This is a genomic window from Butyricimonas sp. BSD2780061689_150309_C8 (assembly GCF_015560935.1).
Taxonomy (GTDB): Bacteria; Bacteroidota; Bacteroidia; order Bacteroidales; family Marinifilaceae; genus Butyricimonas; species Butyricimonas paravirosa.
Genome location: NZ_JADMSV010000005.1, coordinates 1 through 115,343 on the forward strand (window position 1 = coordinate 1; position 115,343 = coordinate 115,343).

The following is a 115,343-nucleotide window of genomic DNA, read 5'->3' on the forward strand; positions in this document are numbered from 1 at the left end:
TTCTTTTCCATTACTGTTTTTCTTTTCTGCAAAGGTACAAACTTATATCCGTATACACAGCTTTTTTACTATGCGCCTAATTCATACTTTTGCATTTACAGTTAAACAAAGAGGAGAAGTAGTTAATACATTTAACAGGCCTTAATGCCTAAAATTCTAACTGGCTAAATTCTCCGAAAGTTAGAGTTGCAGTCTGATTCAGCCTGTAGTCCTGAAAGACTAGTCCAAAAATTAGTGCACTGCAACTCTTCTTTTTCAAAGATACACGATTTTTCGTGTTATTGAATAGTGCAAAAGTAAATGTTTAAAAAGTCATATCCAGTATCTACAGACTACCCATTCCAACTCCCCCTGTGTAAGGGGGAGTTAGTGGGGGGTAGTTGTTTAAATTGGAGCTGGTGACTCTTCCCGAAGACAGGGAGTATTTCAACTCTCCCTCTGTTTATAGAGGGAGTACCCCGAAGGGGGGAGGGAGTTTGAAAAATGACTTTTGACACAGCCTCATTATTGAAATAAAACAGCTAGAATTTACGAGGCTTACCCTTATCGTATATAACATACAGGGTATTTCCCTGCATCAAGATTCCCCGGCCTTTACCTGCCTCCCGGTTCTTTTGATTATTCACGTTCACGGCCACGACTTTCCCCTCAAAGAAGGGAGTCACGTCATCAAATATCGTGTGTCCCACGAATATACGGTCTACACCGTATTGTTCCAAAATACGCTCCACATCCTCCGGTGTGGAAGGACGATATTTCTCCTCATCTTTCACCATCCCCCGGAACCAAAAAGGTCCCCGATCGCAATAGATGGAATCAGACAAGGCAGACAACTCCTGCCGTTCTTTCTTCGGCAAGAAAATAGATCTCGCCATCTCTTCGTTTACTTCTGTTACGGCATTTCCCATTCCGGTAAACTCCTTGCTCAGTCCGGCATGGACGAACAAATTCTTTCCTACGACCTGAATCAGATTACGAGAACGCAACCAACGCCCCAACTCGCTCTTCTCATGCCACAAGTCGGCATATTCCATCCCAAGTGATATTGCTAAATCCTTATACTTGCTCCGGGTATATTTTAAGTTACCCCGCAACACCATTTCCTCGTGATTCCCTAACATAAAAGTCATCACCCCTCCTGCATCCTTCGCCTCCTGTTCCAACTTGTACATCAACCAGAAAATGGGCAACACGTCCTTTCCCCGGTCAAAGACATCACCGATAACAATCACCTGATTCTTACCGAACTTCCATTTATAATTCTTTCCGATCACACCATTGTTGCGCAACACGGAAACGAAACTCTCCAAGTCCCCGTGAGGATCAGAAATAATCAATGTTTTCTCCCGCTGCCCGGACTTCCAAAGTGGACGCTCCACGGGATGTAGTTTCACCTGAAAACGATGGCCACCTTTCTGCGAAACCACGTTTAGTTTAAAACCTTCCGGAACCTCATCGTAAACACGATCTTGTAATACTCCGTGTTCATCAACATGAATCACCCTCATTCGTCCGGTTTCATCGTACAACACATAGGGGCCATCCACAGACGCCACTTTTGTCGTTGTATCTTTATTTTGTTTTAAATCTCGTGCCAAACACACGTCCCACACTGTACCCAACAACAGGCACAACACCCATATCTTTAATGTTTTCATCTTAATTCTTTTTATAAGCGAAATACAGCCGAGACCCACCGAAATCCCGGCTGTCAAAAAAACAACTAATCCTTCATAGGACGACACACAGCTCTATTTTAATCAGCTTCCAGTTTCATCCAAACTTCCGGATTCTGAATACTCCTAATCCAGAAGATCTCTTCCGAATCCCGAATCACCGTGAAACCTTTACTATCAAAGAAAGCATTATATATTGCTCCCACACGAGCATTCTCACCAGCATCATATAACGCTTTATCTGTGAAACCGGAAGAAGTAGAATGACTCTTCTTGCTATTATCAAACCGTACTTGATTCACCGTATTATTCAACAAGGTAAAGGCTCCAAAGTCATAATTATGGCTTTTGGATTTTCCGTCACCACTATTGATAGCCGTCACCCGGAACGACCCCTCGTAACCGTCTTTACGATCCATCTCCAACGTAAATTTCTCAAAATTCGGTAACTCAGCCTGCAAAGCTTCCCATTCAACCTTCAAGGAGGCACTCATGTCCGTAATGATATACTCGTCATGGCTTTTCAACATATCCACAGAGGCTATGTATTTGTTAGGTACAAAGGTCGGCACTTCTGCCGGAGTCAAATTCAAAGGGGAAAGATCCATAATAAAGAAACGAATTGCCTGATCCGCATCATTGGATACGAATTCCCGATTAGTCACCCCGTTACTCAGATCCACGGTCAAACCGGAAAATTTCACCCCGGCCACTTCCACTTCGTTCTCAAACAAGCATCCTTCATTCGTGATTATATACGGAGTCTCCACGGACACCGTGTTTCCCTCTTCATCTTTGTAAGCCATTGTACACAAATGGAATATATCGTTCAATTCTACACGTCCGCCAATAGCTAATTCCCCGTTCACCGTCATGCCTAACCCACTATTTCCCAACACAAAGTAGCCAGCCATCTCTGCTAATTTTTTCACGGTAGTCCAATCCGCAGCGGTAGCCTTCTCCAACTTTACCTCCACACGGGTTTTCTTACCAATTAATTCAATAACATCCTCCTTTACCTCCTTCACGATAAATTCGAAATCACCTTCCAATCCGTAACCTTTATCACCGTCGTGAGCCGGTGCCCCGTAATTGGGATTAGACAACTGGTGAATCGGACTATCAGAATCAAAAGTCAACACCAACCCCTCGGAGAGATTCAAATTATAAGAATAATCTCCTTTTATCGGTTCGAAATCACTGATCATCTCCACCCGGTTCTTCTCACTAAATCGAAACACAAAAGTAAAACCACCATACACACCCTTTTGGGGATAATAAACAAGTTTCCACCCGTCGGTCGCTCCTCGCAGAGTTGTCTGGCACTCCTTCTGGAAAGCCTCTATCCGCTCGCTCGGTAATTCTGAAAACACGTATTCGTCATCATCAGAACAAGCCGTTACCAACATCATGCTTGCAGCAATGAATAAATATATAAGATTTTTCATACTCATCAAGGATTAACAGTTACACCATTAACAACATCATACAAGGCTTGTTCACATTCAGCCTGCAATGCGTACAAATCAACATTCCAAGTGTCCCGGTAATAAATCACAACCATCTCCACCTTCTGTTTCAATTTATCTTTCGCCTCCTGCGAGGTCGGGTAATCCAACATTTTCTCCCAGTCCTCCGCACTATTAGAAAGCATGAAGCCAACAATCTCTGCAAAATCCTCACCCGGTTCACTCATCGCATAACCGGAAAGAAATCCTTGATCATAAGCATCTTGATCTTTGATCTTATCCCATCCCTCCACGTAATTCGGAGTGATATTCTCGAACTCCTTCGGATACTCTACCGTTTGTGCCGCAATATGAGCAAACTCATGGTGAATTGTCTTCATATAGCGTTTCAGGCGTGTCGCATTTGTCCTGTCATACTGGTCAACCTCGAAAATGACAATCTTACGTCCCCCCTCAGCCGTACCCTTAGTTACCGTCCCACTACTCGTGTAACGAGAAGAACCGATGAACAGCAACTGTTTAGGGGACAAACTTTTGAAGAAGGATTCCCCTCCGATTTCAACATATGGTTTACACCAAATATTCAGTAACACATCCGCCAATCCTTTCGCATTGTCTTCCTTTGGTGGAGTCAGGTTGTACTCCATACTCGTTTCAACATCACGCCACTTGTAAATCACCTCTATATTATAGGGTTCCACAAAATTTTTCTGCATCCAAAGATCCAGCTCCGTCAACTCTTCAGTAGTGGTATCAAAGATGGAAGGTCCCAGATCATCGTCCGAACATGCCGTCACGCAGAACAGCAATGCCAACAGTAATAAGTTAAATATATACTTTTTCATAATCTACTGTATTTACAATTATTATACTAACGAGGATTCGCCTCCACTCCAAAAGCCTGTGCCTCTGACGGGATCTGTACGGCACGCCGAAGATCATCTTTTGTAAGCGTAATCGACGGATCACCCGAAACGGTAAACGTATGTACAACCGGTAAATGGAAACGCTTGATGTCAAACCAACGTAATCCCTCCTGCATAAACTCTTTTCGCCGCCAATCAACCACACATTTCAACATAGACATCTGGTCCTCTGAAATCGTACTTGCATAGAACGGTTCAAAATCAGGGAATTCCTCTTTTCCATCATAAAATGCCTTTATCTTCGCCAAATTCACTTTATACGGTGTAAAATCCGCATGAGGATCATCTTTATCCACACGTACCCGTTCAGCAAGATATAAATTAATGTCCTCTAAAGCCAAATCAAACTGATTCTTCATCACGTAAGCTTCTGCCCGGTTTAAGAGAGCCTCTTCACTAGACAATAAGGTTGAAACCGTATATCCCTGCCCGGAACTGGAACCAATAGAACTACGGATAAATAACTCGTCAAATTTATACATCCGCGCACAACCGGCTGAATTAGTCGAGATCACGAAGAACGTAGCATATGTTCCGGTTACCGGGCTACCCGTAACGTTCTTTTCCGTAAACAAAGAGGCATGCTCATCCTTTTTCATACTATAACACAAGCTGAATGACTGCCCGTCCCTTGCCCACCAACTCTTAGCCGAGATCATCAGGAAAGGAGACGGTTGAGTTACTTTAAAATATTTAGCCGCATAAGCGTCCTTATCTCCCCATTGCCCGTTAGCTTGATCCGGATTTCTCAAATCACGTAATTTACTCTTCGGATTACTTCCCAAAGCTGCCGTCGAGTGTACAATCACACTGTCCCATTCGCCCTTGTACTGATAGAAACGAGCGGCAAAAGCATGAGCCGCAGCCTTTGCGAAATGATATTTTGGAACCTCGTACGTCTGATCTTGTAATAACGGTAGTCCCGTTTGCAAATCTTCTTCAATCTGGTCATATACCTGCTTCAAGTTATCACGTTTGTAATACACGATAGCTTGTGTTTCCGGTTTTACACAATAAGGAATTCCCAACATTTGCTCTGCCTTATCCGGATCATAATGTTCCGCAAAAAGATTCACCAGGATAAAGTGACAAAACGCACGACAAACCAACGCTTCCCCTTTAATTGCCGCATACTCTTTCGTATCGCCCTCTTCTTCCACTGCTTCCAATGCCAGATTGGCCGCAGCTATCGCCTCGTAATAATTTGTCCACACGTAAACCGGGTAATCCGTTCCCGTACCGGTTCCGTCCATCCACTGATACATTTGCTTGTTCAAGGTCGCCCGGCTATGCGTTCCACTGACCAAACGTTCCGCAACATTATCACTCATCACCTCACACATGTGGTAATAGTGAGCCTTCGGATAAGCCGATACCAGCAACTCCTTGATCGCTTCCGGGCTATCCAATTCGGTACGGTTATCCGGAACAACATCCAGAAACGAGTTACACGCTGTCACCAAAAGTGCAAACATCCCGACCGTTAATATTTTATATGCTTTCATTTTCTCTGTTTTAATGATTTAATATTCTTCACGTCAAAATCCTACTCTCAAAGAGAATGTCACTTGTCGCGGAACAGGCAATGCCACTCCTCCGGAACGGAAGAACTCCGGATCCTGTCCGTGTAATTTCTTATCTCTATACAATAATGCCACGTTGGACATGATGCACTTTAATGACATGGAACCAAGCCCGATGCTCTGTACCCACTTGTCATCAAATTTATAGGTCAAACTAATGTCTTTCAAGCGAATGAAAGAACCATCAGCAATTCGTTCCGTGGAATAATTATAAGCATTATAAACTTCCTTATACTCGCTCTTTGTCCGGGAATTCTGACGTGCAGAAAGGATTACAGGTACCGAAGTACGATTCTCGTCTCCGGGCATCATCCAACGATCCAAAAAATCTTTCGGCATGGCTGTCAAATCATTATACTCGTTTTTAAAATAATTATGTAGCCGAACTTTATTTCCAAATTGATAATTCAAGAATACGGCCAAAGTCAAATTCTTATATTTGAACGTGTTCTCAAATCCACCCGTAATTCTCGGATCAACGGGGCCTTCATACTTCAGAAAATCAAGCTTGTTCGTTTCCTGAAAATTAATATCCCCGACGCTAATATTACCATCCGGATCCATGACCGTGGGAATTCCTTCATTTGTCAATCCCATAAAAGGAACCGAAAATATAGCTCTTACCGCATATCCCTGCCTGGGCGCCCCCTCTGCTTTTACCAAATCCATCACGCGAGGACGGGATTCCAAATTCGTGATTCTGTTTTTATTATAGGAAAATGTCCAATTCGTAACCCAACTAAAAGAAGAGTATACTAGATTCTTCGTGTTTAACGTGAATTCTACACCATGAGATTTCATATCGGCATAATTCGCTTTCTTGGACTGTTGTCCCCCGATACCGGAAACCCGCACACTACCAATCAGATCAAATCCTTTTCGCCAGTACACATCGGCACTCAAGCTAATTCGGTTATCGAAAATACCCAGATCAACACCCACATTCGTTTCATATTGTTTCTCCCAAGTCAATTCACTATTTTCCAAAGCACTGATATAAATACTATTTTCCTTCTCCTGTTGCGTGGGGCGTTTCGTTACCTCATTGTACAACACGGCCCGGGAATTACTTGAAGGTCCCATACTGGCCGTCAAACCATATGTGGCACGCAAAGTCAAACGGGAAATCTTCTCCAATGATTCCATAAATGCCTCATTCGACACGTGCCAAGCCCCACTAATATTCCAAGTCGGTAACCAACGAGCGGAACGGGATTTTCCCAAACGATTGGAACCATCGTAACGCCCGGTTGCATTAAACACGTAAGTACCATTATAACTATATCCCGCCGTGGCAAAGAAAGCTACGAAACGATCAAACTCCTCTTCCATCGAGTAATAAGACAAACCTGACTCTATCTGCTGTTTCAATAAATCAGGATCTAGGAAAGCAACTCCACCGCGATCCCACTGATAACCAAATCCCTGATTACTGGCATACGTCCGGTTCGTGTAACGTAGCTCCTCTCCTCCCAACACGTTCAAAGTATGTTTTCCGCCATCAAAAGAGGCATTATAATTCACGATCATCCGTTGATAATAGTTCAACATGGAATTCTCGTTCCGATTATAAAGTCCCCCTTTCGGCATCACCACCTTGGCAGGGTAGCCTGGCATATCCGGGTCCTCGTATAACAACTTGTTTCCATCCCGAATCGTGGCATCCCCGGCAGCACGATAAGCCTCCGCCGCATTGGATGTATCATAAATCCGGTGTTCCCGTGTCGTCTTCACGTAACGAACAGCCCCCAACATCTTCACGTCCAACCCGGTCAATGGACGAAACTCCAATTCCATCTGGAACTTCGTATCCAACATATCAATTTTCAACTTATTATTCTCCAACTCGTGTAATATACTGAATGGAGCGTAATTCATCGTGTAGAACTCGTAATTACCATCATCATCATAAGCACGTAACGCCCTACTCGTGTTCAGAGCATAACTAAACGGGTTAATGTCAAAAGAACGCTCCACTTCACCACTCACGGCATTCGTGTTCCGGCTATTGGTTCCCGGAGCATCCTGCATACGTAACGAACCATTGGTCAATAAATTCACGGTCAACCATTTCTTTATATCAAAAGAAGCATTCATGTTCGCCGTGTAGCGTTCCACCTTGTCGGCAATTGACCATCCCCCGTCATTAAAATAACTCAAGGAGGCATAGAAACGAGATTTATCTGTTCCTGATGACAAACTCAAAGAATGTACTTGCTGTAAAGAATTACGGAAAAGAATGTCAAACCAATCCGTATTTGCCATCTCGTACTTCTGCAAGAAAGCATTCTTGGCCTGTTGGGTATTCTCCAAACCAAATTTCCCGGTAGTCTCATCATACGTGGAAATCAAATCAGCCATTTTCTTGTAAACACCACCGTTTTTCTTACGAGAAACATCCGCATAATTCAGCCACCCTTTCGCCTCCATCTCTTTATACACCATCATCTGTTCCTGTGAATTCATCAGGTTATATTGATCATAACTCGGTTTCATGCGCACCGTAAACTCTCCACTGTAATTTACCTTCATCGTCCCCTTCTTCCCCTTTTTCGTGGTAATCACTACCACTCCGTTCATTGCTCGTGCCCCGTACAATGCTGTTGCGGAAGCATCTTTTAGAATCTGGAAACTCTCGATGTCATCGGCATTCAGGCCGGCAATTGCAGAACTGATTAAAGTTTCCGAATCTCCCGATGATAAATCATCGGCAGAAACCTCTACCACGTCTTCCAGAACCAACCCATCAACAACCCACAACGGTTTCTGGTTCCCGTTAATGGAAGAAGCTCCCCGCACTCTCATCTTAGGAGAAGCTCCGAAAGTTCCGGATACATTTTGTATCTGTACCCCGGCCGCTTTTCCCTGCAACATACGACTTACATCTATTGCTCCCTCAACCATCGCATCTTCCGCTTTAATTACTGCTGCGGCACCGGTAAATAACTTCCGGTCAATTCGCTGGTATCCGGTCACCACAACTTCTTCTATATTCTTCAACTCTTCTTTCAAAACGACCTTTTTCAAGGATACCGTGTCGGATGCTGCAATCAAACGAGACACATAACCGACAAATGACACCTCCAACATCACTTTCCTATCCGGTACATTTAACGAGAATTTCCCGTCCGGCCCTGTTACCGTACCTATCAACACGCCGTTCCCCTCGTTTCCTTTCACCTTGACCGTAGCCCCAGGCATCGGATCTCCCTGTTCATCCACCACCAAACCTTTCACGTCTATCCCCTTCTTCGATTGATCGTTTAATCCATAGAGAATGATCGTACGATCTTTAATCCGGTAAGCAACATTCGAGCCTTTCAGACAAGCCTTTAAAACAGCCTCAATATCAGCCTGCCGCATGTGTAAAGTAATATCTTTCAAACTCATCACCATTGCATCGTGAAAGAAGAAAGTGAATTCTGTCTGTTTTTTCACTTGTTCCATGAATTCGGCGAAATTGGCTTTCTCCAAATCAATATCCAAACGCACCTCTTGAGCGTGGACCATCCCAAATGAATGGCAAACCGTCAGCATGAGAAAAAGCATCGTAGCTTTCATAATCCTACAAATTTTTTTTAATGACCCCAACCTAGGAGGGTCATATTCTCCATTTTTTTTCATACATTTGTGTCGTTTAAGTTATTATTGCTGATAAACTTACTCTTAGAGCGACCCGTGTTCCAGCACGAGTAGCTCTTTTTATTATTAATATACTACTATTGTCTTACCTTTCACTTGAAAGCGCGCAATCTGCGTCATCTCGATAACTTCCAATATTTCGGAAAAATCCTCATACTTCTGCACCTCTCCGGTAAACGTGAAATCCTTCAATTCCGATCGGGAAAAAACAATATCCACATCATACCACCGGGCTAAACGTCGTAACATATCTTCCAAACGCACTTTACTGAACACCAAACGCCCTTCTCTCCAAGCCGAGTACATCTCCGTGTCCACCTCCCACTTTGTCAACTCTTTGCCCACCAAGCAAGCTTGTTCACCCGGTTTTAAACGTATTTCAGAACCTGTTTCACGAACTTCCATGCCGATCGAACCCCGTACCAGAGTGGCCGTCGTTTTCTCTTCGTCCTCATAGGCAGAAACATCAAAAGATGTTCCAAACACCTTGACATCAGCGTGTTTCGTTTCTACAACAAACTCAGACTCTTTATCCTTAGCCACGTCAAAAAACGCTTCCCCTTCCAAATATACCCTTCTTTCCTTACCGACAAACGTCACCGGGTAACGTAAACGACTCGCTGCATCCAGCCAAACACGAGTCCCATCACTCAACACTAGCGAAAACTCACCACCCCGCGGAACCGAAATGATGTTAAACTGCGGAATTTCTTTATCTTTTGCTTTATCAACCCGGTATTCGATTACCCCGGAATCCTGTTTAATCTCGATTCCATTTTCTTGCTTTATACGTTGTGTCGTTCCCGCAGTCAGCATAATCTCCTCTCCCGATGCAAGCTGGAGCATAGCCCGTGGTTTGCCGGCAGGTAAAACAACAACCTCTTTCACGTCTTCCATACTTTCACCGGAATCTCCCCTATGAATATGTAGCATGAAAGCAATAGCCAAAGGTAGAATAACGGCCGCCACTCCTGTCGCCCATGTTATAAAGCGACGCTTTTTCCTCATCTGCTCCATTTTCCTCTTCTTCCTCAACAGGTCTTCCAATGCCTCATATAAATCAATCCGTCCATAAGCCTTTATTTTTTCCGATTTTTTAGCCTCTTTCACTAAATCCTCAAACAAATACTTATGATCCGGTTTCTCATCCAGCCATCGTTCCAATTGCTCTTTTTCCTCATCCGCCAATTCTCCCAGAATATACCGGAAAATAATTTCTGACACTCGAAAAGTTTCATTTGCTCTATTCATAAACATTTTTATTCATGTTTCTATAAATAAAACACCCTTTGAAATAAAACGGGGGGGATGAAAAAGAGAAAAAATAAATAAAATTTTCTCTTTTTATTTTTTATAACTTATGATTCAATGAAATTGTATCTAGAAAAATAATTGCACGAACATACTTAATCCTAATGTCTGCAAACGAGTTGTCAATCGTTTTTTACTCTCTTTTTTATATTCTTTCGCCGTTTCAAGAGAAATTCCCATTTTCTCCGCAACTTCAGAAATTTTGTATCCTTCCAACGAAAGAGTCATCACACTCCGGCATTGCTTGGGGAGTTCCTCGACCATCTCCATCACACGGGAATAAACATCTTCTTCCAACACTCGGTCCCAAAACAAATCCACATCATCGAACTCCTGCATCACGAAAGCCTCGTAACGCCCTTTTACCCGCTCATGCCGTAAATAGTTCGTACACCTATTCTTAACCGAACTATAAAGATAAACTTTTAATGCTGTAACATTCTCGAATTCTTTTTTTAGTCCCAACATGGAAATAAAGAACTCTTGTACTACATCCTTCGCCTCCTCCTCATTATTAATATATTTACTAGCAAAAAGCACCATCGGAACGTAGAATTGCTTGTACAATAGAGTATAAGCCAAATCACTATCTTTGGCTAAATGTTCCAATAATATTTGTTGCTCATTCTGCATGAAACTTCCCCCCATAATTGTGTTACTCCTTAAAATACACCACTACCAAGCACTCAAGTAACGCAACCAAATTTAAGGAAAATAACCCATTCCTACCAAGAAATAAACATTCTTTTTATTCCCTCACACTTTTTTTCTCTCCTCTAAAGGTTTCATATACCAACAAACAATTAATAAACAAGCAAATAGACGGTATAAGCGATATAAATAACGAACAGCACGACACCTTCCCCCCGCCCGATCTTGAATCCCGTTCGCATGAAAGGCAACAGAAGTAAAGAAGTTCCGAGCATCACCAGCATATCCGTCCAGTTAATCTGGTTGGTCTCCACGGGTGCAATCGTCGCCGTTAATCCTAAAACAGCCAAAAGATTGAATATATTCGAACCGATCACGTTACCGATGGCAATATCCGTACGTTTTTTCAAGGCAGCCACCACGGAAGTTGCCAGTTCCGGCATACTTGTCCCTGCTGCCACGATCGTCAAACCGATCACCGCCTCGCTCCATCCCAAGGCTTTCGCGATAATCACGGCATTATCGACGAGCAAGCCCGATCCCCATACCAACAAAGCAAGTCCCGCAATCGCCAACACGACATCCAGCATCCAGCTCTTCGTGGGTTTGATTTCCTCGTCCCCTTCAACCACCTCTCCCCGCTTGGCCTTGTACACGCAGTAAATCATATAGGCACATATCCCGGCAAAAAACAATATCCCGGCCCATCTTCCGAAACTCCCGTTATGAAATATCCCCACGAACAATAACGTGGCCGCCAGCATCACGGGTGCATCCAACCGAATCAACCGGGGATTCACCCTCAACGGGTAAATCATTGCTGAAATTCCAAGAATAGCACAAACATTGAATATATTAGATCCCATCACGTTTCCCACGGCAATTCCCGGATTACCTTCTAATGCCGACTGCACGCTAACCAGTAACTCCGGTGCGCTTGTCCCGAATGCCACCACGGTCAAACCGACAACTAAAGGAGATATTCCAAAACGCACGGCCAGCGATGAACTACCTTTCACCAGAAAATCTGCCCCGAAATAAAGTACCACCAAAGAGGCCACGACAAGAAGTACAGGAATCAACATGAAAATCAAAAGTTAAAAGTTAATACTAAAAGTTCACGGTCACGAGAACAAATATTCATCGTTATTCGTACTTTTGAAGTTTCAAAAATAATAATAAAATTACACGATCGGCTTTTAACCTTTAGCTTTTAACTCGAACAACATGTTAAAACAATTCAAAGAACTACTGAACACGGCAAAACATAACCCGAAACTCGGGGGACTGGAAATATTTAAATATATAGGTCCCGGCCTACTTGTCACCGTGGGCTTTATCGATCCGGGAAACTGGGCCTCCAACCTGGCCGCCGGTGCCGAATTCGGTTATTCTCTATTATGGATGGTCACCCTGTCCACGATCATGCTGATCGTGTTGCAACACAACGTGGCCCACTTGGGAATTGCCTCCGGCTTATGCCTTTCGGAAGCCGCCAGCGAATACTTGAAACCCCGTTATGCCAAAGGTATTCTTTACTCTGCCATGCTCGCCTCCATCTCCACCTCTCTAGCCGAAATACTAGGTGGGGCCATTGCCTTGCAAATGTTATTCAACATCCCGATCCGGGCAGGATCAATACTCGTATTGATTTTCGTGGTTATCATGTTGTTCACGAATACCTACCGGGTGATCGAGAAATGGATCATTGCTTTTGTTTCCATCATCGGCTTATCGTTCATCTACGAACTCTCCCTCGTGGAGATCGACTGGAATACAGCCTTGCCCGCGTGGGTTACCCCCGCTTTTCCCGAAGGCTCCATGGTCGTTATCATGAGCGTACTCGGGGCCGTGGTCATGCCCCACAATCTATTCCTTCACTCGGAAGTCATCCAAAGCCGTCAATGGAATATACAAGACGATAAAATCATCAAAAAACAATTACGCTACGAATATGCCGACACGATCCTCTCCATGGTGATCGGTTGGGCCATCAACAGCGCCATGATCCTACTGGCTGCTGCCGCATTTTTCGGAACCGGAACTCCCGTCACGGAACTGGAACAAGCCAATTCCCTGCTGGCACCATTGCTTGGGAATAATGCCTCCGTGATCTTTGCCGTGGCTCTCCTGTTTGCCGGAATTTCTTCTACTATTACCTCAGGTATGGCTGCCGGCTCCATTTTCGCTGGAATATACAAGGAGCCTTACGACATCAAGGACAGTCATTCCCGCATCGGTGTGCTAACTTCCCTCATCCTCGCTTTTGCCCTGATCATGGTAGTATCGAATCCTTTCCAAGGGTTGATTTACTCGCAAATGGCTCTAAGCGTACAGTTACCGATCACCATTTTCACGCAAGTTTACCTCACTTCCTCGTCCAAGGTCATGGGAAAATACAAAAATTCTACCTACACGAAATGGCTCCTGTACGTGATCGGGGGAATTGTTACCCTACTGAACGTCATGCTACTTATCAGTTTTTTATAGCCCAAATAAAGTAGAAATCAAACCCAGTCAAAGACTTATCCGACACGTACAAGTGTAAAAAAAAGAGATAAAGACGACTCCACTCGGCTTTAAGTCGTCTTTATCTCGGCTATATCTCGTCTGTATCGTCCTTTCACGGGACTTTCACGAGATATTCACGATTAAATTCGGGTTAATTCGTTTACTTCACAAATTGATCCGGCACGTCTATCAAATCCTGCCCCCTCAACTCCTTGGCCAGAATCTTCCCGTCCGGCCCAATTAACACAATATATGGAACTCCTTTAACGCAATATAAACGAGAAGCTGGATTTCCTCGTTCCAAAATCATATGATCCCAGAAACACCCATCTTCTCGAATAATTTTTTTCCACCGATCTTCATGAAAATCAGAAGAAACTCCTAATATTTTAAAATTCTTTCCTTCAAAATATCTCAACGCTTTTTTTAGTACAGCAGTTTCCTTGCGACACCAATGACAATATGAATGCCAAAAGTCTACCAACACATAATTACCTCGGAAATCGCTCAAACGAATTGGATTTCCCAAAGTATCTTTCCCAATAATTTCAGGAGCTTCATGGCCTATAGAACAATTCTCATAAGTCATTAATTGCTCCTCCATCCAAGATATATAACGGTTATTTTTCGCCTTTTCTCCAAAAGCTCCGATATATGCCCTTTCTTTATCAATCTCATTCATTGTCGGAAAATTTTTAAACTGAAATATTTTAGAATAATAGAGATACGCTCCAAAAGGATTATTTCTATTTTTTTCCAAATATCGATCTACCAAAGCTCTTTCAATATCCCTTTCTCCCACATAATAAGGCATTGCTTCTTGTTTTATTCTTTCCATTTCAACCTTATCTCCAGCTTCCCGTGCTTGAAAAAAACGGCGATCCAGAGAATCCCGAATATGCCTATTAGTTGCAACATATAATTCATCTGCAAATTCACGATACAATTTATTCAAACGTGAGCCTTTCACATTCCATGTTATCTCTTTCTCAGTCACACTCTCTATTGTTAACATCACATTTTCTTCATCTAAAAAGAAATAACCTCCATGTTCAAAATTATCACTCATAAAATATAATTCAGGAGTCACATTATTCAAGACAAACATGAAGTTACCTTTGCTTACTTCAGTAGAATCAATGACTCGATATATCTCTCGATATTCATTCACAACTTCAAACAAATAAATTTTATTTACATGGAAATTACCTAAATTACCTTCTATTTTTTGTTGGCTATAAACATTAAAAAATAAGATACAAAAAATAAAAACAATAATACTTTTTTTCATAACGAATAAATTAATTCTACTCATCTAATAATGTAAAAGAGAAGTATCAAAATTTTCACTTTTCAATAATTTCTAGTTCTCCAATGTTCCCAATAAACCAAGAACCAAAGAACATTTAAAGGAAAATTTTGATACTTCCACTATGCCTCTCTTATTAGTTCAACTTTTCTACGGTATAAAGAACCTCATCACAGAATCCTGTCTTTTCATACATTTTTTCAGCAGAGAGACCACCCACATTATTCAAACGATAAACAGCAATCCCTCCCGATTTACCAGCCAAACTACGATCTTTAACTGCCACTGTGAGTTGAACATATGTATCTTCCACTCCCATAGGATCCTTTATCTCGGTACAATCCATCCCTGTTATCGTGTAATTTTCGGCATTTCCATCAATTAATACACCTTCCGAAAGTGTTCCGACATTAAACGCATATATTTTATTATTACTCAAGAAAAAGAATATATTGGGTTGTCCCAAAACATAATCCTTCCAAGGAGAAGAATTTGCAAAAAATAGTTTCGTTCCTGCTATAAAATCCGATGCTTCATATAAATGGGGATATTCATTTTTAGAAAGGACTTTTTTGTATTCAGCTACAAATGTTGTTGCCCATGATGAATTAAAGCCTGTCTTACTTTTTACCAATACATATTCTCCTGTTTTGGTATTTTTCATTAATTCCCACATAAAATTTGTTCGTGAACTTTGATTTCCCATAATAACCAACTCTATACCATCTCCCATATCATTAGGATCATAGCTAGAAAAATCATAATCTGCTCCCGTAATAAAACTAAAATACCCTGCTCCACCTTTATTCACCATAAAACGATTATGCAAATTATCATAAAACATAAGTCCTACCGAATTACCAATTGAAGAAGCTGCATAATAGTCTTTCGGATCCGTAAGAAATACAAGTTCTGGATTCCAATCTGCCTTGGCTTTATCTCCATTTATCCTATTATACACTTTACCATTTACAATCAAGTAATCACCTTCTGCATTTGCAATGTAACCCGTAATAACTAAATCTCCAACCATCTCTTCTCCCAAGATAAACTTCTCCTTCATATAATTTTGTCTTGTAAAGATCACAGGATCAAGATAAACTCCCCCTGTTTCATCATCGCAGGTTACAATTACAGATTTATGTCCAAGAGGATTATACGTGTATGAATCAGTCAAAATTATGCGTCTAGACTTTTTCCCTAATCGAACTCCATCATTCGCATAGGAATATATATTCTCATACAAAGTTTTGCCATCTTTTTTTAACATGGCTAAATCATTTTCTCCATCCACCTGGCATAACATCAATGTTCCACCAGAATACTTACCTACTGTAACAAAAGAAGATTTATTCATCGCAAAAACTCCCGTCTGCTGATCTATAACCTTGAACACCAAAGTCGTTGTAACACCCGGTAGGACATCACCAATTATAACATCCAAATCCTTTTCATACGATAATGTATCAGCGACCACCTGTTCTTTATTATACTTATACCATACATAAGAAAGCTGAGACTGCTCCCCGAATTTCGTAATCACGGTAGGCTTTATTTCAAGTTTAGTTCCTATTTCTATTTCCTTATAAGCTTCAATATCCTCAATCGTAATCGAATCAATCTCATTACCCCCAAATTTCGATTTATCATCAATACATGATAATTGAAGTAATAAAAACAGAATCAATATATATTTCAAATTTTTCATAACTATCTCTACATTTTAAAATCATACATTAAAAATACTAGGGAACCATCCATCCCTGCATGATATTTCCATTCTCATCCTTGATCTCATTCTCTGTAATAATCTTATACAACTTTCTCGCATAAGGAGTATAATAATCCATCTCGTAATAAATTCCATACACCCCTCCATTATCACCGTAATTACCATCCCAAAAATCATGTCCGGTTAATTCAATAATCATCGTATGTTTCTTTCTTGAATAATCACCAAATAAATTTTTGAATGCAGTCATATCCCCATAATAACCAGTTCCTTCAGGCATTTTTACCATATCTGCAATGACCAAACGTATCTCAGCCCGATCTTGATAAGCAATCCCCAAATCAGAAGTTCCCAAGAGACGCAATGTCAATGACACAGGCTTTTCCGTGATTCCCTTATCTCCTCTCAGCAAATTAACTGGCATTTTATATATAAATTCTCCTGCTGGAAATTCATAATAATCTGGCAATTTTTCATAATGAACTCCCTCTATTGCATCTGTCTTTTCCTTTACAACCTCAACCTTGAATCTAGTTGGAGATTGTAACACATCACCAAGTAATTTAACATCTACGGTCGTAGTTAATATTTTATCCGCAGTTAATAACGATATAAACAAACTATCCCGTTTTTCTGTTACAATCGGATAATATATATCATGCATATTCAAATCGTAGACTAATCTTTCATTCTTATTACAAGAACAAAACACGGCTAAAACAAAAAGTATAACTATTCTTTTCATCTTTATTAATTTTTTATATTACCAAAGTCTATTTCCGATGTCGGTATCGGTAAATTATAAACCACTTTCAAATCCTCAATTCCAATTTTATCTTCTGCTCCAACAGTATCGAACAACTTACGTTTATAGTAAAAGAATAACTGACCTTCTCCCAAGAACTCTCTTCTATACTCTTGATAAATGTAACTCTCTATGTCTTGAGTCTGTTCGATACTTGATAATCCCCTATGATTTCTTAACTTATTCAAATAGCCATATGCATCCTCTCCGTCAGCACACTCTGCCGCAATTAAATAAAGTTCTGATAATTTAAACATCGGTATATAAGTCATACCGTTATATTTTGTCAGAACATACTCATTCCCACTTGACGTCAAGGTCAACCAAGAGGATCTGAAATCATTTTCCAATCCACTCGCATTAAAAATATTCTGCTTACCTTTTACAGACATCAACAAAACATCAGAAAGCGAAGTTTCCACAAAATAACTCTCACTCAAATCTTTCAATTTCTGAACGTCTAAAGTAAATATCAACTCCGACTGGAACATTGGATTCGTGGCAGTTGCAGCACTAGTCGCCAACGTGTAAGAAGTCGGATTTTCCCCGTCCACTTCCCCGATAATTTCTTTCGCTTGACTCAAAGCAGCTTCTTTTTCATTTCCATAAAGATAAACTCGAGCTAAAAGAGCTGTAACAGCATAATAATTCATCCGTTGATTTCTTTTATACATCGGAGATGAGGAATCAAATTCATTAAAAATTTCCCGATCCTCCATCAACTCCTTAGCTGTAAGCAAATCCTTTATGATTTTTGTCAATACCTCTTTCACCGTTAATTGAGGCTGAGCAATATTCGTATATACTTCAATATAAGGGATTGCTGGAGAATTCAAGCCATTCTGATTATCCATCATCGGGGATGGTGCGAAAAGACGAAGAACATTAAAATGAAGTAAAGCACGAAGAGCTAAAAATTCACCTTTGTAAATACAATGAATATCCTCAGAAGTAAATACATCCCGATTTTCATCTATAAATAACAAAGCTTGATTTATATTGGCTATTGCAGAGAAATGACTCGACCAAAGAGATAGTATTCTAGCTTCTTCCCCACTTTCTGTATACTTATATTCGGCTGCATTTTTTAAACTATGCTCATAGCCTGTTGAAGTATTACTACGAGGGCTAGTATAATACTGTGCCAAAACATCCAAATAAGCATAAGACAAATTTCTCCCGTAAAGATTACTCGTTGACATTAAAGCATAGACACCAATCAATGCATCCCGAAATCCAGATTCTGTAGAAAACAAATCTTCTGCTTTCATATCCGTCTTAGGAGAAACATTCAACCAATCATTACACGAAGTCAGTGCAAAAATCAGCGAAAAAATAATAGATTTATTTATCAATTTTTTCATACAACTATTAAATTAAAAAGTTACTTGAGCTGATAACGAGAACGTTCTGGCATACGGATAAGAAGTTCCTCTCTCCATTTTCACTGTAGACGATTTAAAGATATCGTTACCAATAGCCGACACCTTCAAACGCTGAATACCTACTTTTCGAAGCTGATCACTACTGAAATCATAACTAAGGGACAAAGATTGAAGCTGTATATAATTCTCCTTTTCAACAAAACGTGAAGTTGGATTAGTCACAGACACATCACTAACCTTTTTGAATTTAGCAATATCTCCTGGTGCATTCCAGCGGTCATATAAAATTCGTTTATCCCCGTTTTCATTCGGATTCACATTCTCGATTTTATCCACCAATGTTGAATTGTATAAATAACCACCATACTTATAATACATATGTGCATTCAATTCCCATTTTTTATAAACGAACATCGTTCCTATCGTCCCGTAAACCTTAGGGTCTGTAGAACCCAAAGGCTTATAATTAGCCGTACTCCATTCATTCACTTTATTTCCATCCAAATCAAGAAAAATTTCATCTCCCGTAGCAGGATCAATTCCAAGAGACTCGTTCACCCAAATTGTATTTTGAGACAATCCCTCTTTATACCTAATCATTGGTTTATTTTTTACTTCTGCATCTTGAGTATCATTAAAAGCCGTTAAAGCCCTATTAATCTTCATCACTTTATTTTTATTATGTGCCAAATTGAAGATTAAATCCCAAATAATATTTTTATCCATATTTCTAATAACCGTTCCTTTCAACGTCAACTCAACACCACTATTTTTTACCTGCCCTAAATTCTCTTTATAAGAGGAAAAACCTAATGATGGGGCAACAGTAACATCTATAAGGACATCTTTAGAAAGATCACTATACACGTTAAATGAGCCTTTTAGCCGCCTGTCAAGCAATTCAAAATCCAATCCTATATTTCGTTTCTCTACTTTTTGCCATTTCAAATTTTTATTTCCATATGCTTTTAACAAGACTCCCATATACCCATTATACGAAATCCCCCTTATTCTGCCATCATTATAAGAGTACATCGTCATTGACTGATAAGGATTAAAATTTTGTCCCCCAGTTGTACCGATCGATCCCCTTACTTTTAATAAATCAACATATGCAATATTTTGCATAAATTTCTCGTTATGCAAATTATAACCGATTCCCAAAGACCAAAACGTACTCCATCGATTATTGGCCCCATACAAAGATGACCCATCACTTCTTAAAGAAAAATCAAGTAAAAATCGATTATCATACGTGTAACCAAAGTTTGCAACAAAACCTATCAAACGAGATACATCATAACTTCCTCCCGGTCTGCCCCCTTCCGCAAAACCTGCTCCCATTGAAATATGATCCATACTTTCATTCGGGAACCCCACAGCAGACAGACTTGTAGCATCCGTATCACTCTCTCGTAAATTATAAATCAATCCTGCATTCAACAAGTGTTTCTTCCAATTTTTAAAATAAGTCAAAACTACATTAATATCATAGCTAAAACTGTTTGACCAAGATTGCGAGTAACTTCCCTTCTGCTCTTTACCAATAAAACCGGTATTTTCATTCGACACGTAAACATCTGATTTACTATTATCAACACTTAGTGATAAATTCGCCTTCAACTTCAGTCCTTGAACAATATCATACTCGACTGAAAAATTATTCATAAAATAGTTCCCTGTCGATTGATTTTTTGCTGGTAATGTAGCATTATACAACTCGTTATACATCGGTTTTGTCTTTATTCCATCATCATAATACTGATAAGAATAAAGAATCTTTTTTATATTTCCTTCTTCATCATAAGGGTTATAATAAGGGTTATAATAAGTATATGAACTAAAACTACCATATGGAGAATTCACAGATTTCAGATGACTAAAAGACATATAGTTCATAAACTTTAAACTCTTTAAATTATATTGAAGGCGAACACCCCCACCATAGTTATCACGTTTAGAACCTTTCATTACACCGACAGTATTTGAGTAAGAAAGATCCAATGCATAACGAAATGTTTCATTCCCACCTTCTGCAATAACAGAATGCTTATGTCCTATCCCAAAATCTCTAACAGGTATTGCCAACCAATCAACATCATTACCTTCCTTGACCAATTTCAAAATTTGATTATAAGAAGCCAAATTATTATCCGCATATTCGGGACTACTATTTTCTGTTTTATACAGCCCCGAACGAACCTCATACTCCAATTTTTCTTCAGCATTCATCAAATTATAATCAGAAAGATCTGCTACCTCAAAATTAGCACTTCCATTATACGAAAGTTGTAATTTTCCCGCTTTAGGTAATTCTGTCTCGATAACAACAACTCCGTTTGCGGCACGAGAACCATAAATTGCAGTAGCGGCAGCATCTTTTAGAATAGTAATAAAACGAACACGAGTCGGATCTAAATCAAATACTTTCTGAGCAGACACCTCAAAACCATCCATGATAAATGTTGGCATATTAGGATTACCATCAAAAGTCGATTTCAAACTACTAGAACCACGAATCTCGAAACTAGGAATTGTATTTGGATCACTTCCCATTTCATTATTTACAACTTTCACAAAAGAAGGATCCAACATAGACAATGTATTTAAAATACTTCCTGTTGACACTTTGCGAAGTTCACTTCCAGAAAAAGTCGTTGACACACCCGTGTAACTCTCTTTTTTTCGAGTAAAATAACCATTTACTACCACCTCATCAATCTTTTCAACCTCTTCTTTCAACACCACATGAATAGAATCTTGTCCTGTATATTTAATTTCCACCGGAAGCATTCCAACACACGAATACACAATGACTAAATCTTTTTTCTCGAAAAAAGAAAGTGAATAATTTCCATCAATATCTGTTGCTACACCCAGATTTTCACCTTTTAATACTACAGTTACTCCCGGTAATGGGGTTCCGCTCTGATCTTTTACACACCCCCTCACAGTCTTTTGGCGAACATCCTCTTTCTTTTCCTCTTTTTCTCGAATTAGAACCACATCATTAAAAAATTCATACTCTAAATTCACCTTCCACAACACCAAATCCAAAACTTGTTTTAAAGGTTTGTTTTCCACTTTTACCGAGACATTCCCTGCTTTTTGAATAACTTCTGAATTGTACATGAAACGAAGTACAGATTGTTTTTTTACCGTTTCAATAAAATGCTCTACCGATACATCTGATAAATCCAATGTAACTAAATTTTGTTGAGCGTAAACGTCTGCAGACACGTTTAAACTGAAAAGAAAAAATAACACGACACAACATTTCATAGTTACTGAACTTTCCCCACACCTTTTTAATAGGTTGGAAAACCTAACTAATCGTTTTTTTTTCATAACTTTGTAAATCATATTTATTAATAAATATCAGAGAAACAGACTTCGAACCTGAGAATTTTGTCGTCTGTTTCTTTTATTTAAACAACAGAATCGTATTTCCTTTTATTTCATATTTCATTTCATTTAATCGTTCAAGTAGATGTAAAAATGTATTAATACTATCATATCGCTCAAGATCTCCTGTAAATTTCAAACTTCTTAATTCATCATTTTGGAAAATAACTTCAACATTATACCATCGTTCAAACATATTCATGATTGTTTCTAACGTTTTATTCTTAAAAACAAACAAACCACTTTTCCAGCCAATATATTCTTCAACATTAACTTCTCGTTTTTCCACCTCTCCAGAAGCATGAACCACAATTTGTTCTCCCGGTGACAAGATTATTTTTTGATTATTTTTTGATTGAAAACTTACTTTTCCCGAAACCAAGGTCGTGTAATCCACTTCCTCCGGATAAGCACGAATACCAAAAGCAGTTCCCAATACGATTATATCACCCGCATCAGTAGAAACAATAAAAGGTCGTGCATTTTTTTTAACCTCAAAATAAGCCTCTCCTGATAATATAACTTTCCGTTCCACACCATTAAAAACGATCGGATATTTCAATCGAGAATCAGCATTCAACCAAACTTTCGTTCCATCATCCAATAGAACTTGGCACTCTCCCCCCCGGGGAACCTCTAATTCGTTGAATAACTCTTCTGCAAAAGGCTCCTCAGATGAATACGAAAGTTGTCCCTTATCATATTTAACAACCCCACCTTTATCCGTTACAATTTCTAAAGGCTGTTCCCCCATCGTAACGACCCTACCATCTGCTAATTTTAACACGGCAGATTTGCTCCCAGGAAGAATAATCCGTTCTTGAAAAGCAAGAGGGGTACATTGATTATTTGTAGACTGAAAATTTGAATAAACAAATAATAAAACGAAAATAATAACAGCCGCAACAGAAGTGCTCCATGCAATCCATTTTCGGACAATCGACCGTCTATGATATCTTATCAATTTTTCAAAAGCGGGTTTATACTCATATCCATCGAACTCTCTAAACTTCATTTCAATAAACCTGTCATCCGATAACTGTTCATAAACCTCATCCAAATAATCATTTTGAAAAATGTCATCCAATTCTTCTTTTTCCCTATCGGAAAGGGAATTCGAAAAAGATTTTCGAAACAATTCTATCACTCTATATAAATCTAATCTCATCACCTATTGCTTTATATCACCCTAGTACTTTCTACGATTTCAGCAAAAAAAGCTAAAATCAATAATGAATTATTTAATTGTATAATACATGAAAATACAAAGAGTATGACAAAAACGATAAAAAATTTCGATCAAATTAAAAACAACAGGACTGAATCTTTCAACTTTTCTCGTAAATACTTGAAGCTCCTACTTTTCTGTGTTTTCACTGTATGAATCGTGATCCCTAACTTTTCTGCAATTTCAGGCCCGGACAACCCCAAAACACTTAATTCCATTATTTCCCTGGCACCATCCGGTAATTCCTTGATATAACAATACAACTGTCTCAATAACTCATCTCTCACGGTAATAGCAAAAATCTCATCAGAAAATTCCACCTCTGCCTCCAATACGATTTTTTGTTCTATACCCTTACGGATTTGAACATTACGCTTATAAATCAACGCATTGTTATAACAAGAACGATATAAATAAGAAGTCAGTTCCTTCATATCCCCAAACCGCTTGGAAGATTTCCAGACAGCCACCAAAACATCCTGTACAATGTCCTGAGCCTGATCCCGATCCCGCAAGATATTGTTCACGTAAGAACACAACACGGCATAATACCTTGCATAAAGCTCTTCCCACGCCCGCATATCTTTTTTATTAACGCCTTCCAATAATGAATCGAAATCTATTGACATATAAGAGGGATATTTAATAAAACAAATATACGCGGAAAAATAAACTTTTCACAATTTAAAGAAATAATATACGCTATTGTTGGACTATATAAAAAAGCATCTTTCCAAAATCAAACTCGTGATCATGAAAAGATGCCTAATAATAAATTCAAATCCGACTACTCGAACTCTTTTAATGTTTTCTCGATAATACCTATCGCTTCTATTAATTGCTCTTCATTGATAACCAAAGGCGGGGCGAAACGAATAATATGCTCGTGAGTCGGTTTAGCTAACAAACCGTTATCACGCAATTTCAAACATACATCCCAAGCCGTTTTACCATTCTTCGGGGTAATTACCACCGCATTCAGCAAACCTTTACCGCGGACAAGTTCCACCATATCGGATTTAATCGCTTTCATTCTCTCCCGGAAAATCTTACCCAGTCTTTCGGCATTCTCTTCCAGTTTCTCATCCTTGATTACCTGTAAAGCAGCCATAGACACTTTAGCCGCGATAGGATTTCCCCCGTAAGTCGAACCATGTTCTCCCGGCTTAATGGTCAACATGATCTCGTCATCTGCCAACACGCAGGAAACAGGCATCAATCCTCCGGAAATGGCTTTGCCTAGGATCAAAACGTCCGGACGTACCCCCTCGTGATCACACGCCAACATTCTACCCGTGCGGGCAATACCAGTCTGCACTTCGTCAGCCATAAACAACACGTTATGAGCCTTACACAAATCATACGCTTTTTTCAAATATCCTTCATGCGGTACATAAACACCAGCCTCGCCTTGAATCGGTTCTAACAGGAATCCGGCCACGTTCGGATCTTTCAACGCCTCTTCTAAAGCAGGAATATCATCATACGGTATTCTCACGAATCCGGGAGTAAAAGGTCCGAATCCGGCATAAGAAGAAGGATCGTTAGAAAGCGTAACTATCGTGATCGTACGACCGTGAAAATTATTATCGCAAACAATAATCTTAGCTTGATCGGTAGGGATACCCTTCACGTCATATCCCCAACGACGACATAATTTCAAAGCAGTCTCGTCAGCCTCGGCACCACTATTCATCGGCAGCACCTTATCGTACCCGAAATATTTGGTAATATATTCTTCCCATTCACCCAGTACGTTATTATAGAAAGCCCGAGAGGTCAAAGCCAACTTTTTGGCTTGCTCCGTCATAGCCTCTACAATCTTCGGGTGGCAGTGTCCCTGATTCACGGCAGAATAAGCCGACAGAAAATCGAAATAACGCTTTCCGTTAACATCCCACACGTAAATACCTTCTCCTTTTTCTAACACCACGGGAAGTGGATGGTAATTGTGAGCACCGTATTGGGCCTCGCGGTCCATGTACTCTTGTTCGGTCATTTTTTTCATGATATAATTTTAGTTAGGTTCGACGTTTTCACGTAACGAGTACAATTTGATGAAAAAAAATTGAAAAAACAATGACAAAGAATAGAAAATTGAAAATTGGAAGTTAAAAATGGAAACTACTGCTTAGTATCAGCGGATTGCACGGGAACTGTCGGTTGTTTTTTCCGTTTAAAAATAGCCAGATATTTACGGAATAATTCCCGGAAGGTATCGAACGTCTCCTGATAAGAGACACCGACGCCTTGTACGGTTTCGGTTGCATTATAGGTAATCTTCTCATCGGTATGCGAATAGGCCTTTAGATGTAATGTACCTTGGCGATTCAATTTCACATCCACGTCAAAATCACCCGTGATCGACGTGTTGGAATTAGTCTTTGCTTTCTCCATCATGTTACCATTGGCAGAAATCGTCACCCGGTTATTCCAGATCTGGGTCGACAGGGCCAACTCGAACTCGTTTGTCGTCACCTGATCACCCGGACGGTAAGAAAAACCAATATCAAAATTATTACTGATCTGCGATAACCAACGGGATAGTTGATTTGACAGCAACTCACTCGCCGTCGTCACCCCCATCTGGTAGCCCGTGTTCCGTTCTTCCAGCTCGGCATCCTTATCAACATAATCCGGAGTATAGAACTTGTTCAATATCAACAAAGAAAACATCTGTTTATTAATCTCATCCTGACTGGAAAAAAAGCTCTGCATCAGACTTCGCATCTGCACGTCAAGAGAAGGGAAATTAATACCGAACTGCACGTTCGGGTTCATCAGATTCTCCCCCAACTTCAATTCGCACTCAACAGGCACTTTCGTTGTCTTATCCACCGTTGTCGTGGTTCCAGCAAGCAAATCACTCAAAGAAGTACGTAAATTATATATAGCGCTCACGTCGATTGTGGCATCATACGGCGAGCCATTCCACCTGATACTTCCCCCGGGGTTCAGCACGAACTTCTTATTAATCAAATTACTCAACGTGAACAAGTAATCCCCCTTTTCAATCTTATATTCCCCGAACATATCCAACTCGTTATCTTTCCCCAAACCGAAACGCAGATTACCACTTCCCACCGTTTTCAAAATATCCCCGATCGTGGGGTCAAAAATAATCTGAACCTCCAGATTATTATTGATCTCGATATTAGCATTCAAATCAAAATTGGAAACCAGTGAAGAGCGCTCTTCATCCGGACGCCGCCCCTCATCTGCCTGACGATTATTTATAAAATGTAGGAAACTCCCGTCTTCCTCTGTCAACGCGGAGGTTAACGGGATGTAAAGTACGGAATGTGCCTCCGGTTTCAAATTTACGGATAAAGCTCCATCGCCGGACAAATTATTCATCCGGGTCTGTCCCGTGATATACAGTTGCCCGTAAAACGCATCATTCTGGTTCGCCTTGGTATTCAACACCCGGAAATTATTAAATTTAAGCAACACATCGTATAAATTCGAATTCAGATCGTAATACCCCGAACAAACAGACGCGTGCCCCTTGGCATCATATATCTTGAAATTATCCAACACGACCCGATTATTTTTCACGGGTAAACGCTCATCGACTTTAAAAGCCGTGTTCAACCCGGCTACCGTAAGCGCCACGGAATCCATTTCCAAAAAACCGTCAATTGAAGCTTTTTGTGTTGTTCCCTTCATAACCAGATTACCCGAGATCGTACCCTCACCACCTTTCAACATATCGGGGAAATAACCGGCCAAATAATTTACCTCGATCTGGGAAAGTTCCAGATTCACGTTCAAACTATCCGTTGAAGGCTTATAATACCCGAATACTCCTATCGGGGTTCTCTCCTTCATCCGGTTAACCATACTTATCTCCAAAGCACTATTCGATGCATCCCAACGAGAATTCAAATCCAGTACCCCTAATGTATCCCGGTTAACTCCCCACTGATCCACATTCACGTTGGCATATATCAAATTATCATTATACAAATCTTGAATTCTCACTTCACCATTCACCTGACCGAAAAGTTGTAATTTATTATCAAAAAGGATCTTGTTAAACTCGGTCAAACTGAAATCATGAAATTCCAAAGAAAGAACATCACGAGGATTATCCGTCACTCGTCCCCATAAACGAAAACGCTGTTCACCCCGGCTGATTTCAAAGTTATTCACGAAAATATCATTGTCCTCCTTCAAGATCATGGATCGTGCCACGTGCCATGTACTATCCGCCATAACAAACGTACTCGGATGAATAAACACCTGGGTTAAATGGCGGTCCCTGTATTTCAACAAACGCAAGTTAGCAGCAAACGACCCACTATAACTCTCCCTCTCCCAATTACACCAAGTCAGACGCTCGCTCACGTTATTCGTGTTTACCTCTATCACGTTTCGCACGTTATACAACTTCCCGAAATTCATATATTTCAATTCATCAGCAGAATACGTACAGTGCAAGTTTATCCCGTCCCCATTCAGTTTCATCCGAGAATCACGTAATTTAAAATCACCATAGGAAATTGTATCTGCCACTAAAGACAACTCTACCTGACGATCGGCATAATGATACTCACAGGCCAAATTCCCACCCCGGGACAATTTCAGTTGCGGGTAAGCCACCTTCAAAAAAGGATTAATGTCATTTAAATGCACATCCAGCATCAGGCTCGTCCCCTCCGGCAAAGCCCTGTCAACGGCGTACTTATAGTCGGGCAAATAACTTACTAAAAAACTATTCCATAAATCCGTCACTTTCAAGGAATGGAAAAAACCTTCCATCGTCACGTCCACCACATCCGACTGCAATTGAGTGAAACTATACTCGCCCAGTATAGTCGTGGAGAATTTCAAGGAATCGGTACTCCACGTCCCCCTGCTGTTCTCGTATGTCACCCCCGGCACCAGCAATTCTACCCAACGATTATCTTCACTTTGTTTCAAACTACCGCTAAAATCAAATTCAATAGACTCTCTCTCCCCAAAAACAGAGGGAGCCCACGAATCCCACCGACGCACGTTCACATAGCCTTCAGTCTTTGCCAAGCTCAACGTGTCGCCCATGATATAATCCAAAAGAACATCAGCCTGCAAACTATCATTTTTCACGGAAGAAAGTAGATACAAGTGTTCTCCTTCCGTTCCCAACGTCAAGCGAATATCCCGAATTTCCTTATCATATAGCTGTAAACGACGTACATTACTCGACAAATTAAATCGAGAAGTTGAATCCCCCAACACCCCATCAAACTTCCCGAAAAATGACCCTCTACCCAAAAAGGATTGTTCCGTGAGAAATCCGAATTGCACCTGTCCTAAACCGAACCAACCATCGTAACGAATATCCCCGATACTGTCCATCACGCAATTAAAAAGCACACTTCCCACCATTCCGGGAGTCGTGGTACGAGCCTTAACAGCAAAATCCTCAATCTTTCCCTGAAAATTCCCGTCGAAAGTAAAGACATCATATTTATGCAAGATTTCCGGTATTTTCACGTAATGACTTCTAAGCCAAGGCATATAAATCGCCTCCAATTCCGGAGGAGACACCCTCGTATCCGTGAAATCGATATTGAAATCCGTTTCGAAAAAAGCAGGTAACCCATGCGATGCAAATGAACCATGTAGCACGCTTTTATCACCCATATAAATCTCTAAATCACGCCCTTCCAGATTATTTATCGTGTTAAAAACAACCCCGCTACCGAAAACGGTATTATGCATCCCCAATAACTTCCCGTTAAAATACGACAGATCATCAAAACTTACCCTAGAATCGGTAAACACGTAACGCTGTTGCATCCTCGTGGTAAAATTACGCCAGTAATCGTGTTCCGGAACCCAGTTATACTCCAATGTATCCAGGTAAACCTTACTCCGTTCCGTCTGTATAAACGTATTTGTTATCAACAAATTATCATCACTCGCCACGACGTCCCCCCCCATATTGGTCACCTCGAAACCGGACTTTTCCCTGAAACGAAGTCCCGCAACTTTAGCCCGATATTGTTTGTTCGAAAAATCAATACCTGAAATACGCACGTTCAGATTCTGACACTCAACGTCTGTCCAGTTAATCCCGTAATCTGTCGGTTCATAATCGCTCTCGATATACCGGAAACGACAATCTTTCAATATTACCTGAGTCAGATTCACGTTCCACCCCGAAGAGGTTTGAGGCACGGAATCGACCCTGGAAGATGAAAAAGAATTAATGAGCTGTTCCACATTTGTAAGACTCTCACCCCCATCTTGCCTACGTTCGATCCATAAATTAAACTTGGCTTTTTCGAAAGCAGCTTCCGTAATCGTGAAACGTCTTTTCACGAAACTCACGGAATCCACCTTCATCACCAGCCGCTCGCAAAACACAAGCGTATCTTGACGACAATCCCGAACAAACACATCATTTAGAATCAATGACTCTATCGGGCGAAATTCCACTCGTCCGATAGAAATCGTAGTTCCCGTCCGTTCCTCTAAAATACGGGTAAAATAATCCACTAACCTCGTCTGTACAAACGGGGTCATTAAAGCCATGTATGCTGCAAAGGCCAAAAAGACCAATCCTATCACACACCGAGATAATATGGAGATTATTTTTTTTATGCTGTCATTATTTTAGTTTGCACGCAAATTTATTAATATTGCAGGACATTTCATCTTAATAATTGAAAATTAAGAAAAATGTAAAACGAATTAATTTCGTGATGATCGATTTAATGATTCAGTGATTAATAATCACTAAATCTAAAATCACCAAATCATGAAATATGCAATCTAAAATTTAAAATCTAAAATCAAGAAATTAAAATGGGCATTGTAATTCTCGGTATTGAATCTTCTTGCGACGACACCTCGGCCGCTATACTAAAAGACGGGGTTGTACTATCGAATATTATTGCCAGTCAAAAGGTTCACGAGGCCTACGGGGGAGTCGTACCAGAATTAGCATCCCGGGCACACCAGCAAAACATTATCCCGGTGGTAGCGCAAGCTTTAAAACAAGCCAGCGTCTCAGAAGATGAAGTAAATGCAGTGGCCTTTACCAGAGGTCCCGGATTACTGGGCTCCCTCCTTGTGGGAACGTCCTTTGCCAAAGGATTCGCTATTGCCAAACAAATACCCATGATCGAGGTGAACCATTTACAGGCTCACATCCTAGCGAACTTTATCAAAGAACCGGGGGTGGAATCCCGTCACCCGAAATTCCCGTTCCTAACCCTACTCGTGTCCGGGGGAAACTCGCAGATTATTATCGTACGGGATTACCTGGACATGGAAGTTATCGGGCAGACCATTGATGACGCAGCGGGAGAAGCCTATGACAAATGTGCCAAGGTAATGGGACTCTCCTATCCCGGAGGTCCGGTAATCGACCGTTTGGCAAAAGAAGGTAACCCGGAAAGATTCACGTTCAACAAACCGAATATCCCCGGATTGGATTATAGTTTTAGCGGGCTGAAAACCTCGTTCCTGTACTTTATCCGGGATGAAATCAAAAACGACCCGGATTTCATACAACATAACCTCAACGATCTTTGTGCCTCACTGCAAAAAACGATCGTTGACATTCTCATGGCCAAATTGAAAAAAGCCGCTAAACAAACCGGGATCAAACAAATCGCCATTGGAGGCGGGGTATCAGCCAACTCCGGGTTACAAAAAGCCGTGTATGACGAAGGCGCCCGCCTCGGTTGGGAAGTTTTCATCCCCCGCTTGGGTTTCTCGCTGGATAACGCGGGGATGGTTGCCGTTACGGGATATTACAAATACCTGGCATCACAGTTTATCGGCTTGGAAGCCCCGGCAGATGCCCGCATGAGTTTGAGAAAAGTTTAGAGTTTAAAGTTTAAAATTAAAAATATGAAAGTTCTAGTTACTTACAACATTCCCCGCGAATCATTCGCCAAACTGGGAAAAGAACACACGATCACAATGCCGGAAGGCGAGTATTTCACCACGGAAGAATTAATCAAACTTGTTCCGGATTACGACGTTATTCTAGGCATCTTCACCCGCTCTATCGATAATGCGGTTATCGAGGCCGGGAAAAAGTTAAAAGTAATTAGCAATTTCGGTGTCGGTTACAACAACATCGACATCAAATTCGCCCGTTCCAAAGGAATCGCTGTTTGTAACACCCCGAAAGCCGTATGTTTCCCGACAGCAGAAATGGCCATGGGCCTCATGCTGAGTGCAGCTCGCCGAATTACCGAATGTGACCGCCGCATCCGGGGTGAAAAAGAAAGCATGTGGGGCGTTATGAAAAATCTCGGTTTCACGCTGGAAGGGCGCACGTTGGGAATTATCGGCATGGGGAATATCGGCAAAACAGTGGCTAAACTGGCAGAAGCATTCCGAATGAATGTTATTTACTACAATCGCCGGAGTACAGTAGAAGGATACGAGAAAGTCGATCTTGACACGTTACTGAAAAGATCAGACTTCGTCTCCATTCATACCCCACTGACAGATGAAACCCGCCACATGATCGGGAAACGGGAAATTGAATTGATGAAACCGACAGCTATTCTGGTAAATACTGCTCGCGGGGCAGTCATTAACGAGAAGGAACTAGCCATCTGTTTACAAAATAAAACGATCGCCGGGGCCGCCTTGGACGTGTTCGAGGATGAACCCCATGTTACTGAAATGCTCTACGGCTTGGATAACGTAATCCTTGCCCCTCACAACGCTACAGGCACTATCGACACGCGCATTGCCACCGGGCAGGAAGCTGTTGATAACATCCTGAACTTCTTTAATGGTACACCCACTAATGTTGTAAATTAATGAAAACAATTATCACAATGCTGGTACTAACAGTATTAGGCGGCGCAGTCAGCGCCCAGAACATCAAATTACCCGCCCCGAAAAAGAGCGGGGGGAAAGCACTCATGGACTGTTTGAACGAACGGCAAACAGACCGTAATTTCGACTCGAAACAACTATCCTTACAAGACCTTTCCGACCTAGTGTGGGCAGCAAACGGTATAAACCGTCCGGAAAGCGGCAAACGAACAGTTCCCACCGCCACGAACTGGCAAGAAATGGTGCTTTACGTGGCCACGGCAGATGGAATCTATCGCTATAACGCAGAGAAACACGAACTGGAACTCGTGAAGAAAGGAGATTTCCGTAAAGAATGTGGTCCACAACCTTTCATGGGCGTCGCTCCCGTGTGTTTTATCTACACGGCCGACCATAACAAGGAAGGGCGAATCACGAACCCGGAACACCAGAAAGAATACTCTTACCACCATGCCGGCTACATGGCACAATCCGTTTATTTGGCATGTGCAGCAAAAGATATGGCAACCGTGGTCATCGGTTCCGTGGATAAGGAAGAATTAGCCAAAGTCATCGGACTCCCGGCAAAACACATCGTTATCTACACGCAACCCGTGGGATACAAAAAGAAATGATTAAAACCGCCTTCGGGCGGTTTTCTTTTTTCCCTCTTAAAAAAAATATTATTTATCCCTCCGGCAAATACAATCTGCCAAATGATCGTTAATGAACCCCGCTGCCTGCAAATGGGCGTAGCAAATCGTGGTCCCGAAGAATTTAAAACCCCGCTTTTTCATGTCCTTACTCATGGCATCAGATTCAGGAGAAGACGCCGGAATCTCGCTTAAAGACCGAACGATATTGACAATCGGCTTCCTGTTGGAAAAAAACGACAGCGTGTAGTCATAAAAACTACCGAATTCCTTTTGAATATCAATAAATAGTCTTGCATTCGTAATTGTTGATTTGATTTTTAGACGATTTTTCACGATACTATCAAACTGCATCAACCGTTCAACATCTTCATCCGTCATTCGTGCTACCCGCTCGACATCAAAATCACAAAAGGCTTTGCGGTATCCCTCCCGTTTCCTAAGAATAGTTATCCAACTCAATCCGGCTTGAGCGCTCTCCAACACTAGAAACTCGAATAATTTCTTGTCGTCGGTCACCAATTTTCCCCACTCTTGATCATGGTATTTTACATACAGTTCGTCCGTTCCGCACCAACCGCAGCGTCCGTTTATTAAATCTTGCATAATTATAATATTTATAACACATTACAAATGTAGTTATTATTTCATCCATACATACAATTATCAAACGTAAGAATACTATTTACGCCATAAACTCCGTCAAACAACCCTCTGAACTCCTTTACATTATTAAAGAAATTAAATATCGACACGCAAAAAATCACCAAAAACTATTGCGCCAAAACCAAAAAGCTGTATATTTGCACCCGAAATAATTGTTCTTTGAACAAAGGGGAGATACCAAAGTGGCCAACTGGGGCTGACTGTAACTCAGCTGACATCGTCTTCGTAGGTTCGAATCCTGCTCTCCCCACTTATTCGCGGAAATAGCTCAGTCGATAGAGCACTAGCCTTCCAAGCTGGGGGTCGCGGGTTTGAGTCCCGTTTTCCGCTCTCATTTTAAAGCACTTACGAAAGGAAGTGCTTTTTTCATTTCTGGCCATTTTCATGGTTTTTACCCCCTCATGTAAGCAATGATGTAAGCAAAATACCCCCCCATGTAAACCAAGATGTAAACCAAATCATTATCCGGCCCCCCATGTAAGCATTAAAATAAAAGAAGTAATGGTAATCCTACCGAGAATTAAGAGAGAAGGTTCCTCTTTTTCGAAACTGATTCAGAGCTTACTCGTGGCTCATGCAGCCCGGATAGAATAAACTCCACTTAAGCTCTGAATAAGCAACGAACGAGAGGTAGTTTCTCGATTACTTCACGGTTAGATTACGCCTAGTTCTCTACATAAACTGGAAGGCTGAACAAAATAAATTCAGGCATGGTTCAATTTTCATCGAAACAACAACGCTTCTTGATCAAGTTGTATTAATCGGTTACATCTAATTTAAATCATGCAAATGCCAATCTTCTCTTCTCTAATCATATCATAAGGGGCTGTGCCAGTTTGAACACAGCCCCTTTTACTAAATTGATGACGAGCTAAATCTAAGTAAGTTTTTTCAAAACTAACCACAATCGCGGAACCAGTAAAAACTTGTTACACCTATTCACTTTGTAAATCAGCATCTTGCATCTGAGTATTTTCTAGACACCTTCATCATTCTTTAAAGAAGAAACAGGAAAAAAGAAGTACCCTAAAAATCATATCAAATCCTTACAGGCACTTCATTGAATTTATCAATTATTCTCAACAACAAAATTCAATCCTACGTTCATACTTTCCGTTTTTTCCAAAGCCTCCGGCAAGTTGGTCATAATTTCCTTTAGCGAAATATATATGGAATCACTTACGGGTATCAGTGTATCCTCTGAAATCAAGGTTCCCGCCAATTTTATAAAAGGGATCAATTGTTTAAAGAACTCTTCATTCAAATACATATACAAAGCATCTTGTGTCGCTTCAGTTCCTTCGGACAACTCGAAATGACAGGGGATTCCATTTATCAAAAGTTGCTGAAGAAGAACAACATCGATTGTTCCACCTGTTTCCATTTGACGCATAATCATTTCCAAGTTCGGGTAAACGCAACAAACATCATCCTTTACACGATAATGAGCCTGATTCAGATTCGATGTTTTCCAACTATCCTGTGTTTCGGCTCCATTCTCGCCTTGTTTCGACGCATTATATGTAGCAATAATATTTCCATCTTCCATGAATGTCACATCCTTCAAATATTTCGGCAACAATTTTTTCAATGTCGGTAGAGCAAACGTTACAATATTTTTTGTGGTCAACCTAAGGCCCAGAGGTTTCCCTTCTACATTCCTTATTTGTGCCAACTGAACAGATTTACCATCAACAGTCATCCACGTCATGGCCATCGAGTTCTCTTTATTTAACAACCACTTACCGATTAAATCATTATTAAACTTTGCATTTACCTCCAATACTAATTTTCCATTCTCCACGCCACCCACGAAATCTATCGTACGACTATCATTTTCATCTTTTGTCGTAAATTTATAACCAGCATCATCCGAAATTAATTCAACATCCGAAAGAACAGTCTCCATTTCCCCCGGGATAACCCCATTCAATTTTAAAGTCGCTTTTACTCCATCTGCCGTATGAAATTCGACCGTCTTCCCCAAAAATTCGGAATTACTGTATTTCAAGTCTAACACGTTACCTGTACTAGCATTTGCATAAATCCCGTTCAAACTTTTTGGATTCATTCCATCATTGTCATCGCTACAAGCAAAAAAGGATGCAACACTGCACAATGCCATCAAAAATAAAAATACATTTTTCATTTTAGTATAATTTATAATTCCAAAAATGTTAACTTTTCGCCCCATCAAATACAATTTTCACCCCCAATAATTTAGGTATTATATAAACGGTTCCATCCAAATGAATATCGGTACCTTCTATTTTTCCCTCGTGTTCATAAGATAGAGAACCTTTTGTCCCCAATGACACTTTACCTTCGCCTTCCAAAACAAATGCTTCTCCCTCCTGACTTACCCGACAGGAAGAAGGGGTTAATTCCATCCCTTTCATCGGCATTTTGAAATCAATCAATTCAATCGTTAACTCTTTATTCTTATTTTCTTTTATTTCCAATTTACAAGGTATTGGCCCGTCTGGAATCGGACTTTTTCCCGTGGAATCCGGTTTCACCATTTTCTTTAGATTTTCCGGAATCTGGAGTTCTGCCTGACCTTCATAAATACCCGGTACTTTAGAAATATCATCCACCTTCTTATCTCCACAACTGCGACAAGAAACCATCGTGTTGATCACAAAAGTAATCATCAAACAAACGCTACAAAAAAACAAAATTCTTTTCATACTAAATTTCTTATATTAGTTTCAACAATAACTTGATTCATACGCTCAAATCCAAATTTATTTTCATGAATAAAAAAGAGCAAATCAATTAAATTTCTCAAAGTAAGGATCTAACCTTTTCAGAATGCTAGGAGAATTAGCAAAATATCCCTGAATTCTCGTTTTCAATGCTAAAATTCGCTTGCTATCCACTTTCCCCTCTTTCACATTCACAAAATCCAAAGTCGACAACATAACCCATAAATCGTAATTCCATTTAGGAACCAACTGCTTGTCCAACCCAAACTCAAGACAAGAAACAATCTGTTTGGAATCCTCTGCAACACAAGCACCAAGCAATTTCAATTTATTCTGTAACCGTGCATCCGGCACCCAATCCATAGAGGACCATTCTTTTGAAATTTGATTAAACAAATTTTTCATCGCTTTTTTATCGGCACCACCCTTCCGTTCGAATTCATTATCAAGAACTTTATGAAAATTTTTCAATAAATAATCATGTATTTTCTCTTCCCCTACATTTCTCTTAAATTCAGAATAGTGAGTAGTGACAAAATTAAACCCAGAAGATCCATAAGGTTGTCCTTCCGTCAAAAACCAGTAATCCGCTTGCAATCGGTCATGATCATCCAGCTTCCCTTTCAATACCTCCAATACCACTTTACTCTTTTCTTTTTCACCCGCACAAAGAAGGACCCAGTAATAATCCAACAATTGCCTTTTATTCATCGTCCCTTTTTCATACTGTTTATTTAGAAAATCAAGAGAAGTCTCCTCGTGTAGCCCTCTCTCGACCCAGCCAAGGAAAGAATTTAATGATCCGGCACCTCCGACTTTATGTTGTATACTTCCATCAGGACGTATAATAAAAAACGTTGGAAAACTCTTCACGTTAAATTGTTTTGCCAGTTCTATCCCTTCCCCCTTTTCCATATCATATTTGATATTCACGAAACGAGGATTGAAAAAATCACCGGCTTCCTTTTGGACAAAAACGGTATTCAACATTTTCTTGCAAGGCCCGCACCACGAGGTATAGCAATCCATGAACACGAGCTTATTTTCGGCTTTTGCTTTTGCTAAAGCCTCTTTAAAAGTTAAATCCTCAAATTTCACTCCTTCCTGAGCGTTCGTTACGACTCCTGTAAACATCATAACAAACAACAATAACCTAAATTTCATCATATCACACTTTATTATACATACAACATTCAAACATTATCTAGCTTTTCGAAAATTCCAAATGGCCCAAGTATTAAATACCACGATAAACACACCCAACGCCCCGATCTGAGGTAACACATGTCTCAACTCGCTACCGTAAGCAAAAAAAAGCCGCATCACTTCAATATAATAGCGCAAAGGATTTATATCCGCAATAACCCTGGCCCAACCCGGCATACTATCTATCGGGGTCCACATCCCACACAATAAACAGATGATCAACAAAAAGAAAAAGCAAAGTAACATCGCCTGTTGCTGATTCCGACAGGCCGTAGAAATCAACACACCGAACCCGACCATTGAGACTAGGAAAAGAAAAGAAACCAGATAAATGCTCCAGTAACTACTCTGTGGAACAATCCCATACATCACCCGCACAATAATCAACCCGAGGGTCAAAATCGCCATCCCGATCACCCATGAAGGTATAATTTTCGAAAAGATAAAAGCGCCTCGTTTAACCGGGCTCACGTTCATTTGCTCGATAGTACCACTCTCTTTCTCCGTCACGATATTCAACGCTGCCAATACCGTTCCGATAATACATACCAATATCGCCAAAAGAGAAGGAATCTGGTATAAACTAGATTCTCCATCCGGATTATAACGATGATTCACGATCATGTTAACTTGCTCAAACTCTCGATTCGCAGGCTTTTCCATAAACGGAACACTTACATCCGACACGCCCGAATTCATCATAACCCGGGGAACAACGATTTCCTCATTCGTTTCCCATTGATTCATTTTTGATAATTTTCGGAAAGACCCGGATTCTTTCGCCTGTAATGACACTATTGATCCCTCCTCCTGCCTCTTTACCTGATTAGACATCTCCTCGTGTGCTTGGGCCGTTCGAACTTGAGATTCCGCCTTTTCTTTAAATCGCTTTATCATTTCAGCTTGGGCCTCGGCCTCTACCCGGGCTAACACTTCCTCCTGTGATTCTATCCGAAAACCCGGTTGGAAACCAAAACCATCTGCATACTCCCCAATATACTGTCCCAGAATTTGCAAAAAATAAAATGATGAGAGTCCTGCTGTTACCCCATTCACGGCATCAATTTCCAACATAATGGGAGCCTCAACCCGCTCCATGATATTCTTTTCAAACCCTTTCGGGATTTCAAGAATCCCGGAAGTCTTACTTCTCTCCAAGACCTCCAGCCCTTCCTCGTAAGTATCCACGTAAGCCCCAATAGCAAATTGTTTCGAACTCGTCAGTTTTCGCAGGAAATTAGAGGAAGTTGTCGTCCGGTCATGATCCACCACGCTCAACGAAATTCGTGACGTACGCACTTTAGCCGCCGGCGGAAGAATAAACAACAGGATCACCGTGATTAAAAACAATATCAATAATATCGTCTTATCTCTGAATATCTGGATAAACTCCTTTTGTAATAAAAATCCTAGTATCCTCATGATAAGCGGTTTTTAAAACATTTAATACTAATAGCAATTAAAACCACGGTAATCACGACCAAACCGCACAATTCCGGATAAACGGCCTCCATTCCCAAACCTTTGATCATGATATTCCTCGCAGAGGAGATAAACAAGGTCACCGGCATGGCATGAACAATCACCTTCATCCCCATGGACAATGAATCCAAGGGAAAAATAAAACCGGATAATGTAATTGCCGGTAACATCAACCCTGCAATCGAAATAATTATCGCACTCCGTTGTGTTTTTGTCAGGACCGAAACCATGATTCCCAGCGCCAATGATGATAACGTGAAAATCGTACCGACAAAAAATAGTAAAAAGATATTTCCAGCCACGGGAACTTTTAACACGAAGACCGAAATCAACAAAATAACCACGATATTAATCATTCCGATGAGCAAATAAGGCATTAGTTTCGCCAAGATAATCACAGGTGGCCGTACAGGAGATACTAGTAACACTTCCATCGTTCCCGATTCCTTTTCTTTCACGATTGCCAGAGAGGCCATCATCGAACAAACCAACATCAACACGATACCGATCACACCCGGCACAAAATGAAAAGCACTATTTAGCCGGGGATTATAACGCATCTTCACCTCCGGAATAATCTGGATCGGTAATTCACGCCCCGCATTTATTTTTTGCTGGTACGTCAACAAGGTTGCCAGAATATAAGACTCCAACGTCGATGCATTAATCTGTAAACTAGCATCCATGATAACTTGCATATTTCCCTTTCCCGTTCTTTTAATCTCCCTCTCGAAACCGGGCATAAACACGAGTACCAGTGACAACTTTCCGGACTTAAACAATTCATCCACTTCCTGCATGGATGACACATATTCCACAATCTTAAAAGTAGAACTTGCATCAATCTCCGACACGATTTGCCTGCTCATCCGATCATTTGACATATCCAGCACAGCTGTTGGCATTTCCGTCAAACTGCTATTCAAAGCAAAACCGAATATCAATAATTGCGAGATAGGCAAAACCACCAGGACCAACAAGGTCTTCCTATCCCGTAGAATATGAAAAAATTCTTTTCGAGTGAAAGCCAAAAACTGATCTATAAACGTTTTCAATTTCATACCATCACTCCTTTCTTTGGGCTTTCCGAGCCAATAAATAAAAAACCTCCTGCATCCCCGGAACCTCGTACTGTTGCTTCAATGCCGAGGGTGAAGCCAATGCTTGAATCCGTCCATCCACCATGATCGACACCCGATCACAATACTCGGCTTCATCCATGTAATGCGTAGTCACGAAAACAGTAATACCTTCCGCAGCAGCCTGATATATCAACTCCCAAAACATCCTTCGCACGGCCGGGTCCACCCCTCCGGTCGGTTCATCCAAAAACACGATCTGAGGCTTGTGGAAGGTAGCCACGGAAAAAGCCAAACGCTGTTTCACCCCTTGTGGCAACAAACGTACAAGCGTATTCCGCTCGGACAAAAGCCCCAAGTATGCCAAAACGTCATCCATCTTGTTTAGAATCTCGGAACGCCGCATCCCGTAAATACCGCCATACAAACGTATATTTTCCTTTACCGTCAGACTTTCATACAACGAAAACTTCTGACTCATGTAACCGATCCGGCTCTTTATCTTTTCTGACTCCCGGAGGATATCGAACCCGACCACTCTTCCCGTTCCGAAAGTAGGTTTACTCAACCCGCACAACATACGCATAGCCGTCGTTTTCCCCGCCCCATTCGCACCTAAAAAGCCAAATATTTCCCCACGTTCCACGTAAAAACTGATATGATCTACTGCCGTGAAATTCCCGAATTTCTTTGCCAACCGTTCCACTTCAATAACCCGTTCCATCACTAATATCATTCGTTAACATCATAAAATAATCTTCTATCCCGGTTTTGATATCACGCCATTCCACGTCGGCATATCCAGCCTCTTTCAAAGATAACGTGAATTCCTCCACAGGAAAATCGTTCTCCTCAAAGGTCGTGTGCAGGGAATCACCAAACGTGAAACAAGAATAAACACCCGGTGTTTTCCGAATATCTTTCAACAAACGGTACATATCTCTTGCTCTAAAAGCAACTAACTTTTTGTCGTGTTTCCCGATCAATCGATTCGGCGTATCAACATCCAGTAAACCACCATGAAAAATCAACCCGATCCGGTCACACAAACGAGCCTCGTCCATGTAAGGAGTTGACACGAAAACGGATATTCCGTCCTTGCTCAACCTCTTCAACACGTCCCAAAACTCTTTACGGGAGATTGGATCCACCCCTGTTGTCGGCTCATCCAAGAACAACACCCTGGGTTTATGAATCAAGGCACAACACAACCCTAGTTTCTGTTTCATTCCCCCGGACAAAGCTCCGGCCTTTCGATTCTTAAAAGGAGCCAATTGTTCGTATATATCCTTCACCTGGTCATAATTAGCCTGTATCGTAGTGTCGAACACACTGGCAAAAAAGCGTAAATTCTCCTCTACCGACAAATCCTGATACAAAGAAAACTTTCCCGGCATATACCCCACGATATTTCTCACTTCCCGGTATTGATTGATCACATCATATCCCCCGACTGTAGCCTTCCCTCCGGTAGGCAGAAGAAGGGTTGTCAAAATTCGAAATAACGTGCTTTTCCCTGCCCCATCCGGACCAATCAACCCGAAAATTTCCCCCTCTTCCACTTCTAGAGAGATATTTTTCAAGGCAACAATCTCTTTAAGTACCTGACGGTACTTCATATTTATATCTTCCGCTACAATCATATCTTCTGAATTACAATGCGTTAAATTTCACGTCCGCATACATCCCCACACGCAAAACACCATCATTTTCCACGTGAATTTTCACGGCGTATACCAGATTATCTCGCTCGTCCTGAGTATGTACAGTCTTGGGTACAAACTCCGCATCCGAGGCAATCCACGAAATCTTTCCCTGGTATTCCCGTTCTTCCCCTCCACCCAGTTGGGCAAACACCTGCACGGCATCCCCAACTTTCAGGCGGTTTGCCTGACTACCCTCTACATAAACCTGAAGATACATATTTTTCATGTCTCCAATCTTGTAAAGAGCCTTCACGGGAGCGGTAAGCTCTTTCTCTTCCGTATACTTCGCTAAAACGACACCGGATATAGGATTCATAATAATGCAACGACGAATCTGATCACTCACCTGATCCACCTTCAAAGCAATAGCTGCACTTTCTGCCTTGGCACTTGCGATCATCACTTCTGCTTGGTGAGTTTGTCCGGCTAAAGCGGAACGCCCTTCATCCACCATTGCTTTCACATCATCATACTGCTTTTGCGTTGCTGCCTTTCCAGCCAACAAGCGTTCCACCCGAGCCAACTCCTTTTCCCCTTTCTCCAATTTTAAACGATAAACTTCCAGCACCTTATCCAAATCCGGAATTCGTTCATTCACGGCTACAGCCGCTTGTTGCGCCTGCACTTTCAACCAATGTAACTGCATCGTGTCAATCACCCCCACCACTTTCCCCGCCTCAACATAGTCCCCTTCCATAATATCCAGACGCTCCACTCTTCCACTGATTTCTGACGAAACAACGATCTCCCTCGTTTCGAACATTCCCGAAACTAGACGTTCTTCAGTCTTATCTTTACAACCAACTCCTAAACAAACTAAAACAACAATACTTAAAACCTTATTTTTCATCACTCAAATACTTTAAACTTTATCAATTCGCTTGAATTATGACTTTGTGAACTACAAGCCTAACGTTATTTTTTTCGAATAAATCATCATTTTCAACTCAACCTCACGTAGTAATTTCTCCTGTTGGGCAATCAACGCTTGATTCACATCAGTAATCAACTCCGAAATAGTATATACTCCATTAGCATACTTAACCTCTGATGCTTGCCGGATAGCCTCACGTAAATCGACCACCCGTTCGTCACTCTCCACCATTTCTCGTAACTTCCTAATTTCGGAATCCTGCATCAGGGCCTCCATTCTCGTGTTAAAAATAAAACTCTCCTGCTCAACCCTCACGCTCTCTTGCTGTATTTGTTTCAGCTTTCGATCATTCTTCAATGTATTCAATTTTCCAAAATTCCAGCTTAACATCACCCCCCCAATAAAATAAGGCTTGAAATCCCGATCAAAAGTATTCAGTCCTGATTTCCCGTAACCACCCGTGGCAAACAGACCTAACTTCGGCATATTCTCAGCATTCTGCATCTTTAAATCTGCCTCCAAGCGCTTGATCTTACTATCCAGATATTTCAACTCCGGCCGCTTGATTTCACCTTTTTCCAATTCTACTTCCAAGGGCATCTGTAATCTCGTCTCTTTGGATAATGGTCGGCGAATCAACATGGACAATACCCCTAGACAAGCCTCACGCTTAGCCTCCAATTCCATCCGTAACTGTCTGTACTTGATTCGTTCGACTTCTATCACATCCAAATCCGTTTCATAAACGACACCCTCTTTCAAAGCAACTTCTGCCCGAACGCGTAAACTATCCAAAATCTCGTCCGCCCGGTCTAATTGCTTTTCTTTCCCCTCTATCATTAATAAACCGAAATACAATTCTTTTACCTTATCCTTAATCTCGTATAACTGGGCGTCCAACCCCGCATGCATCATGTCGATTTCTCTTTTGGCTGCCTCTTTCCCCGCTTTCACCCTTCCCCCGGTCCACAAAGCCTGCTTCAACGACAACGACATATTATATCGATCCCGATCACTCACCGGTATCGACATTTCGGGAATGGACACCGGAATATTCACCGGCCCGTTTAGATCCATACTGATATTCACCTTTTCCGGCATTTTCAAATCCAATTCCATCCTCTCCGACTGCCACGAGGCTACTCCCGACAAACCGAACTCCGGCCGATAAACCCGGGCAATATTCGATAAGGTATACTCCTTGGCTTTCTCCAACAGATCGTGTTGTTTAATTGCCGGGTAATTCTCCATAGCCCATTGCTGACACTCCTCGATCGAGATACTTTTCTCTCGCAGGCTGTCTTTAACGACTTCCTGCCCTCGAAGCGAAACGCTCAACAACACGATACACACAAAAGGGAACATCCTCTTTCTCATAAGTTTCATTCTATTCATGTACACTTCACTTAAATTTTAATCTAGAACGAACATCTAGTAAAAATTGGGTACAGGAACTATACTATTTTCTAAAAAAAATCCCCACTTGGCAAACAGCCTCATGAGGATTTATCATATTATGGAATTATCTGTTATCCTTTAATAAACTGGATCAAACCACTTTTTTTCAACAATTCCACCAAAGCCTCGTAGCGTTTAATAAGTAGTTCATACTCACCATTCTCCACTCGAATTTCGGCATCTGTCTTCGTGTAAATCATGTTTATGAAAGAAGATAAATCTTCTAGGAAAGTAGGAAAATACACGCTATATTTATCATATTTCTTATAAAGTAATACGCCATATTTCCGAGGTTCATTCAAATCGAAATCGTATCCTTTCAATCCGGTCACGTAATTATACGATTTATTGATTTTTGCTATTTCAAAAAGATCATAATTATACCCCTCCAAATCCGGATTCTCTTTTGTCATGTCAAAATATGCACTAATTTCATCCGGATAAGAATTTTGGAAATAACGTAACAGCTCATATATCGCCAGATTCCATCCATATTTCACCTTTTCCGCCTCTGTCATCTCGCTCACGGAAATAAACTTATTCGTTCCCCTAGTACATGTATACCGGGTACTTAACACCAACACACCTAAATCTAAATAGAGAGAATCAGCCTTTTTTCCGCTTCCCGTAAGTAAGGTATCTACAAATAGAAAGGCAAGCGGTCCGTACTTTCCTTGATCAAGAGAAACACGCTCCTTCGAAAAATAAGGTTCCAACACATATTCATCAAGCAATTCCACCATTTGCCGTAACCTATTTTCATCTCGTTCTATAGAATAAACAGGGGCCGTCGTTCTATTCGTAAATATATACCCAGGTTTAAAAACCTCATAATACGTGTAAGGATTTCCCCCCTTATCATACCGAGTTTGAGACCCGATCGTATCACTATAAAAAATCGGGAATCCGGTTCGATCATAAACCTCATATATCAGGCGATCCAGCTCGCTAGCATTAGGATCATATTCTATAACATACCAGTTTTTTTCCATGTGTGAAGGAAACGCTTCATCATTATCTCCACAAGAACAAAACAACATCAAGGCTAAAAAACCTTCCAATAATATATTTATTTTCATCACATTATTCATAAAAAAGACAACTTTCTCTATCATTATTCACTATACTACCTTCCGTTTGTTCAATCTCCTGCGTCGGTATCGGCAACACCCATCCACCATCCGGATAATCCGGCAACTGATAATATCCCCTGTACACACCGGGTGTACTCTTATCCCCGTACGCGTAATCATAAACTACATGTTTGATGCTCTTCGTCTCCGGAAATTTGGAAGATACGGCATAACGTCTCAAATCAAACCATCGTTGTCCTTCAAAACAAAATTCCCGACGACGTTCCTTCCGAATTAACCGGATCAAGCTTTCTCCCGATTCCGTAATCGGTGCCAGATCAACAATCCGTTTTTTCATTAGTTTTTCCAATACATTGCGAGCCTCACCCTCACGGCCTGTCATCGCCAAAGCTTCCGCCAAATTCAAGTAAGCCTCTGACAACCGGAACGTAAAATTATCCGAAACGAACGAAAATTCCTCACTCGGCATACTGGCCCTCACCTTACGAGGAATATAAATCGTAAATCCCTCCACATCAATCGTATCTACCGATAACATCCACCGCTTATCTTTATTTTCATCAAATATTTGATGCAATTCATCAGAAATTCGGTACCCCGATATTCCATCTGGAGAATTCGCATACTCTCCTTTAAAAACAAAATTTGTGGAATGACTTCCTTGCGAGAAAATAATCTCGGGAGAATTCGCATCGATCCAACCGGTATCTTTCGTTACAGTCAAATCCTTCAATTGATATTTTTCCCGTGCAAGAACAGATTCACATAACGCCGGAACGGAATCCCATTGCCCCATATAACAATACACGCGACTCAGGAACAACTGGGCAGCACTCTTCGTGGCTCGCCGTACGGTTTTTGGTTCATAACCATCCAAATAATGAATAGCCTGTTTCAAATCCCGCACGATCTGGTGGTACACGCTATCCACAGGGCTTCGCTTGTAATCAATATCCTCTACGTATGGTGTCAACTTCAACGGGACACCCAAATCAGTGGCCGCGGAGATCGGATCATAAGGTTTCGCGTAAATATTCACTAACAAATAATAATACGTGGCCCTTAAAAAATGACTCTGTCCGCGTATGATATTGCGATCCTCTTCTGTATCATGAGTAAACTCTTCCACTTTGTCCAAAATCACATTCGTCACCGCAATATGTTTATATAGACGTCCCCAAGTCGGGTCATTAAAAAGAACTCCTGCCTCATTAAAAGGATCCTTCTCCCATATATAGAAAGGATTCAGCTTATAACGGGAATTGGTCTCCGTATAATTGCCTAGCACGACCTCCTCTATATCATCATCCATCACGTGCAACCAAGGGAAATAAGGTCCGCTAGCCGTTTTTATCGTAAATTTCGCATTTTCGTATACAACTCGATGCTCCATATAGCCGCTCCCCACCAATAATTCATTTAAATCACTACAAGAAGTTGCGTACGTATTCTCTTTCGAATCTTCCTCCAAGAAATCACTACATCCGGTTAGTCCCCAGAGACACATCCAAACTAAAAAATATACTTTTTTCATACACTTCATCTTTTAAAATGCCACATTAACACTTATAGTATACGTTGCAGGTACCGCCACGTTAATTTTAGACGAAGAACCGGATTGCGAAGTTGGGTCCTGTCCTCTCAATTCCTTTGCACTCCACGTGAACAAATTCGTCCCCGAAAGAGAAACATAAAGTGAACTTACGTTTAAACGTTTACACACTTGGTCAGAAAACACGTAACGTAAATTCAAACTCTGCAATTTCAAATAATTTCCACTCACGACCCGAATATCCGAATAATTATACATCTCCCAGATATTCTCCGCAAATGCATACGGCTCACCATTCCACCATGGGGTTAATGTTTCCGTATAAGCCGATGCGGACAACAATCCCGGTATATTCGTGTGCTTTTCGTCCCCCGAAGTCTGCCACCGCTTCACCATCTCTTTTCTTAGATTCTGAATAGGCTCAACGGCAGCACTCGCCGCTTGTGGATCATACAATTTTAGTAAACGAATTTTGGAACCGATACTATATGCTAGATTAAAATTCAACACGAAACCGTTCCATTGGATTGTATTGTTAATACCTCCTTGTAAATAAGGTACTCGGCACCCGGAATATCTCATCACCTTCGTAAACACCTTTGATTTTGGCATATCCACGTAATCTGCAAAATACTCCTCTCCCACACGAGCAAAAGTAGGACGGCCATCCTTCTGACTCAACCCCGTAAACTCATAAGAATAGAACGAATTAAGCGGCTTACCCGACACGTGAGCAGAACCATTTAAAAAATCCATATACGTGTAATCATCGTGTAACGGGTCATATTTATCCGTCTCAAGCACTTTGTTAATTAACTTATTTACAACTTGCCCTAATTGCGGGTCAATCCGCCACGAAAATCCTTTACGATTGCCACCAACGGCAGTATTAATCGGGTTAATATTTAACGCCACTTCTAGCCCCTGATTTTCTACCGTACCCTCGTTTACCGCATAAGAAGAAACCCCATTCACCTGTGCAACCTTCTTATTTAAAAAAGCATCTGTCGTTTTTTTGTAATAATAGGAAAACGAGCCATTCACCTTGTTATTAAACAAAGAAAAATCAATACTTGCATTTAAATTCATCGTTTTCTCCCAAGCCAAATCCGGATTTGGGAATGATTTAATTGTCGATGAAAACTCCCCGAAAGCCCCATTCAACTCTCCTTTCGTCAACTGTAACTTCGGACTTTGAGTGGAATGTACCGTACCTTGATACCCAAAAGAAGCTTTCAACGCAAGATCATTCACCCAGTACACATCTTCCATTATATCCTGTTTCACATTCCAGCGGCCGGATACAGACCAGATCGGCAAAAACTTCTCCCGGGACCGATCTCCAAACTTATTGCTATAATCCACACGCATATTGGCATTCAAAATATACAGATTTTTATAACTATAATTTATTGCACCATAAGCAGAAACCCGATTACTCAAATTATCCTTCAACACTCCCCGGGCATTTTGATCTGTTGCAAGCCAATTTATATAAGTTTTATATTTCTCCGTATCTACATTCCCGACGAGTAAACCCCGTTCCGGCTGATAACAGCGAAAAGTTTTGTTCAACCCCGTGTAATTTGATGATGACAACTCCCCCCCTGCCATAATTTGTACCAGATGATCATGATTCTCATCCAAAAACAAATTATAATTCACCTGTACACGTGCCATATAATTTTTGTTCCGTGTCTCGTTCCGTTTCAACTCCCCACCGTAAGGCAAGAGTGTTGCCGTCATCCATGAAGAAGATTCATAACGCCCCGCAGGATCCTTAAAATCCTTTTTAGCCAAATTCAAACAATAAAATGTATCCTCTCCATGATAAACATCTTCATTCGTATTTGAAATGGCATAAGAAAATGTCGTACTCAACTTTAAATCATCCAAAATATTATAATCCAATTGAGTAGAAAAATTAAGTGAATTCTTATCAATATTCTGGTAAGAATTGTCACGCTCATTCAAAATATTAAACCAAGGTTTACCATATCCACCTTGTTTGGGATAGAAATACAATGACCCGTCCTCGTTATACAATGGCACGGCACGGCTGGCATTGTGGGCATAATCTGCCAATCCCACGTCCGAAGGGGTGTGTTCTTGCTCCTGAACGTTCCCCCCTAATTTGAACTGGGCTTTAAAACGATTAAAATTTAAAGATACACTCATATTAGCCGTGTAACGATCCCCGTTCTCTTTTCGTAACACACCATTCGAACGATTATACCCCACGGAAGCATAATACTTTGCATTAGAGGAACCACCCGAAAACGATAGCGTGTGATTATGTGAAAAAGCATCCCGGTAAATGGCATCCAACCAATCCATATTTAACGTTTCATAATACTCCGTGGCATCTTGGAATTCCTCGGGACTTAACAATCCGTTACGATAATCCTCGTAAGCTTTTTCATAACCGATCCACGTGTTTTTATTCGGATAAACCATCTGTTTTTCTAACAATTCTCTCGAAAACGCCACTCGTTCCGCTGAATTCATCACGTTCATAGTCCGGTCTGAATAACGAGGCCGGCGAGAATAAGTTCCACCGAAACTATATCTTACCATCGGGGGACCCACTTTACCTTGTTTCGTAGTAATCACGATCACACCGTTAGCCGCCCTCGTTCCGTACAAAGCTGTTGCGGAAGCATCCTTTAACACGTCGATTTGCTCTATATCCTCCGGATTCAATCCAGATATGGCATTACCCAACAAATTCACGAAGTCCAGATCATTCAACTGACTAGGATCCACGTTCACCGGTTCCTCTTGAATAATCCCGTCAATCACCCACAAAGGCTCCTGTGATCCCATCACCGTAGAAGTTCCCCGGATTCGTAAACGCGGAGTCGCACCCACTTGCCCTGAATTCTGCATAAAGATCATCCCCGGCACGTGTCCTTCCAACATTTGGTCCAACGTCCGCATCCCCGGAGCCATAATATCATCCATCTTGATCGTGGTCACGGAACTGGTTAACTGCCGCTTATCAATCTTCAAATAACCAGCATTCACAACCACTTCTTCCAATTCTTCCGTACTATCTGACAATTTAACATTCAACGTTTTTTGCCCCGTGTATTTTACCTCTTTCGTCTCCTTACCGATAAACGAGAAACACAACACGACATCATCCCCATCCGGTAGTATAATCGTATATTTACCATGAATATCTGTCGTCACCCCCTTTGACGTTCCCTTTACAATCACCGTCACTCCCGGTAATGTATCTTTTACATTCTGCCCGGTCACATACCCCGTAACGACTCTTTTCTGCTGTTGCTGCTGTTGGGCTGCGACCTTTCTTAAAATAATCAGATTACTCTCGATCGTGTAAGTCAATTCTGTCCCACTTAATGCAATATCAAGAACTTCACGAATGGTCTTATCCCGGACATCCATCGTGATCCCCGTGACGGATTCCACCTCCGCAGCAGAGTAAATAAACGAAAAACCCGACTTTTGTTTTAGTAAATCCATCACTTCGATTAAGGATTTATGCTCTACTCGTAAGTCCAATTTCATGTCTTGTGCTGCAACGTTTGCGAAAAGCGTGCTCACCGACACCATCAAAAAAACAATAATTAGTTTCATTGTCCTCACCAATTTGATCAATTCCGGATCGCCCCGGAACGAAGAAAACACATTCTTTTTTCCCATAAATTTATATTTGGTTCATTAAACACTAACACTTTCCACTCAAGGAACTCTGTTTACTGTTATCAAAACGAACGCCTTCGATTTTATGGGTACATAAAACTAGTTTTTTTATTTCGAAAAACAAATTTTCACAAACAGAAACTGCAACGAAAAAAGCCGGAATAGTGACATCCCGGCTCCTCTATAAAATTAATTACTTATAGTAACATCATATTACTTTCACAAATATACTCGTGGGATTTCAGAATTCCCTTTACGATAATTCTCCACTTTGTATCACTTATCATTGCTACCTCTCTTCCCACGTGCCGTATCGAGTCGCTATATCATGTAAATAAACAAATTCATTTGTAACCCCAACAGAAAATTTCTTTGATGTCACCTCATATACATTTCGAAGTGGCGGTTCAAATGCTCCTTTCAACGAAGTAGCCACGTGTGGATAAGCCATACCATTCTTCCCAATAAAACGGAAACGCAACTCTCGATTAAAAACTTCCGTCGCACCTCTAGGATTCCGACCTAAACATGCAGAAAAATTAGCCATAGGGATCGTGAAGTCAACCACGTAACTATTCCCTCCTGTATTCGTAAACATGGTTGAACTGACATACATGCCATAAGCATCCCAACCAGACTCGTAATTCTCGTCCTCATCCAAATCAACCCGCCACTTTTGAGGATATTCGTAAGTTCGCCACGGATCATCAAACAAAACGACTCCACTTAACTCTGCCATTGTCGAAAAAGAGCATCTTACATGTAAAGTATCGGCCTCCATCACTGAAAGTAGCGTGGATGTCACGGTAGCCGTATCAATTCCGGCCTTCGAAAGAATTTGTACCTCGTCTATCGTCACATCAAACGGATCGTAAGAATAATCATCATTAAACAACTGCGTCCCTTTCAAATACATGGCATCCCACACCATCAATCGTATTTTATCCGGTGTACCCGCAACAAAAGAACTACCGGAAATAATTCTACTGGTATATTTTAAACAATTATAAGACGGCAACATAAAAGTAGGTCCGGATGCTGCAGTATTCGATTTAGCTCCTTGTACTTCAGTCGATCCCATCAACGACAAAAACGGGGAGTCCAACCCAGAATTACTCTCCGGCACAAAACACGCTTGACAAAACGCTTTTAATATATATCCCAAATCATACAAAAAACTAGCCCTAGCCCGCGGTGAATCAAAATACTTAATCTTAAACCGATCCGTGTCACTCCCAGCAAATACCATTCCTTGATCCGCACTCGGGTAGTAATGTTTCACAAAACTTCCCTCGTACGCTGGCATGTACACCAAATAGTGATTACTCATCTTCAACTCCGGACGTTGATTAAAATAATCCAACACCTCTTGTGCCATCTCCGGAAGATTCTTCTCCTGCATATCAATACAATTCCGAGTACTTTTGATAAAATGAATCTTCACGAAATCCGGATTTACATCGTTCACCTCCAACCCAAATTTAAACTTATCGGCAGCCTCTCCCGAAAGATGCATATAGCGGTTAATATTCTCATAAAAATAATTCTGCATATGCAGAGTTATTCCCGATAGACGATAATGCCAATCATCAAATTCCATCATATCTGCCGGTACATAATACACCACGTTCAAGGTATATTTTCTCTGTGCAGTGTACGTCTCCCCTGGGGGTACAACGACCTCTTCACTTTCTGCATCTGCCTCTTTGTATACATCCGTGCAAGAAGAAATCACGAAAACGGATAATAAAACCCCTAACAAATATCCCACATTTTTTTTCATAATTCATTGGTTTATATTATTACGATAAAGTTACAATCTTCCTCTAAAACGAACAAAATAAAAAAACAGGGTACAACGATTGTAATTTTTATTCGATTTTTTAAAAAGGGGGCTGTCCCCAAAAGTCATTTTATTTCAAAAAACTCCTCCGTCACTAGTTCCGAAGACAGGGAGTATTTTCAGCTTTCCTTCTGTTTATAGAGGGAGTACCCCGAAGGGGGAGGGAGTTAAAAAAATGACTTTGGGAACAGCCCCTTTTAAAAAACACAAAAGAAACAACTATTATGACCTATTCCAATCGCATATAAGCATCAATCTCCTTAAACCTCTCCGACGAATAATCATCTAAAAGATATTTCCCGAAATGAAACCACATTTTTCGTCTAAAAAAATCCAGAGCCTTACCATGATATTTATGTCCCTGTCCCGGCAGAATAACCAAATCAAAATCTTTCCCGACTTTAATCAAGGCATCCACCATCCGGAACGTGTTTGCCGGATGCACGTTATCATCAGCATCCCCAGCTACCAACAGCAAATGTCCTTTCAGACGCTCCGCCAATTCAATATTCGTCGGGATGTTCGGTTTCTCAAATTCCACCTTCTCTATCGTCACCGTGGAATCCTTACCCGTCACCGGATTTTTCACCTTTCTCTTCTCGGCAACCACCTTTTCCTTTATCCCGTGATGAGTTTCACCCCACCAGATATTATAAATATTATTATCGTGATTCCCGGCAGAAGAAACAGCCGCCCGGTAAAAATCCGGGTAAGTACAAATTGCCGCGGTGGACATAAAACCACCCCCGGAATGTCCGAAAATACCCACCCGGGAACCATCGATAAAAGAATAACGATCGGCTAACTGTTCAATCCCGTACTTATCATCCTCCAAAGGATAATCACGCAAATTGCCATAACCATACGTGTGATACCAACGATCCCGCAAAGGGCTTCCTCCCCTATGCCCGAAAGTCACCACGATAAAACCCACCTGCGCCAACGCCGCATTATTAAAGCCCGTTACAACACTAAACTCCAAGGGAATCGCCTCGGTCTGGGGCCCCGGGTAAACATAGGAGATAATAGGGTACTGCCTCGTGGAATCAAAATCCGCGGGTTTCCACATATACCCATACAAATCCGTCACGTTATCAGCCGCTTTCACCGTGAACATCTCCGGCATCTTCCATCCCGTTTCATAAAGACGGCTCAAATCAGGCGACGCCAATTCCAGCACAACCTTCCCGTCCGTATTTCTCAACACGCTGCGGGGTGCCATGTCAGCCCGAGAATAATTATCTACGAAATAACGTCCTCCGGTCAAAAAATGCACCTTATGCGTTGCTTGCTCCGGAGTTAACAACTTCACCCCACCCTTTCCATCCAGACGCACTTTATGCAGACGGGCAAAATAAGGGAATCCTTCTTTCTCCTGACCGTATGCCTCAAAATAGAGAGTCTGTCTTGCAGTATCTATTTTCACGACCTTTCCGGCAGTCCATCCCCCTGAAGTTATCGCATTCTTCAAATTGCCATTTTTATCGTAACGGTAATAATGCCCGTGCCCCGTACGTTCCGACCACCAAACAATCTCTTCTCCTTCGTACAATAAATGTAATTTAAACAATTGATCATTAAAATATGGCTCACATTTTTCATGAATGACCACCTTTACCTCTCCGGTCTCTGGGATAACCCGACAAAACTCCATCTCGTCACACGTACGTTTTTTACGTAAGAAATAAAGATTTTTCGTCGGTCTCCCAGCTTTATAAACAGTCAAGGTCTGGTCTTTCCATTTTTCAACAGGTAACTCCACTTCTTTTTTTTGCTCCACGCTAAAAAGATGCAATTCATTTCTTTGCACGTGTTCATCTCCCGGCATGGCAAACTTGTACTCGTTCAAAGTTGGGCGCCCTTTGCCCAATGTGTTAACCAGATATAAAGACGCCATTCCACGTTTATCCTCCCGTTCCACATAAAAATGCTTGGAATCAGCCATCCACTCGACATTGGCAGTTACCATCTTACCGGTTGTATCCCGATTCTTCCCAGCATAAGAATAATTGGGAACCCCGTCTGTTGTTAATTGAATTTCCACGGAATCCTCGATGAAAAACAAATACAAATTATGATTCTTGGCGTAAACCGTGCAACAGCTATCTGGAGAATACGTCCCGATCCACTTGGTAGACTTGACCGAATTTTTTTTAACTTGCTCTTGTTTTTTCTTCTTTCCCTTGATAGAATCAACCGGCATCATCTGGTTAGAGCATAAATCATAAAAAAAATCTACTTTTTCAGACGTGAATCGCATCGTCTTGCCATCCTCATCTAGACGAAATCCCGATATTTTCAGATTCTTATAATTTATTGGCTTATGCGTTACCCGGCTAATCTCTCCTGCCACGTATTTCCGATCAAACCACTCTCGATGTATCCTAGCCCCAGGGTCCACGAAATAATAGCGAACTCCCTCCCCGGTCTCGTACTTATACCAAAATTTATCCGTCCCTTTCAAAGAATTCGGCACGATTGTGGTCGTGCCAACTAACGATTCCAAATTTAAAAAACGTTCGGCTTGTCTATAATTAGCTTTTTGCCCTGTTGCCGTAAAAACGAGACAACAAGGCAGAAACCATAGAAAAAATTTTATCATCACGTGCTACTTAATGATTATTTGTATTTAGCAATGATCTCCTGAATCTTTTTCGTAGTCAAATCAGTACAAAGTCCCTCCCAACGAACAATTCCCTTCGGATCGATCAATTGAACATACGATAAAACATGCAATTCCATCGTATTCCATATTTTCCCCTCTGGCTCACTAGCCAAATAATATTCTATCTTAGGCTCAATCTGGCGTAATCGATTAATGCCGTTTTTAGCACATCCTACCACGATCAGTTCATCGGCAAACTTTTTACTCCATTCATTCAATTTCGGAATCGCCTTCCGACAAGGACCACACATAAAGCTAAAAAAATCACGTAACACAAATTTCCCCTTCACATTCGGCTCCTTCGGGAACCATTCTTTCACGGGTAACTCTGGTGCCTTTTCCCCTAAAAACGGTTTTGCCCATGCTCTCTGCACACCCCCATCCTCGTAATCATATTTCGTAATTAAATTCTCGATAACCTCCGCGGTCAACTCATGTCCCGATAACACGGGATTCCCCTCCCAACGAACAATCCCACGTGTATCCAGCAATATAGCATGGGGGTAGCCTTTTATTTCGAATTTACCGATATACTCTTTCTTCGTGTCAATGGCACTATAATACTCGATCACGGGTTCTTTCATCGCACGCACTTGCTCTTCCTTGTTCAACGATACCCCGATCACCACCAATTTATCCTTGAATTGCTTGCTGAACCGGTTCAAATCGGGAATACTCTTCCGACAAGGACTGCAAGAAGGTCCCCAGAAATCAATCAACACGAACTTACCTTCCGTATCCGGCACTTCCGTCAACCATTTTTCAACCTTCAACTGCGGAGCTGCCCAGTTCAAATAAGATTTCGCCCACAATTGTTTCCCGTTATTACTCTCCATCGGACGATCCTCAGGACTCACTTTCTTAACCTGAATTTTAGGCTGATTGACAACCGACTTGTTCATGACCTGCACGTTACCGCCGATAGCTTTTACCAAATTTTGTAAATCCTCGGCGTTCTTGATTTCCACCTTGATCGTTTTACGAACCTGCCCGTTACCAAGCGTGTCAGTCTTCTCCACTTTAACATCCTGCGCCCGACCGTTATAAAACATACTTAACAAGGCAAATACTGCCACAATAACTTTCATTTTTTTCATACATCCCTTTTTTTAATCTGATTATCGATTGAACTTTTTCACGTACATTTTTTCCGCCAATTTCACCGCCTCCAACGCGTTCACAATACCTCCCGTGCGGCACAAACTATCAAAATCAACTTTTTCCCCATTCCCCGGGCAAGGAACCACGTCCCCCTTGCGGGAAGTAACTCCACCCAACACAGCCTCTTTCACCTCCTCTGCCGTCAATTCCGGGAAATAATTCCAAATCAAGGCAATCACTCCCGTCACGACCGGGGTTGCCATACTGGTACCACTCATAGCGCGATATTTAAACCGTTTATCGTAAATCGTGGAATAAACATTCACCCCGGGGGCAAACAGATCAACCTCTCTCTTTCCATAATTACTGGAAGAAGCAGGATTTCCATCCATATCAATAGACCCCACGGCAATCCAATTTTGTAGAGTTTTGTTTTTCGAAATATAACGATTCGGGTAAAAATCACGTACATCCAAAGACATCCCGTCATTTCCAGCCGCATGCACCAACAACACCCCTTTCTTCTCCGCGTATTTCATCGCAGCTATCATCCATTTATTATGATGAGAAAAAGGCTTTCCGAAACTCATATTTATAACCCGAGCCCCGTTATCAACGGCATAACGAATACACAAAGCCACTTCCTTATCATGCTCGTCTCCGTTTCCCGGTCCCACACGCACAAACATCAAATCGGCATCAGCCACACCATCAACCCCGATACCGTTATTCCGGGTTGCCCCAACAATTCCACCCACGTGCTGACCATGTACTGCACTCTCTGCCAGCAGATTATTATTACCATAGAAACGATCTTTTACATTTTCCGGATCATCCCCTAAAGTACCCCGATTTGCCAGCCCCGCAAAATAAGAATCTTTCAACTTTTCATAATCTGCTTTTACCTCTTCAAACACTTTATTTCTATTATTATAGAACTGCTCATCCCACACCAAACGATTCTTCCGCCGATAAAAACGTTTCAGGAAAAAATTATAAGCTGAAATTCTTTCCTCATTTGTTTCCCCTTCTTTCAGCAAAGGGACAAATTCCTTTATCTCGAAATTTTTACGCTTCGGATATTGTTTTTTTAATTCCCGATTAAACACCTCCACGTATTTCACGGCAGCTTCAGCCACCGCAATTTCCTGGTAAGCCTGACAAATAAACGAGAATTTACATACATCTTGAAAATAATCGTACTCCCTTCGCTCCTTGGAAGATAAAGAAGTTGTGTCCACGTTTTCATACCTCTCCCTCAACCGCATATATTCGTGATCCGCCATCGTGTACCCGATCTCCATCTGTTTCCCATCGGGCGTACCCAGAAAATTCCACCCATGTACGTCATCCACGTAACCATTCCCGTCATCATCAATCCCATTGCCCGGAATCTCTCCCGGATTTCGCCAAAGTACATCCTTCAAATCCTCGTGAGTAACATCCACGCCACCATCAACAATCCCCACGACAGTTCTCGCCTTCGGTTTTCGGTCCTTCAAATACTCGTAAGCCTGATTTACCCCGGCTCCATACACCCCATCCGTCTCGTACGAACGTAAATGCCACCCTTCAAAAGAGGCATTCTTTTTCCCTTCTGTCACCTTCACCTTTTGAGCCTGGACCTGGCAAAACATTCCCGATAACACCAGCACGCCCCAAATAATTTTACTTGTTCTCATACAGCAATTTACATTTAAATCCCCTGCAATTATCCTGCATAATCACAGGTTGCGACATTTCTAAATTTTAAAATAAAACGAATCAGTCGTGAAAATTGGGTACAAGAATTCCAATTACTTTCAAATTTTTCTCAAAAAAGTGACCGGGGAGAACGTCCCCGGTCACTTTTCCTTTAGTCCAAACGATACAATTTTTTTATTTCATCATTACATTAATCACGTTCCCTTTCACCCGGAATTCAACTTGCCCCGTTTTCTCGAATTTATCCAACAACTCGTTCATATCACTATATCGATCAATATTTGCGTAAAAACGAATATCCTTAGCCTCCTCGTTCACGTAAAACACGTAAACATCATACCACTTGCTCAGCCGGTTCAGAATATCTTCCAGACGCCTGTTCCGCACGTTCAATTTCCCACTCTTCCAATCAACAAATTCTGACACATCGACCTCTTTCGTTTCAAGCGTGTTATTCTTTTTATCCAACACGGCTTGATAATTCGGTTCCAAGATACAAGACTCTTCTCCCGCATTCACCTTTATCTTCCCCGACACTAAAGTAGCCTCGACATAATCTTCATCCGCGTAATCCCGAACATTAAACGACGTACCCAGAACTTCCACGTCCAGATTTGTCATTTCCACAACAAAAGGATGTGCCGTATCACGAGCAACCTCAAAATAGACCTCTCCCGAGGCCTTCACCACGCGTTTGGTCCCGTCAAAAGCCACGGGATATTCTATTTTCGAAAGAGCTCCCAAATAAACCCGGGTCCCGTCAGCAAGAGTTATCCCGTACTCTCCCCCCCTAGGAGTTTCTACCTTGTTCATCACTCTTCCCTTCAAAACGGTATCTTGATTCTTCTCGTAACTCAAAACAGAACCGGAATTAACAATTCTCACCGATGCCTCTTTCAACTCGTCCACGTTATTTTCCAATTCCACTTTCTCGCCGTTAGACAACCACAAAACAGCCTTGCTTCCCCCGGCAACAATAGTCTTCGTCTCTTCGGACGGAACTGAATTATCCCTTCCCATCCAAGTAGAAATCAGCACTCCCACCAACAAGCAAGCTGCCACCCCAGAAATAGCCCAGTAACGTAGCGTCCGTCTTTTCCGCCTTTTCTCTTTCTTCAACTGTTCGGCAAACTTACCCCATGACATATCTACATCTTGCTCCGTGATTTCCTTTACAAAACCATTTTCCTTATAAAATGTCTCCAGCTTATGAAAATAAATCTTATTTTCCTCACTTGTCTCAACCCATTCCCGAAAACGGATCTCTTCATCCGAAGATAATACTCCTTCCAGCTTACGTTCTATAATATCCCATTCAATTTGTTTCATAATTCACCTCCTCTCAAACCGGTACTAACCCGGTTTGCATAGTTCTTCTGTTGCTGAAAACGAACTCGATTCCATTTCGGGGTACAACAAAACGATATTTTTTTCATAAAATCTCTATTTTAACATCAAATGTATGAACGCAAGAAGAAAAATCAAATGGCTCTTAATATACTTATACGCACGCTTGATGTGCGTATGTACCGTACCTTCCGCTATATTCAAACGTTCCGCCACCTCCTTGTACTTCAACCCTTCCATGACACTCAATTCTAACACCTGCCTCTGCATATCCGGCAATTCTCCCAAAAGTTTTCTTACTTTAAGTTCTCGTTCTGATTCTTCTTCGCCATAAGGGAAATAAACCATAGCCTCTGACTCAATCAAATGTTTCTGATACTTATCCACGATATTCAGTTTACGATGATAATCCACACATAAATTCCGGGTCGATATAAACAAATAACGCTCCAAAGGTATATCACCGCGCATATCTTTTCCCTTATTCCATAATCCCAGAAAAACCTCTTGAACAATATCGTCAGCTAAAGCCTCATCCATTAAAAAATTACGGGCAAAAAGAAATAAACGTCTGTATATCTGCTTATACAATTTTTCAAAATGAGCAGAATAACTCTCATTTAACCATTTCACCGTATATAGTTCATTATCCATATATTAATAGCATTCACGCCCTTTTTGTTTTCATTTTGAACAAAAATCGCTCACGACTTAGGAACAAATATAGAAACTATATTTTTATAAAAAAACATTACAAAACAAGAAATCGAGTTTTCATACCCTATTCCAATGAAAATATGCTACTTACAACCTAATATCATCATATTTATATTATATCAACTCCTATTCATCTCCAATTCAACACTAATTTATTTAAAAGATGACATACAAATATAAGATTATAATAAAACGACTATTACCTCATAAATAGATTATAACACAATTTGAAATAAATCCTATCAATAGGAAATCGACTTATCAAGGGTTTGAAAACAACGATAATAGAAAACCCCTCTCCAATTCCCAATAGCCGGGACATAGAGAGGGACATCCTATTTTTTATTCACGTTCGCTATTGTACCGGAATACAAATTTCAGTGATCAAATTTTCCGGTGTAGTATGGTCCGGATGATTCAAGTACTTTTCGAAACCGGGGGTATCTCCCAGCTTATACCCTTTTTCGGGAATCCATTTTGCATAAATCGTATCGTAGACGGCATGAAGGTTTTCATACGGTCCTTGGTAGCGGAAGATCGCATATTTCCCGCCGGGGATTTCTTTTACTCCCACCTCTCCTTTCGGTTTCCCGACACGGGGTAACACGAGGCACACGGACGTGCGCAATTTATCCTGTTCCGTCACTTTCGGATCATCATGGTACACGCAGAGGAACTCCACGTCCGGGGCAAAAAGATTTTCCTCCCGCACGTAATTCCACAGTTTTTGCCATGCGGCACAATAATCCAACTGGTTATATGCACCTGTCAGCCAAACGTAAATCACTTGTTTCGGGGCCAACACCTGTTCTTCAAATTCTAGTTTCAAATCGGGTCTTACTTCTACTGGTTTCATAATCGTGTAATTTTTATTATTACGGTATCCATTCGGCGAAATACCATAGAATTGCTTGAAACTTTTCGACAAAGAAGAAGGCACGTCATACCCGACCCGATAAGCAATGTCCTGCACGGACAAATCGGAATAGCGTAACAAGCGAGCTGCAGTCTCGACACGTACCCGGGTGATGAAAGCCCCGACAGGCTCTCCCAGAAAGGCCCGCACGATCCGGTGGAAATGCCAAGGAGAGAAACCAGACATCTCGGCTAACATCCCGAGATCGATATTCTCATCCAGATGATTGTTGATATATTCCACGATCACGTTGATCCTTTTCAAGTACTCTTCTTTCGTTGTCAATTTCTGTTCCATATTCTTTTGTATTTCGAGACAAAGGTAAGACCCTGAATTGGGAGAGACTTTTCCGATCTTGCTAAATTAGTTTGTAAGGTTCTCTACACCTCCCCCTTCACAAATTGAAAGTCCAGCCAGTAAGTTGCCCGCTTTGCCGTGAATTTCAAAACACAATAAGTCGGGTCGTTCACCCCGCCCGGGAAATGCTCGATAAACCAATCCTGCCACAAGGCTTTCTTTTCCGCCTCGTCGGTAACAATCTCGATGTACCCGGTCAACACGACACTGTTAATCTCCTTCTGGAAACACACTCCCGCTTTAGGATTCACCCGAAAGTGTTCCGTTTTCTCGGAATACGTTCCGGTAGCAAACCAGATAGTAGTTATCCCTTCCGTTTTCACCTTTGACATCGGCACAGGACGGGGAAAACCGTTTTCATCAATAGAAGTCAGTACCACACTTTCGCATTGCTCCAATAATAATTCCGCTTTTCGTTTCAATTCTTCCATATATCCATCTTATTTAATTATAAATACAAAAGTAGAGTTCCGGGAAAAGAATCTTTTGTAAAAAATCGACTTTTATTCCCCCAAATAAGTGATCGGAGTATCTGCCGGCAAGGACGTGAAAACCATCGGCGAACTACCCGATAATTTCTTGAACTCTTTCACCAAGTGAGAAGAATCATAATACCCACAATCGACCGCCACGGAAAAGAGGTTATTCCCGGAAACCTGACGAAGTACATCCATTGCCCGACGAAATTTCACGACCCGGCTATACTCTTTTGGCGTGTAACCCGTGGCATGTTTAAAACGACGTTCAAAATGACGTTGACATATACACACCCGACTCATCAACTCCCGAACAGGCAACAATCCCCCGGCCTGACGGATCACCCCGGTTGTCCACACGATTTGCTTGTCAACCTCTTCGGCATATTTTAACCGGGATATCAGAAAAGTTTCGATCACTTGCAACCTTTCCGCCAGCGTACTTTTCTCCCTTAAAAGAGAGGCGAACTCTTCATGAAAAAGAAATCCCACGTCCCTCAAATGAAGTCTCTGCCCACTCAGCTCCCCTAAAGGCTTTTTCGTGAAAATAGTCAACCCGCAGGGAGTAAATCTGACCCCGATCATGTGTAGTGATCCGGCACAAACCGACAACTCCGAGTAAGTCTTCATCGCTCCCACGAAATAACCGTGTAAAGGATCAACGCCAAACCGATTTTTATCCTCTAGGTTACGCGCATCATCCAAGTTAAAAATGAAATCGGTACAACCATCAGGCAAAATTTTCATCTTCTCGCCCATTTCCGGTGAACCTTTCACCTCCCAATATTTGTCTATATAAGGAGATAACACGGGATGAGGGGGATATTCTTGGTACATGGGTTCAATTATTGGTATCAAGGCAAAGCTACTAAAAAAATCCGGGACGACCATACCATCTCCAACACAGGCATCATTTGGAGAAAAGTCCCTTCCACAGGTAACTTGGGGAGAAATTCCACAACTGGGGCAAAATTTTCCCCAATCGTGGAATTCAGATAAACACACGTACAAACTGTTTTTCAACACGTTATCATTTTACAACACGAATGGCACGGGCATTGCCTTTATTTAGGCATAGAATAAAACATCAAAACAAAAAACTATGAGAACGTTTATTTTTTTAGCAGTCAGTTTGTTTTTCATCGCCTCCCTCGGAAGTTGCGTGGAAAGTTCACAAAAATATAAAGCTTTACAAGCAAAAGCAGATTCTCTACAAGCCGTTAGCAACGGACAAAGTGACGAAATGGATAAACTTTTAGCAGATCTGAATGACATTTCCGCCGGAATGCAATCTATCCGCGAGGCCGAACACATTCTGGCCATCGAATCACAGAGTGACACGAAAAACAGCAAGAGTAAAAGCCAGATTACCGCTTTAAAAAATGACGTGCAAGCGCTTTCTGACGCTATCGCCGGTTACAAAGAAAAAATTGCTAAACTGGAAGGGACTAACAAAAGACAATCCGCTGAATTCAAGAAATTAATTGCCGGATTAAACGAAGAGTTAGCCATCAGAGATCAAAAGATCAACGAAATCAACCAGATTTTAGCAGCCAAAGAAAAGGAACTAGGTATCAAGACTCAACAAATAGCAGAACTTAACCAAAACGTGAGTAATTTACAAGAGGAATCAACTTCCCAAAAGGAAATGATTTCCGGTCAGGACAAATCGCTCAACACGATCCACTACCTATTAGGTTCCAGAAAGGGGCTAAAAGAAGCTAACGTGATCTCAAGACAAGGAATCTTCTGTCCGCCGATCGTTTCTTCTCAAGCGCAAAATGCAAAATTCGTGGATGCCGATATGCGTGAATTGACATCCATCCCGTTAAACTCCAAGAAAGCAAAAATCCTTTCCGTTCACCCAAGCGAATCATACGCATTGGAAACCGGGGATGACGGTATGCAGACTTTGAAGATTAACAACCCGAGCGCATTCTGGAAACAAACGAAGTACTTGGTAGTGATGATCAACGAGTAGCCTTAGATTCACACACTCATATACACACAACACACACAGGTAAGGTGTTCGGGGTCCTCCCGGATGCCTTTTTTCATGCCCGTTTGCTTTTTCCCCTTATTTTACCGTTATTTGTAATAATCTAATTACACGAACCCATGAAAATAGCCTTGCTCACCTTGTTATGTGTTATCGCCAGCAATGAACCGGACTTCGTCAGCCAGCAAAAGAAATATCCCCGGGTACGAAACGCCTACCACGAAAAAGAGGCATTACTGACCCGAAGGTTAAAAGAACACAACCTTTCGTTGGACAACCTGAATATTCTTATCATGGCGTATAAAACAGAATGTGTCATGGACATCTATGCCAAGAAACGGGAAGACAAGGTGTATAAAAAGATTACAACGTATAAGATATGTGCCCGTTCCGGATCTCTCGGCCCCAAACGTCGTCAAGGAGACTTACAAATCCCGGAAGGCTTCTACCATATCAACCACTTTAATCCCACGAGTAACTATCATCTCTCTTTGATGATCAATTACCCGAACCATTCAGATAAGCTGAAAAGCAAAGCCTCCCATCTCGGGGGTAATATCTGTATTCATGGAAATTGCGTCACGGTGGGTTGTCTTCCCATGACAGACGATAAGATCAAGGAAATATACATCTATGCCATACAAGCCCGTCAATCCGGCCAGGAAAAGATACCCGTGTATATCTTTCCCTTTAAATTCTCGGACGAAAAGAATAAAAATTACAGCGAAACCTATCGTGCCTATCCAAACATATTAGATTTTTGGAAAAATCTCGAAACAGGGTATAATCTATTTATCAAGGATTTAAAGGAGTTAAACATCTCCGTGGACAAGCTCGGTAACTATCAATTTTCCAAATAACGGAATAACCTGTCTCTAAAAACACTACCTTAGTGCCTTATTACAAAAGGAGACAGCAATATGCTATTCAATAAAAACGAAAACAAACCGGTATCCTCCATCGAGGAAAAAATCAAACTCTATCGTCGTCAGGGTCACATTGTTCCCCCCCGAAAGATTATCAAGAATGCGGAACAAATTGAAGGCATCCGCGAAAGTGCAAAAATCAACACGGCCGTGTTGGATCACGTGGCGGCTAACATCCGGGAAGGAATGTCAACCGAGGATATAAACACGCTGGTATACGATTTCACCGTGGCACACGGGGCTATCCCCGCACCGTTGAATTACGAGGGTTTTCCAAAAAGTGTATGTACTTCCATTAACGAAGAAGTATGTCACGGAATACCGGACAAGAATATTATTTTAAGAAGTGGTGACATTATCAATGTTGACGTTTCCACTATATACAATGGTTACTTTTCAGATGCATCCCGTATGTTCATGATCGGGGAAGTCGCGGAAGATCGTCAAAAACTGGTACGTGTCACGAAAGAATGTTTGGAAAAAGGCATTGAGGCCGCACAACCCTGGCGTTTTCTCGGAGACGTGGGCGCCGTGATCCAGGAATATGCTGAAAGTAACGGGTACTCGGTTGTCCGGGAATTCTGCGGACACGGGGTCGGCTTAAAATTCCACGAGATTCCGGAAGTGGAACACGTGGGAAGACGGGGTACGGGAATGCTGCTCGTTCCGGGTATGATCTTCACGATCGAACCGATGATTAACATGGGAGAACGGGATATATTCATCGATGAAGATAATGATTGGACGGTTATTACCGAAGACGAACAACCTTCCGCTCAATGGGAAAACACCATATTAATCACGGAAACCGGGAACGAAATATTAACCTGGTAACCCGTTTAACATGGCTTGCGAACAAATACCTTCCCCCCTGGTTGATCTCCTGCGGCAATACAAACTGTTGCAAGAGGAATTCGAGTTTGAAAAAGAGACATTCTACCAACAAACACAACGTGCAGGAATCCCTAAACGGATTCAGCAAGGTGTTTGCTGGTATCCTGTGTCAGCGAATAAAAGTTACTACAACTCGTTAAACCAACTCATCATCGAGATCAAACGGGATGAGAATGACGACACGGATCATAATTTCGAATACGGTCGTCCGGTTTGTTTTTTTCGTTTTAACCAAACGGGGGATTTGCGTTATTTCAGTTTCGCAGCAACCATCAGTTACGTTCATGAAAATACGATGCTCGTCGTGTTACCCAACTCCAACAGCCTTTTGGATATTCAAGGATGCCCGGATCTGGGCGTACAACTCTACTTTGACGGGACCTCCTATAAAACCATGTTTTCCGCCCTAACGGAAGTCATGGAGGCCAAGAATAACCGCCTTGCCCGCTTACGGGAAGTCATACTGGGAAACGAGATGATGGAACAACGAAAACTTCAACCAATTCACTTGATGTGGCTGAACCATTCACAGGAACAAGCGGTAAACCGGGTACTGGCAGCCAAAGAGGTTGCAGTTGTTCACGGCCCTCCCGGAACCGGAAAAACAACCACGCTCGTCGAGGCCGTCTACGAAACTCTGCGACGGGAGAATCAAGTAATGGTCTGCGCCCAAAGCAATACAGCCGTGGACTGGATCGCCGAAAAGTTACTGGACCGGGGAGTCAATGTACTACGAATCGGGAACCCCACACGGGTAAACGACAAGATGCTGTCATTCACGTACGAACGCAAATTCGAATCCCATCCTGCCTACCCCACGTTACGAGCCGCGAGAGCATCCATCCGGGAACTCTCCGGACGCCTGAAACGCTTGAAAGGAGCCAAACGGGAATCTGCCCGCCGGATGCTGCATGATTTACGGGACCAAGCCATCAAATTGGAAATCAAGATTGATGCCCAACTCTTCGGGGAGGCCCGCGTGATTGCCTGTACGCTAGTCGGTTCCGCCAATAAACAATTAAACGGGAAAATGTTCTCCACTTTGTTTATCGACGAGGCTGCACAAGCCTTAGAGGCTGCTTGCTGGATTGCCATATCCAAGGCCTACCGGGTAATACTTGCCGGGGACCACTGCCAGTTACCTCCCACCATCAAATGTTACGAAGCTGCAAAAGGTGGGTTGGATCGTACGCTACTCCAAAAGATTATCCAGCGTAAACCCGAAACTGTTTCCATGCTCGAAACACAGTACCGGATGCACGAAGACATCATGTACTTTCCCTCGAAATGGTTCTACAAAGGCCGTTTGCAGGCATCTCCGGAAGTACGCCACCGTAATATTCTCGAATACGACACTCCCATCGAATGGTTCGACACGGCCCTCTGCGAGTTCTCGGAAGATTGTGTTAACGAAACGTATGGACGAATCAACAAGCCTGAAGCCGAATTGTTGGTAAAACAATTACAGGAATATATCGAGAAAATCGGTATTGAACGAGTGCTGGATGAAAGAATCGATTTCGGGTTGATATCCCCTTATCGGGTGCAAGTACAATATATCCGGCAAATCATCAAACGGAACCGCTTCTTTATCCCCTTGCGGAAACTCATCACGATTCATACCGTGGACGGGTTCCAAGGCCAAGAACGGGATGTTATCCTAATCAGTCTCGTACGGGCCAATAGCGAGGGAAACATCGGATTCCTAAATGACCTGCGCCGCATGAACGTGGCCATCACCCGAGCCCGCATGAAACTCATTATTCTGGGAGACACCACCACGCTCACCTCCCATCTGTTTTACAAGGCCTTGTACGAATATATCCGGGAGAAAGGAAAGATCATCGAAATTCAACCGGAAACACCCGACACGGCCCGATCCAAACAAAAGTAACTTCATTGCAACATTATTTTCATTCAAATGTAACAATTCTGCACCTACTTTGTCCTCGTAAAAAACAGAATGTTATACCAGATGAAGTATGTTATACAATAGAGAATTAAGTTGGCTTTCGTTTAACGAACGCGTGATGCAGGAAGCCCAGGATAAGAGCGTCCCGCTTATACAACGCCTCCGTTTCCTCGGAATCTATTCCAACAATCAAGATGAATTTTTCAAGGTGAGAGTTGCCAACCTGGAACGGCTGGACAAGAAAAAGAAAGAAAAGGATAAAAAACTCTCCGGAAACCTAACCTCGCTGGAACTACAACGCAAAGTGTCGGAAAAAGTCTGTGAATCCCAAAAAGAATTCGAGAACACCTACACGCAAATCCTGGACGAAATGGTCAGCCACCACATCTACGTGGTTCATGAAAATGCTCTGGATGAAAACGAAAAACAATTCTGCAGACAATACTTCTCGGAGAAAATCAGTCCGTTACTCGTTCCGCTGATGTTGAGAAAAAGCGTCCGGCTCCCCTACCTGCAAGACGAGCGCATCTATCATGCCGTTAAAATGGTCAACAAGAATTCTACGAAGAACAACCGATACGCTATCATCGAAATACCACACAACAGCCTCTCACCCCGGTTCATCGTACTGCCTTCCCCCAACGACAATACCCGGATCATCTTCATTGATGACATCATCCGTCTTTGTCTGGATGATATATTTTTCATGTTCTCGTACGACGAGATCTCGGCCTACACCTTCAAATTCATGCGGGATGCAGAGCTGACACTAGATGACGACGTATCGAAAAGCCTTGTTGAAAAAATGGAACAAGGATTGAATAAAAGACTTTATGGCCGTCCCGTTCGTCTCGTCTACGACGAGGCGATGCCCGGAGATCTGCTCAACATCCTCACCGACAAGTTAGGACTAAGTAAAAGTGGGAATCTTACCCCCGGCGGACGCTATCATCTGATGCGAGATCTGATGAAATTTCCTAAAATTAATCCGGAATTAGAATACGAAGAGGTTTCCCCGTTACGCCATCCAGCCTTTAAACCTTTTTCCAGCGTGATCGACGTGATCCGGAAACAGGACATTTTGTTAAATTATCCCTATCACACGTTCAACCATTTCATCGACTTTATGCGGGAAGCCGCCATGGACCCGCACACGGATTCAATTTACATCACACTATACCGCACGGCCGAAAGGTCAAAAATCATCAACACGCTAATCAATGCCGCCAAGAACGGGAAAAAGGTCGTCGTGTTACTGGAATTACTGGCCCGATTCGACGAGGCCAGAAATATCGACAATGCCGAGGCATTAAGACAAGCCGGGGTAAAAGTAATTTACGGGATACCGGGATTGAAAGTCCATTGCAAACTCGCCTTGGTCAAACGGCGGGAAGGCTCTCAATTAAAGGGATATGTACACGTGGGAACCGGAAATTTCAACGAGGACACCGCCAAAATATACAGTGATTTCAGCCTGTTCACTGCCAACCGGACCGTGGCGGAAGATGCGGAACGTGTCTTCGAGTTCTTGCAAAATAATTACAAACAACTCGATACGGACCTGCTACTGGTCTCCCCCTACAACATGCGGGAACGTTTCGAATCCTTGATCGACAACGAAATCAAAAATGCTAAAGACGGGAAAAAGGCTTACATTTACGTAAAATGTAACAGCCTCACGGACGAACGGATGATCGGACTACTCTACAAGGCCAGTAAAGCCGGGGTACGTGTACGCTTAATCGTGCGGGGAGCCTGTTGCTTGATGCCCGAAGTAAAAGGCCTAAGCGACAACATCAGAGCCATCAGTATCGTGGATAAATACCTGGAACACGCCCGCCTGATCTTGTTTTACAACGGGGGAAAAGAAAAGGCGTTTATTCTCAGCGCAGACTGGATGACCCGCAATCTGAGCCGCAGAGTGGAAGTCGGTATCCCGATTCAAGATAAAACCATACTGAACACGCTAAAGAATACTTTTTCCATCCAGTGGAAAGACAAGGTAAAAGCCCGGAACCTGAATTTAGAGGTTATAAATCAGCGGGTGTCACCTTCCTCACCGGATGAAACAGACCTGCAAACTCGCTCACAAGTGGCACTATACAATTTTTACGCATCACAAAACGAAACACAAAAATGACCATAAACACGAAAACACTAGCCGCTATCGATATCGGCACGAATGCAATCCGACTTTTCATATCCAACGTGGAAGAATACCCCACGGAAACCCTGTTCAAAAAAATAGCCTTTCTGCGAGTACCCATCCGGTTAGGAGAAGACGTATTCACAACAGGAGAAATAGGACAACAGAAAGGGAAACGCCTATGCGAAACCATGCAGGGATTCTCGTATATCATGTCTGCATTCAACGTGGAAAGCTACAAGGCATACGCGACCTGTGCCATACGAGAGGCGCGAAACGGTAAATCCGTGGCCGAACAGATACAAAAAGAGTGTGACCTGAACATTGAAATCATCAGCGGGACCAAAGAGGCAGAAACCATTTTCGCCGGGGGCATGAACGAGGTGGTGGATGATGACAAAACCTACTTGTACGTGGATGTCGGTGGCGGTAGCACCGAAGTAATTGTTTATAGTAAATCCGTCAAGGTCGAGGCTTGTTCTTTTCCGCTGGGAACCGTGCGTATGTTAAATGACGCCGTGGACAAAGAGGAGATGAAACACTTCAAAAAATGGTTGAAAAACATCACGGAAAAATATACCCCGGATGCCATTATCGGGTCGGGCGGAAATATCAACAAGATTCATAAATTACTGAATAAAAAGGAACGGGAACGAATCACATACCAGGAACTGGATATTCTTTACGAATACATGAAATCCTTCAACCTCGAAGAACGGGAACGGATCATGAAACTGAACACCTACCGGGCCGACGTGATCATACCCGCCATGAAAATATTCCTCACCGTGGGAAAAATATGCAAGATAAATGAAATCATCGTCCCCAAACTCGGATTATCAGACGGGATCATCCGGTTGCTATACGAGGAGGAAAGGAGAGGGAGAGTATAGACTTTACAAGCAGAAAGCGTGTTAAAATGCCTTTTAACACGCTTTCTTAAATCAAAAACAACAACTAGACTCAACAGATCACTTGCTTTAAACCACTAATCCAAGCATCTATTCTCTTATCAGTCTGGTCAGATTCATTGGATTCATCCAAAGGAAGCCCCACGAACTGACCATCCACACAAGCCTCGGAAGAGTCGTAACTATACCCGTCGGTATCCACCGAACCGGCAAATTGACATCCACTTCCTTGTAGCTCGTTATAAATTATTCCGATAGCATCGCAGAATGACCCGCCAAAAGAGGCAGAATCCCCGCACCCGAAGATTGCCACGGTCTTACCCGACAAATTCTTCGCTTTCAGCTTATCCAAGAAATCGTTCCAATCATCCTGCAACTCTCCGATTCCCCATGTAGAACTACCCAGTAACAAAACATCGTACTTGTCGACCTCGTCCACTTTTGTAGTTCCCACGTTATGTATATCTTCACTTGCAACACCCAAACGAGCCGCAATCGTTTCAGCTACTCCTTCGGTTGCTCCCGTCGTGGAGCCATAAAATATTCCAACTTTCTTCATCTCGATGTATTATTTTATTTTGTACATGACAAAGATAGCGCACCCGACAATACCGGTAAATCCCTATATATGATTAAATTTAACCCCGCCAACCCCTATTCATGGGGATGTGGTTAAAGCAGTAACAAACCATGATCCCGGATCGCCTGCATCTCTTTACTATACCAGAAAGGCAGGAAGTCATCGTTAAACAGGATCTCGTAATTCCGACTAAAGTCTTCCAGCAGATAAGGATTCACAGCATCCACTCCCACCTGCATCAGCGACTCGTGGATAAAATGAGCCCAGTCACCCCTCATTTTGATCGCCATCTCCCGGTTATTCGTATGTAGCAATAGCACGATCGAATATTTCCCTTTTTTCACGCTCTCCGGCCCCAACTCCACCCGACCTCCTAACCAGTATAGGCGCCGGGAATGTAATTTTTCCACGGGTTCCTGTTCTTCCGCCATATGTGCGACAAAGCGAGGCGGAATCGTGGTTGCCGGAATTTTGCAGTCAAACCATTTTTGTAAAGGCAAATCAAACCCCACTCCCCGCATATAATTATATAGTGAACGACTTAATCCACCCCCCAGTTCGTCATGATCACCTCCTTGTAAATCCTCGAACGCCACGTCATTCCGGGCAAAGCCCCCCGAAAGGCGGTTCAGTTACCCGGGTTCCAAATCGTTCGGGACACAAACCTACCGGACTATGCGCAGTCATGGCAAAACGATGCCAAAAACCGGAATGGATATATCCCAACTCGAATAACTGGCGTACCACTTCTAGCGAATCGACAGTTTCCTGTGTTGTCTCCGTCGGGAAACCATACATCAAGTAAGCGTGAACCATGATTCCCGTCCCCGTGAAATGATTGGCCGAACGGGTCAGTTGCTCCAGAGTGACCCCTTTATTGATCAAGCCCAACACCCGGTCAGACGCTACCTCTACCCCGCCCGACACGGCAATACAGCCGGATGCCTTCAACAAACGGCACAAATCCCATGTATAAGCCCGTTCAAAACGGACATTTCCCCACCAGACAACCGTCAGTCTTCGGCGCAATATTTCCAGTGCCAGCTCTTTCAATAAAGCGGGAGGTGCAGCCTCGTCAACAAAATGGAAACCACCTTCCCCCGTCTGTGCCATCACTTGTTCCATACGGTCAACAAGCGTTTTCACCTCATTCGGTTCATAGCGCCGGATATAGTCCAAACTCCCGTCACAAAAACTACACTTTCCCCAATAACACCCGTGAGCCAGAGTCAGTTTATTCCATCGCCCGTCACTCCACAATTTATGCATCGGATTTACGATCTCGATCACCGAAACATACCTATCCAATAACAAGCCGGAATAATCGGGCACGCCGACTTCCTTCTGCGGGATAATCACGGTCGATTCATCATTCAAAAACTCGACCTTCCCGTCTCGTAAACAAAATGTGCGTACCAAATCGGAATCCCCGATCTGTCCCGTCACGTGTTCAAGCAAACGCCATAACGGTAACTCGCCGTCATCCAACAGCAAGTAGTCGGTAAAGCGGAAGAAACGCACATCTGTCAACGACCGCAATTCCGTGTTGGCAAATCCCCCACCCATCACCACCGTGACTTCCGGGTAATTAACCTTGATCCACTCCCCACAACGCAAAGCACTATAAAGATTCCCGGGGAACGGGACAGTGATAGCCACCACCTCCGGACGATACTCTTTCAACCGGCCCGCAAGTAGCCGTATCAGGTAATGATCCGTGAAAGTCAAGGGCTTTGCCAGCTCCGCGTTCAACTCATCAAAAGAAGAGGCCGAACGCCCCAGATGCTCCGCGTAGCGACTAAACCCGAAATGCTCATCCACCGTCTCTTGCAAGAAATCGGACAAATCTTCTAAGTACAAGGTAGAAAGGTAACGAGCTTTATCCTCCAACCCCATCACCCCGAAGGCCCATTCCGTATCTTCCTCCTGTTCGAAACGACTTGCCCGGGGTAGGAAATAGGATTCGCAAATCGAGTAAGCCAGCGTCCGGTTCCTTCCTTGCAGGAAAGCCATGACCGCGTCAATTGTGCGCTCATACTCCTCTTGCAAAGCAAAAATACGCCGGGCGTTATCCGACAAACGGATTTCCCGGGCTGCCACCTGTTGAAAAAGCTCATGCAGCCCCCGGGATGAAAATATTTCCAGAATCACTTCCAAGCTCAAATCAACCTGCACGGAATCAACTCCTTTCGTGTTCAAAAAACCTTTCAAATACATCATCGCCGGGTAAGGTGTATTCAACTGCGTAAACGGTGGTGTCACCAGCAACACCTTAGGGGAAACATTCATTATCTTGAATTTATGATTAAACAAATGTACACTTTTTTAATTCCAAGACAAAATTTAGGATATGCCACTTTTATTTCTTAATTTAGCGAATCGTAAAACTACTAACATTTAGCTATTATGAGTAGAAAGGAAAAAAGCATTGAATTATTAAACAAAGCAGTTGCTGACGAATTGCTTGCCGTACACCAGTACATGTATTTTCATTTCCGTTGTGACGATATGGGTTACGACCTGTTGTCCGGGTTATTCAAACGTACCGCCATCCAAGAGATGATGCACGTGGAACAGCTTTCAGAACGTATCTTGTTCTTGAAAGGAGAAGTGGAAATGAAAACATCCGGGGATGTTCAGAAAATCCACGAACCGAAAGAAATGCTGGAATTGGCCACGGCCATGGAAGAAGGTAGTGTAAACGACTATAACGCTTGGGCTCAAGAATGTGCTGCCAATGCGGATGCCGTATCCAAGAAACTATTCGAAACGCTTGTTGCCGAAGAAGAAATTCACCAAGATCAGTATGAAACAGAACTGGACAACTTGGAGAAATTCGGAGCCAATTACTTGGCCCTGCAATCTGTTGAACGCAGTAAAAGCGTAGCCGTGGGAACCGCTCCCGCGGGAGAATAAATGATTAAGAAAGCGACTCAGAACGGGTCGCTTTTTTTCACCTCGGGCTTTATCAACAACCGCAATGACTGGTCGTACGTCACGTAACTCCACATCCAGTTGATAAATATAAACAATCGGTTTTTCACCCCCACGATACTCATCAAGTGAATCAACAGCCACAATAACCAGGCAAAAAATCCACTGAAACGAATACCGGAAATCTCTGCCACGGCGTCATTCCTCCCGATCGTGGCCATAGACCCCTTGTTCATGTATTTAAAAGGACGCAAGGGTTTCCCCTTGATCACGTGTCGTAAATTCTTCGCCAATAAACTAGCCTGCTGTATGGAAGGCTGCACGACCTGCGGGTGACCGTTCGGGTAGTTCTCCGCCACCATCAAGGCGGTATCCCCCAACGCGAATATATCCGCCATCCCCTGTACCCGGTTGAACTCGTCCACGAGAAGACGATTTCCCCGACCGTAGACATCTTGAGGTAACCCTTCCAAACTGTTCGCCTTCACCCCAGCCACCCAGAACACGTTGTTCGTAACAACCTGTTCACCATCCACGAACGTCAATTTCTTTCCGTCATACTCTTTCACGAGCTTTTTCAACAGTACCTCTACCTTCATATTCTTCAAATTCCGAATAACGTCCTCCGAGGATTTCCCCGAAAAAGCGTTCAGCAACCGTTCTCCCCCGTCTACCAGGAGAATCCGCATTTCATTCCAATCCAGCTCCGGGTAATCCTTCGGCAACACGAACTTCCTCATCTCCGCTAAAGCACCTGCCAACTCGATTCCCGTGGCCCCACCTCCCACAATCACAAACGTCAGCCAATGCCTTCGTTCTTCCGCATCCGACGTGTTCAACGCCCGCTCGAAGCTCTCGATCATTCGGTTCCGGTTAAACAAGGCATCCGACGTCGTTTTCAACTGCATTGTCCGTTGTGCCAACGTCTGATCCCCGAAATAGTTCGTTCCTGCCCCTGTGGCAATCACCAAATAATCATAAGAAACATCCCCGATGGAAGTCTCCAAACGGTTCTCCTGCGGGATCACCCTCTCTGCCGTGCATATCCGCACATGAAAATCATGTCGTCTCTTGAAAATCTTTCGGAAAGGAAAAGAGATCGCACTCGGCTCAATTCCCGATGTTGCCACCTGATACAGCAAAGGCTGGAAAAGGTGATAATTATTTCGATCTAATAATATAACTTGAAAATCCCGGTCATTCAACCGACGAGCCAATTTCAACCCTCCAAAACCACCCCCCACAATAACAACTCGTTTTTTAGTTCCTTTACTAGGAATATTGCTCATTGCTTCCATACACGTAATAACTTTTATCTTCAGTTATACGTGATATTTCATTGAATCGTTCCGTTCCCGGTTAAAAATAAAAGTTTATAAAGTCGATAAGGTTTATAAACAAAGTGGCTGTCCCAAAAGTTATTTTTCAAACTCCCTCCCCCCTTCGGGGTACTCCCTCTATAAACAGAGGGAGAGTTGAAATACTCCCTGTCTTTAAGAAGTGTCACCAGCTCCTCCTCTGTTTATAGAGGAGGTGGCACGAAGTGACGGAGGAGTTTTTTGAAATAAAATTGACTTTTTAGACAGCCCCTTATATTAGAACCGATAAGAAATACCTATTGATGGAGAAAATGCCGTGGATTTATATTTCCCCTCGAACATTTCATCCGCTCCCGTGACCACGTTCTTGTACGGGTACTTTCCGTGTTGGCTGAACCCTTGAATGTAAAGGAAAGCCACGTCAAATTGCAATCCCTTGTAAGGCTCGAAAGTCAATCCGGCAGAAAGCCCTAATTTGTCCATTCCCGGAGTTTCCGGGTTGTACAACTTCTTACGAATCGGGCTTTGGTCATAATATACTCCGGCACGTAACACCAAACGATCGGTTGTCTTGTAGCTTGCCCCGATACGGTAAGTCATTGAATTTTTATAATCTTTCTCCGCTTTAATCGGTGCGATTCCCAATTCCGCCTCGTTAAAATACACGTTCAAAGAATCGTAAGCATTCCATCCCACGTATTGTAAATCCAGTGCCAATTCCCAACGATCAGTGGGACGATAGCTCACTCCCAACGTCGTGTTGGAAGGTAAAGGCAATTCTGCATGGAAAGTACCCTCATCATACTTCGGGATAGAGATATTCGGGATCGTCACTCCCGGTAACTGATTCAACATCGGACCGTATTTAGCAAGCAAATCTTCCATATTGGCAAACAAATCTTCAATACGACGGTTGGCATAATTTAACGATGCCTCCCCTTCTTTTACCCGCATTTTGATCTTGGAACGATAAGACAAACCGACAGTCACTTTATCACAAATATCGTACATGATTCCCACGTTAAAACCCACTCTCATGTGTGCATTTCCTTCCAAACGAGCATAAGCCGGTGGAACCTCCGTCCCTTTCATCAATGCAACCATCTCCTGCATTGCCTGTTTATCCGCATCCGGAATTATATTCGAGGGAACACCTGCCAACAATGGTAATAAACTTTCAAACTTCGTTCCTATCCCCTGCAAATCGCTCGCCCCCATCAATGCCCTAGAAAGATTCACGTTTCCCCAAGCCAGTTGCAAACCGACACCGATACTCAAACGATCCGTGATCTTATAAGAAAGCGTTGGTTGAATCACGTATGATTTCAGGCTAATATCCTGAATCAACCCTGCCCCGGCCCAGTTCTTCGGCCACTTCAAGGAGTTCCCGTAAGGAGTGGTCAGGCTGATTCCGGCAGCCAAATTATCGTAAATCTTGAACCCGGCGTAAGCGTATAGCGGCGTTCCTACCGGGTTATCCGTCTTGGCCGAATACCCGTCGTAACTATATTTAGCCTTGGCCATGATAGCTGATATACCTAGTGAAAAATCCATATTGGTACGCAAAAACACCAGCCCTGCCGGGTTAAAATGCATACTCTCCGCACCCAATTTCATCCCGGTCCCCACGTGTCCCATTCCGGTCTGTTTCGTGCTTAACAAATTGACTTGGTATCCTTCGGCAAAAACCGTCATGCTCAAAATAGAAGCCAATACTACAATGACTAATCTCTTCATAGAATCTTTTTTACATTATTACTTAACGATCAAATCATTAAAACAATCTAATCATTATTTTCTAAATTTTAAGGCGCAAAAATAACATTCAACTCCTTAAGTTGTTTCTACTTTACGGTATGCAACAAAAATTGGTTACCTTTGCGTCCAAAATACAGACACCATGATCACGTTTGAAATAGACACCGAATACATTGAATTAATCAAGCTGCTAAAGGCCACCCGCATCGCTGACAGCGGTGCCATGGCCAAGATTCTCGTGGAAAATGGAGAGGTTACCCGCAATGGAGAACTCGAATTCCGCAAACGGGCTAAAATCACCAAAGGAGAAATCATCACCGTTTTTGGACAAAGCGTGCAGGTAGTATAAGTGTTTTTGAAAACCCCGCCCTCCTTATTTGTTAATAAAAATGGCGGAGTAATTTTATCAACACAAAATTTTATCCCAATTTCTCAGCCTTAAACCCGGCCTCTTTTACCAGCTCGATTACCCGGTCATCTGACAAATCGGAAGTAATCGTCAACACCCGGTCGGGAGTGGAGAGATCGATATTCCATTGGTCACGAGCGACTACTTTATCCAGCGTTTCACCGATCTTGGCAACGCATCCGCCACATTTGGCGGTGGTTTTGAATTTACTTGTTTTCATATCCTTCTTGTTTTTAATTACGATTCCACCCGTGAAGAACATTCGGCACATAACCCCTTCAACACGTAGTTTATACTTTCTAACGTAAAATCGCCGGGCAAGGCCACCGTGGGCACGTGAATTTTTCTTAAACAAAAGGTCTTGTGGCAATTCCGGCAATAGAAATGAGCGTGAAGATCATCGATAGAACAGGTACATTCATTACTGCATACCGAATATTTCAACGAACCGGAACCGTCATCAATCACGTGAATCAAGTGATGATCCAAAAACAGATTAATCGTCCGGAATATCGTCGATTTATCCACGGTATCCAATTCCGTCTCTAGGTCCAGTAGGCTAAACGCCCGGGTAAAGCGGGTCATCGCCTTCAGAATCAACAGCCGCATGGCCGTCGGCTTGATCTCCCGCTTTTCCAGTTTTTCCAAATATACCTTCTCGTCCATAACACTCTATCTTGCTCGTTTCTGTATTCTTATCGCATTCAAAATTGCCAACAAGGCTACCCCGACATCGGCAAACACGGCCTCCCACATGGTGGCGAGTCCCCCGGCTCCCAGTACCAACACGATCAGTTTTACCCCGAAAGCCAGCGTGATGTTCTGCCAGATGATCCGGCGGGTCTCCTTCCCGATCCGGATCGCCATGGCCAACCGACCGGGCTGATCCGTCTGGAGAACCACATCCGCGATCTCAATCGCAGCGTCACTTCCCAAGCCCCCCATGGCAACTCCCACGTCGCTCAGGGCAAGTACCGGGGCATCATTAATCCCGTCACCCACGAAAGCAACACGCCTTCCCGGATCGCTCTTCAATGCCTCCACGTGCGCCACCTTGTCCTCGGGCAACAAATCCCCGTAGGCCTCGTCCACGCCTAAATACCCTGCTAATTTAGAAACAATTGTTTGTTTATCTCCCGATAATATCTGAATATTATCAATATTTAATTTTTTTAATGCTGCAACGGCTTCTTTAGCATCTTCTTTCACGGTGTCCGCCAGCAACAAGTGACCGACGTACTCGCCATTTACCGCACACACGACAAGCGTTTCGGGAACCCCGGTCAGCTCGGACGGGAACGAGATCCCGTACTTCTCCAACAAACGAGTATTTCCCACCAGTACCTCCTGCCCGTCAACGAGTGTCATCAAACCGTAGCCTGCCAGCTCGGAGACCTCCACGTCACGCCGGATGGAGATTTGCCGGGATTTAGCATACTGCCCGACCGCCTTGGCTATCGGGTGATTGCTCCGGCTCTCGACAGAGGCAATTGTTCGCACAACCTCCTCTTCGGTAAAACCCTCCCGGACGTGTACTTGCTGCACCTCGAACACTCCCTTCGTCAATGTCCCGGTCTTATCGAATACAACCGTGTTAATCTTCGTGATTGCATCCAAGTAGTTTCCCCCTTTAAAGAGAATTCCCTGCCGAGATGCCGCCCCGATTCCCCCGAAATACCCCAGCGGGATACTGACCACCAGCGCACACGGGCAGGATATTACCAGAAACACAAGCGCCCGGTACAACCAATCATTCAGCACGAAAGAGAAGTCCGGTTGTACCCACGACACGATCCAAGGAACCAGCACGATCAACACGGCCAACCCCGTGACCACGGGCGTGTAGATCCGGGCAAACTTCCGGATAAAAAGTTCCGCGGGAGCTTTACGCTCGGAGGCGTTCTGTACCATTTCCAGAATCCGGGCCAAAGCACTCTGATCATAGGGTTTCGTCACCTTCACCCGCACAACCCGGTCGGTCACGATCATCCCCGCCAGCACATCCTCTCCCGTGCGGATGTTCCGAGGCACGCTCTCCCCAGTCAAAGCCGCCGTGTTAAAAGCCGCCACGTCACCCAGCATGATCCCGTCCAAGGGTACCCGTTCCCCCACCTTGATCTCGATGATCTCCCCGACACGAACTTGTTCCGGTTTCTCGATCTTTTCTTGCCCGTCACGAATAACCGTCGCCTGCTCCGGACGTACATCAAGTAAAGCCCGGATATTCGAACGGGCCCGGCTCACCGCACTATCTTGGAATTTCTCACCGATGGAATAAAATAACATCACGGCCACGCCTTCCGGGTACTCCCCGATATAAAAGGCCCCGATGGCTGCCAGTGACATCAACATGAATTCGTTAAAGTATACCTTTTCCCGCAAGCACTCCACGGCCTCTTTCAACACGGGAAACCCTACCGGAATAAAAGCGACCAAATACCATACAAATCGCACGATTTCCGCCTGAAACCAAGCAACATTCCCCCAAGATAAACCGATTCCGCAAACCAGCAACCCGAAGGAAATCAATTCTGCACTATATTTTTTCATCATTCTACTGTTTTAATTTTCCGTAAAATTACGATTCATTTCGTGCAACTAAATTGCAAAAAACAGAACGCACATGAACATGATCCCAGATCATCCCACATGCGTTCCTCCGAGCTGACACTCCATAGTTGATTATTTGGCCATCACTTCCCGATGTTTCATGATTTCACTCATGTGTTCCAATGCCCAATCCACCAGCATCTGCACCCGCGGCATCAAGCTTTCACCCAGCTCCGTGAGCCGATATTCCACCCGCGGCGGCACCTCGGCATATACCTTTCTCGAAATTAACCCGTCGGCCTCCAACGTCCGCAAGGTGACCGTCAGCATACGCTGGGATATGTCGGCAATCGCTTTATGAACATCACAGAATCGCATGGTTCCGTTCGCATTCAACGTCACGAGGACGAGCATTGACCATTTGTCACCCAAGCGACTCAAAACATCACGAATGGGACAATTATCGTTCGTGTAAAAATTTTCCATTTTTTTCTTCCCTATATATGGTTTAGTATCAACAATAGTTATCTCCGTGTAACTATCTTATCTATAAGTTCGTTCTTGTTTATGCAAATCAAATAGCTTACATTTGCTAAACAAAAGTAATAAACTTACTTTAAAGAACTATTGTTTAACTAAAAAAATTTACCCATGGCAAAAAAAGTAGCCGTATTGGCAGTTAACCCGGTAAACGGGTTCGGTTTGTTCCAGTATCTGGAAACATTTTTCGAAAATGGCATTTCCTATAAAGTATTTGCAGTGGCAGAAACGAAAGAAATCAAGACGAATTCCGGCATTGCCCTCGTGGCAGATGACGTGATTGCTCACTTGAAAGGACACGAGGACGAGTTCGACGCTCTTGTATTCGGCTGTGGTGACGCTGTACCTAAATTCGGGGAAAACGCCGGAAAGCCTTACAACCAAGATATGTTGGCCGTGATCAAAGCTTTCGGGGAGAAGGGTAAAATCATGATCGGCCACTGCGCCGCTGCCATGATGTTCGACTCCGTGGGCATCGCCACCGGAAAGAAAGTAGCCGTTCATCCTCTTGCCAAACCGGCCATCCAACATGCAAAAGCCTCCGACGAGAAATCCGAGATCGACGGCAATTTCTACACCGCTCAAACGGAAAACACGATCTGGACCATGATGCCGGAAGTGATTGCGGCGCTGAAGGAATAAAAAGTTTATAAGGTTTATAAAGTCCATAAGGTCTATGGACCCTGCGGGCGCTTTGTCTATGGCAGCTTAAGCTGCCATTAAACTTGTCCAAAGGACACCCGACACTTTATAAACTTTATAAACCTTACGAACTTTATAACCTCTCCCCCAAATAGGCCTCAATTACCCGGAAGGGAGCATCCTTCAACAAAACCCGTTTCTCTCGATCCAACAAATAGAATGTCGGGATCGCCCGCAAATCATAGAGGCGTTCCTTCGTGATCACTTGACCGTCATCATAAGTACACATCCATTCTTTCGGTTGTTCCGGCAACATTCGCCGCCATACCTCTAGCTCGGGATCAGGGAATACAGATAAGAATACTAGTTTCTTCCGGTTACCCTGTACTTTGACATTCAACAAGTTCTTCACCACCCCGGATGCCTCCACCTCGGCCTTAATGGCCCGGCAGGCATTACAATCAGGATTATTGAAGAAGAGAATCGTGTAATCCGCATTTATGCCCGACAACTTCCCTTTCTTCCCGGAAGGTAATGTATAGGTGAAATCGGTTGCCGGATTCCCCACCCGATTCTTTAGCGCCATCTCCAGCCGAAAAGCGGGACGCATTTTATCTATCTCTCCCACCCGTTCGGAATTCACGATATATTTCAGCACGGGAAGATAAAGTTCCTCGTTCAACATCGGGGAATTCGGGTTATAAAGATATTTATCATACAACACCGTGAAATAGGCAAACATCAGCGTATCAGCCGATAATGCCTTATCCAACATCCCGAAAATCTCTTTCTCAGCATCGGTATACGAGACATAAGGCAACACCTGCAAGAAATCCACGAAAGCCTGTTCCGTGATCTCTGGCATCCGGATCAAAGAAGTATCGGCAAAATTAAACTTATCCCAGTAATGAGTCACCAAGTATTTCGCCCGTTCCCGCTGGTCGGTATAAACAGGTGGAATTTCCGGTGCCTGAAATGATTTGATTTCTGTATTTTTAGGTTCCTCTTTTCCCTGTTTTTTAGGGGAAGAAGAACAAGCGGAGATTACTAGCGATAAACACGCGACAGCAATCCAAACCCGAACGATCCTACTCTTACTCATAATTCAATCTTTCATTTTCCTACACAAAGATACATTTTTATCCGAAAAACGAGGAACAAAAAAAGAATCCGGGAGTCACCCCGGATTCCATCCTAAAATTTACACGTTCACACTATAACGCGTCTACTACTTTCTTTTGCTCATTAAAAAACATCATCCGTTGAATCTCACCACTTTGCGAAATCAGCGTGGAATGTCTCTTCAACGAATGAATCCATTTCTTTTGATAATCACATATTTTACTGTCTCGCGAATCCATCGAGTTGATCGAATAAACCCGCAAAAAACATATCTGAAACCCGACCTTCTCCACGTAGCTATACGTTGCTTCAAAATTCACGTTAGAGAGATAAACCGACAAGGCGTTCCCATTGTGAAACGATCCTTTTTCAGACAATATTTCCAACTCGCGTAAAAGCTGGTGTAACTCCTTTTTCATGTTTTGCACGTCGTTCGTCGAAACCAGTCCCAATTCAGAGAAATACTTGATCTCTTTAACAAACGAACCGAAGAGATTTTCATCCAGTATAAAACAAGTCCTTCTGACAAGCCTTAAATCTTCAATTAATTCTTTCTGAACTTTTACTAATTTTTCCGGAAGAACGATGTCGGACAAGGACGCGGGAGTTCTCAAGCGTTCGTTCTGATATAACCACCTGCCAATCCGGAATTTTGACAAATGCTCGTAAGGGGCGTAAAATGTATAAGGAATCGTGTTCGACGCAGTCACTATCTCCGTTGTCGGGTCCGTCTTCACATAACGAAAAAGTTTCTGATAGCGCACCAGAATATCGTAATAGTTATCCATCGGATCCGCTGGATTGAGCACGTTCAAGTCGAACATCGCCCCACCGGACATACTGTTACCAATAATCTTATCCAACGATATGCCCAGCTGACTGGCGATGATCGCGACTTCGCTGAACGTAAAAGCAACCTCACCCCTTAATCTCCGGTAAATCGCCTCCTTACTCATGCACAATATATCCATAAGGACATTAGCAAGATTACCCTCTTTAGGGGTAACCTCGCGCATCGTGCTGATTAATTCATTTACCACGGCATTTTTCATAGGGGTATTATTCCTTAATCAAAAAAGTATTTACCTATAGAAAATTTAACTACTTTCTTAGCCGGAATCACCATGTTTTCCTTGCTATTCGGGTTATAACCGTTACGTTCTTTACGTTCTCTGATAGCGAAAGATCCTAATTCTAACAAGGATATTTTTTCACCTTTTTTTAACGTCTCAGCCATGGTTCCGATTACAGCGTTTACAGCCTTAGCTGCTTCTACTTTACTGGTTCCGTTTTTCTCGGCCACTTTTTCAATTAATTCTCGTTTGTTCATTGTAAATGGTTTTTAATTAATAAATAGAGTTTATTGCCACATATCACGAAACCGCATCCGGTGATTGCTCACCCGACGCGGTTCGATTCTAATTGTATTTTTGTCTCATTGATTCGCACGTTTAAAATTCATACTATACAAGTGGCATCTCGCTCACTCAACAGTACAAATATGAAGTATATTCTTCACAATTCTGTGCTACATTCAGTGTATCAACAATATACAAACTTTCTAATATCGTATCATATTTTACATTTCAATTTATTTTGTGCAATAAATAATTCTAATTCAAATGATTATTTCATTAATCGAAACGAGAATTAAAATAGGCTTTCAAAAACTGAACATGGCTAAATACACAAACCCTCGACAATTTCCCGCTGTGTTTTGAAGAATTTGATACGTTGCATTTCCCCACTCTGGGATATTAAAGTGGAAAATTTCTTCAACGAATGAATCCATTCTTTTACACTATTAAAAACTTGCTCATCGCGCGTTGCGAAAGAGTTGATCGCAAAAACCCGGACCAAACTGATATGGTAAGCAGAAGAGGCGATATAACTATAAGTTGCCTCAAAGTTTATATTAGATATAAATATACAGACCTCCTGTCCCGTTTTGAAAGCACCTCGCGTGGCAATCTCCTCCAACTCATCGAGTAACTGGAGTAACTCCTTTTTCAATTTTTGAACATATTCATGGGAAATCAGATGCACGCTGGCAAAATACTTGATGTCGTTAATCAAGTAAATAAATAATTTATCATCCCATATATACTCCGTATGCCCGAATTCCTGCGATTCCCGCACGAACTCCCGCTGTTTCTCCAGTAATTTATCCACGATCTCAATGTCCTCGAAATGTTTCTCTATATCAATCTTTTCAAACTGATATATCCATTTAAACATCCGGAATTTGGACAGGAGTTCATATTTCAGGTAAAACGTCTGGGGAATCATGTTCGAAGAAGTACAAAGTTCCGAAGACGGGTCTCGATTTAAATCCCTGAAAATCTTCACGTAATTGTCCACGATGGAATAATAAGTCTCCAACGGATCGGTCTGACGTATAATATTCAGATCAAATATAGCATTCGAATCCGCATTCGTCCCGGCCAGCTTATCCAACGACACCCCCATTTTCTGGGAAATCGCGGCAGCCTCTGCCAGCGTGAAGGGAACCTCCCCCCGTAATCTACGATACACAGCTTCTTTACCTAAATATAACATATCTATTAGCGTATTCGCCAAATTAGTACCATTCGGTAATTTTTCATTCATAGCTTTAATTAACTCGCTATTGTAATTATAAGTTGTCATGATTTGAGTTTTTTATTAATACAACTATTTGATTTATTATACGAGTCTGTATTTATTTCTGTTGCGAAATACGAAATAAATATCTTACAAATTTAATAAAAATCTCGAAAAACAAGTCAAAATAAAATTGTAATTCCTTCATTAGAAAAGATTTAGTCCGCAAATACACCTTTATGGTCACCAATCCAAACGTTCCATCTGATACTTTTGTAATAACAAAAAAACAACGTAAGCAGGGTAATGATGAGGAAAGTAATAATCGTAGCAGGTCTGATTTTATTCGTGGTGATAAGCAGATCTCACGGACAAGAAAAAAGGTTTTACGACGCTCCTTTAATAGGAGTGAAAACAAATGCCCTTTACTGGTTGACGACCACCATTAACGTCGGAGCAGAAATTGGATTGGGCAAGAAAACAACGGTGGATTTACTAGGGACTTACAACCCCTGGAGTTTTGGAGATAACAAGAAAGTTAAGCATTGGTTGATACAACCGGAGTTTCGCTACTGGACCTGCGAACGCTTTAACGGCCATTTTTGGGGGATACACGCTTTTTACAGCGAATTCAACATGGGTGGGATTAAAATGCTGGGACTGGAGAAATATCGTTACGAGGGAACGCTTTACGGGGCCGGAATCGCGTACGGACACCAGTGGATTATAGGGAAACGATGGAACTTGGAGGCCACGATCGGCGTGGGTTACGCACGTATCGAGTACGACAAGTACGAATACCAGACCTGTGGACCATATATCAAGAAGGGTACGAAAGATTATATCGGACCCACGAAAATCGGGATCAATTTTATATATATTATAAAATAAGTAAGGTGATGAAAAGAGCGTTTATATATACCATATTCTTGTTGACAGCCGGACTGTTCCTCACGGAACTCAAGGCTCAAGAAGTATATTTGGGAGAGGTGAAAATTATACAGAATCGTTTCGAGCAACAGGGAGACAGCGTTTATATCGAAATGAACGTGAACTTGAACGGCTTACCCGTACACAAGAACCAAGCTTTCATCTTGACCCCGGTAGTCGAAACCGAGAAAGAATCCGAGGAACTACCGTCCATCGTGATTAACGGGAAAAGACGGGAAAAAGCCTACCAACGAGCGCTGGCTTTCAATCACGGGCATCCCCCTTTCCCAATCTACACGACGGTCATTGTCAACCAATGGAGCCGGGAAAGAATCGCCTATAACGTGGTCATTCCTTACGAAACTTGGATGAAGGACGCTAAACTGAATTTACGGGAAAACTTCTGTGAATGTGGCGGAGAAAAACGTCTGATCTCCATCAAGATGCTGGCGCAAACCATCACCTTGGAAAACCGCGAGAAAAAAACAGTGGAAGTGGTTGCTACCGAAAAGGTTGAAGAAGAGAAAAACATATACTACAAGGAAGGTTCAGCATACCTGGACTTCCCGCTAAACCAAACTTATATACTCCCCGATTTCAGAGGAAATCAGAAGGAGCTGGACAAAATCAGGGTAACTCTTGATTCCATCACGAGCAATCCCGACTACGAGATCACGGGGATTTACCTCACCGGCTTCGCATCACCAGAGGGATCATACGCGCAGAACGAGGTGTTATCCAGAGATCGCACGAGAGCGCTGAGGAATTACTTGCTCCGCAGGTATTCATTCCCGGAAAACCTTTACCACGTGGATTGGCGAGGGGAAGACTGGATCGGGTTGAAAAGATTGATTCTCCTGTACGGGATGCCGGATGAAGAACGAGTACTCTCGATTATGGAAAACTACAGCGTGTTCGAGGGAAGAGAGAAGCGCCTCATGGATTTGAACAACGGGAAACCGTACAGGTACATGATGAAACATTTCTTCCCGGAATTAAGACGAGTGGATTACAAGATCACGTACAAGGTGATTAAATAAAGAAATTAAAACTATGACTAAACCAGACTAAAAATAATTCCTGAATGCCCCCCGGTATAACAAACGCCGATCCCCACATACACCTCTTACCGGGGGCATTCTTCTAAAAAATTAAAAGGCTATCCTTGAATGTCCCCGGTTGTAACAAACGCCGATCCTCACATACACCTTCTTAACCGGGGCATTCTTCTAAAAAATTAAAGGGCTATCCTTGAATGCCCCCCGGTTGTAACAAACGCCGATCCTCACATACACCTTCTTAACCGGGGGCATTCTTCTAAAAAAATTAAAGGGCTATCCTTGAATACCCTTCGGTTGTAACAAACGCCGATCCTCACATACACCTTCTTAACCAAGGGTATTCATTTACAAGGGCTGATCATTGATCAGCCCTTTTTTCATTCATTCCCAACTCTAAACTTTTAGCTTTTAGCTTTTAACTTTAAACCTCCCCCATTTCCAGCACGCAAGGACAATGATCCGAGTGATGCACTTCCGGCAAAATATAAGCATCTTGCAGCCGGGATTTAAGACTTTCGCTCGCCATACAGTAATCAATACGCCATCCCTTGTTATTTGCCCGGGCGTTAAACCGGTAACTCCACCAAGAATATTTCCCGGCCTCTTCGGGATGGAAGTAACGGAACGTGTCGATAAAACCGGTATCAATAAATCCCCCGATCCATTCCCGTTCTTCCGGTAAGAACCCGCTATTCGTGGCATTCCGCACCGGATCGTGAATATCTATCGGCCGGTGACATATATTGTAGTCCCCGCACAAGATCAGATTCGGCCGTACCTTTTTCAGCTCCCCGATATAATGCTGAAAATCCTCTAACCATTTCATCTTAAATGCCTGCCGCTCGTCGCCGGTAGTCCCGGACGGATGGTACACGCTCACGACAGAAAGATCACCGTAATCGGCACGGATAAAACGCCCCTCGTCATCATAAGCCGGAATACCCATCCCGTACTCCACGTGGTCGGGTGCCACCCGGGTCAGGATGGCAACCCCACTATACCCCTTTTTCTTGGCTGAAAAAAAGTACGACTTGTAACCTAACGCCTCGAATTCCAGTGTAGGTATCTGATCCGGCTGGGCCTTCGTTTCCTGTAAACACACGACATCCGGCTGTTCTTCCTCCAGCCATTGTGTAAAACCTTTGGACAAAGCGGCCCGTAACCCATTCACGTTATAAGTTATAATTTTCATACGATTCATTTTACAATTTGCCTCAAACTTACAAAAAAGAAGTGAACCCCAAAAGCCGGGTATTACTTTTAGGGTTCACTTCACACGTGGAAATCTATTCCAGATATTTACGAGATAAGGGATGCAATTGCTCATCCAGCTCATACAATTGGGGAATACCCGTCGGTATCTCCAACTTGACGATCTCCTCGTCGCTAATATCATCCAGATATTTGATCAACGCCCGCAGGCTATTTCCGTGGGCCGTTACCAGAACCGTCTTCCCTGCAAGCAACGAAGGTGCGATATAATCCTGCCAGAACGGGAGGACCCGCGTGATCGTCAATGCCAATGATTCCCCCAAAGGAAGAACGGCCGGATCAACATCCCTGTACTTATCCTCGAAAACGGCACAACGAGAATCATCCGGCTCCAACAATGGTGGTGTCACATCAAAACTCCTTCGCCATATATGCACCTGCTCCTCCCCGTATTTCTTTGCCGTCTCCGCTTTATTTAATCCCTGTAATGCCCCGTAATGTCGCTCGTTCAAACGCCAGTGATGAACTTCGGGTACCCACACCCGATCGGCAACTTCTGCCAAAATATGCTGCGTACGAATCGCACGTTTCAAGACGGAAGAATAAGCTACATCAAAGAAGAGATCATGTTTCTTAATCAACTCTCCCGCCCGGCGTGCTTCCTGTTCGCCCCGTTCACTCAGGTCGACATCCGTCCACCCGGTAAACCTGTTTTCCTTGTTCCAGACACTTTCCCCATGCCGTACCAATATTAACTTGTACATAACGCTTTTATTATTTAATTGTTAATAGAGTATACGAAAACGGGAAGAAAAAGTTGGAAAAGCGTGGGCTTGTGAGTGGAAATCTAAAATTTTAAATCTAAAGTAAGGACTTTATGAACTTAGTAGTAATTTCTCAAAACCGGTTTGATACAAATACCCACTCGCACCATCGACACGTAACGATCGTATTCCAAAAGATTCTCCGCGTACCCGTTATAGTATTGTAAAAAGAAATACTCGTTAGCTTTCGGAGAAGGCTTGAAATTGATCTCCAGCGTCGTGTTCATGTTAATAAACTTCCGGCGGGGATTAATCACGGCCGAACACCATAGACGCTCGTCTGCACTCTGGTAGTTAAACGCCATGAATCCGTAGCCTTTATACTTCAACAAATCGGGATTTCCTTCTTTATCGACCCATCCAGCCCATAATTTCATCTGGGCAGAAAAACGGTAATCAATAAACCACGAACCCGAAAGAGAAATGTAATTCCAACTGCGAGAGGCCAGCGAATCCCGACCGTTCGACTCGTGTTCAAAAGAAAGAACCGCTATTCCCATCAGTTGATTACGATAGATCAACGCTTTGCTCAAACTAAGCCCCGGATTAAAATTATTATCCAGAAATGGACTGGACTTCCCGTAAATATCCCAAAACGAACGCTGCGTGTAAGTTAAATACAAGAAGGTCTTGAAAGGCAAGATACTTTTCGTCAGACGTTGCCGGATACTGATCTGAAACTTGGCATCCGCACTGTGCTTGTCAATCTTCCGGTTCGTAGGCACCCCCGTAACGAAATAATTATCCCGGAAAATGCCAAAACTCGGCGTGTTATCAAACAACTCCAACGCGGTCTTCTCATCAACAACCACGGAACCGCCTTTTTTCTGCTTGCTGATCTCCTCCCGTTCCTGCAATATCCTCTTCTCCTCGTCTGTCTGGGCTTGCAACACCAAGGGCGTAAACACGCAAAAGCATAAAAGTATATAAATACCTCGGACCTTCTTTTTCATATATCTACGAATTTCTTTTACTGAACAACGAAACAATCGCCAGCAAAACAATCGCCCCCACGGTCGCCGTGATCAAACTCCCGATAACACCCGTTGTCCATATTCCCATGATGCCGAAAAGCCAGCCTCCCAACACGCCACCAATGATTCCCACAATCAGGTTCACCAACAAACCCATTCCACCTCCCCGGACTATTTTTCCTGCCAAATACCCGGCAAGAATACCAATCAAAATATACCATATAAACATCATAACTTATAAAATTTAGGTTAATCTATCTATTTAAACTTGATAGAGCCCCAAAAAGTTATGATATTATGCATAAAAAAGTTCATAAAGTAGAACCTTATGAACTTTATAGACTTTACAAACTTTATATACTTATTCCGGCAAGGTCAGGAACAACCCCATCACCCAGTAAACAAGACCGGACATCACGACGGTTGCCGGAATCGTAAGAATCCAGGCCGCCACGATATTCGTGGCCGTAGCCCACCGAACAGAAGCAACCCCTTTCGTGATTCCAACCCCGATAATAGAGCCGGTAATCGTGTGAGTCGTACTCACGGGAATCCCCAACACGGCTGTTCCCATCAATGTCAAAGCTCCCGATGTCTCGGCACAGAATCCCTGCACGGGTTTCAACCGGGCCAACCCGTCCCCCAAAGTCTTGATCACCTTCTTTCCCCCGATAATCGTACCTAAAGCGATCACCGAGTAGCAAGTAACAATCAACCAAGCGGGAACATGAAACTCTCCTGTATTCTCGTACAAATAATCACTCACGAAAGTATTACTTCCTGCAACACTATATAACAGGATGGCAATGATACCCATCGTTTTCTGCGCGTCGTTAGCACCATGTCCCAAACTGAATATAGCGGAAGAGAACAACTGCAATCCCTTAAACAACCCTTCCACTTTCATCGGGTGTTTTTTATGAAACACGAGCATCGTGAGACACATCATGAAGAATCCCAGTATCATACCAATCAAAGGGGACAGCACGATAAAGATGGCAATCTTGAATATCCCGGAAGCAACCAGAGCGTCACCCCCGAACGTGAACCATACCGGACCGATCAATCCCCCGATCAAAGCGTGGGACACACTGATCGGCATACCGAAATGAGTACACAACCAAACCCAGATCACCGAACCGATTAAAGCTGCCAAAATAAGATATTCATTGATTTTCGAGGGATCCACGATTCCTTCGCCCATCGTGTGAGCCACGCTCACCCCAAAAATAAAGATAGCGGCAAAGTTCCAGAATGCTGCCCAGCAAACAGCCATCGTGGGAGAAAATACACGTGTCGCCACGATCGTAGCGATCGAATTGGCCGCATCATTCATTCCGTTCAAAAAGTCGAAAAGAAGAGCGATCACAATAGCTAAAAGAACGATTGTCAACATAGCGATCAGGCAAATTTAATAATAATACCTCGCACAATATCCCCCACGTCCTTTGCCCGGTCGGTAGCGTCTTCCAACACCTGACCGATATTCTTCAGTTTCACGAGTTCGATAGCGTCCTTCTCGTTCGCGAAAACATCACTCATAAATTGTTCATACAAATCATCCACGTCATGCTCGATCTGTTTGATACGAACACATTTCTCGTTAATCTCCTGCGGTTTTTTCTGGATATACTCCAATCCATTCATAATATCCTTCAAGATACGAGCATCTTCCACGATACATTGCCCCATCGCAATCAACAACTGGTTCACACTCTTCGGACGGTACATCAACATTCGTTTCGCGGCATCGTGAATAAAATCAAGAAACGTGTCCATACGGCCACTCAACAGATTAATATCCTCGCGATCGAAGGGAGTAACAAACGTCTTGTTCAATTCCTCGTACAACTTAGCGGTGATCATATCTCCACTATGCTCGAACTCCTTGATGTCCTTGTACAGCGCTTTCTGTTTTTCAGGGTCTTGCTCTTGTAATAACTCCACCAAAAGTTTGGCTGCAGCCTCTATATTAGCGGCTTGCTCGATATACAAAGGGTAAAACTTTTTTTCCTTTACCACAAATAATTGAAGAAATCGGTCTATTTTCATATTTTTTATTGATTAGCACACAAATGTAGTATCCCTACGCGGATATGCACGTTAAAAAAACCAAAATATGCAATCTTTTTTTCCACATATTTAAACCCGGGCAATAGAAAGGAAACACGTGAAAAGTACCAGTGTAGTCCCCAACCAAAGGCGTTCCGCCAATATAGGAGAGATTCCCCAAAAATGATACTCCAAGGCATCATGACCGCATCCCGCGAGACAATCTCCGCACAAAGTACAGTTGATTGCCGGATGCCCTTTCAGCACGTCTACTTTCGACAGAGCCCCATACCGACACTCCCTCGTACAAGCCATGCAATGCCGGCAACGATCGTTCAGACGCAACCGCCACGGAGACACGTGTTTCAAGTACATGACCAACGTCCCCGCCGGACAATAGGAAGAGCAATGTATGGCAACATGACGCCTTTTAGACACGAACCCAATAACCATGATTCCCACCATCCCGGCAAAAGCCGCAAGCCCCGTGGAATAAATCACCGGAACCCCGAAACCTCTCAACGCGGAAGCAACACCTATAAATACAAACAATACCGTCCAACGCATTCGGGACCTCATTTTAGAAGAAGGGACCTCCCGTTTTCCATTTTTTCCCGCTGCCAGACTATCCCACGCCCCGAAATAACAGAGCTGGCTGCACCACGCACCCCCGGACAATAGAATCGTTACGAGAAACAAAAACGGCATGAATGACACCTCTCCCCGGTAAAATACCCCTGCCGGGACCAGTCCGGGTATGGGAAAATGAAGTTTTCCCGACATCAGAAACACACTATCCACGAAAATCCCTAAAAATAACTGACTAAAGAACACGATCGAGAAAAGTAGCCAAATACGTCTCCGCCACACGCCTCGTCGTTTCCGGTCGAACATCAGCAAATATAGCCATCCACCGAAAAGAGCTGCCAGCACAATTTGAACCCATCCTCCGCCCGGCAACAATCTCTCCCCCAACAGCAACGGTGGTTTCACGACAACCTGTACCACGGAAAGCAACATTCCCGCGACAATCGTCGTGAGTATCGCCCCCAACACGGCCCCTTTTTGAATGTTGATTTTTTTTCTCATATCCACACAAAGATAATTGATATTTATTCATCCAAATCAAAAATCATTAACTTTGCTCCCGCAAAAATAAACATCATGTCAGACATTCCTGTCCTAATATCGGATTTGGCGATTATCTTATTTTCCGCCGGATTGATAACCATCCTCTTTAAATGGCTAAAACAACCTGTCGTGCTGGGCTATATCATGGCAGGTATTATCGCAGGCCCCTACACGTTTGGCGGCCCCATGATCATGGATGCCGAGAATATTCATATCTGGGCTGACATCGGGGTCATTTTCCTCCTGTTTGCCTTGGGACTTGATTTTAGTTTCAAGAAACTCATGAACATCGGGGGAACCGCCATGATCAGCGCCCTTACCATCGTGGGTGCCATGATGATGTTGGGTTACATCACCGGGCTGTCACTCGGATGGGGACACATGAATAGCCTCTTTCTCGGGGGAATGCTCTCGATGTCATCCACCACTATCATTTTCAAGGCGTTTGACGATATGGGTCTCCGTAATCAGCGTTTCGCAGGAGTCGTCTTCGGAATTCTTGTCGTGGAAGATCTCTTCGCCGTCGTCCTCATGGTATTACTTTCCACGCTGGCCGTCAGCAAGCATTTTGAAGGTATGGAAATGGTCGACAGCATCCTTAAACTCATCGCCTTCCTCGTTTTCTGGTCTATTACCGGGATATTCCTCATCCCGACCTTCCTGAAAAAAACGAAACAATGGCTCAACGGGGAAACATTATTAGTCGTGTCACTCGGACTCTGTCTCGGCATGGTTCTACTTGCCGTGAAAGCCGGTTTTTCCTCCGCACTGGGGGCTTTTGTCATGGGGTCCATCCTGGCGGAAACCATCGAGGCCGAAAACATCGAACACCTCATTAAACCCGTGAAAGATCTCTTCGGGGCGATCTTTTTCGTCTCGGTCGGGATGATGATCGATCCCGCCATGCTCGTCGAGTACTGGTTCCCGATATTACTGATCACCGCAGTCGTCATGGTCGGACAAATCACGTTTGCCGCATCCGGTGTACTCCTGTCCGGGCAAAGCCTCCGGATTGCCATCCAATCGGGATTCTCGTTAGCACAGATTGGAGAATTTGCTTTTATTATCGCAAGTCTAGGTATGACCCTGCACGTGACGGACAAATTTCTCTACCCCATAGTAGTTACCGTCTCCGTCATCACCACCTTTTTCACCCCCTACATGATTCGCTTGGCAGACCCCGCCTACCAGTTCGTGACCAAACACCTACCGGCCCCTTGGATTCATTTCCTTGACAGGTATAGCACGGGAACGAACACGATCCACCATAAAAGCACATGGCACCAACTACTGAAAGCGTTATGCCGCATAGTGATCACCTACACCATCCTGTCGGTCTTCACCATAGCTCTTTTCCTACAATACCTGACCCCGTTAATCCGCAAGGAACTTCCCGGAATACAGGGCGGCCTTGTTAGCGCCGTTGCCATTCTGCTACTTATCTCCCCCTTCCTACGGGCGATCATGATGAAAAAGAACCATTCGGAAGAATTCCAACAATTATGGAGTGATAGTAAATACAACCGGGGACCACTCGTATCCCTCATCGTTCTACGGGTAGCACTCTGCATCGGGATCGTGATGTTCGTCATATCCAGCCTCGTGAACGTCGCTGCCGGTCTTCTGCTGGTGATCGCCACCGCGGTCATCCTGTTCTTCATCTATTCCAAACGGTTAAAAAAATACTCTATACAACTGGAACGTCGTTTCCTGCGTAACTTCACGGCCCGCCAACAGGAACAAGAACGCAAGTCTCCCATCAAGCAACGTTTTGTCAAACATTTACTTGACCGGGATCTCCACCTCGCCGACTTCGAAGTGTCGCAATCCTCTCCCAGCGTCGGCAAAACGCTAAAGGAATTGAATTTCCGCCAGACCTGCGGGGTCAGCGTGGTAACAATCATCCGGGGAGAAGAACGCATAAACATTCCCGGTGGGGAAGAACGCCTATATCCTTTCGACCACATCATCGTGACCGCCACGGACAAAGAAATTAACGTCTTCCGTGAGTTTGTCGAAAACCGCGTAGAAAAACGGAAACACGAACTTGAACAACAGCGTCCCCCGGAAGTCAGCTTGGAACAATTCACCATTGAGGCCGACACGCCACTCGTGGGACGCACCATCCGGGAATCCGGTATCCGTGATAAAGCCGCCTGTCTCGTCATCGGCATCGAACGCAACGGCACCTCCACCATGAACCCCACCCCGGACACCACCTTCGAGGCCGGTGACGTGGTTTGGATCGTTGGTGAAAAAGACAAATTGCTCCATCTCGCCGCAGGAGAAACTATTTAACAATTGAAAATGAAGAAAAGTTTAAAGCTTAGAATTTAGTATGGAATCAAAAGGCATCGTCCCACCCCGTGCGACTGGAAATTTAAAATCTAAAATCTAAAATTTAAAATTACATCATTCTATCTCCAACCCGAACAAGGCTTTCAACTCACTCACGGCTGGATTGATCTCGACAAAATGATCGAATTTATCCTTAGCCGTGAAAAGCCGTCTTTTCTCCTCGCCATTTTCCGGTTCCGTGTAAACTTGAACATTCAGGGTAATAAAACCATTATTCAATCTTTTGGTAAGGAAGGAGAGCAAGTAAGGATGTATATCCGTCACCTTGGACAATAAAAAGTCATTATCAACCTCAAGCGTGATGACAAACCCTTGCACTTTGGGAGTGTGAGAAGTCAAGGCAATCTTAACGGTCGTATCTTCCTGCGAAGTTGCGACGTAAGTTTCCAACGCGGAAATCACATCCGCCACCGTAAATTCGCTTTGTGCTTTTACCCGGTTATCCTCAACCTTTGCACCTCCCTCTTCCTGCCGGACCTGCAAGCTCTCCCGGGTCTCCGCCATTGCCATTTTCAATTTAAATGAATGTGGCGGTTCTGCCTTATAAGTATTCGTTTTTCCGGCAGGGACAGAAGGCTTTTCCCCGGAAACCGGAGCCGTTGTCCCACCATCCGTTTGTTGGAATTTCCCATTAAAATCAGCTATTTTTAATAGCCCGGTAAATTCCTCTATGCTAAGACTTTTTTTTTTAGTTCATTAATTTGGCATAACTTGATCAAGGTGAGTTCCACGCATAAACGTTTCTCCACACGCATTTTATACTGCATCTCGCATTGCTCGATCACTTTCAAGGCATCAAATATGAATTCGGGAGTTACAGTTTTCGCTTGTTTCAAATAACGTTCCTTGATGGATGCACTCACTTCCAGCAATTGCACGGTGATTTCTTCTTTAGCAACCAATAAATCACGGAAATGACGTCCCAACCCGGAAACCAAGTTACCGGCATCAAAACCTTTCTCCATGATCTCGTTAAAAAGCAAGAACGTATCGGCCATTTTACCATCGTGGAATAAATCTGTCAACTTAAAATAGTAATCGTAATCCAACACGTTCAGATTCTCGATTACCTTATCATAGGTCAAATCCTTCCCGCAAAAACTCACCACTTGATCGAAGATCGACAAGGCGTCACGCATGGCCCCGTCGGCCTTCTGCGCAATCACGTTCAGCGCCTCTTCCTCGGCCTGTACACCTTCTTTGGCTGCAATTCGTTTCAGATGCTCGATCGTGTCGGGTACTTTTATCCGGTTAAAATCGTAAATCTGACAACGTGACAAAATCGTCGGTAATATCTTATGCTTTTCGGTCGTTGCCAGAATAAAAATGGCATGGGCAGGCGGCTCTTCCAACGTTTTCAAGAAAGCGTTGAAAGCCGAGGCACTCAACATATGCACCTCATCAATAATGTACACGCTGTATTTCCCTACCTGCGGCAATATCCGCACCTGATCAACCAGACCTCGAATATCATCCACGCTATTGTTAGAGGCAGCATCCAACTCGTGAATGTTCAACGAACGCCCGCTATTAAACGCCTTGCACGACTCACACTCATTACAAGGCTCGGCATTCGGTTGTAGATTCATGCAATTAATCGTCTTGGCAAATATACGGGCACAGGTTGTTTTGCCCACCCCACGGGGTCCACAGAACAAATAAGCCTGAGCCAGTTGTTTATTAAGAATCGCATTCCTCAACGTGGATGTAATCGAGTGCTGCCCGATCACCGTGTCGAAACTTGCAGGTCTATATTTACGCGCCGAAACAATAAAATTCTCCATGATAATCTATTACAGGTTGTTACCCGGCACGAGTAAAAAATCGTACCGGATTACAAATTTACAAAGTAAAATGATTTATCACGCCACAAAACCTAATAATTTTTCTTATCACGTGAAACTATGTACGATTTATCTTCTATAATTTTATAAACACCATCAATAACAACCCCCGGCTCGATATAAATATTTTTTGTCAAGATATTTCCTTTTATATGAGCCGGAACCTGTAACGTCAAGGCCTCCAACGCCACAATATTTCCTCTTACCCTCCCGGAAATCAAGGCTGAAGAACACTTCACGTTTCCTTCGACACGACCTTCTCTAGAAATCACAACCCGTTCCGTTGTAACAATATTCCCTTTAAAATCGCAATCTACCCGAACAGCTCTTTCCGCACGTAAATCCCCGGTAATCGTTGTTTTGGTCGGTAAATTTATAAACGCATCAACCTGTACCTCTTCGTCAGATTCATACCGCACCTTCTTTTTCTTTCTAAAAAACATATCCTCGATTAATCACTACATTCAACAAACGTTACGCAAGTAGTGGCATTCCCCACATCCAAACCGACAGCCAACCGAGAGGTTGAACTTTTCAAAAACACATCAGGGTCAAGCGCCTCCAAACCGCCAAGCGCATCATTTCCCAATTTCGATTTCGAATGGAGACAATAACCATGAGATGCACATTTCTCCGGTTCTGGATAAACGGATATAGAAAGGAAATCCCCAAATTCATCTTTTATACAATCGATCAAATCTTGATAATAAGCACCTCCCCCGGCCACAAACATCTGATTACATTTACTGAAATCATCATCTGTAAATGCTTTTTTCAAACGAGGAGAGATTACATCATTGTAGTACATTCTCAACACCTTTTTACGTAAATCCGTAACATCATGCCGTATCCTGTTTATTGTAACCCGACCTTCTTGAAACAAAACATCCAGTTGATGTTCCGTTTTCAATTCCAAATAAAACTTCTTGGATAATTCATACTCAAATAGTTTTACCGCATAACGAATTCCATTCATGCTGACCGCAGAACGATTCACGATCCCAGAAGGAGTACTTACGACCGCCTCACAAGTTCCGAAACCCAAACTTATCATGAAAAAATTACCTTGCGCACATATACTCCCCTCCCGAATTGCCGTAATACATCCCACGATCTCCGGAATAACATCTATCCCTGCAATATCTATTTTCTTTGTCTCCAATCCGGCATGATCAAATGTCCCACTATCAAAAGTTATCGTTTGCCCCGTTCCTATTATGTCTCGAACTTCATCTCGATACAGCATATAGGTAGAAAAAGGGAAACCCACAGTCAAATTTATCGCAAAATCTCCTTGAGAAACCGCCAGTAATAAACCAGCTTTCAATAATAATTGATATTCTTCCTCCACAGGAGCTGAATTGATATTTTTGTGAGGAGAATATCCCTCTCGCAAAGCTAAATTTCCAACAATATAATCGTTTTCGTTAATCTTGATTTTTATTCCATCCAAAAGGTTATTTGCAACCTTTGAAAGTTCTTGATTTGTAAACTCATAGGTACTTGGAAAACAGTATGACTTTATCATATACTTTTATTGTTATTTATATTATTAAACGATCGTTTAATAATATTCACACTACAAGACATCGTTCCGAATTATAGAAAAACACAACACATTGGTTCTTAATAATGAGAAAATAAATTTCTTCTATTTACAATTTGCGAAAATTGTATATATTTGTATTTCATAAAACGATCTTTTTATGATCCTCCAAATCACAATATTCACATCTAAATCTCACAAAATACTTGATTTTAATAACTATCCAAGAATAGGCGAGAAAAAGGGGATTTAAGTGCCAGTACATTGAACAAAGACTAGATACAGATGACTTATAGACGAGATAAAGATGAGTTGCATCATCTTTATCTAGCTTCTATTCCATTGATATGCGTTATCTGAGCCTTTAACTGGAACAAATTTCAGCTACTAATCATATAATCTTCCAATAATAAAGGGGGTAACTACTTATTTTTGCAGCTATCCCCTTCACCGTACATTTTATGTATCTCGCTACTATATCTTTTCCAAGTCCGTTTTAGCAATCCACCCTTCGTTTCCATCGGCCAAACGCACGTTGTACCAATCTCCTAGAGTTCCGATAACCTGTACTTTCAGTCCTTCGTGAATCACAAACAATTCGGTACCGCTATTATCCGGAGCCCCTCGTACCACCACGCTGGGAGTCATAATAATACCGCTATCCCTGTCGGTCATCCGATGATATTGTTTCAAAGCAAAGAAAATGGTCATCACGGACACCAACAGCATGATTATCCCTAAAGTGAACCAACTTTTCTTTAAAGATATGGATGTTGCATGAAAGAACAACGCTGCCATGATCAGAAATCCTATAAACAGGATGACAGACACGTACGCCCATTGATCAGCCGTGAAAGCGGTCACGAAAGCATTATACCAACGTACAAGGAAAAGTTCCGGTAATACCTTGATATTGTCAACCGTGGCCTTTTGCGCCATCGTCAGATTATACTTTATATCATTATCGCCCGGATGCAACAATAAAGCACGTTCGTAATTCAATATGGCTTTCGCAGTCTCCCCTTGCTTGTAATAACAGTTTCCCAAATTGTAATACACGGTCGCGGATTCCATGTCATCGGACAACATCTCGTTATACAAATCAATCGCTTTCTGATAGTCGCCTTCCTGGTACATTTTAGTTGCCTCCTCCGCCAGCGTCTTGACATCAGTAGCATAGGTCACCACACCGGATAAGAGCAACATCAATATTATATATATCCTTTTCATTCTTTTCAACTTTTAGTTTTTAACCTTAGTTTTTAGCTTCTAACTTTTAGCTTTCAGATCGCTTTATCCAATTTCGTGATAATAGATATACTATCCTTGTACACGTTATCCATCTCTTCTCCTTGATTAGCACCCGGGGCATAACGAGCGTACTCGCAATGATCGAGCACCTCGATAAAGCTCTGAATTAACGTCGCGTCTGCCCCCCGACGAGTCAGGTGATCACTGATATTGTCCCGATTCAATTCTGATGCGGCTATGTTCAATTTATAACTAACATATCCCCACAAAGCGTTCAATGTCTCTTGATAGAATAGCTCGGAGTTTCCGGCTTTCATCGCGACAGAGGCTGCCCGCAAACGTTTCTGAGCCATTTTGTTCGCCGTTTTACTCTTCACCCGTACCAAATCGGCATTTGCCTTGATACGGCGACGATTAAGAATCATCCCGACCACGAAAAGTACAAAAGGGATCAAGAAACTCAACCAGTATTCCATTGTGGCGAAATACAACACGCCTTTCGGACGGAGATCGTTCTTGTGTGTCTTGATATAGCGAATATCCTGTCCCAACATCCTGACATCTTCTTTCTTGAACGACTGTAAGGCTGCCTCCCCGGCTCCTTGACTGGATTCATTTCCCTTTTCAACCCGAACAGAATACTCCTTTCCCTTCAACATCTTATAAGCCCCGGCTTGCGGGTCAAAATAGGAATATTGCACGGCTGGAATCTTGTAATCCCCCGCATAACGAGGAATCACGAGATATTCAAAAGTAACGGTTCCGGACGTTCCGCTTATATCCCTAGTCACTTTCGGATCGTACACGTCAAAATCATGCGGGAAAGTGATTTTCGGAGCCTCTAACAATTTCATGTTTCCATTCCCGCGTAACACCACCTTGTACGTCAACGCATCATTCGCTTTCAAGGTATCTGTTGACATAGAGGTTGTCATGGCAAGGGTTCCCACCATACCGCTAAATCCTAACGGCTTTCCGGCCTCTGGTAAAGGTTTCACGGTAATTTTCACGGGTTTGCTCTTGCAGAGTACCCGGACATCACGGGAATTCCCGAAAAAGTCATCAAAGATACTTCCACCACGACTCCCCACCCGTTGGCGGACAAGACAATACAACTCGTAAGGCTCAATCGTCAACGTCCCGGCATGTTGCGGGAAAAGAATCGTTTTTTGTAACACGCCTACCCGATCATATATTTTCCCGTTATATTCCTCACGTTCCAAATGAATCTGGGGAATCTTCACGTCTTCTGTCAGGAACCCGTCAAAAGGCGGGATCTTTTTCCCCTGCACATCGACCAGATTTACCCGAGCATATACTTTCAACGTGGCAGTCAAACTCTCACCCACGTAAAGCGTGTTGCGGCTCACATCCATTCGCAGGAACAAATCATCATCCGTAATCGAAGTACTTCCCCGGTTCTCAGAAACATCCCCGGAACTTTGGGTATTATTCCGAGGTTTCCCGGAACCTTTAATCACTTTTATCTTCAAGGGCTGGGACTTATACTCTTTACCATCCACGGTGATCGTGGCCGGTTCGATCGTAAACTCTCCTTCTTCCTGTCCTTCCAAAATATAAGTGTACGTGTACTCTTGATTTTGTTTCATATCGCCATTGATAATCGTGATGTTAGAAGACGTACTCAATGACGGTCCTGCCAGTAAATCAAACCCTTTTATCGTGGGAACCTGTAAGTTCTCCCCCTTGTTGTTCAACACGAAGGAAAGACGGAATTGCTCCCCGACTTCCACAACGGAAGGTGCGGATGCGATAAATTCTGTCTTTTGGGCAAATAACTTAGACCCACCAATAACGCATAATAGCAATATGATAATGAATGACTTCATTTGTTTATCTTTTAATTCTTTATTATCTCTATGGAAAAACGTACAAAGTTACCAGTTTTTCTCAATCTTCATCTTCTTTGCCTTTTGAGCTTGAACTTTATCTTTCTGTACCTTTTCCTGTGTTTTCTTTTCATCTGCCTCCAAAGCCTCTAACAAACGTTTGGCATCCTCTTTAGAGATTTTAGGCTGGGCCTGTTGGTCCTGCTGTTGTTGATCCTTATTCTGTTGATCCTTGTTTTGCTGGTCTTTATTCTGTTGATCTTTCTGATCTTGATCCTGTTTATCTTTATCTTGTTGATCCTTATTCTGATCTTGCTGGTCCTTGTTTTGATCTTTATTCTCGTCCTTATTCTGATCTTTGTTCTGATCTTGATTCTGTTGATCTTTATTTTGATCCTGCTGGTCCTTATTCTGGTCCTTATTTTGATCTTGATTTTGATCTTGATTTTGTTTCTGCTTGCGGGCAAATTCTAGATTATACTTTGTCTCTTGGGAATTCGGACGGTTTCTCAACGACTGTTTATAAGCCTCAATACTCTCATCCAACTTGTTCATGGCCAAAAGAGTATTCCCGATGTTGTGATACAACTCTCCTAACTTTTCCTTGTCTTTTTCATTCTGAGCCAACGATTGGAATTGTTGTAATGCCTCGTCAAACTTTTTCTGTTTATAAAGCGCATCTCCCAGGTTAAACGCACCCTCGTATGATTTCACTTCCGTATCTAAAGCCTTACGATACTCCACTTCAGCCTTCTCAAAATCCTGTTTATTAAACAGATCATTCCCGCCCCGAATAAATTTTCGTTCCTGTTGCGCAGCCGATGGTAAACTTATAACTACAGCTGCTATCATCGTTATCAATATCTTCACCATAATGTCTCGTTTAAAATTTACCGATTCGTTCCAACACTTTTCGTCTCACTTCCAAATATATTGATCTTCAAGAAATTCTTGTTTTTACGTCCCAATACCATGAAATCCAGCAACACGAATATCAATGCCATGATCAGGAAATACTGGTATTTTTCAGCATAATCACTGAATACCCGTTCTTCCAACAATGTCTTGTCCATACGATCAATCTCGTCCAACAAGGTGTTTAATCCCACGTTCGAATTACTTGCCCGCACGAATATTCCCTCTCCGGCCTTGGCAATCTCTTTCAATGTTTCCTCGTCCAACTTGGATATAATCGGGTTACCACTCCCGTCTCTCATGTATTGTCCGGGATTTCCCTTCTCCGGGATCGGTCCTCCTTGTGCCAATCCCATCCCGATCGTGTGTACGTAGATACCTTTTTCCCGGGCAGCTTTAGCCGCGGCAATCGCATCGTCCTGATGGTTTTCACCATCCGTGATCACGATAATCGCTTTCGATGCCTCCGTGTCCGGGGTAAACGACTTCGCAGCCAAATCTATTGCCGTTCCTATCGCCGTACCCTGTATCGGGACAATATCGGTATTAATTCCAGATAGGAATAATTTAGCTGAAGAATAATCCGTCGTGATCGGCAATTGCACGTAAGCATCCCCTGCAAATACGATCAATCCCACTTTATCATCACTTAATTTTTCCACCATTCGGGAAATGGCCTGTTTCGCCGCATCCAACCGGCTGGGCTTTATATCCTGCGCCATCATGGAATTTGACACATCCAACGCAATAATTAACTCCACGCCCTCTTTTTTTACTTGTTGCAATTTTGACCCGAACTGAGGACCTGCAACCCCAAGAATGACGAAAAACAAAGCTACCAGAACAAGTATAAATTTTAATGTCTCCCGCTTATAAGATTGCAAAGGCATCAGTGTTGACAGTAATTCGGGACTCCCGAATTCAGCAATCGCTTTTTTCTTCCGAATCCTTGCTACCACGTAAAAAACAATCAACAATGGTATGATAATCAGCAAGTATAATAATTCAGGATGTGCAAATCTAAACATAACCCTTTCAATTTTAAATTTAATGATTCTAGATTTTAAATTCCGAATTGCATCAATTCACAATCTAAGATTTAAAACTTACAATTATGGAATTTTCCTCAACAACGTGTATCGCCCTAACGCCTCCACAATTAATAACAAAGCCCCGATCAAAGCAAAATAGAAATACTGCTCGTTCTTACGACTGAAATGTTTGACTTCTACTTTACTCTTCTCCAATTGATCAATCTCCTGATAAATTTGCTCCAGTTTTTTGTTATCTGTTGCCCGGAAATATTTACCGCCTGTCATGTCAGCAATCTGGGTCAATATATCTTCATCTATCTCAACCGGCATTCGCTGTAATTGCATCCCAAAGGGCGTTTGCACGGGATAAGGAGCCTCACCCAAAGACCCGACACCGATCGTGTAAACCCGGATACCAAAAGTTTTTGCCAATTCTGCCGCTGTCATTGGTGCAATCGCTCCCCGGTTGTTGACTCCATCCGTCAAAAGAATGATCACCTTGGATTTCGCCTTGCTATCCTTCAAACGATTTACCGCATTTGCCAACCCGAGGCCAATAGCTGTTCCATCTTCAATCATCCCGCTACGAATATCTTTCATCACGTTGACTAACACGGCTTGATCCGTTGTCAAAGGACTTTGCGTGAAACTTTCCCCGCTAAAAACAACCAGCCCGATACGATCCTGAGGACGCTCCAATATAAACTTAGTCGCAACCTCCTTGGCTGCCTCCAGTCGATCAGGAGTAAAATCTCGTGCCAACATACTACCGGAAATATCCAATGCCAGCATAATATCAATACCCTCGCTGTTATAGGTCTGCCAACTCGTGCTGGATTGTGGTCTAGCCAATGCCAGAACCAAAAATAGAATGGCCAAAACCCGAGCTGCAAACAATAAATGACGTAACCAGATCCGGCTACCCCGTTTCATTTGCTTGAACACCCGGATTGAAGAAAACTTCAAATCAGCATGCGAGCGTTTCTCCTTGAATATGTACCAGATAATCATTGGTATCAGCACCAACAACAACCAAAAGTACTCGGGATTTGCAAATTCATATCCAAACATATCTTCTATTTTAGATCCTATTTAATTTCTTGATTTAAGGTTTTGATTGCAAACGAATCATAAATCGTAAATCATAAATCATAAATTAATTTCAGTTATCTTTCTCCTCTCCGGTTTCCTTCTCTTCCTTTTCCGCCTTCTCTCTCGCCTCCCTCTCCTGTTGTTCTTTCAACTCCTGCTCCAGGCGTTCTTTCTCATGCTCGGCTCGAATTGTATCATTAGTTTCCTGTACAAAATTATAGGCAATATCCAAATTCCGTACGTTCTCATCCTGCAACGGCTCCGCTTTAGCAAACTTCACGAAATCAGCCGTTTCAAACATATCTGCCAACTTATCCCGTTGCTTTGCGTCTACCTGCTCGCATTTCTCCAAAGCCTTCAAAGTTTCGAAAGAAGTCTGTTCCATCGCTGAGATACCCAATTCTCCATCCAAATAATTCCGGATCGTGTCAGTTAATTGCGTGTAATACTCTTTGGTCTTTCCACTCTGCCATAATTTCTCCTTCTTGATCTCCTCCAAAGCCTTCATGGCCAACACGTACGGAGGAATTGCCGGTTTTTCGTGATGGAAAAGACTCTTACGGGATTTCCGAACTTTGATAATCCAGACAACCAGAAGAATCACCACGATTCCCAACAATGTCCATAACAAATAAGGTAATATCTCGGCAAATGTCCACGGGGCAGCCAAAGGCATTACAATATCGTAATTTCCTTTCTGCTGATCAACCACGAAAGTATTCACGATCAAGTGTAACGGATCAGTACGCAGCGTGTTATTATAACTTTCCTGTTGAATCTCAATGGGCATTGGTGGAATCACGAACACGCCCGAATCAAAAGAAGTTATCACGTAACTTTCCTGCACGAGTACCCGTCCGTCCTTTTCCATGATAGAATCACGAACCGGCCCGGATATAATCTCGATTCCTTGTGCTATCGTGTCCTTCAATTGAGGGAATGCCACTTTCACACCCGGTTCAGCCTTCACTTTCATCCGGAAATGAATCTGATCCCCGATCATGATATAGTTCGTGTCAATCTCGGCACTATATTCCCGATTTTGTGCTTTCAAAGCACTGACACAACCTAGTAGGATAATTACGAATAGAATAATTCTATTTTTCATTTTAATTCTCCATTTTCAATGTTCAATTAATATCCAGCCCCTCTTCTCTTGAATAACGTGATCAATGACCTCACGTAATCTTCATCAGCGCTGATAGATGCCATGTCGACACCGGCATGTTTGAATATCCGATCCAGTTCCTTGTCTCGTTCGATGCCATACGCTTCGAACTCGTCCCGGACTTTCTTGTCGGATGTATCCACCCAAACACTTTCTCCCGTCTCCGCATCCGTCAAGTACATCAACCCGACAGGAGGCAATATTTTCTCTCTACGATCGTACAATTGCAAAGCTACCACGTCATGTTTCTTATTGGCAATAATCAACGGGTGTTCGAAATCGTGATCATCCATGAAATCGGAAATCAGGAAACAAGTACACCGTTTCTTGATAGCGTTTGTCAGATATTGCAACGCCACAGAGATATTCGTTTCCTTGTGTTCCGGATAAAAATCCACCAATTCCCGGATGATATGCAAAATATGTGTCCGTCCTTTCTTCGGCGGAATAAATTTCTCGATCCGGTCAGAAAAGAAAATCACGCCAATCTTATCGTTGTTCTGAATGGCAGAGAAAGCCAACACGGCCGCAATCTCGGTAATCTGATTCTTTTTCAGTTTCGACACCGTACCGAAATTACGCGAGGCACTCACGTCAATCAACAACATCACGGTCAACTCACGTTCTTCCTCGAATATCTTCACGTAAGGATGGTTATAACGAGCGGTCACGTTCCAGTCAATACTTCGGATGTCATCCCCGTATTGATAGGCCCGCACCTCGCTAAACGTCATTCCCCGACCTTTAAAAGCCGTGTGATACTCCCCCGCAAAGATATTACTCGATAATCCCCGAGTCTTTATCTCAATCTGCCTGACACGTTTTAATAAATCTGAAGTCTCCACCTTAGTTAATTTTAGATTTAAAAATTTTAGATTCTAAATTCCAGCCCCCTTAATTTATGATTTTAGATTTATGATCTCCAACCACAAATCAATGCTTTTTTAATCGTAATTCACAAATCGTAAATTAATCGGTCTTCAATCACTAAGGTACCTCTACCGTGTTCAAAATTTCACTGATAATATCCTCGCTGGTCAAGTTATTCGCTTCAGCCTCGTAGCTCAAACCGATACGATGACGCAAAACGTCGTGACAAACAGCACGAACATCTTCCGGGATTACATATCCGCGACGTTTAATGAAAGCATACGCTTGTGCTGCTTTGGCCAAACTGATACTAGCACGAGGAGATGCCCCGTAAGCAATCATGGAAACGAATTTTTCCAAGCCATGCTCTTGCGGGTAACGTGTTGCAAAAACGATGTCAACAATATATTTCTCGATCTTCTCGTCCAGGTAAACCTCCTTCACCACCTCACGAGCCCGCAGAATATCTTCCGGTTGTAGGATCGTGTTAGACTGGGGATAAATTTTCTCCAAATTCTGACGAACGATCAATTTTTCTTCGTCTTTTTTCGGGTAATCAATCACCACTTTCAACATGAAACGGTCAACCTGAGCCTCGGGAAGAGGATAAGTTCCTTCCTGCTCGATCGGATTCTGGGTTGCCATCACCAAGAATGGTTCTTCCAACTTGTAAGTCATATCCCCGATAGTCACCTGACGCTCCTGCATCGCCTCCAACAAGGCCGATTGCACTTTCGCCGGGGCCCGGTTAATCTCATCCGCCAGAATAAAGTTAGCGAAAATCGGTCCTTTCTTCACCACGAACTCTTCTCTTTTCTGAGAATAAATCATCGTACCGACAACGTCAGCCGGTAACAAATCCGGGGTAAACTGGATTCGACTGAATTTAGCATTAATAATATGTGCTAGTGTATTTATCGCCAAGGTTTTCGCCAAACCGGGAACTCCCTCCAACAAAATATGTCCATTAGAAAGCATACCGATCATCAGTCCTTCTACCAAGTGCTTCTGTCCGACGATCACTTTGTTCATCTCCATACTAATCATATCCACAAAAGAACTCTCTTGCTGTATGCGCTCATTCAATGCTTTGATATCAACCGTATTCATATCATTGATTTTTATATTGATTTATATTACTACTTTGTCTAACGTAAATATTCCACTTCGGTTTCAATCTCCTCAAAAAGAGAATCTATATCTTCACCGTTTTCTGTTTTTCCAAAAATAGAGATTATTCCGCCAAATGTTAAAATCAAAGACACTAAATAATGTTAAAACAAATTTTAAGGTTTTCCCAAATAATTTCTAATCTCCTCTTAAAATGCAGAACATTACTAAGATATGGCCTATTTTTTAACATTTCACCTTTTCTCATGACACACTTGTTAACAGACCACTCTCAAAAAGTAAGCAAAAATCAAGGTTTTATGACTTAACAATAACCTATACTATTTTTCGACGAAACAGTCGGAACGGCCTTCGTTCCAAACAAAGATAAGAAATAAATCATGCTCAACGTCCGATACTAGCGACAAAATACAACCTAATTATAACGGGTCAACATCGAAATAAATACGCACTCCCTTACCAATGGGAGTTTTCACCAATTCATCACTTTTCTGCTTCAAGAAAGCTTTCAATTTTGACAGGGAAAGACCTTGTTCCGCCTTTATCAGAATTTGTATCCGATACATTTTTCTAACCCGGGACACATCCGGTTCTGCCGGGCCACATACCCTACGTTCCAACCGTTCCCGCAGCAACCTAGCTAACTCGTTCGCGGCATTTCTCAAAACCACCTCATCCACATGCCTCAACTCTACCTGAATCAACCGGGAAAAGGGGGGATAGTTAAACATTTCCCGTTCTTGGGATAACTGAGAGTAAAACTCTCTATAGTTTTCCTTCCTCACCAACTGATACACTCGACTTTGCATATCTGTTACCTGAATTACCACCTTGCCGCGCTCACCTTTTCGTCCACTGCGTCCACTCACTTGCATCAACATATCATAAGCTCGCTCCTCTGCCCGGAAATCGGGAAACCCCATCAGACTATCGGCATCCATCACCCCGACAAGTTTCACCCGTTCAAAATCCAACCCTTTCGAAACCATCTGCGTGCCGATCAGCACATCCAAATTTCCACTTTCAAAATCATCGATTAAAGCCCTGAACTTTGCCTTATTACTCATCACATCCAAGTCCATTCGGGCAATCCGGGCCTCCGGGAAATACTGTTTCACGTCTTCCTCGATCCGTTCCGTTCCTGGAGTACGATTCACGTAATGTCCCTGCCCACACTCCTGACACACGGCCGGAACAGCCCGCAAGCTCCCGCAATAATGACAATTCAGCGTGTTCCGGTAGCGATAATAAGTCATACTCACATCGCAATGTTTACATTTCAGGATGGAACCGCAACGGTCACATTGTAAATAAGTCGAATACCCCCGTCTATTCTGGAATAAAATCACCTGCATCCCGTTCTCCAACACCCGTTTCATTTCCTCGTACAAAACCGGAGTAAAACTCCCTTTCATCATCTTTTTACGACGATACTCCTTCATATCCACGAACAACAGTTCCGGCATCATCACTTCCCCGTAACGGGTTGTCAGTTGCACGAAACCATATTTCCCGCTTAGGGCATTCTGATAACTTTCAAAAGAAGGTGTTGCAGAACCTAACAATATTTTTGCCCCACTCATCTTTCCAAGCATTATAGCGGCATCACGACCGTTATAGCGGGGTGCCGGTTCTTTTTGCTTGTAAGAACTTTCATGCTCCTCGTCAACAATAACCAAACCCAATTGTTTATAAGGCAAGAACACGGATGACCGCACACCCAACACCACGGGATAAGGATTCGTACCATTCTGTTTACGCCACATCTCCGCCCGGGCACTATCCGCCATACCCGAATGATAAACGCCGACTTGATCCCCGAAGACCCGCCGCAGGCGTTTCACGATCTGTACCGTTAACGCAATTTCCGGTAACAAATACAACACCTGTTTTCCTTGCCTTAGCGTTTCTTGTATCAGATGAATATATATTTCAGTCTTACCCGAAGAAGTTACGCCCTGCAACAAGACACAATCCTTCTCCTTGTAATACCCTTGAATATCGCCCAAAACCTTTTCTTGCGCCCCCGACAAAGCGTGTACATCTTCCACGTCCTCTTTAGATACCTCTAAACGGCTGACTTCCTGCACAACAATTTCCAACACGCCCCGTTCACACAATCCTTTCAAGGCTGAGGCCGAACTACCGATTTGCTGAATAAACTCCGTTCTAGGCAACCCCTCGACTCGATGCTCGTCGCTATAATACACCCAATCACACAGCATTTTGTATTGAGCCCTCGCCCGTTTTAAGCTATCAAGAATCCCGTCCAATTCTTCACTCGTGAACTTTCGTTTCCATCTCACCAAACGTTCAATTTTCGGTTTGAACAGATCATCTACCGACTCCTTGATTCCGATAATTTCTTTTTCCAATAAGGCACGAACAGCAACATAGACATCCTTTCTCCTCAAGAGTTTTTCGACTTCGGCCATACATATCTCTCCTCTTTCTCGAAATACTCCCATGATCTCCTTCTCTTCCCGGCTTAATTCACTTTCATCTACCAACCGCTCTTCCCAGCCGTTCACCAAACTCAAACTCGTGTAACTCTCCAAGCGCATCGAAACAGGTAATGCTGCCCGCATAACCTCTCCCGGTGGCGTCATGTAATACTCGCTGAGCCACAATAGAAATTTCAAATGAGAACCAGAAAGAGCGAATCCTTCCTCGATAACTCGTTCTATCGGTTTTGTTTCAAATCCGACAGGCGGATTCGTATGCAACGCATAGACAACACCCGTGTAACGTTTATTCTTAACAAATGAAACGACCACGAGCGCACCTACCGTTACCGAATGTTCATATTCTTCCGGTACCGAATAAGTAAAAAAACTTTCCACTCCCAGAGGGATAATGACATCCGCGTACAACAAACGAATTAATTTTAGATTTTAAATAGACAAGACTTCCGTAATGTCCAACAAATTATGATTTAACGGTTTTGAATTCTTGATAGCCTTGTTAAAAGGAACATGAACAATATCCTTATTCATAATCCCAACCATGATACTGGTCTGGTCATCCAACAAAGCATCCACTGCCGCCACTCCCAACGTGCTAGCCGTCACGCGGTCAAAAGCGGAAGGTGATCCTCCTCTTTGGATATGACCTAAAACAGTTACCCGCACGTCATATTCGGGATGTTTTTTAGCGATCTGATCGGCAATCGTATACGCTCCACCTGATTTATCACCTTCTGCCACGATCACGATACCACTTGACTTATGAGGTTTATAATCATGTTCTAGGTAACGATCCAAGTCATTCAAATCCGTCTCGATTTCCGGAACTAGTACAGCCTCGGCCCCCGTAGCCACGGCCGACCGTAACGCAATAAATCCGGCATCCCGTCCCATAACCTCGATAAAGAACAAACGATTATGAGCACTTGCCGTATCCCGGATCTTATCCACGGCATCCACCACAGTGTTTACCGCCGTGTCATATCCAATCGTGTAATCCGTCCCGTAAAGATCATTATCTATCGTACCGGGAATCCCGACAATATGCACGTTATGCTCTTGACAGAACAACCGGGCTCCGGAAAAAGTTCCATCCCCACCAATCACGACCAATGCATCAATTCCCAATTCCTGCATCTTCTCGTAAGCTTTCGTACGTCCCTCCGGCGTACGGAATTCCTCGCTACGGGCCGTCTTTAAGATCGTTCCTCCTCGTTGAATAATATTACTCACGTCATGGGAATGCATACGCACAATATTTCCCTCGATCAATCCCTCATATCCATCGTAAATACCATAAGCCTCACAGCCATTAAAAATAGCGGCCCTCACAACCGCCCGAATAGCGGCATTCATTCCCGGAGCATCGCCTCCTGAAGTTAAAACTCCTATTTTTTTAATCTTTCCCATAAAAACAACGTTTAATTGAAAATTGGAAATTAAAAATGTTAATCTCTATACCCCCAATTCTATAATTTATTTTTTTAGCTTTTAGCTTTTAGTTTTTAGCTTTTAGCTTTTAACCCCTCCTTTATCTCTTCCATCACCCACCTCGGTGTTGAAGTAGCCCCACTGATCCCGACACTATCGGCTTTATCAAACATCTCATCACGCAGGTCTTTCACCCCCTGCACAAAATAAGTCCGGGAATTCACCTCCCGACAAACCTCGAAAAGTTGCTTCCCGTTGGAACTCTTTTCCCCGCTAACAAACAAGATCACATCATGTCTTGCCGCAAAATCTTTCAACTGCGGGATTCGATTTGCCACCTTACGGCAGATTGTATCGTTTACTACCACGGAGGCCCTTGCATTCTCCTTCACCAACTCCACGACACGCTTGAAACCATCCAAACTCTTGGTTGTTTGGGAAAACAGAATTACCGAACGGGAAAAATCGATGGATTTCAAATCTTCCTCTTGCTCGATAATCAGCGCCTCATCATTCGTTTGAGCCACCAACCCGTTCACCTCGGCATGTCCTCTTTTTCCATAAATCACGATCTGCCCCCCGTTCGCTCTCACCTCCTCGTATGCCTCTCGTATTTTCTTCTGCAAATTCAATACCACGGGACACGAGGCATCGATCACCTCAATCCCGTTCTTCTTTGCCAGTTCGTATGAACTCGGTGGTTCACCATGAGCCCGGAACAACACACGACACGCCTTCAACCGGGCAAATTCATCATGATCTATCGTACTTAATCCCAGCTGTTTTAATCGCTCCACCTCTAAACTATTATGCACAATATCTCCTATGCAATATAATCTTCCATGTTGCAATTCTTCCTCCGCCTTGGCAATCGCATTCACAACCCCAAAACAGAAACCGGAATTCTCGTCAATTTCTACTTTCATATTTCGAACGAATGATCTTTAACATCTCTTCCACTTCTTCCTCCACGGTCATATCGCCATTATCAATCAACACAGCATCCGACGTTCTCACCAAAGGACTTGTTTCCCGGTGTTCATCTATATAATCCCGTTTCCGGACATTCGCTTCCACTTCTTCATAAGTCACCTGCTCCCCCTTCTCGATCAGTTCCTTGTAACGTCGTTGAGCCCGTACTTCAGGACTTGCCGTCATAAAGAACTTCACCTCCGCATGAGGGAACACGACACTCCCAATATCCCGTCCATCCATGATTACACCACCCTCCTTTGCCATCTCCCGTTGTTTCTCAACAAGCAACTTTCGCACGTAAGGCAATGCAGCGATCAAACTCACGTTATCAGAAACCTCTAATCCGCGAATGGCTACCTCTACATACTCGCCATTCATGTAAGATTCATAACGTTTTTTTGCCTCGTTATATTTAAAACCGAAAATAATTGTCGGAAGAACTTCTTTCAATTTTTCATCATCCACGTTCCCGTTTCGGATTAATCCTTCACGCATTGCTTTCAACGTCACGATCCGATACATGGCTCCCGTGTCAATATACGTGTACCCCAAACGTGCAGCCAGTATTTTGGATACCGTGCTTTTTCCCGTAGAAGAATGGCCGTCAACGGCAACAATCAAACCTTTCTTTTCCATTTTCAATTTTATCTGTTCAGATTGCGAAGATACAAAAAAAGGGAGTAATCATGACGATCACCCCCTGCTATATTTTTGTTACAAATTCTAGTTTACCAACTGCAACAATTTTTTCGCCTTCTCCATCATGGTCTGGTTAGAAGACTCTTCTGCCAAAGAAGTAGCAATCTTAGCATATCTTTTAGCAACATCCTCGAAACCACATTTGTTAGAGATCAAGGCATAATTATAAAGGGCATCAAAATCTTTCTTTGACTCGACGGTTTTACCTGCCCACAATTGAATCACCTTCAAACGGGAAACATCATTCATGATCTCCAACGCACCATCGGTGATCTCCTTGATCATTTTCCTGTTCTCGGGGAAATAACGGAATAACTTTCTAGCCTTGTAGAAATAATCTTCTGACTTACGCTCTGCCCGCAATTGCTTGATGTAAAAATAGTCAGCCACCACGTCATAATGCTCGTAACCGCTACTCTTCAAGAAATCCAGATACTTGTTATACTCGATCTTGTTACTGTTGTAGTATTGTTCCAAATGACCGACAAACACGTTATCCAACTTCTGGAACACATCATCCTTCGAGAAGTTCTGCATGAACTTGGACTGATTGTTAAACAAATATTTAATCTGGGGAGCATTCACATCATCCACGTAATCCCGGATAATCGACCAGTTATAATCCTTCAAGTAATCCGCCTCCTTCTGAGTCTGAAAATACCTGTTCACAACATCACGATTCGGCTTCCCTTGGTTTTTCAACTCTCTCAGAAGTTGAATTGTCGTTTGGGGGTCCGCAGGATTCGCCTCGAACTTCTTCACTAAATTATCCAATGAATCCATCTCCTTCTCGTGAGCTTGCACTCCAACAAGATTGAATAATAAAACACCTACGATTAATACAATTTTCAACATAATACTTGATACTTAAATTTGAACTTACACCCATATAACACCTTTAGGAGCAAAAAGGGTGACTCAAAAGTCGATTTTAACTTAATATTTAACATGAATTAATTATTTTACTTACAAAAACGAATCAAATCCCCCCTTTAAATAAAAATTTATAACCTTCTCATTCTTTTTCTCTCTAATCCGTGAAATATTTAATATTTACGGTGTTATATACGGACTAAACATATTGTATGTTTCACCCGAATCCCTCTTTTTACATGAGAATCACTTAAATTTTAACAATCTTAATTTTTTAATTACTCGTTCAACTTGAAAAAATTAGGTGATTATATACAATTTTGTAGTGAAATATTAATCCCTAAATGCAAGGACATATGTACTACCCGCCCTGTATCAAATGAAGAAAGAATGAATACTTGAGGTAATCACAAGACAATCACAAGACAAAGACGTATCAAAGACGTTCGTGAACGTCTTTGATACGTCTTTGTAACGAAATTGATACGTCTTTAATCCCTAAGTACATCGAATATGCTACGGGCAAACACCGTATATTACCCTGAAAAAAGTTTACAGTAAACCTATACCAGAATTGCTAAAAACATATTTCGCTGTGAAAGTGATATAAAAATTATTCTCACAAAATGCTTGGAAGATTAAAACTATTCTCAATCAAAGGTGTAAACAAATGAAAGTCACCATGTCCCGCCTCATACTTGATTTCCATATATTCTCCATTTCCGAAATCCACACGTTTCAGGAA

General features: G+C 42.7%; 90 protein-coding genes, 2 tRNA genes and 2 pseudogenes (1 of these 94 running past the window's edge). 18 read left to right on the top strand and 76 right to left on the bottom strand.

Going from position 1 to position 115,343, the window contains the following annotated elements; genetic code table 11:
* Positions 1–521: 521 nt before the first annotated feature.
* The 8 genes from I2I33_RS06450 to I2I33_RS06485 all read right to left on the bottom strand — a co-directional run bounded on the left by I2I33_RS06450 (position 522) and on the right by I2I33_RS06485 (position 12,343).
* The gene (locus tag I2I33_RS06450; RefSeq protein WP_195666772.1) at positions 522–1,658 is read right to left on the bottom strand and encodes a metallophosphoesterase; all 1,137 of its coding nucleotides are present in this window, start codon (positions 1,656–1,658) and stop codon (positions 522–524) included.
* A 98-nt stretch (positions 1,659–1,756) separates the two neighbouring features.
* Positions 1,757–3,124 carry a DUF4302 domain-containing protein gene (locus I2I33_RS06455; protein ID WP_162613868.1) on the bottom strand — a complete coding sequence of 456 codons (1,368 nt, stop codon included), beginning with the start codon at positions 3,122–3,124 and terminating at the stop codon, positions 1,757–1,759.
* Positions 3,125–3,129: 5 nt separating this feature from the next.
* Positions 3,130–3,990, bottom strand: a complete 861-nt coding sequence (locus I2I33_RS06460) for a putative zinc-binding metallopeptidase (protein WP_087422476.1) — start codon at positions 3,988–3,990, stop codon at positions 3,130–3,132.
* Between the two features lie 26 nt (positions 3,991–4,016).
* Positions 4,017–5,576, bottom strand: a complete 1,560-nt coding sequence (locus I2I33_RS06465; RefSeq protein WP_087422477.1) for a RagB/SusD family nutrient uptake outer membrane protein — start codon at positions 5,574–5,576, stop codon at positions 4,017–4,019.
* A gap of 33 nt (positions 5,577–5,609) precedes the next feature.
* Positions 5,610–9,215 carry a SusC/RagA family TonB-linked outer membrane protein gene (locus tag I2I33_RS06470; RefSeq protein ID WP_087422478.1) on the bottom strand — a complete coding sequence of 1,202 codons (3,606 nt, stop codon included), beginning with the start codon at positions 9,213–9,215 and terminating at the stop codon, positions 5,610–5,612.
* A gap of 147 nt (positions 9,216–9,362) precedes the next feature.
* A complete protein-coding gene (locus tag I2I33_RS06475) occupies positions 9,363–10,547 on the bottom strand; it encodes a FecR family protein (RefSeq protein WP_158572089.1) in 1,185 nt (394 codons plus the stop codon).
* A 129-nt stretch (positions 10,548–10,676) separates the two neighbouring features.
* Positions 10,677–11,255, bottom strand: a complete 579-nt coding sequence (locus I2I33_RS06480) for an RNA polymerase sigma factor (protein ID WP_087422480.1) — start codon at positions 11,253–11,255, stop codon at positions 10,677–10,679.
* Positions 11,256–11,410: 155 nt separating this feature from the next.
* Complete coding sequence (locus tag I2I33_RS06485; RefSeq protein WP_087422481.1) at positions 11,411–12,343, bottom strand: calcium/sodium antiporter; 933 nt, start codon at positions 12,341–12,343, stop codon at positions 11,411–11,413.
* A 142-nt stretch (positions 12,344–12,485) separates the two neighbouring features.
* Here I2I33_RS06485 and I2I33_RS06490 point away from each other — a divergent pair, with 142 nt between their 5' ends.
* Positions 12,486–13,748: an Nramp family divalent metal transporter gene (locus I2I33_RS06490; RefSeq protein WP_087422482.1), complete on the top strand. Its 1,263-nt coding sequence runs from the start codon at positions 12,486–12,488 to the stop codon at positions 13,746–13,748.
* Positions 13,749–13,929: 181 nt separating this feature from the next.
* Here the strand turns inward: I2I33_RS06490 and I2I33_RS06495 are convergent, their stop codons facing one another.
* The 9 genes from I2I33_RS06495 to I2I33_RS06535 all read right to left on the bottom strand — a co-directional run bounded on the left by I2I33_RS06495 (position 13,930) and on the right by I2I33_RS06535 (position 30,194).
* Positions 13,930–15,060, bottom strand: coding sequence for a TlpA disulfide reductase family protein (locus I2I33_RS06495; RefSeq protein ID WP_162613869.1), 1,131 nt, complete (start codon positions 15,058–15,060; stop codon positions 13,930–13,932).
* A gap of 154 nt (positions 15,061–15,214) precedes the next feature.
* The gene (locus tag I2I33_RS06500) at positions 15,215–16,786 is read right to left on the bottom strand and encodes a PKD-like family lipoprotein (protein ID WP_195666773.1); all 1,572 of its coding nucleotides are present in this window, start codon (positions 16,784–16,786) and stop codon (positions 15,215–15,217) included.
* Positions 16,787–16,823: 37 nt separating this feature from the next.
* Positions 16,824–17,555 (bottom strand): DUF4843 domain-containing protein, encoded by a 732-nt coding sequence (locus I2I33_RS06505; protein WP_087422485.1) that lies wholly within the window; start codon positions 17,553–17,555, stop codon positions 16,824–16,826.
* A 5-nt stretch (positions 17,556–17,560) separates the two neighbouring features.
* Entirely contained in the window at positions 17,561–18,979 is a 1,419-nt protein-coding gene (locus tag I2I33_RS06510) for a RagB/SusD family nutrient uptake outer membrane protein (protein WP_087422486.1), read from the bottom strand.
* Positions 18,980–18,991: 12 nt separating this feature from the next.
* On the bottom strand, positions 18,992–22,282 hold the full coding sequence (locus I2I33_RS06515) for a SusC/RagA family TonB-linked outer membrane protein (RefSeq protein WP_229128217.1): 3,291 nt from the start codon (positions 22,280–22,282) through the stop codon (positions 18,992–18,994).
* A gap of 142 nt (positions 22,283–22,424) precedes the next feature.
* A complete protein-coding gene (locus tag I2I33_RS06520) occupies positions 22,425–23,573 on the bottom strand; it encodes a FecR family protein (RefSeq protein ID WP_087422488.1) in 1,149 nt (382 codons plus the stop codon).
* A gap of 131 nt (positions 23,574–23,704) precedes the next feature.
* Positions 23,705–24,262 (bottom strand): RNA polymerase sigma factor, encoded by a 558-nt coding sequence (locus I2I33_RS06525; RefSeq protein WP_087422489.1) that lies wholly within the window; start codon positions 24,260–24,262, stop codon positions 23,705–23,707.
* Between the two features lie 158 nt (positions 24,263–24,420).
* The gene (gene rocD, locus I2I33_RS06530; RefSeq protein WP_087422517.1) at positions 24,421–25,632 is read right to left on the bottom strand and encodes an ornithine--oxo-acid transaminase; all 1,212 of its coding nucleotides are present in this window, start codon (positions 25,630–25,632) and stop codon (positions 24,421–24,423) included.
* Between the two features lie 125 nt (positions 25,633–25,757).
* Positions 25,758–30,194, bottom strand: coding sequence for a translocation/assembly module TamB domain-containing protein (locus tag I2I33_RS06535; RefSeq protein ID WP_195666774.1), 4,437 nt, complete (start codon positions 30,192–30,194; stop codon positions 25,758–25,760).
* 237 nt (positions 30,195–30,431) lie between these two features.
* On the opposite strand from I2I33_RS06535, the gene tsaD reads away from it, so the two are divergent.
* The 3 genes from tsaD to I2I33_RS06550 are packed head-to-tail and all read left to right on the top strand — an operon-like array spanning position 30,432 to position 33,046.
* Entirely contained in the window at positions 30,432–31,460 is a 1,029-nt protein-coding gene (tsaD, locus tag I2I33_RS06540; RefSeq protein WP_087422491.1) for a tRNA (adenosine(37)-N6)-threonylcarbamoyltransferase complex transferase subunit TsaD, read from the top strand.
* A 24-nt stretch (positions 31,461–31,484) separates the two neighbouring features.
* Positions 31,485–32,414, top strand: a complete 930-nt coding sequence (locus tag I2I33_RS06545; protein ID WP_087422492.1) for an NAD(P)-dependent oxidoreductase — start codon at positions 31,485–31,487, stop codon at positions 32,412–32,414.
* Entirely contained in the window at positions 32,414–33,046 is a 633-nt protein-coding gene (locus tag I2I33_RS06550; protein WP_087422493.1) for a SagB/ThcOx family dehydrogenase, read from the top strand. Before I2I33_RS06545 ends, I2I33_RS06550 begins: the two co-directional genes overlap by 1 nt.
* Positions 33,047–33,094: 48 nt before the next feature.
* On the opposite strand, the gene I2I33_RS06555 is transcribed toward I2I33_RS06550, so the two are convergent.
* Positions 33,095–33,670: a DNA-3-methyladenine glycosylase I gene (locus I2I33_RS06555; protein ID WP_087422494.1), complete on the bottom strand. Its 576-nt coding sequence runs from the start codon at positions 33,668–33,670 to the stop codon at positions 33,095–33,097.
* Between the two features lie 228 nt (positions 33,671–33,898).
* Between I2I33_RS06555 and I2I33_RS06560 the strand changes: the two genes are divergently transcribed.
* A tRNA-Tyr gene (locus tag I2I33_RS06560) sits at positions 33,899–33,980 on the top strand.
* 7 nt (positions 33,981–33,987) lie between these two features.
* Positions 33,988–34,060: transfer RNA gene (locus I2I33_RS06565), tRNA-Gly, on the top strand.
* A 739-nt stretch (positions 34,061–34,799) separates the two neighbouring features.
* On the opposite strand, the gene I2I33_RS06570 is transcribed toward I2I33_RS06565, so the two are convergent.
* From I2I33_RS06570 to I2I33_RS06670, 20 genes and pseudogenes are all read right to left on the bottom strand, one after another.
* Entirely contained in the window at positions 34,800–35,879 is a 1,080-nt protein-coding gene (locus I2I33_RS06570; protein WP_162613870.1) for a DUF4925 domain-containing protein, read from the bottom strand.
* 28 nt (positions 35,880–35,907) lie between these two features.
* A complete protein-coding gene (locus I2I33_RS06575; RefSeq protein WP_140402624.1) occupies positions 35,908–36,420 on the bottom strand; it encodes a hypothetical protein in 513 nt (170 codons plus the stop codon).
* Between the two features lie 84 nt (positions 36,421–36,504).
* A complete protein-coding gene (locus I2I33_RS06580) occupies positions 36,505–37,605 on the bottom strand; it encodes a thioredoxin family protein (RefSeq protein ID WP_087422497.1) in 1,101 nt (366 codons plus the stop codon).
* A 33-nt stretch (positions 37,606–37,638) separates the two neighbouring features.
* Positions 37,639–39,066, bottom strand: coding sequence for an ABC transporter permease (locus I2I33_RS06585; RefSeq protein WP_087422498.1), 1,428 nt, complete (start codon positions 39,064–39,066; stop codon positions 37,639–37,641).
* A complete protein-coding gene (locus I2I33_RS06590) occupies positions 39,063–40,187 on the bottom strand; it encodes an ABC transporter permease (RefSeq protein ID WP_087422499.1) in 1,125 nt (374 codons plus the stop codon). Before I2I33_RS06590 ends, I2I33_RS06585 begins: the two co-directional genes overlap by 4 nt.
* 4 nt (positions 40,188–40,191) lie before the next feature.
* Positions 40,192–41,844, bottom strand: a pseudogene (locus I2I33_RS20535) (ABC transporter ATP-binding protein).
* Between the two features lie 14 nt (positions 41,845–41,858).
* Positions 41,859–42,761 carry an HlyD family secretion protein gene (locus tag I2I33_RS06605; RefSeq protein ID WP_087421858.1) on the bottom strand — a complete coding sequence of 301 codons (903 nt, stop codon included), beginning with the start codon at positions 42,759–42,761 and terminating at the stop codon, positions 41,859–41,861.
* A gap of 51 nt (positions 42,762–42,812) precedes the next feature.
* Complete coding sequence (locus I2I33_RS06610; RefSeq protein ID WP_229128218.1) at positions 42,813–44,162, bottom strand: TolC family protein; 1,350 nt, start codon at positions 44,160–44,162, stop codon at positions 42,813–42,815.
* 152 nt (positions 44,163–44,314) lie between these two features.
* The gene (locus tag I2I33_RS06615) at positions 44,315–45,322 is read right to left on the bottom strand and encodes a hypothetical protein (RefSeq protein WP_140402606.1); all 1,008 of its coding nucleotides are present in this window, start codon (positions 45,320–45,322) and stop codon (positions 44,315–44,317) included.
* A gap of 4 nt (positions 45,323–45,326) precedes the next feature.
* A complete protein-coding gene (locus tag I2I33_RS06620) occupies positions 45,327–46,871 on the bottom strand; it encodes a RagB/SusD family nutrient uptake outer membrane protein (RefSeq protein ID WP_162613836.1) in 1,545 nt (514 codons plus the stop codon).
* A gap of 12 nt (positions 46,872–46,883) precedes the next feature.
* The gene (locus I2I33_RS06625; RefSeq protein WP_087421855.1) at positions 46,884–50,561 is read right to left on the bottom strand and encodes a SusC/RagA family TonB-linked outer membrane protein; all 3,678 of its coding nucleotides are present in this window, start codon (positions 50,559–50,561) and stop codon (positions 46,884–46,886) included.
* A gap of 289 nt (positions 50,562–50,850) precedes the next feature.
* Positions 50,851–52,344, bottom strand: coding sequence for a hypothetical protein (locus I2I33_RS06630; RefSeq protein ID WP_087421854.1), 1,494 nt, complete (start codon positions 52,342–52,344; stop codon positions 50,851–50,853).
* 289 nt (positions 52,345–52,633) lie between these two features.
* Complete coding sequence (locus I2I33_RS06635) at positions 52,634–55,006, bottom strand: S9 family peptidase (protein WP_087421853.1); 2,373 nt, start codon at positions 55,004–55,006, stop codon at positions 52,634–52,636.
* Positions 55,007–55,023: 17 nt separating this feature from the next.
* Positions 55,024–56,166: a TlpA family protein disulfide reductase gene (locus I2I33_RS06640; protein ID WP_087421852.1), complete on the bottom strand. Its 1,143-nt coding sequence runs from the start codon at positions 56,164–56,166 to the stop codon at positions 55,024–55,026.
* A gap of 21 nt (positions 56,167–56,187) precedes the next feature.
* On the bottom strand, positions 56,188–57,852 hold the full coding sequence (locus tag I2I33_RS06645; RefSeq protein WP_087421851.1) for a S8 family serine peptidase: 1,665 nt from the start codon (positions 57,850–57,852) through the stop codon (positions 56,188–56,190).
* Between the two features lie 196 nt (positions 57,853–58,048).
* Positions 58,049–59,203 carry a FecR family protein gene (locus tag I2I33_RS06650; protein ID WP_087421850.1) on the bottom strand — a complete coding sequence of 385 codons (1,155 nt, stop codon included), beginning with the start codon at positions 59,201–59,203 and terminating at the stop codon, positions 58,049–58,051.
* Positions 59,204–59,317: 114 nt separating this feature from the next.
* Positions 59,318–59,875, bottom strand: coding sequence for an RNA polymerase sigma factor (locus tag I2I33_RS06655; protein WP_087421849.1), 558 nt, complete (start codon positions 59,873–59,875; stop codon positions 59,318–59,320).
* A 418-nt stretch (positions 59,876–60,293) separates the two neighbouring features.
* The gene (locus I2I33_RS06660) at positions 60,294–61,151 is read right to left on the bottom strand and encodes a GyrI-like domain-containing protein (RefSeq protein ID WP_087421848.1); all 858 of its coding nucleotides are present in this window, start codon (positions 61,149–61,151) and stop codon (positions 60,294–60,296) included.
* A gap of 83 nt (positions 61,152–61,234) precedes the next feature.
* Positions 61,235–61,642: a pyridoxamine 5'-phosphate oxidase family protein gene (locus tag I2I33_RS06665; RefSeq protein WP_087421847.1), complete on the bottom strand. Its 408-nt coding sequence runs from the start codon at positions 61,640–61,642 to the stop codon at positions 61,235–61,237.
* A 72-nt stretch (positions 61,643–61,714) separates the two neighbouring features.
* Positions 61,715–62,710 (bottom strand): helix-turn-helix transcriptional regulator, encoded by a 996-nt coding sequence (locus I2I33_RS06670; protein ID WP_229128219.1) that lies wholly within the window; start codon positions 62,708–62,710, stop codon positions 61,715–61,717.
* 79 nt (positions 62,711–62,789) lie between these two features.
* Between I2I33_RS06670 and I2I33_RS06675 the strand changes: the two genes are divergently transcribed.
* The 6 genes from I2I33_RS06675 to I2I33_RS06700 all read left to right on the top strand — a co-directional run bounded on the left by I2I33_RS06675 (position 62,790) and on the right by I2I33_RS06700 (position 70,457).
* Positions 62,790–63,668 (top strand): hypothetical protein, encoded by an 879-nt coding sequence (locus I2I33_RS06675; protein ID WP_087421846.1) that lies wholly within the window; start codon positions 62,790–62,792, stop codon positions 63,666–63,668.
* Positions 63,669–63,805: 137 nt separating this feature from the next.
* Positions 63,806–64,546: a murein L,D-transpeptidase family protein gene (locus tag I2I33_RS06680; protein ID WP_087421845.1), complete on the top strand. Its 741-nt coding sequence runs from the start codon at positions 63,806–63,808 to the stop codon at positions 64,544–64,546.
* A gap of 60 nt (positions 64,547–64,606) precedes the next feature.
* On the top strand, positions 64,607–65,446 hold the full coding sequence (map, locus tag I2I33_RS06685) for a type I methionyl aminopeptidase (RefSeq protein ID WP_087421844.1): 840 nt from the start codon (positions 64,607–64,609) through the stop codon (positions 65,444–65,446).
* Positions 65,447–65,456: 10 nt separating this feature from the next.
* On the top strand, positions 65,457–67,400 hold the full coding sequence (locus I2I33_RS06690; RefSeq protein ID WP_087421843.1) for an AAA domain-containing protein: 1,944 nt from the start codon (positions 65,457–65,459) through the stop codon (positions 67,398–67,400).
* An 88-nt stretch (positions 67,401–67,488) separates the two neighbouring features.
* Positions 67,489–69,558, top strand: coding sequence for a polyphosphate kinase 1 (gene ppk1, locus I2I33_RS06695; protein ID WP_087421842.1), 2,070 nt, complete (start codon positions 67,489–67,491; stop codon positions 69,556–69,558).
* The gene (locus tag I2I33_RS06700; RefSeq protein WP_229128220.1) at positions 69,555–70,457 is read left to right on the top strand and encodes a hypothetical protein; all 903 of its coding nucleotides are present in this window, start codon (positions 69,555–69,557) and stop codon (positions 70,455–70,457) included. The genes ppk1 and I2I33_RS06700 overlap by 4 nt, the downstream gene beginning before the upstream one ends.
* Positions 70,458–70,527: 70 nt before the next feature.
* Here I2I33_RS06700 and fldA read toward each other — a convergent pair whose 3' ends face one another.
* The 3 genes from fldA to I2I33_RS06710 form a co-directional block, all read right to left on the bottom strand.
* The gene (gene fldA, locus I2I33_RS06705; RefSeq protein WP_027200058.1) at positions 70,528–71,034 is read right to left on the bottom strand and encodes a flavodoxin FldA; all 507 of its coding nucleotides are present in this window, start codon (positions 71,032–71,034) and stop codon (positions 70,528–70,530) included.
* Between the two features lie 113 nt (positions 71,035–71,147).
* Positions 71,148–71,651, bottom strand: a complete 504-nt coding sequence (locus tag I2I33_RS20260) for a hypothetical protein (RefSeq protein ID WP_229128221.1) — start codon at positions 71,649–71,651, stop codon at positions 71,148–71,150.
* Between the two features lies 1 nt (position 71,652).
* Positions 71,653–73,344 (bottom strand): B12-binding domain-containing radical SAM protein, encoded by a 1,692-nt coding sequence (locus tag I2I33_RS06710; RefSeq protein WP_229128222.1) that lies wholly within the window; start codon positions 73,342–73,344, stop codon positions 71,653–71,655.
* 117 nt (positions 73,345–73,461) lie between these two features.
* Here I2I33_RS06710 and I2I33_RS06715 point away from each other — a divergent pair, with 117 nt between their 5' ends.
* Positions 73,462–73,971, top strand: coding sequence for a bacterioferritin (locus I2I33_RS06715; protein WP_087421841.1), 510 nt, complete (start codon positions 73,462–73,464; stop codon positions 73,969–73,971).
* A 17-nt stretch (positions 73,972–73,988) separates the two neighbouring features.
* On the opposite strand, the gene I2I33_RS06720 is transcribed toward I2I33_RS06715, so the two are convergent.
* On the bottom strand, positions 73,989–75,287 hold the full coding sequence (locus I2I33_RS06720) for an NAD(P)/FAD-dependent oxidoreductase (protein WP_087421840.1): 1,299 nt from the start codon (positions 75,285–75,287) through the stop codon (positions 73,989–73,991).
* Between the two features lie 297 nt (positions 75,288–75,584).
* Positions 75,585–77,045 carry an OmpP1/FadL family transporter gene (locus I2I33_RS06725; protein WP_087421839.1) on the bottom strand — a complete coding sequence of 487 codons (1,461 nt, stop codon included), beginning with the start codon at positions 77,043–77,045 and terminating at the stop codon, positions 75,585–75,587.
* A gap of 163 nt (positions 77,046–77,208) precedes the next feature.
* Here I2I33_RS06725 and I2I33_RS06730 point away from each other — a divergent pair, with 163 nt between their 5' ends.
* Complete coding sequence (locus I2I33_RS06730; RefSeq protein WP_087421838.1) at positions 77,209–77,415, top strand: RNA-binding S4 domain-containing protein; 207 nt, start codon at positions 77,209–77,211, stop codon at positions 77,413–77,415.
* Positions 77,416–77,485: 70 nt separating this feature from the next.
* On the opposite strand, the gene I2I33_RS06735 is transcribed toward I2I33_RS06730, so the two are convergent.
* The 4 genes from I2I33_RS06735 to I2I33_RS06750 form a co-directional block, all read right to left on the bottom strand.
* Positions 77,486–77,695 (bottom strand): heavy-metal-associated domain-containing protein, encoded by a 210-nt coding sequence (locus I2I33_RS06735; RefSeq protein ID WP_087421837.1) that lies wholly within the window; start codon positions 77,693–77,695, stop codon positions 77,486–77,488.
* A 17-nt stretch (positions 77,696–77,712) separates the two neighbouring features.
* Positions 77,713–78,141: a Fur family transcriptional regulator gene (locus I2I33_RS06740; protein WP_027200034.1), complete on the bottom strand. Its 429-nt coding sequence runs from the start codon at positions 78,139–78,141 to the stop codon at positions 77,713–77,715.
* Between the two features lie 6 nt (positions 78,142–78,147).
* On the bottom strand, positions 78,148–80,025 hold the full coding sequence (locus tag I2I33_RS06745) for a heavy metal translocating P-type ATPase (protein WP_087421836.1): 1,878 nt from the start codon (positions 80,023–80,025) through the stop codon (positions 78,148–78,150).
* Between the two features lie 132 nt (positions 80,026–80,157).
* Complete coding sequence (locus I2I33_RS06750; RefSeq protein ID WP_027200033.1) at positions 80,158–80,511, bottom strand: winged helix-turn-helix transcriptional regulator; 354 nt, start codon at positions 80,509–80,511, stop codon at positions 80,158–80,160.
* A gap of 165 nt (positions 80,512–80,676) precedes the next feature.
* On the opposite strand from I2I33_RS06750, the gene I2I33_RS06755 reads away from it, so the two are divergent.
* On the top strand, positions 80,677–81,207 hold the full coding sequence (locus I2I33_RS06755) for a DJ-1/PfpI family protein (RefSeq protein ID WP_087421835.1): 531 nt from the start codon (positions 80,677–80,679) through the stop codon (positions 81,205–81,207).
* Positions 81,208–81,340: 133 nt separating this feature from the next.
* On the opposite strand, the gene I2I33_RS06760 is transcribed toward I2I33_RS06755, so the two are convergent.
* From I2I33_RS06760 to I2I33_RS06775, 4 genes are all read right to left on the bottom strand, one after another.
* The gene (locus I2I33_RS06760; protein ID WP_229128223.1) at positions 81,341–82,309 is read right to left on the bottom strand and encodes a DUF5106 domain-containing protein; all 969 of its coding nucleotides are present in this window, start codon (positions 82,307–82,309) and stop codon (positions 81,341–81,343) included.
* Between the two features lie 112 nt (positions 82,310–82,421).
* Entirely contained in the window at positions 82,422–83,381 is a 960-nt protein-coding gene (locus tag I2I33_RS06765; protein WP_162613835.1) for a helix-turn-helix domain-containing protein, read from the bottom strand.
* Positions 83,382–83,395: 14 nt separating this feature from the next.
* Entirely contained in the window at positions 83,396–83,659 is a 264-nt protein-coding gene (locus I2I33_RS06770; RefSeq protein ID WP_087421833.1) for an HU family DNA-binding protein, read from the bottom strand.
* 350 nt (positions 83,660–84,009) lie between these two features.
* Positions 84,010–84,978 carry a hypothetical protein gene (locus tag I2I33_RS06775; RefSeq protein WP_087421832.1) on the bottom strand — a complete coding sequence of 323 codons (969 nt, stop codon included), beginning with the start codon at positions 84,976–84,978 and terminating at the stop codon, positions 84,010–84,012.
* Positions 84,979–85,218: 240 nt separating this feature from the next.
* Here I2I33_RS06775 and I2I33_RS06780 point away from each other — a divergent pair, with 240 nt between their 5' ends.
* Both I2I33_RS06780 and I2I33_RS06785 read left to right on the top strand, forming a co-directional pair.
* Positions 85,219–85,803 (top strand): DUF3575 domain-containing protein, encoded by a 585-nt coding sequence (locus tag I2I33_RS06780; RefSeq protein ID WP_087421831.1) that lies wholly within the window; start codon positions 85,219–85,221, stop codon positions 85,801–85,803.
* An 8-nt stretch (positions 85,804–85,811) separates the two neighbouring features.
* On the top strand, positions 85,812–86,882 hold the full coding sequence (locus I2I33_RS06785) for a DUF3868 domain-containing protein (RefSeq protein WP_087421830.1): 1,071 nt from the start codon (positions 85,812–85,814) through the stop codon (positions 86,880–86,882).
* Positions 86,883–87,324: 442 nt separating this feature from the next.
* Here I2I33_RS06785 and I2I33_RS06790 read toward each other — a convergent pair whose 3' ends face one another.
* The 7 genes from I2I33_RS06790 to I2I33_RS06820 form a co-directional block, all read right to left on the bottom strand.
* Positions 87,325–88,095 carry an exodeoxyribonuclease III gene (locus I2I33_RS06790; RefSeq protein ID WP_087421829.1) on the bottom strand — a complete coding sequence of 257 codons (771 nt, stop codon included), beginning with the start codon at positions 88,093–88,095 and terminating at the stop codon, positions 87,325–87,327.
* 94 nt (positions 88,096–88,189) lie between these two features.
* Positions 88,190–88,879: a 2,3-diphosphoglycerate-dependent phosphoglycerate mutase gene (gene gpmA / locus I2I33_RS06795; RefSeq protein WP_087421828.1), complete on the bottom strand. Its 690-nt coding sequence runs from the start codon at positions 88,877–88,879 to the stop codon at positions 88,190–88,192.
* Positions 88,880–88,998: 119 nt separating this feature from the next.
* Positions 88,999–89,892, bottom strand: a complete 894-nt coding sequence (locus I2I33_RS06800; protein ID WP_087421827.1) for a phospholipase A — start codon at positions 89,890–89,892, stop codon at positions 88,999–89,001.
* Positions 89,893–89,896: 4 nt separating this feature from the next.
* Complete coding sequence (locus tag I2I33_RS06805) at positions 89,897–90,145, bottom strand: GlsB/YeaQ/YmgE family stress response membrane protein (RefSeq protein WP_027199968.1); 249 nt, start codon at positions 90,143–90,145, stop codon at positions 89,897–89,899.
* 129 nt (positions 90,146–90,274) lie between these two features.
* The gene (locus I2I33_RS06810) at positions 90,275–91,309 is read right to left on the bottom strand and encodes an inorganic phosphate transporter (protein WP_087421826.1); all 1,035 of its coding nucleotides are present in this window, start codon (positions 91,307–91,309) and stop codon (positions 90,275–90,277) included.
* A gap of 5 nt (positions 91,310–91,314) precedes the next feature.
* Positions 91,315–91,965, bottom strand: a complete 651-nt coding sequence (locus tag I2I33_RS06815) for a DUF47 domain-containing protein (RefSeq protein WP_087421825.1) — start codon at positions 91,963–91,965, stop codon at positions 91,315–91,317.
* A 90-nt stretch (positions 91,966–92,055) separates the two neighbouring features.
* Entirely contained in the window at positions 92,056–93,054 is a 999-nt protein-coding gene (locus I2I33_RS06820) for a 4Fe-4S binding protein (protein ID WP_087421824.1), read from the bottom strand.
* A gap of 75 nt (positions 93,055–93,129) precedes the next feature.
* Here I2I33_RS06820 and I2I33_RS06825 point away from each other — a divergent pair, with 75 nt between their 5' ends.
* Positions 93,130–95,394, top strand: a complete 2,265-nt coding sequence (locus I2I33_RS06825) for a cation:proton antiporter (protein ID WP_087421823.1) — start codon at positions 93,130–93,132, stop codon at positions 95,392–95,394.
* 114 nt (positions 95,395–95,508) lie between these two features.
* Here I2I33_RS06825 and I2I33_RS06830 read toward each other — a convergent pair whose 3' ends face one another.
* The 18 genes and pseudogenes from I2I33_RS06830 to I2I33_RS06915 form a co-directional block, all read right to left on the bottom strand.
* Complete coding sequence (locus tag I2I33_RS06830) at positions 95,509–95,958, bottom strand: hypothetical protein (RefSeq protein ID WP_118304935.1); 450 nt, start codon at positions 95,956–95,958, stop codon at positions 95,509–95,511.
* Between the two features lie 194 nt (positions 95,959–96,152).
* Positions 96,153–97,238: pseudogene (locus tag I2I33_RS06835) on the bottom strand (DNA polymerase III subunit gamma/tau); the annotation flags it as partial.
* 92 nt (positions 97,239–97,330) lie between these two features.
* On the bottom strand, positions 97,331–97,741 hold the full coding sequence (locus tag I2I33_RS06840) for a polymer-forming cytoskeletal protein (RefSeq protein ID WP_087421820.1): 411 nt from the start codon (positions 97,739–97,741) through the stop codon (positions 97,331–97,333).
* 8 nt (positions 97,742–97,749) lie between these two features.
* Positions 97,750–98,826, bottom strand: a complete 1,077-nt coding sequence (locus I2I33_RS06845; RefSeq protein ID WP_087421819.1) for a hypothetical protein — start codon at positions 98,824–98,826, stop codon at positions 97,750–97,752.
* Positions 98,827–99,318: 492 nt separating this feature from the next.
* Positions 99,319–100,074 carry a tetratricopeptide repeat protein gene (locus tag I2I33_RS06850; protein WP_087421818.1) on the bottom strand — a complete coding sequence of 252 codons (756 nt, stop codon included), beginning with the start codon at positions 100,072–100,074 and terminating at the stop codon, positions 99,319–99,321.
* A 53-nt stretch (positions 100,075–100,127) separates the two neighbouring features.
* Positions 100,128–101,945, bottom strand: coding sequence for a BatD family protein (locus tag I2I33_RS06855; RefSeq protein ID WP_087421817.1), 1,818 nt, complete (start codon positions 101,943–101,945; stop codon positions 100,128–100,130).
* Positions 101,946–101,993: 48 nt separating this feature from the next.
* On the bottom strand, positions 101,994–102,818 hold the full coding sequence (locus I2I33_RS06860) for a tetratricopeptide repeat protein (protein ID WP_087421816.1): 825 nt from the start codon (positions 102,816–102,818) through the stop codon (positions 101,994–101,996).
* Between the two features lie 17 nt (positions 102,819–102,835).
* Positions 102,836–103,888 (bottom strand): VWA domain-containing protein, encoded by a 1,053-nt coding sequence (locus tag I2I33_RS06865; protein ID WP_027199958.1) that lies wholly within the window; start codon positions 103,886–103,888, stop codon positions 102,836–102,838.
* 84 nt (positions 103,889–103,972) lie between these two features.
* On the bottom strand, positions 103,973–104,965 hold the full coding sequence (locus tag I2I33_RS06870; protein ID WP_087421815.1) for a vWA domain-containing protein: 993 nt from the start codon (positions 104,963–104,965) through the stop codon (positions 103,973–103,975).
* 91 nt (positions 104,966–105,056) lie between these two features.
* A complete protein-coding gene (locus I2I33_RS06875; protein WP_087421814.1) occupies positions 105,057–106,094 on the bottom strand; it encodes a hypothetical protein in 1,038 nt (345 codons plus the stop codon).
* A 26-nt stretch (positions 106,095–106,120) separates the two neighbouring features.
* On the bottom strand, positions 106,121–106,999 hold the full coding sequence (locus I2I33_RS06880; RefSeq protein ID WP_087421813.1) for a DUF58 domain-containing protein: 879 nt from the start codon (positions 106,997–106,999) through the stop codon (positions 106,121–106,123).
* 142 nt (positions 107,000–107,141) lie between these two features.
* On the bottom strand, positions 107,142–108,134 hold the full coding sequence (locus tag I2I33_RS06885) for an AAA family ATPase (RefSeq protein WP_027199954.1): 993 nt from the start codon (positions 108,132–108,134) through the stop codon (positions 107,142–107,144).
* A 440-nt stretch (positions 108,135–108,574) separates the two neighbouring features.
* Entirely contained in the window at positions 108,575–111,031 is a 2,457-nt protein-coding gene (gene priA, locus I2I33_RS06890) for a primosomal protein N' (RefSeq protein WP_087421812.1), read from the bottom strand.
* Positions 111,032–111,049: 18 nt separating this feature from the next.
* Positions 111,050–112,030 carry a 6-phosphofructokinase gene (pfkA, locus tag I2I33_RS06895; RefSeq protein WP_087421811.1) on the bottom strand — a complete coding sequence of 327 codons (981 nt, stop codon included), beginning with the start codon at positions 112,028–112,030 and terminating at the stop codon, positions 111,050–111,052.
* Between the two features lie 95 nt (positions 112,031–112,125).
* Positions 112,126–112,977: a 4-hydroxy-3-methylbut-2-enyl diphosphate reductase gene (locus I2I33_RS06900; protein ID WP_087421810.1), complete on the bottom strand. Its 852-nt coding sequence runs from the start codon at positions 112,975–112,977 to the stop codon at positions 112,126–112,128.
* Positions 112,961–113,662: a (d)CMP kinase gene (cmk, locus tag I2I33_RS06905; protein WP_087421809.1), complete on the bottom strand. Its 702-nt coding sequence runs from the start codon at positions 113,660–113,662 to the stop codon at positions 112,961–112,963. Before cmk ends, I2I33_RS06900 begins: the two co-directional genes overlap by 17 nt.
* Before the next feature lie 87 nt (positions 113,663–113,749).
* Entirely contained in the window at positions 113,750–114,580 is an 831-nt protein-coding gene (locus I2I33_RS06910; protein ID WP_087421808.1) for a hypothetical protein, read from the bottom strand.
* A 637-nt stretch (positions 114,581–115,217) separates the two neighbouring features.
* Positions 115,218–115,343: the end of a hypothetical protein gene (locus I2I33_RS06915; RefSeq protein ID WP_087421807.1), read on the bottom strand. Its footprint extends 849 nt past the window's final position; only the last 126 of its 975 coding nucleotides appear in the window; the start codon falls outside the window, past its right edge; it ends in the stop codon at positions 115,218–115,220.

Bases quoted from the DNA above. Each gene is read 5' to 3' on its own strand.
- I2I33_RS06840 (WP_087421820.1), bottom strand. From the start codon at position 97,741: ATGTTTTTTAGAAAGAAAAAGAAGGTGCGGTATGAATCTGACGAAGAG.
- I2I33_RS06500 (WP_195666773.1), bottom strand. From the start codon at position 16,786: ATGAAAAATTTGAAATATATATTGATTCTGTTTTTATTACTTCAATTA.
- I2I33_RS06870 (WP_087421815.1), bottom strand. From the start codon at position 104,965: ATGTTTGGATATGAATTTGCAAATCCCGAGTACTTTTGGTTGTTGTTG.
- I2I33_RS06780 (WP_087421831.1), top strand. From the start codon at position 85,219: ATGATGAGGAAAGTAATAATCGTAGCAGGTCTGATTTTATTCGTGGTG.
- I2I33_RS06850 (WP_087421818.1), bottom strand. From the start codon at position 100,074: ATGAAAAGGATATATATAATATTGATGTTGCTCTTATCCGGTGTGGTG.
- I2I33_RS06720 (WP_087421840.1), bottom strand. From the start codon at position 75,287: ATGGAAGCAATGAGCAATATTCCTAGTAAAGGAACTAAAAAACGAGTT.
- I2I33_RS06655 (WP_087421849.1), bottom strand. From the start codon at position 59,875: ATGGATAATGAACTATATACGGTGAAATGGTTAAATGAGAGTTATTCT.
- I2I33_RS06450 (WP_195666772.1), bottom strand. From the start codon at position 1,658: ATGAAAACATTAAAGATATGGGTGTTGTGCCTGTTGTTGGGTACAGTG.
- rocD (WP_087422517.1), bottom strand. From the start codon at position 25,632: ATGACCGAACAAGAGTACATGGACCGCGAGGCCCAATACGGTGCTCAC.
- I2I33_RS06875 (WP_087421814.1), bottom strand. From the start codon at position 106,094: ATGAAAAATAGAATTATTCTATTCGTAATTATCCTACTAGGTTGTGTC.
- I2I33_RS06820 (WP_087421824.1), bottom strand. From the start codon at position 93,054: ATGAGAAAAAAAATCAACATTCAAAAAGGGGCCGTGTTGGGGGCGATA.
- I2I33_RS06525 (WP_087422489.1), bottom strand. From the start codon at position 24,262: ATGTCAATAGATTTCGATTCATTATTGGAAGGCGTTAATAAAAAAGAT.
- I2I33_RS06605 (WP_087421858.1), bottom strand. From the start codon at position 42,761: ATGAAAAATAAGGTTTTAAGTATTGTTGTTTTAGTTTGTTTAGGAGTT.
- I2I33_RS06700 (WP_229128220.1), top strand. From the start codon at position 69,555: ATGACCATAAACACGAAAACACTAGCCGCTATCGATATCGGCACGAAT.
- I2I33_RS06815 (WP_087421825.1), bottom strand. From the start codon at position 91,965: ATGAAAATAGACCGATTTCTTCAATTATTTGTGGTAAAGGAAAAAAAG.
- tsaD (WP_087422491.1), top strand. From the start codon at position 30,432: ATGGGCATTGTAATTCTCGGTATTGAATCTTCTTGCGACGACACCTCG.
- I2I33_RS06830 (WP_118304935.1), bottom strand. From the start codon at position 95,958: ATGGCGGAGACCCGGGAGAGCTTGCAGGTCCGGCAGGAAGAGGGAGGT.
- I2I33_RS06575 (WP_140402624.1), bottom strand. From the start codon at position 36,420: ATGAAAAGAATTTTGTTTTTTTGTAGCGTTTGTTTGATGATTACTTTT.
- I2I33_RS06745 (WP_087421836.1), bottom strand. From the start codon at position 80,025: ATGAAAAAATATAGTGCAGAATTGATTTCCTTCGGGTTGCTGGTTTGC.
- I2I33_RS06475 (WP_158572089.1), bottom strand. From the start codon at position 10,547: ATGAATAGAGCAAATGAAACTTTTCGAGTGTCAGAAATTATTTTCCGG.
- I2I33_RS06805 (WP_027199968.1), bottom strand. From the start codon at position 90,145: ATGATGTTTATATGGTATATTTTGATTGGTATTCTTGCCGGGTATTTG.
- I2I33_RS06650 (WP_087421850.1), bottom strand. From the start codon at position 59,203: ATGAAACAAATTGAATGGGATATTATAGAACGTAAGCTGGAAGGAGTA.
- I2I33_RS06640 (WP_087421852.1), bottom strand. From the start codon at position 56,166: ATGAAAAAAATGAAAGTTATTGTGGCAGTATTTGCCTTGTTAAGTATG.
- I2I33_RS06855 (WP_087421817.1), bottom strand. From the start codon at position 101,945: ATGAAGTCATTCATTATCATATTGCTATTATGCGTTATTGGTGGGTCT.
- I2I33_RS06620 (WP_162613836.1), bottom strand. From the start codon at position 46,871: ATGAAAAAAGTATATTTTTTAGTTTGGATGTGTCTCTGGGGACTAACC.
- I2I33_RS06755 (WP_087421835.1), top strand. From the start codon at position 80,677: ATGGCAAAAAAAGTAGCCGTATTGGCAGTTAACCCGGTAAACGGGTTC.
- cmk (WP_087421809.1), bottom strand. From the start codon at position 113,662: ATGGAAAAGAAAGGTTTGATTGTTGCCGTTGACGGCCATTCTTCTACG.
- I2I33_RS06485 (WP_087422481.1), bottom strand. From the start codon at position 12,343: ATGTTGATTCCTGTACTTCTTGTCGTGGCCTCTTTGGTGGTACTTTAT.
- ppk1 (WP_087421842.1), top strand. From the start codon at position 67,489: ATGTTATACAATAGAGAATTAAGTTGGCTTTCGTTTAACGAACGCGTG.
- I2I33_RS06690 (WP_087421843.1), top strand. From the start codon at position 65,457: ATGGCTTGCGAACAAATACCTTCCCCCCTGGTTGATCTCCTGCGGCAA.
- I2I33_RS06750 (WP_027200033.1), bottom strand. From the start codon at position 80,511: ATGGAAAATTTTTACACGAACGATAATTGTCCCATTCGTGATGTTTTG.
- I2I33_RS06885 (WP_027199954.1), bottom strand. From the start codon at position 108,134: ATGAATACGGTTGATATCAAAGCATTGAATGAGCGCATACAGCAAGAG.
- I2I33_RS06495 (WP_162613869.1), bottom strand. From the start codon at position 15,060: ATGAAAAAAAGTATTATTGTTTTTATTTTTTGTATCTTATTTTTTAAT.
- I2I33_RS06715 (WP_087421841.1), top strand. From the start codon at position 73,462: ATGAGTAGAAAGGAAAAAAGCATTGAATTATTAAACAAAGCAGTTGCT.
- I2I33_RS06900 (WP_087421810.1), bottom strand. From the start codon at position 112,977: ATGAAAGTAGAAATTGACGAGAATTCCGGTTTCTGTTTTGGGGTTGTG.
- I2I33_RS06665 (WP_087421847.1), bottom strand. From the start codon at position 61,642: ATGGAAGAATTGAAACGAAAAGCGGAATTATTATTGGAGCAATGCGAA.
- I2I33_RS06590 (WP_087422499.1), bottom strand. From the start codon at position 40,187: ATGAAATTGAAAACGTTTATAGATCAGTTTTTGGCTTTCACTCGAAAA.
- I2I33_RS06860 (WP_087421816.1), bottom strand. From the start codon at position 102,818: ATGGTGAAGATATTGATAACGATGATAGCAGCTGTAGTTATAAGTTTA.
- I2I33_RS06585 (WP_087422498.1), bottom strand. From the start codon at position 39,066: ATGAGGATACTAGGATTTTTATTACAAAAGGAGTTTATCCAGATATTC.
- I2I33_RS06455 (WP_162613868.1), bottom strand. From the start codon at position 3,124: ATGAAAAATCTTATATATTTATTCATTGCTGCAAGCATGATGTTGGTA.
- I2I33_RS06545 (WP_087422492.1), top strand. From the start codon at position 31,485: ATGAAAGTTCTAGTTACTTACAACATTCCCCGCGAATCATTCGCCAAA.
- pfkA (WP_087421811.1), bottom strand. From the start codon at position 112,030: ATGGGAAAGATTAAAAAAATAGGAGTTTTAACTTCAGGAGGCGATGCT.
- I2I33_RS06740 (WP_027200034.1), bottom strand. From the start codon at position 78,141: ATGGACGAGAAGGTATATTTGGAAAAACTGGAAAAGCGGGAGATCAAG.
- I2I33_RS06645 (WP_087421851.1), bottom strand. From the start codon at position 57,852: ATGAGAACAAGTAAAATTATTTGGGGCGTGCTGGTGTTATCGGGAATG.
- I2I33_RS06505 (WP_087422485.1), bottom strand. From the start codon at position 17,555: ATGAAAAGAATAGTTATACTTTTTGTTTTAGCCGTGTTTTGTTCTTGT.
- I2I33_RS06790 (WP_087421829.1), bottom strand. From the start codon at position 88,095: ATGAAAATTATAACTTATAACGTGAATGGGTTACGGGCCGCTTTGTCC.
- I2I33_RS06800 (WP_087421827.1), bottom strand. From the start codon at position 89,892: ATGAAAAAGAAGGTCCGAGGTATTTATATACTTTTATGCTTTTGCGTG.
- gpmA (WP_087421828.1), bottom strand. From the start codon at position 88,879: ATGTACAAGTTAATATTGGTACGGCATGGGGAAAGTGTCTGGAACAAG.
- I2I33_RS06770 (WP_087421833.1), bottom strand. From the start codon at position 83,659: ATGAACAAACGAGAATTAATTGAAAAAGTGGCCGAGAAAAACGGAACC.
- I2I33_RS06490 (WP_087422482.1), top strand. From the start codon at position 12,486: ATGTTAAAACAATTCAAAGAACTACTGAACACGGCAAAACATAACCCG.
- I2I33_RS06515 (WP_229128217.1), bottom strand. From the start codon at position 22,282: ATGAAATGTTGTGTCGTGTTATTTTTTCTTTTCAGTTTAAACGTGTCT.
- I2I33_RS06580 (WP_087422497.1), bottom strand. From the start codon at position 37,605: ATGATGAAATTTAGGTTATTGTTGTTTGTTATGATGTTTACAGGAGTC.
- I2I33_RS06460 (WP_087422476.1), bottom strand. From the start codon at position 3,990: ATGAAAAAGTATATATTTAACTTATTACTGTTGGCATTGCTGTTCTGC.
- map (WP_087421844.1), top strand. From the start codon at position 64,607: ATGCTATTCAATAAAAACGAAAACAAACCGGTATCCTCCATCGAGGAA.
- I2I33_RS06550 (WP_087422493.1), top strand. From the start codon at position 32,414: ATGAAAACAATTATCACAATGCTGGTACTAACAGTATTAGGCGGCGCA.
- I2I33_RS06520 (WP_087422488.1), bottom strand. From the start codon at position 23,573: ATGAGATTAGATTTATATAGAGTGATAGAATTGTTTCGAAAATCTTTT.
- I2I33_RS06825 (WP_087421823.1), top strand. From the start codon at position 93,130: ATGTCAGACATTCCTGTCCTAATATCGGATTTGGCGATTATCTTATTT.
- I2I33_RS06845 (WP_087421819.1), bottom strand. From the start codon at position 98,826: ATGATAAAGTCATACTGTTTTCCAAGTACCTATGAGTTTACAAATCAA.
- I2I33_RS06660 (WP_087421848.1), bottom strand. From the start codon at position 61,151: ATGGAACAGAAATTGACAACGAAAGAAGAGTACTTGAAAAGGATCAAC.
- I2I33_RS06630 (WP_087421854.1), bottom strand. From the start codon at position 52,344: ATGAAAAAAAATGTGGGATATTTGTTAGGGGTTTTATTATCCGTTTTC.
- fldA (WP_027200058.1), bottom strand. From the start codon at position 71,034: ATGAAGAAAGTTGGAATATTTTATGGCTCCACGACGGGAGCAACCGAA.
- I2I33_RS06470 (WP_087422478.1), bottom strand. From the start codon at position 9,215: ATGAAAGCTACGATGCTTTTTCTCATGCTGACGGTTTGCCATTCATTT.
- I2I33_RS06710 (WP_229128222.1), bottom strand. From the start codon at position 73,344: ATGAATGTTTCCCCTAAGGTGTTGCTGGTGACACCACCGTTTACGCAG.
- I2I33_RS06730 (WP_087421838.1), top strand. From the start codon at position 77,209: ATGATCACGTTTGAAATAGACACCGAATACATTGAATTAATCAAGCTG.
- I2I33_RS06680 (WP_087421845.1), top strand. From the start codon at position 63,806: ATGAAAATAGCCTTGCTCACCTTGTTATGTGTTATCGCCAGCAATGAA.
- I2I33_RS06615 (WP_140402606.1), bottom strand. From the start codon at position 45,322: ATGAAAATAAATATATTATTGGAAGGTTTTTTAGCCTTGATGTTGTTT.
- I2I33_RS06735 (WP_087421837.1), bottom strand. From the start codon at position 77,695: ATGAAAACAAGTAAATTCAAAACCACCGCCAAATGTGGCGGATGCGTT.
- I2I33_RS06910 (WP_087421808.1), bottom strand. From the start codon at position 114,580: ATGTTGAAAATTGTATTAATCGTAGGTGTTTTATTATTCAATCTTGTT.
- I2I33_RS06635 (WP_087421853.1), bottom strand. From the start codon at position 55,006: ATGATAAAATTTTTTCTATGGTTTCTGCCTTGTTGTCTCGTTTTTACG.
- I2I33_RS06555 (WP_087422494.1), bottom strand. From the start codon at position 33,670: ATGCAAGATTTAATAAACGGACGCTGCGGTTGGTGCGGAACGGACGAA.
- I2I33_RS06760 (WP_229128223.1), bottom strand. From the start codon at position 82,309: ATGAGTAAGAGTAGGATCGTTCGGGTTTGGATTGCTGTCGCGTGTTTA.
- I2I33_RS06610 (WP_229128218.1), bottom strand. From the start codon at position 44,162: ATGAGAAAGAGGATGTTCCCTTTTGTGTGTATCGTGTTGTTGAGCGTT.
- I2I33_RS06725 (WP_087421839.1), bottom strand. From the start codon at position 77,045: ATGAAGAGATTAGTCATTGTAGTATTGGCTTCTATTTTGAGCATGACG.
- I2I33_RS06570 (WP_162613870.1), bottom strand. From the start codon at position 35,879: ATGAAAAATGTATTTTTATTTTTGATGGCATTGTGCAGTGTTGCATCC.
- I2I33_RS06480 (WP_087422480.1), bottom strand. From the start codon at position 11,255: ATGGGGGGAAGTTTCATGCAGAATGAGCAACAAATATTATTGGAACAT.
- I2I33_RS06625 (WP_087421855.1), bottom strand. From the start codon at position 50,561: ATGGGAAAAAAGAATGTGTTTTCTTCGTTCCGGGGCGATCCGGAATTG.
- I2I33_RS06775 (WP_087421832.1), bottom strand. From the start codon at position 84,978: ATGACAACTTATAATTACAATAGCGAGTTAATTAAAGCTATGAATGAA.
- I2I33_RS06675 (WP_087421846.1), top strand. From the start codon at position 62,790: ATGAGAACGTTTATTTTTTTAGCAGTCAGTTTGTTTTTCATCGCCTCC.
- I2I33_RS06765 (WP_162613835.1), bottom strand. From the start codon at position 83,381: ATGAAAAATGCCGTGGTAAATGAATTAATCAGCACGATGCGCGAGGTT.
- I2I33_RS06465 (WP_087422477.1), bottom strand. From the start codon at position 5,576: ATGAAAGCATATAAAATATTAACGGTCGGGATGTTTGCACTTTTGGTG.
- I2I33_RS06810 (WP_087421826.1), bottom strand. From the start codon at position 91,309: ATGTTGACAATCGTTCTTTTAGCTATTGTGATCGCTCTTCTTTTCGAC.
- I2I33_RS06510 (WP_087422486.1), bottom strand. From the start codon at position 18,979: ATGAAAAAATTGATAAATAAATCTATTATTTTTTCGCTGATTTTTGCA.
- I2I33_RS06785 (WP_087421830.1), top strand. From the start codon at position 85,812: ATGAAAAGAGCGTTTATATATACCATATTCTTGTTGACAGCCGGACTG.
- I2I33_RS06865 (WP_027199958.1), bottom strand. From the start codon at position 103,888: ATGTTTAGATTTGCACATCCTGAATTATTATACTTGCTGATTATCATA.